The following is a 115,343-nucleotide window of genomic DNA, read 5'->3' on the forward strand; positions in this document are numbered from 1 at the left end:
TTCCAGCATCTTTCTCATATCCTCCAGACAGAATCTCCGTCTGAATACGCCGCAGTCATCACAGAAAAAATCCTGTCTGGGAAAAAGCTGCCAAAACCGGCGTCTTTTTCTGAATCTGGCCGGTGTTTCCTGCCACATTTTCTTAAATGCTCTTGTAAATACCTCCTGGGATGCAAAGCCATATTCCAGGGCAATCTCGCAGACGCTTTGTGAGGTGGATAAGAGTTCCCCTGCTGCCTGAGTCAGCTTCCGTCTGGCTGCATACTCCATCATCCCATACTGGAATACTTTCTTAAAAAGAGCTTTTGTGTTGGATCTGGAATAATAGCAGGCTGACGCGATCTCCTCTGCCGAAAGAGATTCTCTTATATGCGCTTCTATATAATCAATTACATTTTTTAATCCCTGTTCTTCATTCATGGCTGCCCTCCGGGCTTTCATACAGGCTCCGCACCATCTCATCCAGCCCTGCTTTTTCCTTTCTGCAGACCTGTCGTCCAATCTGGTAAAAGTCTTCCAGCGGTTCATCCAGCATCTTCTTTCCGTGATCGATCAGAATCACCCGGCTGCAGATTTCATCTATATCCATCATATCATGGCTGGTCAAGAGAATAGTTGTCTGCTTCTCCCGGTTCAGCTCCTTTAAAAATTTCCGGATCCTGTCCTTCGCCACCACATCCAGTCCTACTGTGGGTTCATCTAAAAACAGCACTTCCGGATCATGGAGCAGAGACGCCGCCAGCTCTGCCCGCATCTTCTGCCCCAGGCTCAGGCTTCGCACCGGTTTTCTTAAGAATTCCTCCATTCCCAGCAGCTCTGTAAAGCATTCTACATTACGTTTATAGATTGACTCCGGGATTCGGTACATCTTTCGGTACAATTCAAAGGTATCCTCCATGGGAAGCTCCCAGTTTAACTGAGATCTCTGGCCGAAAACCACCCCCATGTGAAGGGCATTTTCCTTTCTCTCCTTCCAGGGAACACGGTCGCCGCACAGAACGCTTCCTCCATCAGGAACCAAAATCCCTCCAAGCATTTTAATCGTAGTGGATTTCCCTGCCCCGTTTGGCCCGATATATCCCACCATTTCCCCTTTTTGGATGGAAAATGAAATTCCATCCACTGCCCGTTTCTCTGTATAGGTTCTGTGGATCAGCGACCGAAGGGCTGCCCCTGCGCCTTTTGGACGCTCATACACCTTAAATGTTTTCTGCAGATTTTCAGCCTCAATATATGCCATTCTATTTTCCCCTCTTTCTGTTTTAATTATGAGCCTGCCCCGCTGTAGGCCCGCAGACCCAGCCGCCAGAACAGCCTGGAAAGCAAAAACACACCGCAGCCTACAAGGGGTGTCAGATACCGCAGAATTCCCGGACAGATCCCCTCCTGGCGGTCAATGAAATACTGTACGGGATAGTAATTGATAAATGCATATGGGAGCACAAAGGTCAGCAGCTCCCGGATCCCCCGGTGATAAACAGACAACGGATACTGGATAAATTCCGTCAGATTTTTATAGAGAAGGCGATACAAGCCCTCGCTCTCCCCAATCCAGAAGGCAGGAACCGCTGTAAATACAAAGCCCGCCGCCTGTATCAAAGATGCTCCCAAAAGATCCGCTGCCAGCCAGAACAGATGAACGGGCGTCAGGGCAATATCCAGCCGGATCAGGCAGATCACAAGCACAGCTCCGCCCATAAGATAATTGCTTGTATAGCCGGCGCTTACATGGGAAGCTGCCAGATATATCATCGGGTCAGCCGGCTTTGTCAGCACAAGATCCAGTTCTCCCTGGCGGATCAGCCGGTGCAGTTTTCCAAATGATCCCATAAAAAAGGTCGCTGCAACCGAGTAGGACAAAATATCAAAGGCATAAAGAAGAAGGATTTCTTCCCGGTTCCAGCCCCCGATCTGTCCGAACCGTTCCAAAAGGATCAGCACCATAATCATTCCCGTAGACCAGCCCATAATCTTTGCAAGCATCCGCATGGCATATTGTCCCCTGTGGGCCATCTGTGTCAGAAAACCATTTTTAAGAAACGCTCCGTATACTCCCATTTTCTCATCCTCCCTCTATCTCAAGCACCGTTCCGATCCGGTTCCAAAGCCATTTTTCAAGCACCGTTACCGCCAAAATCCAGATAAGCTCCAAAATGAGCAGCCTGATGCATTCTGCATGGGTATACCGGCCAAGCCAGATACAGACAGGTTCATAAACGGTCAGGCGAAAGGGAAGATAACCACAGAACTTCTCCAGCCACTGAGGATAAAACCACAAAGGAATGGACAGGCCGGAAAACAGCGTAAACAGGCTGTCTGTAATCATCCGGGTATAGGTTCCGTCCTTCATCCAGAACACCAGAAGTCCGGTGGTATACTGGATGCTGTAGCATAAAATCACGGCGAAAACCACAGCCAGACTACCAAAGCACATGGAAGAAACCGAAGGCAGAGGCAGATTCCAAAGACAGAAAGCAAAGGGAATCAGCACTAACCCTTCTGCCAGAAAGCGCAGTACATTCTCCCCTAGCTGATCAAAGAAAAAATACCATTTTAAGGAAATAGGGCGGATCAGATCTACTGCGATCATTCCGCTTTTTACCCGGTCTGCCAGCTCTCCGCTGATCCTGGTATCCGTGAGGATCAGAATCAGAAGGCTGATCAGAGTATAAGCTGCTGTCTCCGAAAAACCGTCTTTCAGGAGCGCCAGCCAGATACAGCCTTTGATATAGAGCCTCAGCATATCTCCCACCAGCCTGAGAGCCATCCCGGCCCGGTACTGGATCTGCCGTCTCCAGCCGAATTTTAAAAGAATACCGTACATATTGCCACCGCCTTCTGTTGATTGTGTGCAGAACCACATAAATGCGGAGTTTAGTATACTACGGGACAGGGATGGATTTCTTGATGTTTTGGACAAAAATCCCGGTCTGAAAAAATAAAAAGAGACGCCTGGGCTTCCCGGCATCTCCAAACGGTCAGATTACTTTATTTTCCAGATAACATTCCAGCAGATACGAGGGATTTTCATAATACATACTGCTGTTGTAATCATCAATTTTACTGCTGATAAATGAATTATAGACCTTTAACAGAGCGTCTACCACTTCTATCTTCTCGCACTCTGCCACAGACTTTATCAGTCTTTTATAAACCTTTCCAATATCCCAATGGGACGGAATGGCATATCCACAAGCTGCTACATTGTCAAAATTTCCCATTTTGATTCCTGCTTCTCTGATAAAATCATCACTCACACGCTCTATATTGTCACAGTGATAGACATCCGCCAGATCATAGATTTTCGCAAGGTTCTTTTCCCTAATGCATTTACGGTATCTGCTCTTGTATTTTTCGTTTTTCTTGCAATATAATCAATCAGGCTGCATGTAAAAAACAGATCGTTATCCTTTGCCGACTCTCTGCCTGGATTTTCCATCATAAAACCTCCTCAAAACCTCTGTATTCGAGACATTTCAGCGCTTCTTTTGTGCAGAAGTTAATCTGATGCGTTGGGTACTTAAATTTTGCCAATATCCAAAACTGTTCTCTTGTAATGCTCCCATCCAGATAATCAGATATATAATTATAAATCTGATCATCTGCCATTGCCCCAATTACAATATCATATGCATGTTTCTTTCCGTTCCTGCAGTCAATAATAAAATCCACTTCCAAAATCCTTTGTGTTTTTTCCAATACGGATCTCCGGGATTTCAATCGGTGTGTAACCACCGTGATAAACTGTCATTTTTGCCATTTGATATCTGCCTCTCTATCTAAAGCTTCTCCGCTAACCTGTCTTAAGCTACAATATTAACTGCATTTTCTTTAATTTCAATAATTTTTTTCATCAGCGCGGTTCTTGTTTTGGCATCAAACAGCTTAACAAAGCTGATCGGCTTATCAAAAGGCGGCTTCATAAGCTCCTTAATGTCTTCCATATAACCGCTCTGCTCCATGTGATTTATAATCTTACGTACAAATGCAATCTGTTTCTGATTCAGTGATGCATCATCGATAAACGCGGAGAATGCCTCCATTGCCGCATCGTGGTCAAGCCTTGCAATTTTTCTGATAAGAAGCCCAAAGGGTGTATCTCCATATTCCCGCTTATAATCCTCTTTACTTCCAAGCTCTTCTGTGAGCACACGCTCCAACTCCTCATAATCCCCTGCGGTCAGCGGGATATTATGTGTAAGCTTATGAATCACAATGGAATTGCCATGTTCATTTACATAGCGGTTTACCTTCTTTTTGTAATCCTCAAAATCATATGCAGGATCCAGCTGTTTCCCTTCTGTCGTATCAATCACAGGATCTGTGAGATTTGTAATAATCCGTTTTTTCGGTTCTGCATCATCAACGAGGAAAAAGATTTTCTTTGAATCATTTTTCACATCCTCATCTATTAATTATTTTCTAAAACTCTCAATCCTGTTGAGAGTTTTTCACTTCTTCCTCTGCCATGTCATACAATTCAGCCAGTTTTCTCTGCAGGATGCTCTTATCAATCAATTTTGTCTTATACTCAGCGATCATTGTCTGAGATAAACTTCTGCTCAAAGAATATTCCACAACATCTGTGTCTGCATTTTTGCAAAGAATCATTCCAACACTCGGATTCTCTTGTGGTTTCTTAACATCTCTGTCTAATGCTTCCAGGTAAAAATCCATCTTGCCCATATACTCAGGCTTAAAATCATCAATCTTTAAATCAATTGCAACCAGACACTGAAGCTCTCTATGATAGAAAAGAAGATCTACATAATAATCATTATTTCCAACCTGAACGTGATACTCTTCATCAATGAAAAGAAAATCTCTGCCAAATTCCAAGAGAAATTTCTTCATATTTTTCAAAATTGCTTTTTTCAGGTCATACTCTTTATATGGCTCCGGAAGATCCAGAAATTCCAGCATATACATGTCTCGAAGCACACCTGTCATATCTTTGCTATCAATTGCTGATGGAGCCTTTCCATTTAATAAAATCAGACACTCATAATATCCACTATCAATCTGTCGTGCTAGCTCTTTTGCCTTGTATTTCTCCTTAGAAGCCAGTTTTAGATAGAATTCTTTTTCTTCGTAGCTTTTAGTTTTTGAAATAATATGCATATTATTTGACCATGTATTTTCTCTCAACAGCGTTGAGAGTTCTGGCCTGTCCTTATATGTTTCATAAAACTGTTTCATTCTCCAAATATTCTGTGATGAATAGCCTCGGATGCCAGGCTCTCTGCTCAGGATATATTCTGATAATGCTTTAACTGTAGATTTTCCCCAGCCATTTACTTCGATTTGTTTTGAAACATACTCCCCAATAGCCCAATATAATTCAATGATTGTAGAATTAACCTAATATTCCGCTTTCTGCTTTGCAGAATATATCATTCCAAGCACATCATCAAATAATCCTACATTTTCAATATTATTCATGCTTTATTCTCCCCTCTTTACGTAGGTAAGTTCGATATCATAGCCAAGTACTTCCATCATCTGGACAAAAGTATGATTGATAACCCCATCAGTTTTTTTTATTACACGATTTACATATGCTTTTGTCGTATCGATTTCTTCCGCAAGTTTCACCTGCGTCATTCCATTCTCTATACATTTAACTTTTACGTCTACTTCAATATTATTCTTAACCACAATCATCACCTCTATAAATATATATTGGTTGTCTTTTTCGTATAATTTATAGTACACCAAAATCTCAATTTTTTCAATTAAAAAGAGGCCCGCCACCTAAGCAGCAAACCTCAAGCACCACAATATTTACTTCCAGATTACTCTAATCTCATTATCTGGATGAACTTCAACTCTCTCAACATACTCATCCATCAGCTCCGGTGTAAGCTTCATCACTACAAAACTATCATGAATAATGCGTTTTTTCCTTGCCTCAAAACAAAATCCCTGTCCAAGTTCCAACATAAATTCCTGCAAATGATCCATAAGTGACTGTTCTAAATCAGATTCTGTTACAGCATCTTTCACTTCTAATCCCAAAAATTCAAAGGTAAACGGATCTTTAATCGTCAGCAGATTCCGCTCTGCATTATCTGCTGACTTTTTTAATAGCATTTTCGGATTTTTACTTATCCCTGCCCTTACGTACAAATTCGTTTTAATTTGTCTGCGAAGTTCACGAACACTCCAATTACATTTTATGCATTCTGTTTCATAAAAAAATCTTTCAAATATGTCATCAATTTTGGCCAATTTCTTAAGGTCATTAACTAATTAACGGCGCTCTTCGCAGTCCTACCTGCCTTATCATTAATCTTTTTTATAGAATCAGCTAATATGTCAAACCTCATACTATCATCCGTTTATAATTTAATCTGCAGTCAAATCTCTAAAGCCCACTCCCTGTTACACAGTGTCTTTACCTGTTAAAACTTCTTGGCTTTTTTTCCAAAATTATTTTATTATACCATGCCCTAACCGCAAAATCCATATATACCCACACAAAAAGACAGCCCCCCAGGATTCCAAAAACCACTCCCAGGTGCCGTCTTTTCACTCAATTTCTATCTTCCTATATTCACTTCTCTATCAGATCTTAAAATACTTCACACCAGACTCAAAGATCTTCATATCCTGTTCGCCGTAGATATTGACCGCTACTGCCTCGCCCCGTCTCTCAGAGTGGGCCATCTTGCCGAGGATACGGCCGTCCGGGCTGGTGATGCCCTCGATTGCCATGTAGGAACCGTTTGGATTCCAGTATTCGTCCATGGTTACATTTCCCTTGTCGTCCACATACTGGGTGGCAACCTGCCCGTTTGCGATCAGGCGGTGAAGCCATGCGTCATTTGCTACAAAACGTCCCTCGCCGTGGGAAGCAGGATTGCAGTACACGCCGCCAAGTTCGGCTCCTGCCAGCCATGGGGATTTGTTGGTAACTACCTTTGTGTAAACCATCTTGGAAATGTGGCGTCCGATGGTATTCATAGCCAGCGTAGGAGAATCTGCCTTCTGCTCCGTGATGGTTCCCTCCGGTACAAGACCCAGCTTAATGAGCGCCTGGAAGCCGTTGCAGATACCCAGCATCAGGCCGTCCCTCTCGTTTAAAAGCTTCTCAACCTCTTCCTTGATTACTGCATTGCGGAATACGGTCGCAAAGAATTTAGCAGAGCCCTCCGGTTCATCACCTGCGGAAAATCCGCCAGGGAACATGACGATCTGAGCCTTTGCAATTTCCTTCTTATACTCCTCTACAGACTGACGGATATCCTCCGGGCTCAGGTTCTTGAATACTCTTGTCACAACCTTTGCACCGGCCCGTTCAAAGGCCTTTGTGCTGTCATATTCGCAGTTGGTGCCTGGAAATACGGGGATAAATACGGTTGGCTGTCCGATCTTGTGGTCACAGATATACACTGCGTCTGTATGGTAGAGCTTTTCTTCTACTCTGGCCTCTTCGCCTGTCTTTTCCTTTCCTGTTACCGTCGGGAATACCGCCTCTAACGTACCTGTCCAGGCCTTTAATGCCTCGTCCATGGAAATATGTACGTTTCCGTACTCAAATACGCCCTGGTCTGTCACTTCACCGATCACGGTATATGGAATGGACAGCTCTCCCATCTTGCCCTCTGCTACCTCGCAGACAATATCGCCCCATGCAGCGGCAAAGAAATCTCTTGGGTCTACATTGTGCTCGATCTTTACGCCAAGTTTATTTCCAAAGGCCATCTTGCTCACTGCCTCAGCAGCTCCATGGCCCTCCACTGCGTAGGCAGACAGAATTTTTCCAGCCTTAATGTCCTCAAAAATCTTGTGGTAACCTTCCATGATCTGACCGTAATCCGGCAGATCATACTGGTCTCTTGGCGCCTTAAATACCACAATCCGGCTTCCGGCCTTCTTAAACTCCGGTGTAATGATATTTTTGCTGCTGTTTACATCGACTGCAAAGGAAACCAGCGTAGGCGGAACATTGATTTCACCTGTTTCATCGTCAAAGGTTCCTGACATACTGTCCTTTCCTCCGATGGAAGGAAGTCCAAAGCCCATCTGTGCGCTGTATGCGCCAAGGAGGGCCGCAAAAGGCTGACTCCATCTGGATGGTTCCTCACTCATCCGGCGGAAATACTCCTGGAAGGTAAAGCGGATCTTTCTGTAATCGCCGCCTGCTGCCACGATCTTTGCAACAGAGGACACAACTGCATATACGGCTCCGTGATAGGGGCTCCAGCTGGACAGGTAGGGGTCAAAGCCGTAGCTCATCATGGTTACCGTATCCGTATGTCCCTTTAATACCGGAAGCTTGGCTACCATGGCCTGAGTTTCGGTAAGCTGATATTTACCTCCATAAGGCATAAATACAGATCCAGCACCGATGGAACCGTCAAACCGCTCTACCAGGCCCTTCTGAGAGCATACATTCAGGCCGGAAAGCATCGTAAGCCATTCCTTCTTAACATCTCCTACCTCTCTGCGCTCAAAGAGGCTTCCCTCACGACCCGGAACCTCCAGGGTAACATCTGCCTCCTGATGTGCTCCATTTGTATCAAGGAAGGCACGGCTGATATCTACAATGGTTTTTCCACGCCAGTTCATCACAAGTCTTGGACTTTCCGTTACTGTAGCTACGGTTACAGCCTCCAGATTTTCCTCTGCCGCATATGCCAGAAACTGCTCCACATCCTTCGGATCTACCACTACTGCCATACGCTCCTGGGACTCGGAAATGGCAATCTCTGTGCCGTCCAAGCCGGCATATTTCTTAGGAACACGATCCAGATCAATCTGAAGGCCCGCTGCCAGCTCACCGATGGCAACGGATACGCCGCCAGCTCCGAAATCATTGCATTTCTTGATCATGGAGCTGACCTCCGGGCGGCGGAACATTCTCTGGATCTTCCGCTCTGTGGGAGCATTTCCCTTCTGTACCTCAGCGCCGCAGACCTCGATGGAGGCGGTTGTGTGAACCTTGGAGGAACCCGTTGCACCGCCGATGCCGTCACGGCCGGTTCTTCCTCCTAACAGGATAATAATATCTCCCGGATCAGAATTTTCGCGGATCACATATTTTCTGGGGGCAGCGCCCATAACAGCGCCGATCTCCATACGCTTTGCCACATAGCCTGGATGGTACAATTCCTTTACATAACCGGTTGCAAGTCCGATCTGATTGCCGTAGGAGGAATATCCCTGGGCCGCGCTGTTTACGATTTTTCTCTGAGGCAGTTTTCCCTTTAAGGTCTCATTTAATGGCCTGGTGGGATCGGCTGCTCCGGTTACGCGCATGGCCTGATATACATAGGTACGTCCAGACAGCGGATCGCGGATTGCTCCTCCCAGACAGGTAGCAGCGCCGCCAAAGGGTTCGATTTCTGTGGGGTGGTTGTGAGTTTCATTTTTAAAATTCACCAGCCACTCTTCCGTTACGCCATCGATTTCAACGGGAACCACGATGCTGCAGGCATTAATCTCGTCGGAGATCTCCATATCCTCCAGCTTTCCCTCGCTTCTTAACTTCTTCATGGCCATCAGCGCAAGATCCATCAGGCAGACATACTTGTCATCTCTTCCTTTATAAATTACCTCTCTGTCTGCCAGATACTGATGATACGTATCCTCGATTGGTTTTCTATACTCTCCCTCTGTAAAGGTCACATTTTTAAGCTCTGTAGAAAATGTGGTATGACGGCAGTGGTCGGACCAGTAGGTGTCCAGCACACGGATCTCTGTCACGGTAGGATCTCTGTGCTCTTCCTCTGCGTAATACTTCTGGATATGAAGAAAATCCTTAAAGGTCATGGCCAGATTCAGTGTACCGTAAAGTTCCTTCAAATCCTCTTTGGATGCATGGGCAAAGCCATCAAAGCTCTTAATATCCTCCGGCACCTCAAATTCAGTCACCAGGGTCTTCGGCTTGGTTTCCTCAGCCTGACGGCTGTCCACCGGATTGATACAGAAATGGCGGATTGCCTCCTCCTGTGCCTGGGTCAAAGGCGCAGTGATCACATAAGTTGTAGCAGTGCGGATCACCGGCTCCTCATCTTCCTTTAGCAGCTTTACACACTGCTCTGCGGAATCGGCTCTCTGATCGAACTGACCCGGCAGGTATTCTACGGAAAATACGAGATCGCCGGGATTTTTCGGAAACTCCTCCTCGTATACCTCATCTACCGGAGGCTCTGAAAAAATCGTCACAAGAGCCTTTTTATAGGTTTCCTCTGACAGATTTTCAATATCATAGCGGATCAGAACCCGCACATTTTTTACCCCTTTTATATCCAGATAGCTTTCCAGTTCTTCTCTCAGCTCACCAGCCTTTACCGCATAGTCTGGCTTCTTCTCTACGAAAATTCGTCTTACGCTCATTTAAAAACCTCCTGTGGTTCGCCATACCTGCACTCTGTAAAATCAGAATACAGAATCATACATTACCATTGATCTACCTATATCATAACACAGGTGGTATAAATTAGTAAAGTTAATATATTTAATTACTGTTATTTTTTATACTTATAAATATTCCGCTGCTTTCCAACATATCAGAAGTCTTCGTGCCGAATTTCCATTTTTAAAAACACACTCTGGCACACTAGCCCGAACTATGCTATACTAGGAAACAGTTGATCCGCTGTCTGCTGCGGATTATAAAGAATAAAATATTGGGAGAACGAAAGACATGAAGATCGGATTTGACAATGATAAGTACCTTTCCATGCAGTCGGAACACATCAGAGAACGGATCGGCCAGTTTGGTGATAAGCTTTATCTGGAATTTGGAGGAAAGCTGTTTGATGACTACCACGCCTCCAGGGTTCTTCCCGGCTTCGCACCTGACAGCAAGCTTCGGATGCTCCTTCAGCTGGCCGACCAGGCTGAGATCGTCATTGTGATCAGCGCCTCTGATATAGAGAAAAATAAGGTACGCCAGGATCTGGGGATCACCTATGATGTGGATGTACTGCGCCTGATTCAGGAGTTTCAGGATAAAGGCCTTTATGTGGGAAGCGTTGTGATCAACCTGTATCAGGGCCAGGCGAGCGCAGATATCTTTAAGGCCAAGCTGGAGCATATGGGAATCCAGGTATACCGCCATTACTGCATCGAGGGCTATCCCAGCAATATCCCTCTGATCGTCAGCGACCAGGGCTATGGAAAAAATGATTATATCGAAACCAGCCGTCCTCTGGTCATTGTGACTGCTCCCGGACCGGGCAGCGGCAAGATGGCTACCTGCCTGTCCCAGCTTTATCATGAAAATAAGCGGGGCGTAAAGGCCGGATATGCCAAATTTGAGACCTTCCCCATCTGGAATCTCCCCTTAAAGCATCCGGTGAATCTGGCTTATGAAGCAGCTACCGCTGATTTGAATGATGTAAATATGATCGATCCCTTCCATCTGGAGGCTTATGGAGAAACAACCGTCAACTACAACCGTGATGTTGATATTTTCCCGGTACTGAATGCAATCTTTGAAGGCATCTACGGAAGCAGCCCCTATAAATCCCCCACCGATATGGGTGTAAATATGGCAGGTTTCTGCATCTTTGACGATGAAGCCTGCAGAGAAGCATCCAACCAGGAGATCATCCGCCGCTATTATCAGGCCATCAACCATCTGGCCAAGGATGAGGGAAATTCCGAGGAAGTCTACAAGCTGAACCTCCTTATGAAGCAGGCCAAAATAAAGCCGGAGGATCGAAAGGTGGTAACGCCCTGTCTGGAACGTGCCCAGGCATTAAATGCTCCTGCAGCAGCCATTGAGCTGGAAGACGGAACCATTGTCACAGGAAAAACCAGCAGCCTGTTAGGCGCTTCCGCCGCAGTCCTGTTAAATGCCATCAAGGTACTGGGAGAAATCCCCCATGATACCCACCTGATCGCACCCTCTGCCATTGAGCCCATTCAGACCTTAAAGACTACCTATCTCGGAAGCAAAAATCCCCGTCTCCATACTGACGAGGTTCTCATTGCCCTGTCCATGAGCGCTGCCACGGATCCGGTTGCAAAAAAAGCCCTGGGACAGCTTCCCAAGCTTCAGGGCTGCCAGGTACACACCTCCGTCATGCTCTCCAATGTGGATATCAAAACCTTTAAAAAACTTGGCATGAATCTGACCTCCGAACCGGTATACGAGCACAAGAAGCTGTATCACTAAGAGAAACAGATCCATTCTGAACAAACTAAATGCCGGACAGCAGGATTTTCCAGTTCCCGCTGTCCGGCATTTTTACCGTTTTTTTCTATTTTTTCTCCACATCTGTATAATACAGGTGTCTTGGAAGCCCATCTGTCATAATAGGCGTAAGCTCCGCCTGGATCAGCGGGCGGATATAATTGACAAACTCATCTGTCACATAATCGCCGGCCTCATTGATCCACTCCCTCGGCACCTTCTTTTCTACATTTGCCACCTTATGTACGTCATAAATGTCTGTGACACAAATATAAGGATCATCTGACACTCTCTTTAAAATGATCATCTTGCCCGTTTCACCCTCAAAGGCTTCCTTAACGGCAGCTCCGCCTACCTGATATGCCTCTGTGATATCTACCCGGGATACTATATGGGAAGCGCATCTTTGGAGAGAGTTAAACTCAATGGCTCTTGTCTTGCATCCCACCTCACGGTTGATCTTCTCTGCCAGGAAACGGGCCGTTCCTGTAAGCTGCTTATGGCCGAAGGCGTCTACAAATTCAATTCCGTCCGTAAGCTCACAGACATAACGGCCGTCTGCTGTCTTTACCCCCTCAGATACAGCTACCACAACCGACTTTTTCTTCTTGTGAAGCTCTGCTACCTTGTGCATAAATTCATCTACATCAAAGGTAACCTCCGGAAGGAAGATCATATCCGGGCCTTCACAGTCCTCGCACTTTGCAAGGGCAGCTGCGCCGGTGAGCCAGCCTGCATTGCGTCCCATGATCTCTAAAATCGTTACATTCTGCTGGTCATATACCAGGCCGTCACGGATCACTTCCTTTGTAATGGAACCGATATACTTTGCAGCGCTTCCGTAGCCCGGAGTATGATCCGTAGCCGCAAGGTCATTGTCAATGGTCTTTGGAACACCCATAAACCGGATCTTGCTTCCATTTAAAAGAGCATAGTCAGAAAGCTTCTTTATGGTATCCATGGAATCATTTCCGCCGATGTAAAAGAAATATTCCACTTCCAGGCCATCCAGAATTTCAAAAATCCTGTCATAAATCGCTCTGTCCTCTGAAATCTCCGGAAGCTTGAAGCGGCAGGAGCCCAAATAGGCGGAAGGCGTACGCTTTAACAGCTCAATGTCCAGATCATTTTTAATATGCTCCGACAGATCTACATATCTCTCCTGCAAAAGTCCCTGAATCCCATGGAGCATGCCGTAAACCTTTTTAGCCCCTCTGTCCCTGGCAGTCTTATAAACACCAGCCAGACTGGAATTGATTACTGCAGTTGGCCCTCCGGACTGGCCTACGATCACATTGCCTCTTACCTCATTCATAATGGATACCTCCTAAAGAATCTTCCTCACTCAGAAACCAGCCGTTTTCCGGCCTTCTCATTTTGTAAGCGCTTACAATCATATTGCTATTTTAATACCAATATTTGTAATTTTCAAGATAGAAACAGGCATTTTTTTACAAACATCTCGTCTTTTTTTTAACATAATAGAGTCATTTCGACAAATACTTCCATTAATCTCCCAAATAATATACAGCCAATATGGTTCCTTTGCTGTCATAGAGAATCCAGTTTCCCCATTCTTCTTCAGACAGGCTCAGCTCTCTGGGCTGAGCGGATGCCAAAAGCAGCGACACATGGCCGCCGCAGACAGCGCCTTTGGCAATCCGTATCTCTCCTTTATAAACCGGCTTCATAATCGTATCATCGCTGTCCTGCCACAACTTATAAACACCTCTTTCATAATCATAGTCAATGCCTATATAGGGATTCCAGCCTGGGTCTGCAGCTGTTTCCCCTTTTTCATGAAATACAAGAATTTGATTTTCCATCTCCAATATCTTTGTCTTACCAGTGAGTTCATCCACCGTTACCTCTTCCTGCCCTCCCTCCTGCACCGCTTTCATCTGTTCCTGCGTAACAGTTACAGGACAGGAAATAACTCCGGGCGCTGTAAAATACGTTCCCCGATCTTCCGCCTGCGCCATATCAAAGGAAATGCCTGTATCTCTGGAAACATGGGTTCCTGTGAGAGGTGATGACTCACCTTCCCTCTGATTTAAAAGAAAGGGAAGATAGGGTGCCTCTGATATACCCTCAGGGCCTCTATAGCCCTCCTTTACCCGCTCCTCAAAAGGAATATTCTCCAGTTCCCGGATCAGCTGCACATTGGCCCGCTCTGTGTCTGTAAGCAGCTCCTCTGCAAATGCTTCCGGCTCTATCCTGCCCCTGTACCAGATTTTCTGCTGGAAATATTCATTCAGGCTATCTGTTTTGAATTTTCTCCCATGGTGTGCGTAAATGGTGTTTCGTAAAAGAGAAAGATTCTCTGAAGGCAGACATGCAAGTTCTGTACGCGTATAAAACCGCTCTGACAGTCCTATTTCCTCATAATTGCAGGAAGAATAATAAGTACCTCCATATGCTCCCTCACTTTCTACTTCAATCCGCGTACCTGCCTGTTCATCTGTTATAAAAGCAGCACAGGCCGGCTCCTCTGTTTCCCGTTCCAGTACCCCGTCTGCATACGGACGGACATTGATGACCATTTCGTATTTGTCCTTTCCCGGCTCCAGCACAAACTCTGCCACAGCCGAAGCATTCTCTCTGTCATCTGAAAAAAAGAGCTGAATCCTATGGGAATCCATAAAGCTCTCCCCTTCATCCGGGTCGATATAAACCATGCAGCTGATTCCGCTGTCCCCGGCCAGATAAAATGGTTCGGAAAGCAGGCTGGCCTCTGCTCCCAGATCCTCCAGTACGCGGACGGAAGCCGAATCATTCAGGGGCAGCTCACCATGAGCAGACTCCTCCCTGCCCGCATCATCCATTTCCACTATTTCGTCCATTTTCCCCTGTTCCATATCAGGAGCAGAGCTATATTCCATTTCTGTTTCCCGTCCCGGCCTCTGGCCTGCACATCCTGCCGATAATCCGACAAAAATCAAAGCCATCGCTGCCAGCTCTGCTCTAAAAACCGGCTTTTTCATAAAACACACTCCCTCCTGACAATACCTTTTTTATTTTTATTATACTCCCTTTTTCCGGAGCCTGTTTTACGTTTTCCTTACAATCTGTCCCACCCGGAAATCCCTTTCGCGCTACATAGTTTCCGCCTCAGCTGCACCATGTCAAAAGCTCCATGCTGCAGACACAGCACAGAGCTTTTCTACTGAAACAATATAAAATGTTTTAATCCAAATGATCGCACCGGTCAAAATCGACCAAAACTATTCTTCCCGTCTCCGGGGCATACTCAAAGGTAGTAATGCTTGCATTATGCACAACCCGCTCCCCGCCTTCTTCGCCGCTCCCCTTTAAAAGCTGCTCCATAAAATGGGCCAGCAGCCCTCCATGGGATACAATGGCCGTATCGCCGGTTATCTGGCTTTTAATGAACTCCCAGGCTTTCAGGCAGCGGTCATCTACCTGTATCACGGTTTCCCCTCCGGGGGGAGCCACCTCTGCCGGGCGATCCCACCAGGCTTTATAGCGATCCCCGTCTCGTTCAAGCAGCTCCTGTGCTGTCTTCCCTTCCCAGTCTCCGTAGTTAATCTCCATCAGCTCCGGCAAAGGGATGATAGGAACAGGATTCTCTCCTGCTGCTGCCTGAGCCGTGGCATAGGCCCTGATCTGAGGGCTTGTATAAATGGCGGTCAGCTTTTTATCCTTCATGGCCTTTGTGAGGCAGGCGGCCTGGGCACGTCCGGTTTCATTTAAGGGGATGTCCTGCTGTCCCTGAATCCTGCGCTCAATATTCCAGTCTGTCTGTCCATGGCGTATTAAGTATAATTTCATGCCCTTCTCCTAACTGTTTAAATCCCAGCCGTCTCTCATAGGATCATAGCCCAGGGATGGACGGCCGCTTCTTCCATATCCGTCTCTGCGGAGAGCAGGAGCCGGTTCTGTTTCTTCCTCTGCCTCCCCGTCAGAAGCCGCCGTACCTTCCCCGTTTACCGTCAGGGCATCCAGCGCCAGCTTCATGATATCCTTGATCTCATCCGGCGTCATCTTCATCTTTTCCGCCAGTTCCTCTACGGTAGCCTCCCTGCCCAGCTCCTTTGCCATGACCTGGGATACGGTCTGAAGCACATTCACTCTGGCTGCCATCGTTTCCTCAATCTCCGCCTCGCTCCTTTGTTCCAGCAAGGCCGCCTCAACCGCCTGACGGATCTTCATTTCTGCAAAGTCCGGCCACTCCTGGCTTCCGTCATACTCTGTGACAGCCATCATAAGAGCCATATTGGCCTCCTGGACAAGATCGGAAATTGGAAGCTCTTTTCCCTCATATTCCTTTGCAACAGCCAGCGCCCTAGCCAGATTCCCTTCTACCAGACGGTTTCCTGCCTCTTTATCTGCCCTGGCAGCTGCCACCAGGACTCTCTTTTCCTCTTCCTGATCCAGAGGCCGGATTAACTCCATCTCCTCCAGATACATTTCATAAAAATTTTCTGCCATGAATATCTACATTCCTTTTTCATTAAAATAACATCTCTATAAGAATAATCCATCCCCGCCGCCAAGTCAACCACTTTACAAAGCCTCACAAAGCTGTTAATATAGATACAGTTATAAGGAGGACTTAATAATGGATATAAATTATGAATTATATAAGGTGTTTTACCACGTTGCCGCCACACTCAGCTTTTCAGAGGCTTCCAAGCAGCTCTTTATCTCGCAGTCTGCTGTCAGCCAGTCCATTAAAGTCCTGGAAAAAAAGCTGAACCAGCCCCTTTTCATCCGAAGCACCAAGCGGGTACAGCTCACACCTGAAGGCGAAATTCTTTTAAAACATATCGAACCGGCCATGAACCTGATCCGAAAAGGGGAAAACCAGCTTTTGGAGGCCCATACCCTGAATGGAGGCCAGCTGCGCATTGGGGCCAGCGACACGATCTGCCGCTACTATCTGGTAACGTATCTGAACCGTTTTCACAAGGAGTTTCCCAATATTCACATCAAGGTTACGAACCACACTTCCATTGAATGTGCCAAGGTGCTGGAAAACGGACAGTGCGATTTTATTGTGGCAAATTATCCCAATTCTGCCCTGTCAGGCAGCCTGCACACACGGGTGATCAATGAATTTCACGATGTATTCGTAGCTAACCGCCAGGCCTTTGACCTGGAGGGAAAATCAGTGTCCCTAAACCAGCTCCTTGACTACCCTATTATGATGTTAGACAGAAAAAGCACAACCAGCGAATTTCTCCATCAGATCTTTCAGAAAAACCGTCTGGATCTGGTGCCTGAAATCGAGCTTTCCAGCAATGACCTTCTCATTGATCTGGCTCGGATCGGCCTGGGGATCGCCTTTGTGCCGGACTTCTGCATCCCGGAGCAGGATAAGGATTTATTTATCCTTAAGCTGTCCGAAACACTTCCTGCCAGACAGATGGTAGTAGCCTACAACGAAAACCTGCCTGTATCCCAGGCTGCCAAACACTTTATGGAAATGCTGTAGCAAAAGAAGCTTACATTTCCTCCTGCCGCGGAAATTTTTCCCAAAATTCTCTCAGGGCCTGGGATACATTTCCGCGGTTTACTACGGTATAGGTCCCCCATTCCCTCGGAAAAAGGGCTACATACTCCGGGCGCAGAAAACGGTCGTCCAAAAGAGCGATCACTCCTTTGTCATTCACCGTGCGGATCACCCGCCCGGCCGCCTGCATGACCTTATTCATGCCCGGATACTGGTATGCATAATCAAAGCCATTTCCCTCTCTCTCGTCAAAATATTCTTTTAAAATCTCCTGCTCCGTGTTTACCTGAGGAAGTCCCGTTCCCACGATAACCGCCCCGATCAGGCGCTCCTCCTTTAAATCAATTCCCTCAGAAAAGATACCTCCCATTACGCAGAGCGCGGCAAAAGACCGGCTGCGTTTCGCTTCAAACTGCTCTAAGAACGCCTCTCTCTCCTCCTCTGTCATCCGGTTTGACTGGCAAATGCGGTCAAAGCCCAGAGAGCCTGTCCTTTCCCGCTCCAAAAGGATAGCCTCCACCTGTTCCTGAAACTGATAGGACGGAAAAAATACCATATAATTGCCCTTCCGTTCCCGGATAATGACTTCCAGATAGTCTGCAATCCGCTCGTACTGGCTCCGTCCCCGCCTGCTGTAACGGCTGCTCACATCCGACGCCGCAAGCACCAGACGGTTTTCAGGTGAAAACGGCGATTTGGCATAGACCGCATATTCCTGCGGATCACCGCTTAAAAGCTCCTTATAATATTGAACCGGCAGCAGGGTAGCCGAAAAAAACACCGTACTTTCACTCTGATCCAGACACCGGCGCAGACATTCTGACGGATCCATGCACATGAGCTTTACCATAAAGCTTCCATCCTCCAAAAGCCTTGCGTAGATCCTGTAGCGGTCATCTAAACGGTCATGGATATTCAAAAAATCACGAACCTTAAAATAGAGCTCCAGCACCAGATCCCGGTCCGTAAATTCTCCGTTTTCATTCATAAAAGCTTCCAGCTCTCCAAACATGGCCATCAGCTCCAGGGCAAGCAGCTTCACATCACCCAAAAGCTCATAATCTGCGCCCAAAACTCTCCGGTGGCTGATCCCTTCTTCCTCTTTTCCTGTCCCGTAAGCTCTCTTCAGCTCCAGCATGCGCTTATTGCAGGCATCCAGAAGTGAGACTGTCTTTGCCGCTCCGGGAAGTCCCTTCAGGATTCTTTTTGCTAAAAGAAGATCCTCCTTCACAACGGCTGCGCTGTACATTTCCCTGGCTCTTGGCACCAGATTGTGGGCCTCATCCACCAAAAACAGGTAAGAGCCCGTCTGCTCCCCCTCAGCAAAATAACGTTTCAGCCGCACATTGGGATCAAACACATAATTGTAATCGCAGATAATCCCGTCTGTCCAGCTGCTGATATCCAGACAGAACTCAAAGGGACATACCTGAAACCGCTCCGCATACCGTAATACCTTTTCTCTGGTAATCCCCTCTTCCTCATGAATGATCTCATAGACCGCGTCATTGACCCGGTCAAAATGGCCTTTTGCCCTGGGACAGTCATAGGGATTGCAGCTTGGCTTTTCCAGCACGCAGAGCTTTTCCTTTGCCGTAATAGTTACTGTGTTAAAATACAGCTCTTTCTCTCCTCTCAGGATATCAAAGGCCTCCTCTGCCACGCTGCGCGTAATGGTTCTGGCAGTGAGATAAAACAGCTTTTCCCCATAGCCTTCTCCCATGGCCTTTAAGCTGGGAAATACAGTAGAAAGCGTCTTTCCCACTCCGGTAGGCGCCTGGATATAGAGGTTTCTCCCCTCTGCCACAGAGCGGTACACACAGGCAGCCAGTTCCTTCTGGCCTTCCCGATATGCATAGGGAAATTGCAGAGTCTTTAAGCACTCCTGTCTGCGCATCCTGTGATGGTACAGATACCTGGCCCATTTTACATACTCATGGATCAGTCCTTTAAACCAGTCCTCCACTTCCTCTCTGGTTTTAACCTCCTTAAACCGACGGATCTCCTCCGTCTCAATATTGCAGTAGGTAAGCTGAATCCCAATTTCTTCCAGATCATGGTGAACGGCATATATAGTTCCATAGCAAAGCGCCTGAGCCATATGGACCGGATCCGGCTCCTCCAGCCTTCCCGGATCCATATAAATACATTTGATCTCATCAATGGTCACTCCGCCGGGCTCTGTGATGATCCCATCGGCCCGTCCCTCAATGAGAAGCTCAAACGAATCCTCTTTTACTGTATGCTTTAAGCTTACCTCTGCCTGATAATCCGAGCCCATCCTGCGCTGGATCTTCCGGTGCAGACGGCTTCCGGCCTGCATAGCCTCCTTTTTTGCTCCTGCCATCCTGCGGTCATCCAGATCGCCTGACCGCATCACAAATTCCACCAGATTCCTCACGGAAATCCGTACCTGAGACAGAGCTTCCCTCTGTGCCATTTTCTCCCTCCTGTCGGCCTCTGGAGCAGATGCTCCCTTTTCCTCTGATTGCTTTCAGCATATCACAAAAAAAGACGGATTGCAAACTTATGTTCGCAGTCCGTCCCCTGTCACAGGTTCCGTTAAAAGAAAAATAAAATTTATGCAGCTGTTGTGCAGGAATCCGGAGAAATGGTTTCCAGATATGCTTCAAATTCTTCATTTTCACCATTCATCTGTACGGTCAGAACTCTTGCAAGATCCAGGCTTAATACACCAAGGATGGACTTTGCATCAATTGTAAAACGATTATAAAATACATCAACATCAAAGTCACACCTGGAAGCCTCCGTTACAAAGCGCTTTGCCTCCTCAATGGATGTCAGCAGAATTTTCTTTTCTTTCATTTTCAAAGACTCCTTTTTGTATCAAAGTGTGTTATTCTATTTCGTTGTATAGTTATATCACTATTACACTTTCATGTCAAATTTTATTCTGCCTCCGAGTCATTCATGAATTTCTGATGTTTTTTGTGTATTTTATATATTTTTATCTCACAGCTCTCATTTTGTCCGTCATAATTGCAAATTACATTTCCTGTTTTTAGAAAATACATTTTGTTCTCATTTAAATACAATCAGAGATAACAGAAATTTTCGTGAGAGTTTTGCAAACGTTTTCGTCTTTTTTGCTCCCCCGTTATCTGCTGCTCTCCGTTGCATATTCCCGGAATATTTTTGCAGTGCGGTACAGGCAGGTCAGCTTCATAACGCTTACGATCAGTGTTCCGATGGTACCTACCAAAAGCGCCGTAATTCCCAGCATCCCGTTTAACATCACCAGAAGAACGGAGCTTATCATTAATCCAAATGAATACACAAACCACTTCCAGAGCCGTTTCCATTTTACAGCCATCTCTTCATCCAGCGCACAGATTACTTCGGAATGGCCCATATACTCGGAATATTCCCCGTAAAATGCCAGGATCATCACAGGGAAGGAAAGCAGTCCGATCAGCGAAGCCATAGCAGCGCCCTCCGGAACCAGAGAGCTTCCTGCATCCACTGCAACGGATGCCAGACAGCAAATCGCTGCCATACGGTAGCGGCTGCTTTCAGAAGACAGCTTTAAAAGTATATAGCCATACGCGCACAGCGTAACCATACTGATGATCCGCCCCGGCAGATACAAAAAAGGCAGCCAGGCTGCCACCGCCTGATTGCTCAGTACAGCGCCTGCTATACTGGGAATTACCATCCAGAACAGTATTCCCAGCCATTTTCCCAGCTCCTCTGCTTTGGAAACAGAAATCACAACCTGAAGCTCATTTTCATTTTGAATTTCTTTGTTCCATTCGTTCATACCATTCCCTCCTTTGTTCCTTTTACCGGGATCAGGGTGCATGAAAACTGGCCGCTATCCCCACAATGATTCCCAAAACCATAGCGATTCTTCCTATAAACTGCCCCATGCGATAAAACTCGCTGGGTTCTCCGCCTTCTACTGCAAGGCCGTGCTGAAATTTAAAAAGCAGATCCGGGAATGCAGTATCCAGAGCCAGCAGTACACCTAAAAAAGCGATCACAGGCAATACTTCCACCCTTCCCCGTTTCTGACAGTCCTCATTCACCGCCCAGCGGTAGATACAGCTGTAATCAGGAAAAAGCTCCTCATCGGAATGCTCCGTAGATATACCGTTTTTTATCTGCATATCAAAGTATACTTCTTCTCCATCCCCCGTTAAAAGCCAGGTATCTCCCACCAGATGGGCTTCCCCCTCGAAAACCAGAGCCCCGTCTTCAAAAATCTTCCCTCTGGAGTTATCAGGATCCCATCTGACTTCATAAAGCTTCTTTGTTTCATTAACAGAAAACTCAATCCATGCAGCCCTGTCCTGGCGGCGGATCTGCATTCTATAATCCGTCTCTCCATCCGCTCCTGTAAAGCTCCCGTCCTTTTGACGGTACAGAAACGTTTCCTGCATCCATAAACCGGGTCGGAACAGAGTATACAGATATACCGAACCAAGAACCAGGCATACGGCCGTTCCGATGAAAACCGCCCATTTTTTCCACTGTCTCATATTTACCTACCGTTTCAGCACCAGATGCTGGGGAAGCCCGTTTACCATAAATGGCTGATAATCGCCCTGGATCAGAGGCTCTACGTAGTCAATAAATTCTCTGGTTACATAATTCCCCTCCCGGTTTACCCAGGATCTGGGAACCAGCTTTTCATTATTTGCAATCTTATGCACATCATAAATTCCTGCCGCGCTCATATAGGGGTCATCCGATACCCGGTCGATAACAACCATACGCCCGGAATCCCCTTCGTCTGCCGCTTTTACCGCGGCGCCTCCCACCATAAAGGCTTCATTGATATCCACGCGTGAGGCCATATGGGAAGCGCTGCGCTGGAGGGTAGAAAGCTCTACAGCTCTGGTCTTGCAGCCTGTCTTGGCGGCCAGGAAACTGGCCAGATAGCCTGCGGTTCCGGCCAGCTGTCTGTGACCAAAGGCATCTACATAATCGCTTCCTCCGGCCAGCTGGCATACATACCGTCCGTCCGGTACCTTGATGCCCTCAGAAACTGCAATTACAATGGAAGGCTTCTTTTCCAGCAGGTCACTGCATTTTTTCAGAAACCGGTCTACATCAAAGGGAATCTCCGGAAGGTAGATCAGATCGGGACCGCAGCAGTCCTCTGTCTTTGCAAGAGCCGTAGCTCCCGTAAGCCAGCCTGCATTCCGTCCCATGATTTCCATGATAGTAATCATTTTCCGCTTGTAGGAAAGGCCCATGGCATCCCGGATCACTTCTTTTGTGGAGGCTGCAATATATTTAGCCGCGCTTCCAAAGCCAGGGGTATGGTCTGTAAGCGCCAGATCATTGTCAATGGTCTTTGGAACACCTAAAAACTTCTGCTCATGTCCCTTTACGATCGCATAATCGGAAAGCTTTTTGATGGTATCCATAGAATCATTTCCGCCGATGTAGATAAATACTTCGATCTCCAGTTTATTCATAATGGAAAAGATCTTTTCATAGATTTCGGGATTTTCATGGATCTCCGGCAGCTTAAAACGGCAGGAACCTAAAAAGGCAGACGGAGTACGCTTTAACAGCTCAATATCCATATCCGAATGAATCTGCGTGGACAAATCCACATACATCTCATCCAAAAAACCTTCAATGCCGTGAAGCATACCGTAAACCTTATGGAAGCCTCTCTCCTTTGCAGTCTTGTATACACCTGCAAGGCTGGAATTGATCACAGCAGTAGGGCCTCCAGACTGTCCTACGATAATATTGCGTTTTTTTCCCATAACAAAATCCCCTTTCCTGTTCATGGACAGACAACCTTACAGACGAAGGGGAACCTTTAACCGTCCCGGCTGTCTGCCTCGTGTCCTTATTGTACTATAGGAAAGGGGATTTTTCCAGCACTTTTTCAGATTATGCCCGTATTTTGCGCTGTATTTTATGTATATTATACAATTTTATTTGTTTTCTTCTGATTCTTTTTCCTTCCAGATAAAGCCTCCGGCCGTTTTCTGTGCTCCGGTAAGAGCACAGGAAAGGCTTCTTCTGCTGATGCCCAGACTTCGGCTGGCATGAGCAATAGAAATAAATTCAGCAACCGGTTCGCCGTCTAACGTCATCTGGATCAGCGGACGCTTGTCATGGTAGCCGATCCGGCTGGTAAGATCTATGCTGATCGGATCTTCGGGAGTATTTTCAGGAACAACCCGCCACAGATAACCGCCTCCTGTTTTACGCTCTCCATGGGCAGCTCTGGCGATAGAACCTAACGATACGCCTGTCGCTTCGTAAGCCAGACGGGAGCTTTTATAATCTGCAATAAACATTCCGTCGCGGGAATACTGTCGATATACATGACCTGCTTTAATTGTACGACTCATCTGTAAGTTCACCCTTCCTTTTGTAATATGGCTGTAGTCATTATAGCAACTATTACTTTTTTTGTCCATACAGCATAAAGTGTGCATAGACTGCCTTACTTTGGGTGTGCAGAAAGCCTATTTCTGTACTGCAATGGAACGACAGGAAATACCGTTGATTTCCACATGCTCATTGATGGCAATGACAATGCAGGGGCGTCCGTCGATCATCCTGTTTTCCACCAAATACGTCTTATCCGGAGCCACCTTGATGGTCACGTCCGGTGTTTTTATTTCAAATGTCTTTGTGTTTACCACATTAGCTGCCACAAAGCTTGTTTCCGGCGTATTTTCCACATCCTTATAGCGCTCCTCAAACTCCTCAAGCTTCTCCGGCGATGCGCCGTTATTTTCAAGGAGCTTCTTTACCTGGTACTTATCCAGAGTCAAAGGCACTGGCTCGTCCTTTGTCTCCTCTACCAGTTCGCTTAAATTTTCATGGATATTTTTTACGGTTTCAAAATCACAGTTTTCTCCCAGTGTTTCCTCCACGATCGCCTGAAAAGTTTCCTTCTGGCTCTTGGCCGACATGGGAATCCCGCAGCCTAATACCTCGTCAATCAGGCTGTCCGGCAGCTGCTCCGGATTTTTGGCATAAAAGAGCAGACTGTGAATATCTGTATTCCGGTCATTGAAAGCCGGGAACAGGAAGCTGTTGATGGGCGCCTCCACCAGCCAGTCCCGGATGCGGTTTTCAATGGCATTTGTCATGGAATTATAACAGAGCCCTGCCTTTGAAAGCTTCACAGGACAGATGGTACACTGGATAAACTCATATACATAATCAGACGCGTCAAACATCTCCGAACCGTCTGTGGCCTTTGCAGGAATATCATAGGCACAGTGGATGAGAATGATATAATAATTCTCACCGTAATCAAAATTGGCAATAATCTTATCATAAAACTCCTCGATGAGCGCCTCATCCTTTAATTCACTGTCTCTCAGCTTTAAAAGGAAGTTCTGGGTGCCCCCTTCTGATTCCGTATGTAAAGGAAACTCCATATTTAAAAGATTTTTCCCCACTGTTCCCGAAAGCCCGTTTCTGAAAATGGTAAAATACTTAAATGCCTCTTCCTCCGGCAAAGAAAGGAAGGCTTCTTTTAATTCTGTCTTTTTGTTTTTCTCTGAATCTACATAGCAGCCGCAGATCCGGCTGATGGCACAGTTTGCAGGGGTAAAAAGTTTTTTGATCTCATTACATTCCTTCTTATTCATAAATTTCTGTATCTCCTGTTCCGATTTCCTTGTTTAAATACAAAAAACCGGAATACTCTACAGTACTCCGGACTTCTTGCGGGTTGGGCTATTTCTTCAAATAGTCAGCAGGGGAAGAGGGGCTCGAACCCCCATCTACGGTTTTGGAGACCGCTGCTCTACCATTGAACTATTCCCCTATTTGGTTGTTTGTTTTGCTGTTCTCTCGAACCTCAGTTATAATACCATACCATCAGGAAAGTGTCAACAGTTTTTTTATTTTTTTAAATTATTTTTTTTAGATTATACAATTACTATTTCCAGATCATCATAAATTCCGGACTTTACTTTCTCGCCAAACCTGGCAAATAACGGAACCCAATCCTCAGATTGCCTGTAAATTAAAATAGTTTCTTTTATAGGATCAACAATCCAATATTCCAGGACACCTGCTTCCAAATATAAAAATTGCTTTCTGGAATAGTCCATTTTCCTGCTTGAAGATGAAACTATTTCTATAATCCAGTCCGGCGATCCATGACAGCCTTTATCATCTATCTTATCAGGATCACAGATTACAGATATATCCGGCTCTACATAGGATTCATTTTCATCATTGTCTTTTAGAAACACAGCAAATGGCGCAGGAATAATTTCACAGTTTCCATTATGTGATTCAATATAATTATAAATTTTCCCATGCAAAGCACTTATAAGTTTTTGATGTTTTGTGCTTATTATAACGTAACTATCCAGAATCATCCTTATTCGAAGATGAAATTCGAATAAGCTGAGATTGCATATTTGAGTCAAATACAATGCCAGGGCTTCGTTAATTCTAATATAAGCATCCAGCTGTTTCTGCAACAGGAAGCCGATATCCAAACGAATACATACTTCTCTAAATGTTTCCACCAGAACGAATTGCCGCATCTGCGCCATCCATCAAACACAACGTACCCTCTCCGATAATGAGCATCAGATTGTGCTAATACTCAGCTCATTCATTCCAAGCCTCCAATCGGGAAATTTTCTATATTTATACTAATCTGATTCTTCCCATCGGACATCTTCTTCCATTCCTTTCTGATAAACATAGTTTACCAGAACAAAACCAAAAAGAAAACCATCCTTTAAAATAGGTTCGTCAAAATAACGTTGGATTATTTTGTGTATTTTGGGGATCTGTAAAATGTCGGTTAGCAACGTATGAAAAAGAAGTCTGAATCAGTATTTCGTTCGAACGTTATCCATATGATTTCACCCCTACAAAAGCCCGATCGCCTCCCGCACATTGGATACCCCGATCATCTTAAGCCCTTTTATGGGCTTCATCTTATCGAGACAAACCTTTGGAAGCACACAGGAAGTAAAGCCCATCCTGGCTGCCTCGGCTGCCCGTTTATCCGCCTGTGAAACCGCCCGGACCTCCCCGGAAAGCCCCACTTCTCCAAATATAAGCATACCCGGATCCACCGGCCGGTCCTTATAGCTGGACATAAGAGCCATTACAATGGCAAGATCTAACGCCGGCTCATTCATCCGCATACCGCCTGCGATATTGACATAGGCGTCCAGACGGGACATCTCGTATCGGCACCTTTTCTCAAGCACTGCCATGAGAAGATTCACACGGTTATAGTCCGTTCCTGCCGCCGTGCGTCTTGGCATGCCGAAATTTGTTTCAGCTACCAGAGCCTGAACCTCTAAAAGGATGGGACGGCTTCCTTCCAAAGAGCAGGAAACCACTGCCCCGGAAGCATTTTCCGGCCGGCCGTCCAACATATATTCTGAAGGATTCTCCACCTCCATGAGGCCTTCCTCCCGCATCTCAAATACACCGATTTCATTGGTAGAACCAAAACGGTTCTTTACACTTCTTAAAACCCGATAGACTGCGTTCCGGTCTCCTTCAAAATAGAGCACCGTATCCACCATATGCTCCAACACTCTAGGGCCTGCCACCACCCCCTCCTTTGTCACATGGCCTACTACAAAGATGGCAATGCCCCGGCTCTTTGCAATCTGCATCAAAAGGCCTGTGGATTCTTTTACCTGGCTGACGCTTCCGGGAGCAGAGGAAATCTCCTCCCGGTACATGGTCTGGATGGAATCGATCACCACAATCTGGGGCTTTTCCAGATCAATGGCCTGACTGATCCGGTCCAGATTTGTCTCGCACAAAAAACGCAGATCTCCTGTTACGCTTCCGATCCGGCAGGCCCGCATCTTGATCTGCTTTAAGGACTCTTCTCCTGATATATAGAGCACTTTTTTTCCATCTGCTGCCAGCTGACGGCAGACCTGTAATAAAAGAGTGGATTTCCCGATTCCCGGATCTCCTCCCACCAGTATCAGAGAACCGGCTACGATCCCGTCTCCCAGCACACGATCCAGCTCCTTAAAGCCTGTGGAAATCCGATCCTCTTCTTCTAAGGATATCTCTGATAAGAGGGCAGCTTTCTCCCTCTTGCCTGCACCGATCCCGCTTACGGCAGACAGACGGCCAGAGGGGGATGCAGACCGTGCTGATCCTGCCGTCGGTTCCTCCACCAAGGTATTCCATGCCTTACAAGCCGGACACTGACCCATCCATTTGGAAGATTCATATCCGCATTCACTGCAGAAAAATGCAGTTGTCTTTGCTTTTGCCATTTGTTTACTCCCTGTTCTTTGATCCGCTGACAGCGGAATTCTGAAAAAAGGAGGCCGTCTCCGGCCTCCTAATGTTCCGTCTGTTTTCTCAGACAGAATCCATCCTTACGCTCTCTTTACGGCCTTTACCTTTACAGCCGTTCCCTCTTCCAACTCTACGCTGACACTGAGCTTTCCGCTCATGTTGGTCTTCATGCTGCCTACAGCCACTCCGTCTACATACACCTCGTAGTCTGTGTCATCCTCCAGCTGTACAGTGATCTGGGCATCCTTAGCGCCCTCTACCGAAAACTCCACACCTTCATCTGACACAAGGAAATGTTCTGCAACTGTACCCGGAACGGATTCATATACAAACAGATCATTGCGCTCCAGCTTTGTGATCTCATAGAAGGTCTTTACCTTGTAAACATCTCCCTGATATTCAAAATCGGACTTCTTCGCTTTCTGTCCCAATGTGTAATTACCAAAACTGATGGTGCCATCCTGCTCTGTGCGGATCAGTTCTTCAACAACCGGCATCTTTTTATCCTCCTGTTCATTCAGTCCCATAAGGCGGACTGCCATTCTCCACTCCCTGTCTCACAGGGATATTCTGTACTCCGATTATACAACAACCGGTTCAAAATAACCAGTTATTTTTTCTTACTTTGCCTTATTTTCTAAAACCTGCTTTTCTATTTCGCCGGAAGCGGACTTTTTCCGCGGTACAGCTTTCTTTTTTACGGAAAAGCTCAGATCCTCTCCCTCAAGTCCTACCTCTACCAGAGCATTTTTTCGCACCTTATGATCCAGCACAGCCTCTGCCAGCTTATCCTCAAGAAGGTTCTGGATCGTACGTCTTAAAGGCCTTGCGCCGTATTTGTCATCATATCCCTTATCGATCAGATAATCTCTGGCCGCCGTATCTACAGACAAAGTAAGCCCCAGCTGTTCTCTGCTGCGCTTTATAATACCCTGCAGCATAATATCTGCAATCCCCTTCATATGTTCTCTGTTTAACTGGTGGAACACGATGATCTCATCAATGCGGTTTAAAAATTCCGGCTTAAACAGATGCTTCACTTCATCCATCACACGGCCTTTCATAAAAGCATAGTCGGCCTTTGCATCTGTGGCAGTTCCAAAGCCCAGACGCTTGGGGGAAATGATATTTTCTGCCCCTGCGTTGGAGGTCATGATGATAATGGTATTTTTAAAGTCGATCTTCCGTCCCTGGGCATCTGTGATATGACCGTCGTCCAGAACCTGTAAGAGAATATTAAATACATCTGGATGCGCCTTTTCAATCTCATCAAAAAGGATCACGGAATAGGGATTCCTGCGTACCTTTTCGCTGAGCTGTCCGCCCTCCTCATATCCAACATATCCTGGCGGAGAACCGATCATCTTGGAAACACTGTGTTTCTCCATATATTCGGACATATCTACCCTGATCAGGGCTGTTTCTGTACCGAACATAGCCTCTGCCAGAGCCTTGGAAAGCTCTGTCTTTCCCACACCTGTCGGGCCAAGGAATAAAAAGGAGCCAATGGGACGTTTGGGATCTTTTAATCCCACACGGCCTCTGCGGATGGCCTTTGATACGGCAGTTACGGCTTCCTCCTGCCCCACTACCCGCTCATGGAGAATACCTTCCAGATTTTTAAGGCGCTCCGACTCTTCCTCTGCCAGCTTTTTCACCGGAATCCTGGTCCAGCCTGCCACTACATCTGCAATCTCATTTTCACTGACGATCAGTCTGCGTGTTTCCTTTTCCTTCTGCCATTTCTCTAAAAGGGCAGCGATCTTTTCCCTCAGCTTTTCCTGCTTTTTCTTGATCTCCCCTGCCTTTTCATAAGCCTCCTCCCGGACAGCAGCCTCTTTTTCATCCTCCAGCTTTTCAATCTGAGCCTCTAACGCTTTGACCTTGTCCGGACGGGTATAGTTCATAAGCCGTACTCTGGAAGAAGCCTCGTCAATCAGGTCAATGGCCTTATCCGGCAGGAAGCGGTCATTGATGTACCGGCTGGACAGCTTTACCGCAGCCTCCAGGGCATCATCTGTGATCTCTACCTTATGATGATCTTCATAACGGCTTCTGAGCCCCTTTAAGATAGAAACGGATTCCTCCTCGCTGGGTTCGTCGATGGTAACGGGCTGGAAACGGCGTTCCAGAGCAGAGTCCTTTTCAATGTACTTTCGATACTCATTGATCGTGGTGGCTCCAATGAGCTGAAGCTCCCCTCTTGCCAGAGAAGGTTTTAAAATATTGGAAGCATCCATGGCTCCTTCTGCTCCTCCGGCGCCAATGATCGTATGGATTTCATCAATAAAGAGGATCACGTCCTTTGAGTCTACCACTTCGGCAATTACCTTTTTGATCCGCTCCTCAAACTCACCTCTGTATTTGGAGCCAGCCACCATGCCGGACAGATCCAGGGTCATCACCCGCTTATCCGCAATGGTTTCCGGCACGTCTCCTGCTGCGATCATCTGAGCCAGTCCTTCTGCTACTGCCGTTTTTCCCACTCCCGGCTCACCGATGAGGCAGGGATTGTTTTTTGTGCGGCGGCTTAAGATCTGGATCACCCGGCGGATCTCATTTTCACGGCCGATCACCGGGTCTAGCTTTCCCTCTTCAGCCATCTTTGTAAGATTGCGGCTGTAGCTGTCAAGGGTAGGTGTGGCATTTCCCCGCCGTCCGGCTCTGGAGCTCTGCATCTCCTCCTTTACAGTGGGAGCATCCTCGCCCATGGCGGCCAGAAGATCAATATATATCTTCTGCACACTGACGCCCATGGTATTTAAAAGGCGGCTGGCAACGCAGTCTCCCTCCCGCAGGATCGCAATGAGCAGATGCTCCGTACCGATCTGGGCTTCCTTAAACCGCACAGCCTCCCGATAGCTGTTTTCGATCACGCGGCGGGCTCTGGGAGTATAGGCAGCTGTATCTGCTGTCTGAAGGGTAGGATTGGGAGCAATGAGCTGGCTCACCAGCTCCACTACCTTATCCTCTTCCACTCCATTTTCCTCCAGTACCTTGGCTGCCACGCCGGTTCCTTCCTGCAAAAGGCCAATGAGAAGATGCTCCGTACCCACATAGCCGTGGTTTAAGCTCTCTGCCACGCCAACTGCCAGGCTTAAGGCTTCCTTTGCCTGTGGTGTATATCGTTCCATAACTTTTATGTCCTCCTTATGCGCTTTCGATCATCCTGGGAAGCCGTTCCCTGATGTATGCGGCACGCACACAGTCGGCCTCCTCCTTATCCAGAGGCCGACTGGCCCACAACGCCAGATTGGCCGGTTTGATGCCGATCATCAGGCTGTATAAGCTTCTCTCCTTTTCAAAGGAAATAACGCCGTCTTCCTCTCCCGCCATAAGCTGGGACAAAAAGATCCTGGCATCCTTTTCCGTAATCCTTCTGGCATATTTTAAAATGCCGTAAGACTTCCAGGTTTCATCCTCCCGCTCCAGCCGTCTGGCATTTAAAGCAGCATTCCTAACCCGAAGCTCCTGATTGTTTAACTGAGTGGCTGCCTTTGCCACCTGCTCGATGATTTCCCGCTCCGACTGTCCCAGGCTTCTCTGATTGGACAGCTCATACATATTTCCGTAATTTTCGCTTCCTTCCCCGTAAAGCCCCCGTATCGCCGTCCCAAGCCTTCCCATGTCGCCTACGATGCTCTGAAATTTGCGTACCTGAGACAGCATAGGCAGATGGAGCACTACACAGGCCTTTAAGCCGGTTCCTACATTGGTGGGGAAAGTAGTAAGATAACCGTATTTTTCATCAAATGCATAGGAAAAACGCTCATTGATAAAATCATCCATCTGGTCTGCTTTCTTCCACAAATCCTCCAAATCCAGCCCAGGCGCGAGAAACTGGATGCGGATATGATCGTCTGCCCCTAAAAGCAGGCTGCAGCTCTCATCCTCTGATAAATATAGGCCGCCTGGACCATTCTTCTCCACTGCTGTGCGGTTCAAAATACGCCGTTCCCTTAAAGCCTGCTTTTGCGCTCCGTTCATAGCTGCCAGATCATTCCACAAAAGGGGATGTTCTCCAGTCTCCGCCTCTTTAAGCCCCTCTCTTAACTGCTCTGTCACCTGAGAGGCCGCCTGCTCACTTAACCGGGAGGGAAACACATATTCGTCCCAGTTTCTGGCAAGACGGATCCGGCTGTAAATGATATTGGAGCTTTCCTCACGGATTCCTTCATACCATCGGCTCATCTGTCCTGCCTCCCTTCTCATCCCGGCCTTCGGCTGCCTTTGCTTTTAAAGCACGGATCTCATCCCTATACCGGGCCGCGCTCTCATAATCCTCCTTAGAAACAGCTTCCTTTAAGGCTTTCTGCAGACGCACCACCTGAAGGCTTTCCTCTGCAGACACAGCCGTTTTTTCTTTCCCGGGATCAGTATCGATACGGTTATCTTCCGAAGTCGTTTGCCCTTTTATGGGTTCTTCCGGCGCTTTTAACGCATCCAGGTGCTCTTTTTCAAATTTGCTCCTGAATTTTGGATGCTTTCCCTTATGGTTTTCACTTCCCTGAAGCTGTTTGATCTTGTCATTTATAAAAAGGTCAAACACCCCATAGCAGTCCGGACAGCCAAACCGGCTGTTTTCCACAAAATCGTCAAAACTGGTGCCGCAGGTAGGGCAGACCACTGCCGCCCTCTCATCTGTATCCTCTTCTTCTTCCAGCCCTAAAAGGCCGGAAAGAAGCCTTCCCAGAGGAAATTCCCCGTCGAGCACAGCGCCATACTGTCCAAAATCCATTTCCCTGGCACAGTGAGAACAAAGATTGTGCTCTGTCTTCACTCCATTAATAATTTCCGTATATTTTATATTTGCTTCCCGTATCTTACATTTTTCACATAACATACTGCTCCTCCATCCGGGCTCCTGCCCATTTACAGGTCTTCTTCGTCTGCACAAGGTCTTGTATACCGGTCATAAATCTGATCTACCAGCTCATGGACTTCCCGCCGGGAAATATCCCGGCAGATACCACAGGCCAAAACCACATCCAGATTCTGGCGCATCTCCTCAATGGCCTGAAGTTTATCAATATCCAGACAGACAACAGCGCCCTTTCTCCGATCCAGCTTTACAAACCCCTCCTGGCGCAAAACGGAATATGCCTTATTTACTGTATGCATATTGATGCCGATATGATCGGCCATCTGACGCACCGAGGGCAGCGTATCCCCCTCCCGTATCATATCTGTAGCGATCCCCATGATGATCTGATTGCGAAGCTGGATATAAATCGCCTCGTCGCTGTTAAAATCAATCTTTAATACCATACGCACACCATCTTTCGTTCTATGACTCTAATCGGAACGGACCTGCCGCAGCCTGAGCATCAACGTTATATCTGTTCTACAGGCAATATAACACCTGCCGTCTTTACTATAACAGGAAAATAAAGATCCGTCAAGAACCACTAACTTCTGGCTCCTGACGGATCCCTTCATTTCTGCAGATATTTTATTCCTGCCCTGCTCCTGTTCTTTAAAGCAGCTCCAAAAGCGCGTCCACCATCTCCGGCGTCGTAGCCCAGCTGGTGGCAAAACGCACAGCCGTATGGTTTTCATCTACCGGCTCCCAAATGCTGAACGCCACCTGTTCTTCCAGCCGCCGGATCGTATCCTGATCCAGTACCACAAACTGCTGGTTTGTAGGTGAATCAATAAGGAACTTACAGCCCTTTTCACGAAGTCCTTTCTTTAAACGCTCTGCCATTTGAATGGCATGGCGGCTAATTTCAAAGTACAGCCCATCTGCAAACAGAGTATCGAACTGCAGCCCCAGAAGACGCCCTTTTGCAAGCAGCGCTCCATGCTGCTTTATTAAGGTAACAAACTGTCTGGGAGCATTCTTTTTTGTAAATACCACAGCCTCCCCAAACAGTGCTCCTACCTTCGTGCCTCCGATATAAAACACATCACAAAGTCTGGCGATATCCTCTAACGTCACATCCGTATCCAGGCTCATCAGGCCATATCCCAGGCGGGCTCCGTCTAAAAACAGAGGAAGCCCGTACTCGCCGCAGATTTCAGACAGAGCTGTCAGTTCTGCTTTCGTATAAAGAGTTCCAAACTCTGTCGGATGGGAAATGTAGACCATGCCCGGAAATACCATATGGTCATGGGATGGATCCTTATAAAACGCCTCCATATATGCCCGTAACGTCTCCGGCTCTATCTTTCCGTTTTTCTGAGGCAGAGCCAGAACCTTATGGCCTGTAAACTCGATTGCCCCTGCCTCGTGGACATTCACATGACCCGTCTGGGCAGCGATCACACCCTCATAGTTCTTTAAAAGAGAATCGATCACCGTCTGGTTGGTCTGAGTCCCCCCTGTAAGAAAATAGATATCTGCCTGCGGGCAGCGGCAGGCTCCGGCAATCTTTTCCTTTGCAGCTTCACAGTAGGGATCAGCTCCATACCCCGGAGTCTGCTCCCGGTTTGTCTCCGCCAGACGTTTTAAAATGGCCTCATGGGCCCCTTCTGTATAATCACTTTCAAATGACAGCATATCGTTCTCTCCTTTTCTTATGATTTTATCCTTTGTAACCATCCATAACCTTTATAACAAGTTCTAAAATCCGATCCATATCCTGAAATGGATACACCGGCGTCTCATCCCATTTTCCCTGTATCCCTCCGCCTCCAAAATCTGTTACATAAGCCAGTACGGTCTCCTGTCTGCATACAGGCTCTGTTGAAATGACTCTGCGCATGGTCTCAAGCTTGGGATAGGATGAATGTTTCTGCCCCTCCAAAAGGATCAGATCCGCCTCTGAAAAACAGGCAATGAAATCTTCTGCCTGCTTTGTTTCTTCTTTGACCACGCAAAACCTCTTTTCTGAATAAACAACCGTTCCAAAAGCCCCGGCAGCCTTCATGCGATGGCTGTCCGTTCCGGGAACATCCGGGGTAAAATCGTGACCGTCATGCTTGATCACGGCGACTTTCACCCCACGTTTGGAGAGTTCTCTTACAAGTGCTTCTGTAAGCGTCGTTTTTCCCGTATTTTTACTGCCGCTTACCGCCAATACGGCAGGCCTTTTTCTATCTTCCAGCGCTTCATACGCCTCCGGACGGTTTATATTCATAAACCAGGTATCGGGAATGTGTTCCTTTTCTGTATCCAGAATACGCATACGCAGTCTGCTGCACAGCGTCCTCATCCGGAACTCCCCCTCATTCAGGCAGGATTCCATCACCGGAAGGGCGCTTTTGGCGTAAAAAGCGCAGACGGGATGGAGCCGTCCGTCCCGTGTGCGCCACATAACCCCGTCATCTCCCTCTTTAAAAGCAGCTGCCAGACGGACAGCCATTTCCTTTCTGAAAAATGGCAGATCGCAGGACACAAAAAACAGGCCTTCCATGGAACTGTCCTTTAAAAGACAGGCCTTAAGACAGGACACAATCCCTCCCATGGGACCTGCCTGCTGAATCTGATCCAAAACAGGGCTCCACAGAGCCATTTTGTTTCCGGCATCTTCACTTGGGCTGCTTTTTTCTGCCTCTGAAAGAAAACAGGGTATACCAAGCTGCTCCAGCTCCTGTCTGATCCGAAAACCGAAGGTTTGTCCTCTCCATATGAGCTCTGACTTATCTCTGTATCCCATACGGCTTCCTCTGCCGCCTTTTAAAAGAACACAGCCCCATTTCATAATTTCGTCTCCTATCCCCGGCTGCCAGCTAAAAAGCCAGCGATCAGGCACTATGATGATTAAGCATATCAGTTTCCGGGTTGAAAATCAAGACTTTCATTCTCTCGTTTTTCCCGTTTTCTGTCAATTTGCAGCCGTATATTGCATATTATGATTACTGAAATTATTTCCTGCCCGGAGGACAGAGAATGTACAAAATTGCAGGTTTTTTCCACCCGGAAGGGGTGTACTTAAACAACAGAGCTTATTTTCAGGAGCGCCTGAACGCTATGGGAGATTCCCTGAAGAAAAACGGAAAGGGCCAGACAAGGCTGTGGCTCTCTTCCTGCATTTGCCTTTCAGAAACCGGGCCGTCGGAGCCAGAAACCGCAAGCAGCCTTATCTCAAAAGCCTTTGGTTCAGGCATTGTGGCCGTGGCTTTCTGCGGAGAACTTTACAATTCCAACGAGCTTCGGACAGAACTGAAACATCTGGGGCACTCCTTTCAATCCTCCTCAGATAAAGAAATCCTTCTGGAAAGTTATCTGGAATGGGGAATGGATTTTGTAAAACGGCTTAACGGTATTTTTGCCTTTGCCATCTGTGATACAGCCTGTCAGACGCTTCTTCTCTTTCGAGACAGGATCGGTTCAAAACCGCTGTTTTACACCGTTCTTAAAGACGGTGAGCTGGCCTTTTCCTCCCGTATCCGCTCCCTCCTTTCTCTGCCCGAAATCAAACCGGAACTGGATCTTACAGGCGCAAACGAAATTTTCTCCCTTGGGCCTGCCAGATCCTCAGGCTGCGGTATTTTCTGCGGCATCCGTGAGGTGCTTCCCGGCCATGTCCTGATCCTTACGCCGGAAAGAAAAACGGAAAAACCCTACTGGACGCTGGAAAGCCATCCCCACGGTGACTCCTGGGAAAAGACCGTAGAAAAAACCTCCTTCTTAGTCACCGATGCTATCAGCCGTCAGCTGGACTCTGCTGAACCGGTATGCACCTTTTTATCCGGCGGGCTGGATTCCAGCCTGGTATCTGCCGTCTGCGCCAGGAAATGTGCAGCGGTCGGAAAGACCCTTACCACCTTCTCCTTTGACTTTACGGAAAATGACGCCTGCTTTCAGTCCAACGATTTCCAGCCCTCCAGGGACCGTCCTTATGCAGAACAGATGGTCCGCTGCCTTCATACCGATCATCATTATCTGGAATGCAGCAGTACTGTTTTAGCCAGCCGCCTTACAGATTCCGTTTTAGCTCACGATCTGCCGGCCATGGGAGATATCGACGCCTCCCTTCTGCACTTTTGCTCCATGGTAAAAAATACCAGCTCCGTGGCACTCACAGGTGAATGTGCCGATGAGATCTTCGGAGGTTATCCCTGGTTTTATAAAGAAGACTGCCTTAAATTTCACGGCTTTCCCTGGACGATGGATCTGTCGCCCAGAAAGGCGCTGCTGAAGGATGAAATAATTAAACTGCTCCATATGGAGGAATATGTACAAAGCGCCTGCGATTTTTCCCTGTCCCATCTCCCCGTCTGCAAAGAGGATACAAAAAAAGAAGCCAGACAACGGGAAATTGTCTGGCTGAATCTGAACTGGTTTATGCGTACTCTTTTAGAACGCATGGATCGGGCCGCTGATTTTTCCGGCTTAAAAGCCAGAGTTCCTTTTGCCGACCACAGGATTATTGAATATCTCTGGAATGTGCCCTGGGAACTGAAGGCAAAGGATCATACGGCAAAGGGTCTCCTGCGCCATGTCTCCAAGGGACTGCTTCCCGAAGAAGTATTATGGCGCAGAAAATCCCCCTATCCCAAAACATATGATACACACTATGAAGCTCTGCTCGCAGAACAGGTGCGTGAAATAATCCATGATCCCTCTTCCCCTGTTATGGAATTTTTAGACAGAGAAAAGACGGAACGTTTCCTTCAGATGACCTCTGACTATGGAAAGCCCTGGTACGGCCAGCTCATGGCAGGCCCGCAGATGATGGCTTATCTGATCCAGATCAACTTCTGGCTGAGTCATTACCGCATAACCCTTAAGCTATGACGATGGATTAGAGAACAGAAGCTGCAATCGCATCTGCAATCGCATCTATTTCTGCCTCCTGTCCCTTCTTTAAGCTGGATTTGATGCTTAAGGAGGGCTCCAGGATCTCCATGTTTTTCATCGTAGAAATGATTTCCTTCATCTGCTTTGCAGCGATGAGGCCCCAGGAACCATTTTCCATCAGGGCTACGGTGCGGTTCTGAAGCGCATGTGCTTTTAAGTCGCCCAGCACCCGCTCCATATTTGTGAAAATGCCGCCGTTATAGGTTACGGAAGCAAATACCAGATGGCTGCAGCGGAAGGCTTCGCTTACCAGAACGGACGGATGAGTAGAGGAAACGTCATAAACCGCAATATTGCGGACGCCTCTGTCCGCCAGTCTGCAGGCAAGAATATTGGCCGCATTCTCTGTATTTCCGTAAATAGATCCGTAGGCGATCATAACTGCCCTTTCCTCAGGCGCGTAGCTACTCCAGGTAAGATATTTGTCCACATACCAGCTGATATTCTCACGCCATACAGGGCCGTGGAGCGGGCAGATCATCTGGATATCCAGTCCGGCAGCCTTTTTTAACAGCGTCTGAACGGAAGTACCAAACTTTCCTACGATATTTGTATAATATCTTCTGGCGTCATCCAGCCAATCACGCTCAAAATTCACTTCATCCGCAAAAATATTTCCATTCATAGCGCCAAAGGTACCAAAGGCGTCTGCGGAAAACAGTATCTTGTCTGTCATATCGTAGGTAACCATAACCTCCGGCCAGTGAACCATAGGAGCCATAACAAATGTATACGTGTGCTTTCCGGTGCAGAAGGTATCGTTTTCCTTTACGATCACTGCCCGGGAATCAATGTCAAAATCAAAGAACTGCTTGATAATAGCAACCGTCTTGGCATTGCATACGATCTTTACTTCCGGATAACGTCTTACTACCTCTGACAGCGTGGACGCGTGATCCGGCTCCATATGATTCACAATTACATAGTCCAGCGTACGGCCTTCCAGTACAGCTTCCAGATTTTCAAACAGCTGGTCGCCGATGGCGTTGTCCACCGTGTCAAAGAGAACCGTTTTTTCATCTTTTAAAACGTATGCGTTGTAAGAAACTCCTCTGGGGATTGGAAATGCATTTTCAAACAAAGTCAGACGGCGGTCTGTCCCGCCAACCCAGAATAAATCATCTTTAATCTTTTTAATACAGTACATCTCTAATCTTCCTTTCCAATGGACGTTAAAATATACACAAATTTAATCCGTAGGCAGTATAGCACAAATTGTTTTAAATGTCATTGTATTATTTGCCGAACAGAAGGATTTTTAAACCGGTTTCCGATAAAAACAGCCCCAAAAGTAAAGACATATCCTTACATTTGGGGCTAAATCCTATTTACAGATCAAAAATTTCAAAATCATCGCCATCTTCCCGCTTTTCCTCCGATGACGGACGCGGATGGAGCTGACGGATGGGAGCCTTAGGCTCAGGCTCTGCCGTTTCATGTTCCGGTTCTTCTTCCTCATCCTCAAAGGAAAGATCTATGGTGTCAAAGAAGTCGTCCTCCTCCTTGGAAGCCGGTTCTTCTTCCGATGTGTCACCTTGATCTTCCTCAACGATATACTCCATCTCTTCCGCTTCTTCCTCTTCAAACGGATCCGGGATCAGCTTCTCTCTTTCTTCTTTCCGGCTGTGTAATGGTGCCTCTTCCTTCTGCGGTCTGGACCCTGTCTCATCCTTCCGCTCAGAAATCCGTTCTCTTCTTCCTCTGTCTTTCTTTCCTGTCAGGGACACAATAAGAAGAACAACCAGTACAAGAGCAATCACGATCACTGTGATCAGCAGGGTACGGAACAGATTATAATCCTTTCTGAGGGAATCATACTGTCCGGCTAAAAGCTCGTATGTCTCCGCAGATACCGCGGTAGATGAGCTGTCAGCAAAATATCGCTGGATGGTACGCTCAGAACTCTTTAAATCGTATCGGTACAGTCCCTTTTCTCCATCCTCATTCATGGCATAAATTACGCAGTATTCATGCTCTGCCTCATCGCCCCATACCCATCCGGTCACCTTATGATCGTCAATGGTAATGGTGGTAGAAACCAGTCCTTCCGGCACCTCTACCGTATCATCCGGCTCCATCACAGTAAAGGAACGTCTGGAAACATGCATCTCAAAGGCTTCATTTGCAGAAGAGGTCTGGCTGTCCGCAGATGCTCCGCCTTCTTCTTTAGTAACTACGATCACATATTCTTTTGAGGTCTGTCCGTCCTGTGCAGTAACCTTTACCGTGACGCGGTTTTCACCCATTTGAAGGCCTTCTGCTCCTGAAACCTGCGTAGCCGCCTTGCTGTCTGCCGTTTCTGCGCTGACGATCAGCTGATCAACATCCGTACCCACTTTCACGCTGTAAGTGTCCACATCTGCTGAAAACTCCGGAGAAAGGGTGCCGGGGGACACCTTTAAGGATTTCAAAGAAGCATTATCAGAGGCCCCCTCCTCTGCGGTCACTGTCACCTTCGACTGTCCCTGCTGATCCACTGTAACAAGCTTGGAATTCGCGTCATAAACTTCCTGCTCTTTAACCGTGATCTGGGAGGTGCCTGCAGTAAGCGCCTTAAATTTCAGCTCATAGGCCAGTGTGGAGGCGCCGCCTGCTCCTGCATCTCCATGAACCCGGAGAGCTCCGTTTCCGCCGTCCGTATTGGTTCCCTCGATAAATTCCAGGCTGGCTGCATCATAGGAAAGCATCACATCTGCCGTAGATAAGGGTTCACTGCCTGTTATCTTCATTCTGACAGTAAATTCACTGCCTGCAGCTGCAGACGGATCGGAAAATGCGATCCGCGCCGTTGCGGCGAAGGCTGTGATGCCGCACCATGGCAGCAGCACCGTCATCACACACATGAGAAGCAGCGCCGCCGCTCCCTGTTTTATTCGTTTTATCATGATCATTCCTGCTTTCTCTTATTTCATTTCTTTTCCACCGCAGTTTCCTGCGCTTATCCTGCGGCTTAAGGGCTTACGCCCACAATTGTCACATTGCTGCCGCCGGGAGTGTTTCCTCCTCCCGAACTTCCGGAACCTCCTGATGAACCGGGGCCGGACGAACCGTTTCCTCCTCCCGGGCCTTCAGAGGAACCGGGGCTGGAAGGCGAGCCTGCACTTCCTGATGAGCCGGAGGATACAGGCCCTCCGTCCTGCTTTACCACATGGATCGTATAGGTTCTTGCGCTTCCATTTTCAGCAGTTACCGTAATCGCAATATCTGTGGTTGATCCATTTAACGGAATACTTCCTGCTCCCGAAACAGACGCTTTTGAATCAGCGGCAGCTGCATTAACCTGAATGCTGGAAACAGACGTATTTACGATCAGATTGTAACTTTCTGTATCCTTTCCAAAGGAAGGCGTCAGACTGTAGCCCTCAGCGCTCAGGCTGGAAAGCTTATTGTTCGGGCTTCCGTCGCCTACCGGAGCTGCACAGGCTGTTTCCAGCATATTGTTGTAAACCGGGATCTGAAACTCAAGAGCAGAATCCTTTACGCTGCTGTATGCCTTGGACAGCCGCTCCGCCTCAGAGGCTGCACCCTGGATATTTGTCATATACTGGTGCTTATACAGATTGGAACCTTGTACGTTAAACTTTTTCAGATAAAACGTATTCTGTCCTGCTTTTACATAATTATCCCCGTAATTTTGGGCACCTCCGATAATTGATTTTTCCACTGTGTCCCACGGGCGTCCGTAGGAACCGGACTGAGACGCATAGCGAAGGCCTGTCTGTATAGCGGACATGGAGCCTGACTGATATGCTTCTACATTAAAGAAGTTATAATATCCCGGATAGCCGGAATAATTGCCGGAAATCAGTGGGGAGCCGCCATTTGTTCCCTGCTCCTGAAGAATCATGGCTGCCAGCACATAGGGACTTACTCCCGACTGCGCTGCCGCATCCATAATAATATCCACATACAGCTTACTTCCTGAACCCGTATTGGAAGAGGGAGTTCCGGATGAGCTTCCTGAGGAAGAGGGGCCGCTGGAAGAGCCTGCATTCTGAGAGGAAGAACTGCCGGATGGACCGGATGTCTGGGAAGAACCTGTACCAGAAGCCTGTCCGCCGCTTTCCGGTGCCTGTCCCACACTTACATTTGAGTCACTTCCACCGCTTCCCGATGATACACCGGGCCCTCCTGTGTTTGGACTGCCGGAAGAAGACGGAGCGTTAGAACCGGACGGACCGGAAGGTGCACCCGTATTTTGAGAACTGCTTCCCGGCGCTTCCCCTACGCCAATACCGGTCATGACGAGATTATGGTTTCTGGGTGTTACAGAAGCATGGGGCGCTTCTAAGCTTACCTCTCCCGTACTTCCTGCCGGACTGCCTGAGTTTCTGCTGCTTCCCGATACGCCGGGGCCATGATTTACATCCTGATCCTTTCCCTGGCTGCGCCCGGGGCCATCCTTGGAAACACCGCCTGAGCTGCCAAAAGAACCGGACGGGCCAGAAACGCCTGTACTCCCTGTGCTGCTTCCTGTTCCTGTGGAATCCGTAGTACCGGAAAGAAAGCTGCCCTCTACCATTTTCGCAAGCCCGTCTCTTGTCTGAGTAGAGGAGTTATATTCATGGGAAAGGAACTGGAATACATAGGTATCGTCCAGAAAGTTTCTGGGATCCATATAGTACCTGATGATATCCTCAGAAGCTGCCACCCAGTTGCTGCCGTCAAAGCCGGTCCATGTACTGTTATCCCAGTTATAGGCCCCGCTCTCTACGGATTTCCAGGAGGAAATGCTCCCGGATGAAACCAGATTCCGGCCCAGAAGGGCTTCATTTTCAATTACCGTGTTCCAGTCCAGCCCTGTTTTTTTGGCCTTGAACACCCAGTTCGGATACTGGGCATGGAGCTGGCGCAGGCCATTTTTATAGCTTTCCGGAAAGCCCTCCGCGCTCAGTTTTGCTTCAAAGTCCGAATCCGTCGTATAGGATACAGGCAGACGCACATATTCAGCAGATACATATCCCGTCTGCTCTGTACCTCCGGTACCGGAAAAACGAATCTGATACCAGGTCTTCCCATCCGTCCCCCGCTGTTCTCCCAAAACCTGAATGGATGCTCCCGCAGCCAGACGGCCTATGGCCTGATAACCGGTTCCGGCCCCGCTGCGAACGTTTAAAGAGGAGGCCTTCACTGTGGCTGCTCCCGTATAAGCATAGGTATCCATCGGATGAAACGGAACTGCTCCCGGAAGCTGGACAGCAAGTGCCAGACCCAGCATTACCGCAAGACCCCTTTTGTATTTTTTAACCTTCATGTGTATATGTATCTCCTGTCCTGTTTTTCATAAAAGACTGTGTCAAGAACCCCTTTTACGGCATTTTCTTTATTATAATGACAAATATTGCTCTATGTCAACTGCAACGCAAAAACTTCACATAATGCAGCTGAATTGTAAGAAAAGTTTAAAAAATAAAAAACATCCCGCAAATATGTTTCCAGGCTGCCGGCACTGTAAGCGCTTCTATATCCCTGTCTGCATACAGGCCGTACTCCCCAAGCTTGCGGTCACCCAGACTGTACTGAATGTTTCCCAGGAGTTCTCCCTTCTTTACAGGCGCAAAGATACGTTCTGGAAGCATAACTTCCCGTCTGATCTGTTCCTTTTCTTCCTTATTTAATAGGATTTCAAGACGGCTGTCCGTTTCCTCCCGCTTCATCACAGCATGAAGAACTCCTTCGGGATTTTCACCCCAGCAGATCCCGCCCTCTGTACAGATCGTATGCTCCGGTTCCGGTTTAAAAATATCCGTAAGCTCATATTGCTCCAGACCATATGAAAACAGCCTTCTGGCATCTGCCCACTTATATGTTTTATGGGGCGGCCAGCCGCAGCCTAAAAGCGAGATGATATACAAGCGTCCGTCCCGAAAAAGAGCCCCTGTATAGCAATATCCTGCGCCTCCTGTAAATCCGGTCTTTCCTGTGAGCGCACCGTCCATCATGGTAAGAAGGGCATTGTGGTTTCTGCAGGAAAAGGCCCTTTTTCCCGATTCATCTGTAAAATAATAATCTGACGTCCTGGTAATCTTTAAAAACTCCTCTTTTTGGGGAGACTGTGTAATGCAGTAACGCAGGATCTGAGCCAGGTCTGCCGCTGTGGTAGAATGGATCCGCTCTGTACCGTTTTCATCCTCTTCCTTTTTATCAAGACCATTGGGAGTGATAAACCAGGTATCCCTGCATCCTAAGCTCTCAGCTTTTTCATTCATTCTGCGGCTGAATTCCTCTGTGGAGCCTGCTGTTTTTTCTGCGATCATCACTGCCGCATCATTATAGGATTCCAGCATCAGAGCATAAAGGAGATCTCTGATCTGATAGCGCTCCCCCTTTTTTACCCCCAGTCTGACCTGTGGCTGGGCTGCAGCATTAGACGAAGCTTCTGCAAACTCATCCAGTCCTCCGGCCTCCAATGCCAGAATACAGGTCATAATCTTAGTCGTACTGGCCATAGGGCGGATATCATTCTCATTTTTCCCATAAAGGATCCGTCCGGTAAGGCCGTCCATGAGAACAGCAGACTGCGCGTGCAGGGAAAGCTTTGGATCGTTCTGCTCTTTTGGCAGCGCTGCTGCCTCATATGACGCCGCTGCCCCACCGGATGCAGCCGTATACATAACCCCTTTTTCCTGTATGATCCCAGACCGCTGTATCTGCCCGATTTCCGGACACAGCCCTGCCGCAAGTCCCAGCTGTCCCGCCAGGCACAGTCCTGCCAGGATCCGTCTGATACAGCCCCGCTGCTGCGTTTTTTCCTTTTTTATCCTCATGCCGCCACTTTCCCCGGTTCCTTCCTCCTATCCTATTCGCAAAATCCTTCACATATTCTTGCATCTGCATACGCCTTCTGTTATGATACCATCAGTGCATCTGGAAACACAGCTTTCCCAAACAAAATAATACAAACCCGACAGAAAGGATTGAATGCATGATAAAACGAAGTCTGTCCTATCTTATTTCCGGTGCGGACGCCGGCCGGACCATAGAAGAATTTTTAAGGACAAGAGGCTATTCCCACCGTTTGATCGTCCATCTGAGAAATACGTCTCTTGGACTTACCATCAAAGGAGAAACAGCCTATACAACCCATATATTAAAGGAAAAAGAGCTTCTTTGCGTCACGCTTATAGAGGAAGAAAGTTCTGAACACATCATCCCTTCCCCGCTCCCCCTTTCCATTGTCTATGAGGATGAGGATATTTTGGTCATAAATAAGGCTCCGGGCGTCCCTATCCATCCTTCCCAGGGCCATTTTGAACACACTCTGGCAAATGCCGTAGCCTGGTACTATCAGTCCAAGGGCGAACCCATCGTCTATCGGGCCATTAACCGACTGGACCGTGATACTTCAGGACTTTTAATCATTGCAAAGCATATGTTAAGCGCCTGTATCCTTTCCGATCAGATGGTAAAGCGGCAGATCCGCCGGGAATACCGGGCAGTTGTCTGCGGAAACCTTCCCCCCGAAGGAACCATCACAGTCCCCATCGCAAGGGTTCCCGGCTCTACCATCATGCGCCAGACAGACTTTGAAAACGGCGAATATGCCTGTACCCATTTTACAAAGCTTTCCTACAACAGCAAAAATGATCTTTCCTATATCAGCCTGAGACTGGACACGGGAAGAACCCACCAGATACGGGTTCATATGACCCATATCGGCCACCCTCTTCCCGGAGATTTTCTCTACCATCCTGATTACCGCTTTATAAACCGGCAGCCGCTCCACTCCTTCCGGCTTGACTTTATCCATCCTCTTACCAAAGAACCCATGACCTTTTTCGCACCGCTTCCGGATGACATGGCTTCCCTTATTTCTGAGGGTGCGCAGACGCCTGCATCCGTCTGAGGCCTTTGGGATAATGATTCTTAAGACAGCCCCCGGAAAGCTTGCTCCAGCCTAGGCTCCAGTCTTCTGCACACATCAAAACCCAGCCTTTCTCATTGCCCGGCCAGCTCTCCATCCGGCAGGAAAGTGCCTCTCCTCTTAAATAAGCGGCAGTTTCTTCTCCGTCTGCCTCCATCCTGTACACCCTTTTTGCCTCCTCTGGAAGCAGCGATAAGGCCAGTGCATGGGATGGTTCAAACCGGTTCTTTTTCACGGTACCCATATGGAGTCCCGGCCGTAGCACCTTCAATCCTTTCAGATCCGGCATCTCACCCGGCAGAAGATAAAGCTGATCTCCAAACATCACATATTCTGCCCGGTTCAGATAAGAGCTTCCATCAGCAAGGCTTTCCTTTAAAAATGCTTCCAACAGAGAAAATACATCCCTGTTCCTTCTGCGGTCCAGATAAGCAGGATACGTTCTTTTTGCTTCTTTACGTTCAATTCCCTCTCTGCGCCTTATTACCGCTATAAAATGTCCCTCTCCTTCCAGACAATGGGGCAGAAGACGGAATGTACGTTCCAGATGGTATATTGCAGCCTCTTCCTCGTGTGATTTTTCCTCACCATCTCCAAACCCTGCCCATTCCGGCTTTCCATGAGAAAATTTCTCGCATCCTTCTGTTTGTTCAAGATAAAAATCCTCATGACACTTCAAAAAATTTAATACCGTACCTTCATTTTCCTCCGGGGCGAAGGTACAGGTAGAATACACGATCCGTCCCCCCGGTTTTATCATCCTGGCCGCCTGAGCCAAAATCTGTTCCTGACGGGCCGCACACATTTTTACATGCTCTTCGCTCCACTGTTCTACGGCTTCCTCATCCTTTCTGAACATACCCTCTCCGGAGCAGGGCGCGTCTACCACAATACCATCAAAAAATTCCGGAAACACCGCCGCCAGACGGGAAGGCTCCTCATTTACCACTACGCCATTTGAAACGCCCATACGTTCCATATTTTGGGAAAGGATCTTTGACCTGGCCGGATGGATTTCATTGGAAAGAAGGAAGCCTTTTCCCTTTAACCGTGATGCTATATGACTGGATTTTCCGCCCGGAGCAGCGCACAGATCCAAAATACGCTCTCCGGGCTGAGGATCCAAAAGCTCTGTCACAGCCATGGCGCTGGGTTCCTGTATATAGTACACACCGGCTTCATGGAACGGATGTCTGCCCGGACGGGCCTGCGCCTCATAGTAGTACCCCTCCTTCACCCAGGGAATCGGCGTAAGAGAAGTTCCCAGCCGGTTCTCCATTAAGGCGGCCAGCCCCGGTAAAGCTTCTTTTTCCCAGCCTATCTTCCGTCCCTCCACCGATTTTAAGCTGTTAAAACGCAGGCCCTGAACCCGTTCTTTTTCATAGCTGGCTTCAAAAGCCTCATATTCATCCTTAAACAGTTCTTTCATACGCTTCTTAAAGGCTTCGGGCAATGTGATCATCATTCGTTCTCCTTATATTTTATTAAAAAAACCGGGCTCCATTTTGGGGTCCGGTCTTAAAAATCCGTGTCTGTCTGTTTTACAGCACAATCTTGTAATCATCCGAAGGAATGCCGTTTACAACATAATATGCAGCATTCTCCTCCGCTACGATGTAGAGTTCAAACTCTTTGATCTCCTCATCCGGATGGTTTTTCTTAAAGTCCTCCATGGCGGCTGCCAAAACTTCCTTTGCGGCAATATCTCTGCCATTATACTGGAAGTGTACAGCTGCGCTTGGCTCTGCTGCTTTTCTGGCTGCCGGCTTCTTTACCGGAGCCTTCTTAGCTACGGCCTTTACTTCCTCAGCAGCCTCTTTTACTGCCTTCTTTGCCTGTGCAGATACGGCTCTTGTACTTTTTCTTGTTGCCATACTATCCTACCTCCCTGTAGTGTGTATCCGGCCCTTGGGCCATACAACCGGGTTGTATCCGGCGCAAACGTTCTTATGTAAATCCTCAGATGCAATAAGAAAATTATAGAATGATTTCCTGCTTTTGTCAATGTACATACCGCCACAATATGCCGCGTTTCCCTTTGATTTATCAGGATTTTTCCCTTTTCTCTGCACTTTTTCCCATACATGGCCGGATTCGGGAGCGAATGGTTTCATCTGCCTACCGGCTGTATGATAACGTCATTGGGCGAGGTAGTTTTGGGCGTATCTGCACCGGGATCCGCTTCATTTGAAGAAGGTTTTCCTGTCGATTCTGTCACTCCCGGTCCGGCAGCGCCAGTTTCCGGATTTTGAGTGCTTTGCGTACTGCCCGATCCGTATATTTCCTCAGACGGCTTTGGCGGCTGCGTTTCCTGCGGCGTCTCGGGCACTGTTTCTGCGGGCTGCAAAGGAGCAGTCTGAACAGGAGGCTCTGTCTCGGGGGGCGTTTGTGGGACGGTCTGGGGAACTGTTTCAGGAACAGCAGTCGGACTTGCAGATGCAGGAGGCTCCGCTCTCCCTGATGCACTGCCTGCCGTGCTGCGTTCCGTTCCTTCCAGATTATAACAGATTACAGGCATTCCCTTATATACATTTTCATACAGCGTCTTTGCAGCTTCATAAGGCATATTCACACAGCCATGAGAACCGTTTTTCTTATAAATCGTACCGCCAAAGGTATTACGCCAGCTGGCATCGTGAAAGCCGATACCTCCGTTAAACGGCATCCAGAATTTTACAGGGCTGGCATATCCCTCGCCCTTTAGCACGGCATCTCTCTGCTTATATGTAAGACTGAACAAGCCTGGAGGAGTTGTATACCCCTTAGACTGGTTTCCTGATACGAAATCAGATTCCAGGATTTTTTTCCCATCCTTATAAAAAAACAGATGCTGGGCCGTAAGGTTTACTTCCGCATAGGTAGTTCCATAGTCATTTCCCTCCCGGCTGGCAGCTGTCTGCAGATACACAGGCTCCCTCTCCACCGGCTCTCCGGCCAGAATCTCCTCCTTTAGCCGCGCCTTCTCTCCTGCTCCATCAATCCTCCATCCATACACTCCGGCCACTTCTACCTCTGGACCGTAGCTGGTCTTAAATTTCCGTTTGGTATAGGCGGTATTATATTCCGAACCAAGCGCCTTTACATAGGCAGCCAGCTGTTCCTCATCGATCACTGGCTGATCATTTTCATCATAGGAAATCCACTGGCTGATCGTTTTTCCGTCCAGGATCTCTCTGCGGCTTCCAAAGGTATAGGTCACAGACATGAAGGCAAAACGATTCATCTGTTCCAGGCGTTTCCTTAAAACCGGATCGTCCGAGCGCACCGCCGGAGCTTCATAGCAGCCCGCCTGATCCAGATCCAGCTCAGGCAGAAGACCGCAGATGGCTTCTTCTGCCGCCTTAAGAGTCCGCTCCTGGTTTAAACGTGCTCCTTCTGACTCTGGCAGGATGGAATACCCCTTTCCTTCCTCATATTCTGAGATCACTGCGTCTGCAGGCGCTTCTGCCGCTTCGGGATCTGACTGGGAAAGTTTGGAAACGGCTGCTGCCAGCTGCGTTTCATCATAACTTATAAGAGCCTTTATGTCATACTCAGGCCCCCTTAACAGATAAAGCGGCCATGAATACGGATCCTGCTGACGTAGGATTTCTTCCAGACTTCCATCAAATTCTGCCAAAAGACCGATCTCATTTCCAAAAATCTGTGCCGTTTCACCCTGGCGCATAGACAGGAACAGACGATATGAGGCCGCTTCCGAGGCGATCATCTCCTTTACCTCCCCGACCGTCTTTCCCCCCACCTCCATACCGTTGACCGTTGTATTAGGGAAATAGGTATCCGTATACGCTCCTGCCTGATAAATATATCCGCCGATACTGATAACAACCGCTGCTGCCATCCCTGCTCCCACTGCCTTTACAGACCCCTTTTTTGTCTTTTTGGCCCTGGCCCGTTCCTTTCTGCGGGCTTTGAAGGCTTCTCTGCTGCGGCTCACCGGCCTTTTCTTTTTTTCTTCACTCATTCACTTAAACCTTTCTGACTGCTCCTTCCTCCTAAAAACGCTTCCCGTCTCCCAAAACACGTCCGCTGAATACAAAATAAACCCCAACTGCCACCGCACTGGCAATAACATCGGCCGCCGGCTCTGCATAAAATACGTTTTCTATTCCCGCAAGCGCCGGAAGGATCAGCATTGCAGCCAGATATACGGCTTTTCTGAACATCGACTGACTGATTGCCAGAGCCGCTGCACCCATTCCTGTAAATCCGTCTACTACCTCATACTGAATAGCAAGAGGAACAATGGCAAGGACGCTGATGCGGATGGCGCGCACACTGGTTTCTATAAAAAAGCGGTCATTTGTAAAAATCTCAGCAAATTGTGCCGACAGTGTCATTGCAATGACAAACATAACCGCTGTAAATACCATTCCAAGACCAATGATGTGCTTCTGGGCTTTTCGGATCCGATCCGGACGGCCTGCTCCATAATTATACCCCAAAATAGTCTGCGTGCCTCCGGTAATTCCTCCCAGCGGCATAGTGATCATCAGCATAAAACTCTGCACGATGGTATTGCAGGTCAAAAGCACATCGCCCATTTCGTAGCTTCCATAATGGCGGATCAGCATATTCATAATAATGATCAGGCCGCTGTCTGAAGCCGTGATCAAAAAGGGGGACAGGCCCAGTACCAATACACGGGCCATAAGCTCCTTTTGATATCCTCCAAAGGTAATCCGCACCAGAGGCCGCTTTCCCAAAAGAAAAAACAGGACATAAACACAGGAAGCAAGCTGGGAAAGAACGGTAGCGATCGCAGCTCCCTTTACTCCCAGATCCAGCACAAAGATAAAAACGGGATCTAATATAATATTGCTGACAGCCCCTAAAAGCACGGTCATCATTCCTACCTTTGCAAAACCCTGACAGATAATAAACTGATTCATGCCAGTGGAAAGAAGGGCAAAAGCAGTTCCTGACAGATACCAGGTCAGATATTCATCCGCATAAGGAAAAATAGCCGGACCGGCGCCAAATACGGTCAGAAGCTGATTTTTAAACAGATACATAACCGTCATTAAGACGGCTGCCATGACTGCAAGGAGCACAAAGCAGTTAGCTACCACCTTTTGGGCCGCCTTTTCATTCTTCTGCCCCAGACGGATGCTCATGATCGGCGCTCCTCCAATACCAACCCAGCTGGCAAAGGAAGTGATCAGGGTCACCACTGGGCCGCAGACGCCTACGGCTGCCAGAGCCTGCCCTCCGATTTCCGGTATGTTTCCTATGTACATACGGTCTACGATACTGTATAAAACACTGACAAATTGAGCCAGCATGGAAGGAAATGCAAGCTTCCATACCAGCTCTCTTATGCGATCTGTATCCAGATTATTTTCCAGTTTCACGATTTTTCTCCTTGATATAGGTTATTTTCCCCTGAATCGGGAAATTTCCTCTGCCAGTTCCCTTGCGCTGTCTGTCATGCCCTTAAACGCCCCAAACCGGTAAAGGCTGGCTATAAAGAGGCCGATCGGCACTGCCAGGATCATTCCGGCAAGCCCCCTTATCTTAAAGCCAAGATAAAGCAAAAACAGGGTCAAAAGGGGATTTAATCCCATAGTATCCCCTACCAGCTTAGGCTGCACCAGCTGGCGGATCACCTGTGTCAGCACATAGATCAGAATCAGCCCTGCCGCAAAGGCATACTCTCCGCCCAGGACTTTGATGATTCCCCAGGGGATCAGGGCAGTTCCCGTGCCAAATACTGGAAGAAAATCAAGCAGGGCGATCAAAAGCGCCCATAAAGGCCCGTAGCTTACGCCCAGAATGAAAAAGCCGGCTGTCAGGATCAGCCATACGACAGCCATAATTTTAAACTGCGCCATAAAATACCCACCGATCAGCCGTCTGGACTCTTTTTTCAGATGATTGGAATACCGGCCGGTCCACTCCGGCATATGGCTTCTTATAACAGACAAGATCCGGTCACGGTCTGCAATAAAAAAATAAGCCGAAAGAATGATGACCACAAAATACACCAGCGCAGCCGGGATCCCTTTTGCTACAGTTCCTGCCGCTTCCATAGTAGGCGAGGCAATGGACTCCGCCAGCTTTCCAATATAGGCTCCCAGATTGTCTCCCAGGGTCATCCATGCATCCCGCATGGTTTCAGGCATGAAATCAAAGATACCTTCCAGCCGTCCCAGGCTGCTCTGTACATCTCCTTCAATCCCTGCATATAAGACCGGAAGATCCTGGATAAAGGACCAGATAAAATGAAGCATTCGGGATACAGCAAGATATAAAAGCCCTATCACCAGAGCCAGAGCTCCTGCCACGATCACAATAGAGCTGTGCCTGCGCACCAGCTTCAGCCTGCGCTCTAAAAAGCGCACCAGCGGATTGGCGATCATGGCAATGATCCATCCCACGACAAAAGGCATGAAAAACCCCAGAAGCTTCGGCCCCAGAAAACACAGAAAGAACCATCCAGAGGCTGGAATCATTATATTTAAGATCAGACGCAGAATATACCGCCACTGGGGTTCTGTTTTTTCCCGACTGTTTTTATATTCCTCCATACGGTCTCACCTGTCCTTTCCTGTACGGCCCATTTTATCCAAACAGCTCTAATCTTCCAGCCCCTTTAACCCATATCCTTCTGCCACACGCTTAAAGGCAGGAAGAGAACGCCGGATCTGGTCAAAGGATACGCAGTAGGAAATCCTTACATAACCCGGACAGGCGAAGGAGCTTCCCGGAACCACCAGAATATGTTCCTTTTTGCAGGCCTCACAGAATTTCTTCTCATCCGGCTCCGGAGATTTTACAAACATATAAAAAGCACCCTGGGGCTTTACACATTCAAAGCCGGCTTCCCTCAGTCCCCGGTACAGAAGATTCCGGTTCCTGTCATAGGCCTCTATATCTGCCGTCTCATCCACACAACGCATAACAACGCGCTGCATCAGGGACGGAGCATTGACCGCTCCCATGACACGGTTTGCGATTACAGCCGCATTGAATACCTCTTTGCTGTCTGTAAGCTCATCCGGGATCACCAGATATCCGATACGCTCTCCAGGCAGGGAAAGGGATTTGCTGTAAGAATAGCAGATGACCGTATTATGGTAAAATTTCGTCACATAGGGAACCTCTGCCCCGTCATATGCCAGCTCTCTGTAAGGCTCGTCAGAAATCAATACGATCTGTGTGCCAAATTTCTTTTCCTTTTCTGTCAGGATTTCCCCCAAACGCGTCAGTACAGCTTCTGAATAGATTACTCCTGTTGGGTTGTTGGGCGTATTGATAATGACAGCCTTCGTACGGTCTGTAATCCGCCTGGAAAATTCTTCCAGATCCGGCTGGAATGTTTCTGTGTCCGCCGGAACTACCTCCAGTATACCATCATAATTTCTCACATAATTGCCATATTCTACAAAATAGGGCGCAAAGGTCACAACCTGATCCTGAGGATTTAAAATCGTCTTTAAAATCACATTCAGGCCGCTGGCAGCGCCTACAGTCATCAGGATATTTCCCTGATGGAACTTTGTTCCAAAACGCCGGTTTAAGGACTGTGCGATGGCCTCCCTTACATCTTCAAAGCCTGCATTGCTCATATAGCCGTGAACCATAACAGATGGTTCCTCATTCACAATCCTGCAGATCGCCTCATTGACCGCCTCAGGCGCGGGCACATTGGGATTTCCCAGGCTGAAATCATATACATTTTCTGCTCCATATATGGCTGCCAGCCGTTTTCCCTCCTCAAACATAGCCCGGATTGCGGAGTTATTATTTACAAGCGGCTTCATCTTTTCTGATATCATACTCATGTCCTCTCTTTCCCGGTAACGTGCAGCGTTCTGTCCTCTGGCCGCTCCCTTTCTCTGTACAGGAAAACGCAGAAGCTGCTGCTCATTTGATTGTATCCTTGATGGGAAAGATTGTCAATACCATCAAAAAGCCATATCGAGACCCGGCCTCAGACAGGCGCAGGTTTGATATGGCTTTGAATGAAACAATAGTTCCGGCTACCGAAGCCCTTTAAAAAGAGCTTCTATTTCAGGCGTGACATCATCCGGCCAAAACTCTGCCGAAACTCTGCTTTCATCTAAGGTCAATGTAACATAGAGATCGTACCTTGCAGGCTGTTCTGGCTCACGCATACCATTCATATCAGCAAGCTCCCTGTCACGCAATGCTCCCATAAGAAGCTCGATCTGCTCCTGTTCTGTAAAAACAAGCGTTCCATCTTTCTGATAGAAGGGATTTTCCGTCTGGATCTGCTTTAAGGCTTCTCCTTCCGGAAGTCCATCACCGTATTCTTCCCCGTTCACAATTGAGGATACATCCACGGAAATCTGGCTTACATGTTCAGCCGCAAAATAAGCTCCCGGCTCAATCCCCATTTTCTCCAAAACCTGTATAGTATTTGTAAAAGAGGGATAAACCGGCCATCTGCAAAGCTGATCCAGATGGTTTTCCATATACCGTTCCATCTCATCCGCAGAAGGCATTTCATTATAAGAATCTTTCAATGTTTCCGGGCCAAGAAGCATTTTGATCAGATCTCTCTGATATTCAGAAATATAACCGTCGTTTTTTCCCCACCGTTCCTGAATATACAGGCACAGCTCCTTTTCTGCAAACTGAAGCGCTCCCACCGGATCTTCTCTCATCCGGTCCTTAAGTTTCTGCCCCTTAAGATCGGTCTGATAGGCTCCAAGAAGCTCCTTTATGGCATCTTCTTCCATTGTATTAAACAGAGAATGATTTCCATTTCCCTGGTAGGAAACGTATCCCATCTCCTCCGGCTGCTGAGAAAGGATCGGATAAAGGCCCTTTTTATACGTTTCATTATTATAAATGTTTTCATAAGTTTCCAGCACATCTTCTAAATCCATGTGATACCTGCGGCTGACCTGCCGGCCGTTCTTTAAACGATAGCGGATAAGGATCTGGCTGAAATACCGGTCATACGCTTCCTCTTCCTCTTTGCCGGCCACAAAAACAGAGGTCGGGCCATCTGCTCCTCCAATGACAGATATGGCTGAGGCATCCTTACTGCTATAATGGTTCACAGACATGGAAACTTCGTTTAAGCTGATCTGCGCTTCCCAGCGGTTCAGCTTTTCTTCCCTGTATCCTGCCGCTTCTCTGGAAGCAGCCTCTGCCAGAGCAATAACAGACTCAAAATCGGTAAGCTCCATCTTCTCTTTTATAAAATCTCCCGCACTTTCATATATCAGTCTCCGGGTATCTCCCTGCCGCATCACTCTTGGCATATTGGCGGCAAACGAATAATCAATGGATAAATCCACGCTGGCAGAAGCAATTTCCTCCTGAGACGGCACATAGGAATCATAGCCATACCAGTCATAACGGAAGCTGCAAAAAAACAGCATTCCCGCTCCCAGGCACAGCGCCAGCTGCATTTTGTGTGAAAAAAGCTTTTTAAAATCAAAATGATAGATGATCTCAACCATGCAGTGCACAAGGAGAATCCCTGCTGCCGTTCCAAACAGCCCCCATTTCACCTGGCTTTGCAGCGTCCAGAAAAACCATCCTCCCGCCATTCCTCCAAGAAGTACCAGAAGGATACGAACCGGAGCCTTGCTTTTTGAAAATGCCATGGCTTTTCCGGCTGCCTCTGAGGGTCTAAGACGGTAAAGCTCTAAAGACAGGGCGGTAACTGCCATCATACAGGCTGCTGCCTTTAATACCTCAGCCATTTTGATTCCATCCGCGTCCGAAACAGAAGCAGCAGACCAGATGTATGCTCCCACAGGGGACAGATTTTGCATCGCCCACAAGTAAGGAGAACTGTCCGCATACCAGAACTCACCTGCCGATGTGACAAAAAACTGATCTGCAAATGCGCCCAAAAGTCCGGCTGCCAGAGGAACAAAACCGAAAAAAACGGCCGTACCCAAAAGACCGATCACTATATTTCCCGTCATCATCATGGCAACTGTAACGGTTCCATAGACAAGGCTGTAATACAGAAGGTTCATTCCAAAGGCAGCTGACATGGAGCCGAAAAATTCAGAAACAGGCACTCCATAAGCGGCGGCTACTGCCGTAAACAGGAGGCAGCCAAACAGATATGCTGCTGCCGGGATCAGTATCCCGTCCCCGTACTGAACTGCAAACAGCACTTCTCTCCTCACAGGGATACTATGGTAAAAATCGACCTTTTTCTTATTGTGAAGATAGGAGAACGCCGTCACTCCTACAACCACCGCAGCCATCAGGAATAAAAAGACCATCAGCCCATTTCCATAGGAAATTTCATCCAGTACAACTTCCCTCTTGAAAAATGCAGTCATCATCTCATACTGCTTGGCAGTGAAATGCTCCGGAAGCAGCTTTTCAATCGGCTCATAGTCATTATAGGCGCGAAACTCCATTCGCCGGGCATTTTCCATAACTAATGCCAGCTTTACCGGAAGGGCAAAGAAAAAAGCCAGAAACATCAGCGCCAGCACCCAGATACGCCGTTTGATATCCTCTTTCATCAGTCCCCATATTCTGCCACAGACCTTTTTTTCAGAAAACAAGTTTTTTGACGTCATATCCTGCCACCTCCGTTTCACTGATAAAAATTTCCTCCAGAGTCAGAGGAATACATTCAAAAAATACAGGATCACAAGCTCCAAGCTTTGCCTCGATCTCTTCCCGCGTTCCCCGGACGGTCAGCGTAAGAAGCCTTCCTCTGCGCTCTGTGGACAGAACTTCAAGACTTACCAGATCCTCCGGCTCCATTCCGGGCTGCAGTACACACTGGATCTTGTGAATATTCAGCTTCATATCATCCAGATCCTTTGAAAGGAGGATTCCTCCCTTATGAAGCAGGCCTACATGGTCGCAGATATCTTCCAGCTCCCTGAGATTGTGGGATGCGATGATAGGCGTCAGATTCCGGTCTTCCATATCGGCGGCAAACAGGCTCTTTACTGCCTGGCGCATGACCGGATCCAGTCCGTCAAAGGTCTCGTCGCAGAACAGATACTTTGTATTAGCACAAATCCCGCAGATCACGGACACCTGTTTTTTCATTCCCTTGGAAAAAGTGTGGATCCTGCGCTTTTCATCCAGTCCAAAACTTTTTAACAGGCGGCGAAACCTCTCCTTGTCAAAACGCTCGTACACACGGGAATAATAAGCCATCATGTCAAGGGGCGATGCATTGCTGAAAAAATATGCCTCATCGGATATATAAAAAACCATTCTTTTAGCTGCCGGATTTTCAAATACCTCCTGGCCGTCAATGGTAATGTGTCCCTCATCCGGCTTTAAAATGCCGCTTGCAAGACGTAAAAAAGTAGATTTTCCCGCACCATTGGTACCGATCAGTCCAAACACGCTTCCTTCCCTGATGGCAGCGTCTATATGATCAACTGCCGTAATATCCTCAAACCGTTTCGTCAGCTTCACTGCCTGAATCATGGTCGTCTCCCCCTTCTTCCTTATTTTTCTCAAGATTAAGCATCCGTTCCAGTCGCTCTGTCATTTCTCCCGGAGAAATACCGATCTGTATACCATCCTTCACCGCACGGTCAAAGCTCGCTTCCCAGGCTTTTTTTCTCCCGCTCCTTAACCGGCTCCCTTCCGCCACGAAGCTGCCCTTTCCCTTAACAGAATAAATATAGCCTCTTTGCTCCAGTTCTGCATACGCTCTCTGGATGGTATTGGGATTGATGGAAAGCTCCGTCGCAAGGCTGCGGACTGAGGGAAGCTTTGTATTTTCCGTCAGGATTTCCTGAAACATCAGCTCCTCCAACCGTTCTGTGACCTGTTCATACAGAGGCCTCCGATCCCTGTAATCCAGTACGATCATTGGAATCTCTCCTTTCTCTGTTTTAACTGTACTAATTCTCTTAATACAGTTATCCTGATTTAACAATACCATGAACCAGTCTGAAATACAATAACAATTTTCTTACGATTCTTGACAGTTTGTGGTACAATTCATTCAAACAGCATCAGATTCAGGAGGTCTCCCCATGCAAAGCAGATATCAATTCAGAGAAATCACAAAATCAGGGGTTCCCCAGATGTTTTCAATGATCCTTAAGCGGATGGAGTGGATAGACGAAAAAGGGATACAGCAGTGGAATGCTGCAAAGTATGATACGATCTATCCTCTGTCTTATTATGAAGAAAAACGCTTAAACGGCGAGGTGTTTGTCCTTGTATCAAAGGACACTAAAGAGCTCATCAGCGCTGCTGTATTAAAAGAGCAGGATGACCGCTGGAATGACAGCGAACCCGCCCTTTATCTCCACAATTTTGTAACCCGTGTGGAAGCTCCCGGCGCCGGAAGTACCTTTCTCCGGTTCGCAGAGGAATACGCCTTAAAGAAGGGAAAGAAATATCTCCGTCTGGACTCGGCAGCGGACAACCCTTCTCTTGCCCGTTACTACACCTCCCAGGGCTTTGTGCCCGCAGGAACGTGTACAGAAGGCGGCTATAACGGCATTTTAAGGCAAAAAGAACTGCTTCCCTGAAGAATCCCTGCTGGGAAATCTATGGCATATGGAGGTGCGGTAGAAGCAGAAGGGCTATCTGAATAACGCGAATGGAATTTAGAAATTTATTGAATATAAAAAATCGTGATGAGTTACGGCAATGGCTTTTGGAAAACCATAATAAAGAGCCTGAATGTTGGGTAGTTGCAAAGCGTGGGCGTCCTGTTGATGATGAAACATTTTGGTATATAGACGCAGTTGAAGAAGCAATGTGCTTTGGTTGGATTGACAGCACAACAAAGAAAATGGATAACGGAGTTGCAGCACAAAGATTAGCGCCTCGAAGAAAGGGAAGTTTATGGTCTGAATTGAACAAAGAACGCTGCCGCAGAATGGAACGATTCGGACGAATGACAAATGCCGGTCGTGCTGTGTTACCAGATATGAGTGAGAAGGGATTTGTGCCCAGATGCTAATGTTAGATGTAATTTTGTCTATAATAGAATAACAAAGGAAGTAGATATTACAAATAACAATGTGCTTATTGAAAAAATATTGCCAATTCCAATTTACTGGCTTGATAAAAAACTTAAAGAAAACGGAATGTTAAAATCTAAGGAATGTAAAATTAGTTATTAGGGCAAGACTGGTTTGTTCTTAAAAATCCCAGTTTGTATATACCCTTAATACAACAAAATGCCGTATCCAGACGGAGTGAACCAGATGCAGCGACAGCTGAAATGTATTCACTTAAACCAGAAAAGAGGGTGCTGCAAAATCATCCACAATCGAATGATTGAGCAGCACCCTCTTTCCTGTTGTTCAGGCCACTATGCCTTACTCTTTGACGTCTATTAAAAGGTGTTTTTCATTTCTAAACTTTTCCTAACGAAGCCGGCTTCATCTAGCTTTCAAACTCACTTGGCCCATCTTTTGACTTGTCTGTGCCGGGCTTTTTCCATGCATGCATAGCCAGTGCCATGGCGATTACGCCATAGGAAACGAATACGCGGAAATACTCACCGATCACAGGATCTCCGAACAGTTCCTTTCCTGCTAACGGAGATACGATAAACAGGGTATGGAACAGAACGATGCCTAAAAGAGCATTTTTATTTGTCGCCTTCTGCACGGAAGCGCCGCCTACCAGAAGCGCTGCAATAGCAAACTGCCCCACCTGGGTATGCGCACCATAGGTAGACATGGTGCCGATATTCTGCAGATAAATAAGCTGTCCCCAGCTGGCAAGCACGGTAGAAAACAGCATGGCGATAATACGGGTCTTATCCACATCAATACCTGCAGAGTTTGCTACCGCACGGTTCTGGCCTACTGCCCTCATATTCTGTCCCAGACGGGTCCGCATCAGCAGATTGTTGAATACGCAGAGAGTTCCAATACAGATATAGGTCATCACAGGAAGCTGTACGGCAATCAGCACGTTAAACAGTGCGGGAATATAGGTAAGTCCATATACTGCACCAGCCAGAACGATAAAGACAAGGGCTCTGCGTATATCAAAGGTGTCTCTTTTGCCAAAACTTCTGGCTCCCGTATGTTTCGTCATTTTATGTCTCACGATCTGAAACAGCTGCCACAGCACAACGCTCAGACAGCCCAGCTCTACCGCCGACAAAAGCAGCAGACGGTCAGAAGATAAGAACTGCTCCACCGGTCCGATAAAAGTCAGGGCATAGACAAAAACTGCTGCCGCCGCCTTAAGCGCTGTATCCTTCCAGTTCACTGCCTGTTTTTTGATCCGCTTGTGAATGGTGGTAAAGAGAAGTCCTGCAATTACCAGATAGAAGCCAATTTCCAGAACCGTCAGCATGGGAATGGTATCCAGAGCATATTTTACCGTATCCTTTAGGTCAATGGTATTCTTTACGCCTACTCCTGTGGCAATCATCAGCGTAGGATTATTCATAGCAATCACGCCGCCGAATACGAACAGGAAGATCAGCTGGTAAATACCATCTGCAAAATATCCCAGGATCAGGCCCGCGATCATCTCATTTCCCTTTACCAGGTTGAAGAGTTTTCCTACCAGGAAGCCGAACACCAGCACAATAGGGGTCGCCAGGGCAACGGTAATGAAAAAGCCGCCAACTCCCGTAAAACCCCAGTAAGTGGTAAGGAATAAGGCAATCTGTGCCGCCATGGCGCCTACTACAATACCAAAATTCAGACCCAGACCCGTAATAACCGGAATGATCAGTGCCAGCACGATAAACGCATTTCTGGCGATTCTGGTAAACAGCTCCGGGATCACAAAGGTCAGAGGCTGTTTCGATGCAGCCGTAGCTCCTACACAAAGAAGAAGGAACAGGATCACTACCTTATTTTTAAATAAGAAATCAGATATTTTTTTATTCACGGCTGTCACCTCCCTTTGCCTGTGCCAGTGCATACAGAATAATACCATTAGAGATGATCAGACGCATTACCTCTGATAAGTTGCTCTCCGGAATGAACTGGTTTACAACCGGAAGGCCCAGAGCCATGATGCCCTGAAACAGGAACGTACCGATCAGCACGTGGGCAATGGAGGCCCGCCTTGGAGTAGCGCCTCCGATCAGTACGGCTGCTACAGAGGTAAAGCCCATCATCATAGGACCATTGTACAGCTGGATGAAGCCGAAGGCCTGTGCATATACCAGGATACCTACTGCAGCCAGGACGGTCGAAAGAATGGTACCCACCAGACGCATCCGGTTTACATTGATGCCTGCGGCCTTGGCAAACATGGGATTCGTACCTGCCGCACTCATGGCAATTCCAGTCTTAGAACGCATAAAGAGCCACACCAGAAAGCACATGAGGAAGAAAAACAGAAGAAGTCCGGTAGGAACAAAAAAGTCTCCAATGGAAAAAGCAAGGGTGTCATTCATAACACCGCTGTAGGAGGAAGCAAGGGAAATTGTATTTCTCAGTCCCTTTCCGGCATTGGGCCAGATCAGCTCACCATTGTCGAAGGGAAGAAGCATCCAGACCATATTCATGAAAGCGATCACGGAAAATCCTACATAGGTAGTAACGGTCATTTCAGAGCCCTTTACCCGGTTTAAGAGCTGGCCGTAGAGGTATCCGATGCCCACTGCCAGAATCACGCCGATCACAATGGCAGCCAGAATAGCCACCCAGGCTGCAAAGAGAGGATGGATTGCTACCAGAGCGGGATTTTGTGCAATATCCAGCTGGATCACAACCAGACCTCCCAAAAGCCCTCCTACAATACCCATGGTGATACCAAAGTTCGGTCCGATCCCGCACTGGATCGCCGGCACCATTGCAAGAGCTAAAACACCGTACATTCCCCAGCGGCGGAGCACATCACTGAAAAACTGGGGCAGATTCATCTGGAATGCCCCTGCACATACCACCAGAAACAGAAAAAAGAGAACGATAATAATACGCGGAAGGCCGAATTTACGGATCATCTTCTTAACAGAATCAGTCATTTTCCATTCCTCCTTTCCGTGTTCCGGACATAGCCAGACCGAAGTCGGCATCCGAATCGTCCGGTTTTAAAATACCCGACAGCTTTCCATCGGAAATGATCGCAATCCGGTCTGAAATCGACCGCAGTTCTACCAGCTCAGAAGAAACGATGATCACCGTCATGCCCGTCTCGCGGTTCAGTTTTGCCAGATACTCAAGCACCAGCTTCTTGGCGCCAATGTCAATTCCTCTGGTAGGCTCCGATACAAACAGGATATCCGGTTCCAGAGTCAGTGCTTGTGCCAGACATACTTTCTGCTGATTGCCGCCGGAAAGACGGCCTGCCGCCTGCCCGATACCAGTACAGCGGATATCAAGCGTTTCTACCATATGAGTGGCATGAACTTTGGCAGCGGCAGCATCATATAAATGAAACCAACCGATCTTTTTTAAAAATCTGCCGTTGGTCTGCATGGCAGAAAAGACGATATTCTGCTCAATGCTTTCGTTCAAGAGAAGGCCCACACCGCGGCGGTCCTCTGATACAAAGGCTACCTTATGATCCAGGGCATCTCCCAGTTTATCCAGATTTAAGGCCTCGCCATTAATCCTCACTTCACCGCTGGCCTTATAAAGCCCCATGATGCCGTTAGGGATGCCAAGTTTACCCTGGCCTGCCAGGCCTCCAATCCCAAAGATTTCTCCTTTTCGGATATCCATATCAATCCCATTGACCTGCTCGCCCGGCATATCTACTCTGTAATTTCTTAAGCTGACAGCAATTTCATCGTCCCGGATCACCCGTTCATCCGGTATATCATCATCTAACAGCTTCTCCACTTTGCGTCCGATCATCAGTTCTGCGATCTCAACCACATTTGTATCCCTGATCTCACGTCTGGCTACAAATTCTCCATCCCTGAGAACCGTCATACTATCCGCCACTGCCATGACCTCATCCAATCGGTGGGTGATAAAAATAATGGCAATTCCGCTGGCGGCGATCACTTTCATGGCCTCCAGCAAGCGTTTAGCCTCTGATTCGGTCAGCACTGCAGTTGGTTCGTCAAATACCAGTATCTTAAGTCCCGTTTTATCAAGCTCTCTGGCGATCTCAATAAACTGCATATATCCTACGGGAAGTCCTGCTACTTTTACATACTCTTCGATCTCAAGCCCAATGGTTTTAAGGGCCTTTCTTGCATCCCGATCCATGGAATCAAAATCCAGGGTTTCCATCGATTCTCCAAATACGCGGCTGGCCAGGTTTGCATGACTGATTTCCCGGCCCACCTTAATATTTTCCGTAACGGAAAATCCCGGAATCAGCATAAACTCCTGATGTACCATACCGATTCCCAGCTCCATGGCCTTTACCGGGCTGTTGATCTGCACTTCCTTTCCGTCAATCTCAACGGTTCCTTCAAAACCGCCTGTGTTGTGAATGACCGGCATACCAAACAGGATATTCATCAGGGTGGATTTTCCTGCGCCGTTTTCTCCCATCAGCGCATGAATCTCACCGGGACGTACCGCAAGGTCAACTCTCTTCAGGACACAGTTCCCGAAATATTCTTTCACAATATGATCCATTTTCAGGACATAGGTTTCTTTTGCATTTTCCAAAATACCAACCTCTTTCTTTTTGACTTCTTTTTCTACCGCCCTCCATCAGGGAAAAATGAAAAAAGGAGTCCGCCAGCTTCTGCCCCAAAGACGCCAGCCGGCGAACCCCCTGCTTCTTATATCAGCCCCATTGCGGTCAAGTCTATTTAAATGTAACGAAATCTGACATTACCAGGAAGTGGTTATCCTTTTCGTTTCCGCTGTCATCTACATAATGCTCAATGGTCATATTTGCATCCGGTGTATACTCTTTTGCACATTCCTGAATGGTAGCCTTCAGAACTTCCTCATCAAGAACCTCACCGTTGGTCTCGCCTTCCAGTACCTTTTTTGCATACTCAACGCCTGCATTTACAAACAGCATATTGCAGGGAACGCCCCATGTGGAAACGCGGCCGTTCATTCCATACTCGTCTACCTTTGCCTGAAGCTGTTCCATCATATATGTAACGTCTGCTTCGTGACCGGACATATCAATGTTTAAAGCTGCCGGGAATGCGTGGAACGGAGACGGGCAGCACTGTAAGGAGTAGATCGCGCCGTTTTCAAATACGGAACGGATCAAAGGCTCCTGCATAACGCAGTTTGTGGTGAAGAATACGGTGTCCTTGCCATACTTTTCAATCTGGCGGGGAACATCCTCCAGAATAAACTGCTGTGCGCCTGTAATACCGGAATCGCCGGTAGGATCGGGAGCGGTTACGTCAACCAGCTCGATTCCGTTTTCTGCACAGTATTTCTTCATGTTCTCATGACGTGCAACAATCAAAGCATAGCTCATATGACGCGGGAAAGAGTAGTGGATCAGCGTCTTTGCTCCCTGAGCCTTTGCCTGAGGCGGAATCACAACACCGCAGCCTGGCTCGTCGACCTGAAGGACGATATCGGCCTTTGGATTGATAACGCCCGGATCCTCGCCGGGAGTACCTGCGATGAAGATCATATCCGGACGGGTCTCACGAACCTTGTCAATGGCTGCTGCAGTACCGGGAACTGCCTGGCACCATACGATTGCCTTAACAGCCGGATCAGAAGCCATAGCCACTGCATTAGAGATCAGGGTTTCTGTCTCTGTGGTGAAGTTATCAGGATAGGTAGAGGTAACAACCATGTCACCGTATTTTTCTTTCATCTTATTTGCCTGAGTGATCTCCTCATCACCCTGGGAGGCCGTACCGGTAATAATACCAATCTTAAAATCTTCTGCCGATGCTGTTTCTGCTTCTGAGGTTCCCTCTTTCTTTTCCCCATCAGCCGGTGCAGCCGTCGTTGCCTCTGATGCCGGTGCAGCTGTTGTCGCTGCCGGTTCTGCGCTGCGGCATCCTGCTAAAGACATTACCATTGCAGCTGCCAGTGTCAAACTGAGAAAACGTTTTTTCATTCCTTCTCCTCCTTTTTAAGTCGGGTATCTTTTTATATACCCCGTTTTTAACCCGCCCTGTTTTTCCTTTCGCGAATTGTTCGTATTATATCACATGGTTTGTATCTTGTTAAAAGACATTTGTCCGTTTGGCACAATATAAGTTGATATTTTTTCAGTCTTTCGCATATTGTATACAAAGATGTTGATATAATTCCAATCATTTTGCAAAAAATTAACTTTATAATCAGTTTTATTTGTATTTTATCTTAATATTATCTTCTAAAATATCTATATTTTAAATATAGACGAACTTTATTTTTAACATTGTCTTTTTTTAAGAACAATGTTTTTGAACCTGGCTGGAGATTGAACAAAGAAAAGAGGATTAAAAAAAGACGCAGCAAAATGCCGCGCCTTTTCAGACTTTCGTCGATCTGTTTTGTTTTACTTCTGAGGGCCAGCTGCAACCAGAGCCTTGCCAGCCTCATTGCCTTCGTATTTTGCGAAGTTCTTAATGAATCTGCCAGCCAGGTCCTGTGCCTTTGCATCCCACTCTGCTGCATCTGCATAGGTATCTCTTGGATCCAGGATTTTGGGATCTACGCCGGGAAGCTCAGTAGGTACTTCAAAGTTGAAGTATGGGATGGTCTTGGTAGGAGCATTCTTGATATCACCGTTTAGGATAGCGTCAATGATGCCGCGGGTATCCTTAATAGAGATACGCTTTCCGGTACCATTCCATCCGGTATTTACAAGATAAGCCTTTGCGCCGCTCTTTTCCATTCTCTTAACCAGCTCTTCTGCATACTTGGTAGGATGCAGCTCTAAGAATGCCTGGCCAAAGCATGCAGAGAAGGTAGGAGTCGGCTCGGTGATGCCGCGCTCTGTACCTGCAAGTTTTGCTGTAAAGCCGGACAGGAAGTAATACTGTGTCTGCTCAGGAGTAAGAACAGATACTGGAGGCAGTACGCCGAATGCATCTGCGGACAGGAAAATTACATTCTTCGCTGCCGGAGCAGAGGAAACGGGACGTACAATATTCTCAATATGGTTGATCGGATAAGATACACGGGTATTCTCGGTTACGCTGTCATCTGCGAAATCGATCTTGCCCTCTGCATCCAGAGTAACGTTTTCAAGCAGAGCATCACGGCGAATGGCATTATAAATGTCCGGCTCAGACTCTTTGTCCAGGTTGATAACCTTAGCATAGCAGCCACCCTCAAAGTTAAACACGCCGTTGTCATCCCAGCCATGCTCGTCATCACCGATCAAAAGACGCTTAGGATCGGTAGACAGAGTGGTCTTTCCGGTACCGGACAGGCCGAAGAAGATAGCGGTGTTCTCGCCGTTCATATCTGTATTTGCGGAGCAGTGCATGGAAGCGATGCCTTTCAGAGGCAGGTAGTAGTTCATCATGGAGAACATACCCTTCTTCATCTCACCGCCGTACCAGGTGTTGATGATAACCTGCTCACGGCTGGTAATGTTGAACATAGCAGCTGTCTCAGAATTTAAGCCCAGCTCCTTATAGTTCTCTACCTTTGCCTTGGAAGCATTGTAAACAACGAAATCAGGCTCAAAGTTCTCTAATTCCTCAGCAGTTGGCTGAATAAACATATTAGTAACAAAGTGTGCCTGCCAAGCTACTTCTACGATGAAGCGGATTGCCATGCGGGTATCCTTGTTTGCGCCGCAGAATGCATCTACAACGTAAAGCTTCTTATTGGACAGCTCCTTTAACGCAATCTCCTTGCAGGCCTTCCATGCTTCCTCAGATGCAGGATGATTGTCATTCTTGTACTCATCAGAAGTCCACCATACAGTATCTTTGGAGTTCTCATCTACCACGATGAATTTGTCTTTTGGAGAACGGCCGGTGTAGATACCAGTCATAACGTTAACTGCGCCTAATTCACTGACCTGTCCTTTCTCGTAACCTTCCAGCTCGGGTCTGGTCTCTTCTTCAAATAACAGCTCATAAGAAGGATTGTGTACGATCTCAGTTGTTCCGGTAATGCCATACTTGCTTAAATTGATCTCTGCCATACTACATTAACCTCTTTTCTTTCCTGTGATATGATGTGAAATGATGTAAATGTGAATGTCTGGTTTATAAAACCAAATTCAAGTCTATTATCTCACTTTATTGTTAAAAAGTCAACAATTCCATTTTAACAAAATTCTAATTTTTACAGAAAATGGTACAGATATGACAAATACCGGCCCCCTGGACAATGTCCAAACGGCCGGTACCTTATTCTAGTGAATGAGACAGTACACTAGTCTTCTTTAATTTTTACAATTACCTTCTTAATAGGGGCAGGTTCACCGTCTGCTGCCTTTGGCTTGTGTGCATCCCATGGATGGAAGATCATGTACTGACCTGCCTTTACAACTGCCTGAAGGCCGGGAACCGTGTTCTCATAAAACGTTACATCTTTATCCGGATTGTAAGGAGTCTTTACCTCCATCTCATGTGTCGGAGCATAGGTCATAACCTCACTCCCCTCGATCACATACTGGATATCGGTGTAATGCTCGTGAGACTCATACTTTGCCTCTTCCCACGGAATCGTAGTGTAGGAGGTCACATTGGCATATACATTGGTTCCGTCGATCTCATGCTTTCCAGCCTCTAATGCTGCCAGATCCGTGTTCATAAGAAAATCAACGGCCTTTGCGTATCTTCCCTCAATTCCCAGATTGCGGTAAAAATTCAAATTTTTCTTTTCATCAAAAATCATGATTCCAGTCTCCTTTGCCTTCTGTATTGGACAGTTTCCCGTCACTTCACAGTATACGCCAAAGGATGCGGAAACTCAACCCTTTTTGAGTCTTTTCTATGGGCGGTTATCTGAAAAATTCATGACCGTCATGTGCAAAGAGATAGGTAAGACTGGAATCAAACCAGGAAGCCTGTTTTCCCGAAGCCCTGCGGTTCATAAAGTAAATAGCCCCGTTTGAGTAATCCTCTCCATCCAGGGCGCGGTCTACGCAGCGGATGGTATCCGGCGTCACCTTTACGGTGTTGATCCTGCCATTTGATACGGGCTGGAACTGGTTTCTCTGGTATACAACCCCTTTTACCGTATTGGGGAACCGCTTGGAAAGGACACGGTTAATGATCACATCTGCCACCAGAATCTTCCCCTTATCATCACAGATGCCTGCTTCGGCCTGTACAATACGCAGCAGGATCTGGTAATCCTCGTCTGAAATCCGGATCCGTCTGGCGGCCCGCCGCTCCTCCTCAGCCTTTCTTCTGGCTTCCTCTTCTTCCTTCTCTTTTAAAATCTGCTTCTGCAGCGCCTCAATCTCTGTCTGGGCTGCTGCCTCTCTTCTCTGTTTCTCCCGGACATCCTGTTCCAGCAGCGCGCCTGCCAGATGCTGGCCTTCACTGTCTGTATTTAAAAGTCCAAATTGTATTTTTGCTTCCGTAACAAAGCTGCTTCCTCCAGATACCACTTCCTCTTCCGGTTCTTCCGGCTCCTCTGCGCTTTCCTGAATCCTGGGCGCAGCCATGGCATTTCTACCGCTTCCGCCAAATCCGTTTGCACCGAAGGTTACAATGGCAATGACTACAGCCCCTGCCATCACAACAGAAGAAGTGCGGTACTGTTCTTTTTTGACCTTAACTGCAAGCGCCTTTACAAAGAGAACGACCGACTGAAGGAATGAATGCAATGTAAGCATACATACTCCTCTTTTCTTTCCTGGGATCTGTCTGATCCCATGTGTCAACAAGTTGCTTTTCATCAGATCCAAAATAAGGTTTATTCCCCACTTTTGACCTGTTTTGCTGGGATGTACGGGTATTATATGGGATTTGGTTCTACCCGTCAACAGAGGTTTTACAACTTTGTTACATTTTTTTTGCATCAGGAAATAATTTCCGATTATATTGTGCTTATTGTATACTTTTTCTTGGTATCATCCTGTTTTTTGAACGAAATATAGATTTTATTTTTACGTTTTTATTACATTATTGTTAATATTTAACTTTGTTATTTTATTAACAATACAATTTCAACCCTTTATGCCACCTGTTTTGCGGCTTTTTTCCGTTTTTTTCCTTCTGTACTTCACGATTTACCCTTTTACATTTTCTGTCGAAATATGGGATTAACCCCCACTTTTAATAGTTTTGTAATAAAAAAGTTTCTGTCCGATAATTCTATTGCGAAACAGAAACTCTCTTTTATCATGATTCTTTTTTATTTAATCTCAGGTCATAAGCAATCAGCTCTGAAACTATTTCATCACATATTTCGGAAACAGATTTTCCATCTGTTGCTACTGTGATATCCGCTGCCTCTTCATACAAAGCTCTGCGTTTTTCTAAAAGCTGTGAAATAAACTCTACATTCATATTATTATTCAGGATCGGACGTTCTGTACTGTTTTTCACCCGCTCATAAACAGTATTGGGCGTTGCAGTTAAAAACACAACCCGCCCATTTTTCTTCATATGATCCTTATTATCTTCCCGGACTACAATACCTCCTCCACAGGAAACGATCGTCTGTTTACGCTTTTGGAGTTCAATCAGCACATTGCTTTCCAGATTACGAAAATATGTTTCACCATATTCCTCAAAAATATCTGTGATGGCCATTCCTCTCTGCTCCACGATCAGCTGATCCATTTCAACGTAATTCATTTCCAGCTGTTTTTTTAATTCTCTAGCCACAGTGCTTTTCCCTGCACCCATAAAGCCAATAAGGAAAATATTATAATTAAACAGAGCTTTAGCCTGAATCCTTCGGCTGTTCTTCACAATGTATTTGAAGATATCCAGCATCTCCTCCTCAAAGGGATTATCTCCCAGCTTACGCTTCAGGTTATCCTCCTGCTTTTTTTCCTGCTCCGGCTGCAGGATCGGGATTCCCTTTTCCTTCTTATATTCAATAATATCCTGAATACATCTCATTCTGGCAACCAGCTGCTCAATGATATTGTCATCACACTGTCCAATTTTATCACATATTTCTTCAATTCTGTCCATTGCACTCTCCTCTGTCTTCTTCGTCACACGAATTATTTTTGAATGCAATTATATCAGCAGAACCTAAAAAGCGCAATGATTTTATCGCTTTAACGCGCTATTTTCTCTTTATTTGGCATAAAAGGCAGGAAATTAATCACAATTCCAGAACAGATCAGTACAGCGCCTGCTACAAACTGCCATGTAATAATCTCATGAAGAAGCACTACCCCAAGTACTGCTGATACCAACGGCTGTAAAGGGTAAAACATAGAACAGGTACTTGCACTCAGCTGCTGAAGGCTCTTATTCCAAAAGGTGTGTGCTACCGCAGTTCCAACTACCGCAACAAACAGGCAGGCCAGCAATGCTTTTTCTGTAGGATGGCTTCTGAAAATGAACGTATTCTCAAATACTGCTGCCGGTACGTTTAGAATCAGGGCAATGGCCATACCGTAAAGAGCGGTCTGAACCGGATCATAATATTCGGAGATTCTGCGAATGGATACAGAAGCAGCTGACCAGAGAATTACAGAGCCTGCGGAAAACAGGATTCCCATGAGGTCAGCCTGCAGCTCTCCCGTTCCTAAAATAACATATACGCCTGCAAGAGATATAACAATGCCGATCGCATTTTTCCATGTGATCCTTTCCTTTAAAAATATCGCCGCCATAACAGAAATCGCAACGGGATTCAAAGAATTCATCAGGGAAGAAAGCGATCCTGACAATCTGGCGGTTCCGGCAAGCTGCAGTATAATTGCTGCAAAATATCCCAAGCCTCCCAGAATCATCAAATACGGCCAGTGCTCTTTCTGAACTTTTTTATGACATCCTTTTAACTTTAAAATACCATACAGACAGATCAGAGCTATTCCATACCGGCAAAAAGAAACTGTTACCGGCCCCATAACCTCCAAAGCATACTTGCTCACAACATAAATACTTCCCCAGCAAAAAAAGGTAATCAACAAATACAGATACCCTACATTACGCTTCATGTTCCCTGTTCCTTCTTTCTGTTATCAGTAGCTTTACTTTGGTGAATTTCTACAAAAAAACAGCTGCTGCAGTTTCTCTTCTGCACAACTGTCTTTTATTATTTTATGGGCGGTTCATTATACCGCAAAATATTTTTCCATTATTTCCTTAACCGGCATTTCCTTACCTGTATAAAGTTTAAATGCCTCTGCCCCCTGCCATAAAAGCATCCCAATTCCCGGAATCACTTTACACCCTGCCGCCGCAGCATCTGACAGGAGTCTGGTTTCTCTCGGATTATAAACTACATCTGACACAGTCAGATCACTGCGAAAAACTTCAGGATTTTCAATCAGGCTCTCCTGATCCATAGGCTTCATTCCCACCCGGGTGGCATTGGTGAAAATATGACTGTCTTCTATTTCATGATAAAATAAATCCCTGTCTTCCAAATCATACAGATTCACCCGGCATCCTGAAACATGCCTGCGGATCTTTTCTACCGTAGCCTCTGCATTTGCAAAAAAAGTGTCCTTTCGTGCAAATATAGAAATCTCACTCATCCCTTCTAAAGCAGATGTAATCTCAATGGCAGTAGCCGCTCCACCGGAACCGGCAATCGTCATTTTCTTTCCCCTTATTTCAAAGCCATGCTCCCGGCAGTTTCTGACCCAGCCCAAACCGTCCGTGTTATGGCCAATTAGTTTGCCATTTTCATTTACTACCGTATTTACCGCTCCGATAAGCTGTGCTGCTTTTGAAAGCTCATCGCAGCAGGAAAGCGCTGCCGTCTTTCCCGGCATAGTAATATTAAAGCCCTTTACGTTTAATAACCGAAGCGCATTAATAGCCTTTGATGTATCCTCTTCTTTTATATCAAAAGCCAAATACACATAATCCAGCCCCAATTTTTGAAAACTATAATTATACATAGCCGGCGATCCCGAATGCCCGACAGGGCTTCCTATCAGGCACAGCATTTGCGTATGTCCGCTAATTTCCATAACTCATTTCCTCCCTGTCTTAATTTTGGTCTATTTTACCCCAATCTCATAGAATATGCAAGTGCATTATTTCTTTATCAAATTTAAAAAACAGGGTTATTCAGAACAAGGCCTTTTCCTTCTTATGGCTTTATCGAAAAATCCCTGGACCGTCCAAAGATGATTCATGAATTTACCCGCTGTTTGACGCTTGCCGCTCCCCCAAAAAATGATGAAAACCCCACGTCTTTCATTGAAATCCCCTTTCTTTTTTCAGCCTTCTTTTTCTCTCAAAGACTGTTTAACTCTGCCTCCGTACTGCTGTGACACCTCTGGCTGTTCTGGCTGATTTTCTGCGTATATTACACTGCCGTAAAATTAAGCCTCCACAGCCTGCGCGGAAACCAGTTTTCCTGCTATCTCTCCTTTGTAATCCTGTCCGTTTCTGCCTACGGATTCTTTCTGGTAAACTATTTTGCCGTCCCTTATCTTCAAAAAGCAGTCGGAAGCTATGCGCTGGGTCTCATCGGCACTACCGGGCTGTATTCTCTCCTGCTTCTTGGAGCGATCCTTTTTTTCCGTCCGCGTTTTTTTAAACCGATCGAACAGTTAATACAGCTTGGAAAGAAATATCCCGCTATCGAACCCTACTATTTTCTCTTTTCCGCCTTAATCCTTGTGTTCTGTACGATGATCTTTTTACCTTTTTCCATCCTGTCCTCCCAGAACCCGCTGGTTTTTCTTTTATTTCCGGCTCTGTGCACCTTGTTTCTGCAGTTTTTATTCGTCCGCCTTTTGTTCCGGATCGCCTTTTATAAAGATTATGCTTCCTTTAATCAGATGGAAAAGGAAAGTCTTTCCTCCTACTATCAGAACCTGAACGGAACACTCTGTGCCATGCAAAATATCCGCCATGACATAAAAAATATTTTCTTCACTATGGGAAATTTTGTAAATGAAAGCGAAAACCAGGAGATGAAAGATTTTTTCTGGGGAAAAATCTTTCCCTGCTCCCAGGATACCATCCGCCAAAGCGAACTGCTGTCATCCATCTGCCAGCTGCCCTCCGAACCTCTGCAGGCCTTCTTCGTTTTAAAAACTTCTCAGGCTTTGCAGCAAAAATGTTTCATTTCCCTGCACATTCAGGTTCTCCCTGAAACCTGGCAGACCGGTATGGATCTGATCGATCTAACCCGTATTCTGGGAATCCTGATTGATAATGCAATTGAAGAGGTTCTTCTGGTTCCCGATGGCATCATCGAAGTCCGCATTACAGGAAATACCTGCGGCTGCTCCTATACAATCCGAAATTCCGTTACCCCGCGTACAATCCAGCAGGGCATCCATGCCGGAATCAGCACCAAAGGAGAGGGACGCGGAAAAGGGCTTTCCACTGTCCGTGAACTTTTAAGCCCTTATCACAATGCCACCCTGAATTCCTGCCTTCAGGGGGATATCTTTATCCAGAGCCTTACCCTGTCATGGCAGGATCCTCTGTCCTGAACCCTCAGAAAATGTCCTGAACTCAATCTATAATCCTGTTTTTACGACACCGCACACGCCATTTAAGCCAAATCCCACACGGATTTGGCTTTTTATGTTATGATCCGTCAGACGAAAGGAGACGCGATCTATGAAACGACTTATCTGGAAACCATTTTTCCATCTGCTGCTTCAGGCCAGACTTCCCTGGTTTTATATCCTGGTCTATACGCTTCTGTCTATGGCAGCAAGCCAGCTGTATCTGCTTTTTCCCTCCTATACCCGGCAGATCATGAACGGCAGCCTGAATCCGGCGCTTATTTGTACAGTAATTGCCGTTGTTTCAGGACAGGCATGTATTACCTCTGTCAGCCAGTTTATTTTAGCAGCTGCAAGTGCAAAGGTTTCTCTGCGCCTGCGCGAGCTTATCTGGAGACAAATCCTCCGCCTTCCTGTTCCTTTTTTTGACGCACAGCCCTCAAAGGATCTGATCAGCCGCGTAACCCAGGACACCGCAAAGCTCAGTGACCTGGCTGTTTCTTTTCCCGGAAATGTGCTGTCCTCCCTCTACACGTTTTTCGGTTCCTTTGTGCTCCTCTTTTCCTATCACTGGAAGCTTGCTGCGCTGGAAGCCGTTATGATCCCCCTTCTGTATGCTCTCGGCGTATGGCAGGGAAAAATCCAGTTTTCATGGAATGAAAGGATTCAGGGAAAAAACGCCGGGCTTACCGGTCATCTGTCCGAAATCCTGTCCAATCTGCCTCTGGTAAAAGAATTTTGTGCAGAAGAATGGGAAAAGAAACGGGGAAACCACTGGATTCATCAGTTGTTTCAGGTAAATATTTCCAATTCTCTTATCACTAATCTTCTGCTCCAGTTAAAAAACCTTGCTTCACTGCTCCATACAACTGCCATGATCGGGCTGGGACTGTGGATGATCTCCCATAATGAAATCACCCTTGATATCTGGGTTGCATTTTATCTCTACTCCCAGAACCTTTTAAACTCATTTTCCAGAATCATGAGCATCTGGGGAACCGTTAAATCCAGTCAGGGAGCAGTCCGTCGGATCACAGAGCTTATGGCAGAACAGACGGAACCTGATGATCCCTGCACCGGTTCAGACGGGATGAAAGGAGATATCCTGTTTGAAAATGTATCCTTTTCCTACGAAAATCAGCCTGTACTGAAAAATCTTACCTTTACAGCCCCGGAGGGGAAAACAACGGCCCTCGTCGGTCCAAGCGGGGCCGGTAAAACTACTTTTTTCAGCTTTTGGAACGCTTCTATTCTCCGGATCAGGGAAGTATCCGCATGGGTAAGACAGATATTTTTAAACTCCCTCTGGTACAGTGGCGGCGTATGATCGGCTACGGGCCCCAGAGCCCCTATCTTTTTTCCGGAACGATCCGCGAAAATATCCTTTATGGGATTCACCGGCCTGTAACTGAACAAGAGCTTTTACAGGCCATAGAGGATTCCCAGTGCAGTGATTTTATACGTGCCATGCCCCACGGCCTTATGACCCGGATCGGAGAAGGCGGCAGCGGGCTCTCCGGAGGGCAGCGCCAGCGTATCTCTCTTGCGCGGCTGTTTCTCCAAAACCCCAAAATCCTTCTTTTGGATGAGGTGACTGCGAACCTTGATCCGGAATCAGAATACAGGGTGGAACAGGCCCTTGCCCGTCTCAGAAAAGGACGGACCACATTCGTCATCGCCCACAGAACGTCCGCTGTAAAGGACGTTGATGAAATCATTCTCTTAAATAGCCGGTCCTTTAACACACCGGTTCCAGAAAGGAGTTTATGATGATACAAAAGAAACTGCAGGCCTGGAGGCCATTTTTTCATCTTCTGTCTGTTTCTGGTATTCCGTGGATCTGGTATCTGGCAGACGTTCTATTCGGACTTGTGATTTCCATGCTTACCGTCCGCCTCCCCCAGATAACCGGCGCCATTATGCAGGGGGAAATCTTTGACAAAGGACTGATTGCAGATTATGCCGGGATTACGCTCTTTTCCATGCTGCTCAGTTTTCTTTCCACCCTCTTTGGCTCATGGATCGGCTTTCACACCGATCAGGTTCTCCGAAAAACCCTGTGGAATCATTTTTTGTACTTTCCCATGTCCGTGTACCAGGCCTGCAGGCCCTCCTCCCTGATCAGCCACATCACACAGGATACCTCCGGGATCAGCTACGGCATTTCCAGCTGCATTGGTGTGGTTGTGCCGTGGCTGATTCTGGTATCCCTTGTAACTGGCCGATTTGCTTTTCGGTTCTCCGCCGGAGAACGGCAAAGACTGGCTCTTGCAAGGGCGCTGGTCCGGGATCCCCAGTGACTTGTGTCATCGTCACCCATGATATGAATCTGGCCCGGACAGCCGGACATATTATCGTTCTGGACCGGGGCACTGTCTGCGGAGAGGGGACCCACGATACGCTCTATGAATCCTGCAGCGTATACCGGAATCTCTATGACAAAGCCATTTCCTAAAAAGTAAACCAGCAGGACGTCTCTATCGATATCCCGCTGGTTTACTTATTTTTAAATTGCCTCAATCATATTTCGCTCTAAAAAGTAATGGTAAATTCCGTCCTCCTCAACCGACAGGCAGCTTTCATCTGCGCTGTCCTTTACCTCTGTACAGGAATTTCCCATCGCTACACCAATCCCCACTGCCCTCAGCATCTCGATGTCATTCTTCCCGTCTCCGAACGCTATGGATTTCTCCCTTGAAATCCCATAGTAATCCAATACATCCATTACGGCAATTCCCTTTCCGCTGTTTGACGGAATAATATCCGCCGCCCTGTCCCACCAGGAAGTGATCTGTGCACGTTTGGTTCCTTCAAGAATTTCCTCGTATTCATCCTTTGTGCAGCTGCACATAATCTGATAAATGTCTTCCCTGGAAATGTCATTGAATTTTTCGGAAATTATCATTTCTTCATTTCCGAATGCAAAGTACTGTTCCAGATCCGGATCGGTTCCATTTGTGACCACCACAGCTTCATTGCTGATTGCAATTGCCCGTTTCTTCTTATTTAGATTGCCTATAATACAGTTTACATCCTCTCTTGTAAGAGGCTCTTTGCGGATCACTTCCTCCCGATTTCTGACATAAGAGCCGTTAAATGACAGAATAACATCAAATTCAATTCCTTCAAAGCGCGGTATAAACGGGTAGCTTCTTCCCGTTGCCATACATAAAAGAATCCCCTGCTTCTGTAACTGTTTTAACGCGGATCTTACCGGTTCTGACAGATCATTGTGCCTGAACCGGAGCAGTGTTCCGTCTATATCAAAAAATGCAATTTTAATCATAATAACTCCTTCTTTTCCCTATAACAAAAGACCGGAGCTCTCGCCCGGCCTTCTGCCTATACGTTTCTCAATACATCCGTAATTTTTACTCCTGCTCCAGAATCACCTTAGCAGGACACTTTTCTGCACATTTGCCGCAATTAGTACACTTGTCATAGTCAATCACAGCCAGATTGTTGTCCATATGGATGGCATCTGACTCACACTGTCTGGTACACAGGGTACAGCCGATACAGCCGGCCTGGCAGGCTGCCTTTACATCCTTGCCCTTGTCGTGGCTGCTGCACTGTACCAGATGCTTTGCGCTGTAAGGCACAAGCTGGATCAGTCCCTTTGGACAGGCAGCCACACATTTACCGCAGGCCACACATTTTTCCTTGTCAACCACTGCCACGCCGTCAATCACGTGGATGGCATCAAACTGACAGGCCTTTACACAGGAGCCAAATCCCATACAGCCGTAGCTGCAGGCCTTGGGGCTGCCTCCGGGAACAACGGTGGCTTTGGCGCAGTCCTCGATTCCTGTATAGGTGTACAGGGTTTTTGCCTTATCGCAGGTTCCCTTGCAGCGTACAAAGGCTACCTTCTTATCTGCAGCCCCTGCGTCTACACCCAGGATGGAAGCGATCTTCTCTCCTACGGGAGCGCCGCCTACGGGACAGGCATTTGCGGGAGCCTGACCGTTTGCAATGGCCTTTGCCAGAGCATCACAGCCTGCGAAGCCGCAGCCGCCGCAGTTGTTGCCTGGAAGCTCCTCCCGGATCGCCAGCTCTTTTTCATCCACTTCAACCTTGAACTTCTCGCCAAAGAGGCCCAGGCCGATACCAACTACAATACCTACCACCGCAATGACAGCGGCAGCCATAACAATTGCCATAATATTCATCTTCGTCTCCTCCTTCTACAGCAGTCCGGAAAATCCGAAAAATGCGATAGCCATCAGTCCTGCTGTTACAAGGACAATGGGAGATCCCTGGAAGTTATATGGGATATCATTTCCCTCAATACGCTCACGGATACCGGCTAACAGCACGATGGCTACGGTATATCCAAATGCGGTTGCAACACCATTTACCACACTCTCAATGATGGTGTAGTCATTCTGCACATTGGTTAAAGCCACGCCCAGTACGGCGCAGTTTGTGGTAATCAGAGGCAGGAACACACCCAGAGCGTTATACAGGGATACCATGCATTTCTTTAAGAACATTTCCACGATCTGCACCAGGGCTGCGATTACCAGAATAAACACAATGGTTTTTAAGTAATCAAGGCCCAGAGGCTGCAGGATCAGCTTATACAGCAGGCTGGCAGCAATGGATGCGATGGTGATAACGAAGATAACCGCACCTCCCATACCGGCTGCTGTCTCTACCTTCTTGGAAACACCGACGAAGGAACAGATGCCAAGGAACTGGCTTAACACCACGTTGCTGACGAACGCGGAGCTGACGGCAATTACAAGTAATTCTTTCATCTACTCTTTCCTCCTATTCTTCCGTCTTCTCTTTGCAGGAAGCGCAGTCGCCGCTGCAGCCCTTGCGTTTCTTCTTATTCTTTACAGAGCCGTTGGTAGCACATGGCAGCTTTAACTTATTCTGAAGTGCTGTCAGGCAGGCCAGAACAAAGAAGGCGCCGGGAGCCAGGATAAAGATAGCAGCAGGCTCATAGGAAGCAGGCATTACCTGGATGCCGAAAACCGTTCCGGCCCCTAAAAGCTCTCTTGCTCCGCCGATAAGGATCAGCGCGATGGTAAAGCCAAGACCCATTCCAAGACCGTCAAAGGCAGAAATGAGGGGCTTGTTCTTCATTGCAAAGGCCTCTGCACGGCCCAGGATGATACAGTTTACAACAATCAGGGGAATATAGATTCCCAGAGCACTGTAAAGGGAAGGGGTAAAGCCTTCCATCAGCATATCTACAATGGTAACCAGAGAAGCTACCACTACGATCTCGCCTGGAAGCCGCACACGGGCGGGAATAATATTTCTCAGGGCGGAGATCACAATATTTGCCGCAACCAGAACCGCCGTGGTGGAAAGTCCCATACCCGCACCGTTGGTAGCGGAGGTGGTTACTGCTAACGTAGGACAAAGGCCCAGCATCTGGATTAAGATGGGGTTTTCCTTCCATACGCCGTTATAAATTCGTTCCGTATATTTATTCATCTCTTACGCCTCCTACTCTCCGATGCAGTTTTCTACAAAATAGATGGCCGCATTTGCCGCTCCGGTTACTGCATTGGATGTATAAGTTGCGCCGCTGATGGCCTGAATCTGGTTGTCAGCCGAAGGCGCTGTTTTTGTTACCTCCAGAGTCTGGGCTGCCTTTCCTGTAAACTGGCCCTTAAACTCCGGCTCTGAAGCCTTCATGCCAAGACCAGGAGTCTCGCTGATGCTTAAAAAGCCGATACCTGTCAGCGTTCCCTCCGCAGTAATGCCTGCCGAGATCTGCACCAGGCCATTGTAACCGTCATTGGAGCTTGCGGTAATCAGGTAGCCAAGCAGAGTTCCGTCCTCAGCCAGAGCCTCCTGGGCTGCGTCAATGGATACGTTTCCAAAGCCCTGCTCTGCAATCTGGGCTGCTCCGGCCTCTACTGCTGCCTTTAACTCATCGGTCTGTTCAAAGGAAGCCGCCTCAGGAAATACCTCCTTGTAGGTAGCTGTATTGGCTGCCAGCTGGGCCTTTGCGATAGGCTCTAAGGTCACCTCGTGGACTGCACCCAGACAGGCGCCTGCTACCAGTGTGATGACAAAGAGAAGAAATGCATCTTTCATAATTCCTTTCATGCCTTTTTAGCCTCCTTTCCGAATGCTTTTGGAAGGGTCACGCGCTCGATCATGGGCACGAAAAGGTTGCACAGGATGATAGCGTAGGAAACGCCCTCAGGAGAAGCGCCCCACAGACGGAAGATACCGGTTAAAAGTCCCAGCATGATTCCGAATACGATCTGTCCCATAGGTGTAATGGGGCTGGTAACATAATCGGTCGCCATAAAGAACGCTCCGAAGATCAGACCGCCGCCGCATACCTGGGCAAGCACATAATTGGCGTCAAAGCCGCCGAAGATAAATACAAATACAGCCAGGGTAGCTATGTATGTCACAGGAATCTTCCAGCTGATGACTTTCTTTACGATCAGGTAGATGCCGCCGATCAAAAGTGCGATCACAGAAACCTCACCGATGGTTCCGGGAATCCGTCCTACAACCATAGCGGCCAGATCCACGCTTCCCCCTGCCCGCATGGAGGCTAAAGGAGTGGCTCCTGAGACGCTGTCAAAGCCCAGCTTTGCGGATGAGAAATTATTCATATGGCCCGCAAAGGAGATCAGGAGAAAGCATCTTGCTGCCAGAGCCGGGTTCATGAAGTTCTGTCCCAGGCCGCCGTACAGCTGCTTTACTACGACGATCGCAAAAATACCGCCGATCACAGGAATCCAAACCGGAATCTCCGGAGGCATATTCAGCGCCAGGATCATACCCGTTACCAGGGCGCTGCCGTCCATAATGGTAATGGGACGGTGCATCAGCTTCTCATATACATATTCGCTTGCAATACAGGCAGCTACAGTTGCCAGTATCACAAACAGCGCATGAAAGCCAAAGTTGTATACGCCAAAGGCTGCCGCGGGAAGCATGGCGATGGCCACGTCCAGCATCAGGCTCTGTGTATCCACGCTGCATCTCACATGAGGAGATGAAGATACATTTAATAATTTATTCATGACTTTTGTACCCTCCTACCCTTTCTTCCTGCGGTTTGCCGCAACGGTCTTTCTCATTTCCTTAAAGGCCTGAGTCAGAGGACGTCTGGCCGGACAGATATAGGTGCAGCTTCCGCACTCCATACACTCCATGCCGTTGACCTTCTCAAAACGCTCACAGTCATTTCTCAAAGCTGCCTGCATCATCATCACAGGAACAATGCGGCTTGGACATACGCTTACGCAGCGGCCGCAGCGGATGCAGGCCGTAGGCTCCAGGGCAGATACCTGATCCTTTGTAAAACAGGTCAGCGCAGAGGAAGTTTTGCTTACAGGGATATCCACGGTAAAGAGTGCCTGTCCCATCATGGGACCTCCGGAAATAATCTTCTCCGGCTCCTCCTTAAAGCCGCCTGCAGCCTCGATGAGCTCCTGATAATTGGTTCCCAGCTTTACATTGAAGTTGCAGGGCGTATTGACCGCATCGCCGGTAATGGTGATGATCTTGCGCATCAGAGGCGTGCTCTTGCATACCGCCATATAAATAGAAATAACTGTATCTACATTATCTACAATGCAGCCTGCATCGGCAGGAAGCATAGAGGAATTTACCTTTCTTCCGGTTACTGCATAGATAATGGAACGCTCACCGCCCTGAGGATACTTGGTAAGCAGAGGACATACGGTAATCCTTGGCTCATCCTTTACAAGCTCTTCCAGCTTTTTAATGGCCTCCGGCTTATTGTTCTCCACCGCGATCACGCCTTTGGCATTGTCAAAGAGCTGAAGGATGACCTTTAAGCCTCCTACTAACTTCTCCGGCTCCTCTACCATCAGACGGTAGTCGCTGGTCAGATAAGGCTCGCACTCCGCTCCGTTTACAATAACGTAATCAATGGCGTTCTCGTCCTTTGGGGTAAGCTTTACATGAGTCGGGAAGCCTGCGCCGCCCAGTCCCACGATGCCTGCTTCCTTGACAATGGAACGGATCTCTTCTTTTGACAGTGTCCCCGGATTTCTGTCCTCTCCCAGCCCCTCTACCGTCTCATAGGCTCCGTCATTTTCAACGATCACAGACGGAACCATAGCGCCGTTAGCCGTCCGTCTCGGCTCGATGGCCTTTACTGTACCGGACACGGAGCAGATTACATTTGCAGAAATAAATCCGCCTGCCTCTCCGATCTTCTGCCCCGCTAAAACCCGGTCGCCTTTTGCAACCAGCGGTTTTGCAGGAGCACCTATGTGCTGAGACATAGGATAAACCAGTTCGCCCTTTGGAAGCAGGACCTGAATCGGTTTGCTTTCAGACAGTTCTTTTCCTTCATACGGATGGATACCGCCTTTAAAAGTCGCCAGACCCATAGATTTTTCCCTTCTTTCTTGTACATTTTCTCTTTTTTTGTGAATCTTTCACACTTTTTATAGATCTTTCACAGCCTTATCAGTATAGCATAAATAAAGCGTGTATACAATATGTAAACCACTCGTTAAATTTTTAATTATTTTGTTTATTTTTTATCAATTAAGCATTGTTTTCTAATTTGTTCACTTTAATCCAAAAAATGCAGCAGAACTATTTCGCTCTGCTGCATTCCAATCTACGGCTGTGACATCTTTCGTCTCAGACATTTAACGGATAAAGCTGGTGCGCTTTTTCTCCGGTTCCGCCTCAGGAACCGTAATTCCAGCCTTTCTTCCGGCCTCAATGCACTTTAAAAGCCATGCCATATTCCGGCCAAGGGTACGCATGATCTGCATTCCTTCCTCGTCCTGAACGGTTTCCTCTGCACTTCTTCCATGGACCATGTTCCAATACTGGGATGAAACCACCGGCATCTGATTAAAGGTAAAATATTTATTTAACTGGTCCAGAGTTGCTGTGGTTCCTGCTCTTCTGGCGGAGGCGATGGCCGCTCCCGGCTTATGAGCTGCAGCGCTTCCGCCGCAGTAGAAGAAACGGTCTAAAAAGGAGGTTATGGCTCCGCTGGCAGATGCATAATGAACCGGAGAGCCAACGATCAGACCGTCGCATTCCTTCATCTTAGCGACTGCCGTATTTACCAGATCCTCATCATGGACACATTTTCCCAGTGTGCCGCAGGCTCCGCAGCCCATGCAGCCCCATACCTGCTGTCCGCCAATGTGAAGAATTTCAGACTCAATTCCTTCCTTTTCTAGTTCCTTTGCAATCTCACACAGCGCTCTCCATGTGCATCCCTCTTTGTGCGGGCTTCCGTTTAACATCAATACTTTCATATTCTATATCCTCCTGCTTGATTTTTTATTTTCTTCTTAAACAGAATCTTCTGATATCTCTCCGATACAGTCCAAAAGCTCTTTTGCGGTAAGATCAGACAGGGAAATCCCTTCCCCTGTGACAATCTGATCTGCCAGCGCTCTCTTTGCCTCCTGAAGGTTTAAAATATTTTCCTCAATGGTATCTTTGGTAATCAGACGGTAAACTGTGACCTGTTTTTCCTGGCCAATGCGGTGAGCCCTGTCTGTGGCCTGGTTCTGGGCGGCCACATTCCACCAGGGATCATAATGGATCACAATATCCGCTGCTGTAAGGTTTAACCCCGTTCCTCCTGCCTTGAGGCTGATGAGAAAAACAGGAACATTCTCCTTTGAAAACCGCTCCACCAGCTTTAATCGCTCTTCCTTCGGCACGGCTCCTGTTAAACAGATACTCTCAATCCCTTCTTTTTCCAGCCGGCGGCTGATCCGCTCCAGCATAGAGGTAAACTGAGAAAAAAGAAGGATTTTATGTTCTCCCTCTGTTCCCCGCCGGATCAGATCCATACAGGTTTCCAGCTTAGCCGAACCGGATCTCCATCCCTCCAGGCACAATCCGGGATCGCAGCAGATCTGCCGCAGGCGCATAAGACCGGAAAGGATCTGAAGCTTTGCCCCATTTCCCGGCATATCCTGAGAAAATGTACGTTTCAGTTCCAGGGCTTTAGCCACATAAAGCATCCTCTGCTCTCCCTCCAGATGGGAATATACCACCTGCTCGATCTTATCAGGAAGCTCTTTTAATACATCCTTTTTCACACGGCGCAGCACAAAGGGACCAATCAGCCGCTTCAGCTTCAAAAGCGCCTCCTGATCCTGATCTCTTAAAACCGCCACCTCATACTCTTTATGAAAAACCGACGGACCAAATAAAAAGCCTGGCATCAGGTAATCAAAAATGCTCCACAGCTCTCCCAGCCTGTTTTCCACCGGCGTCCCCGTAAGCGCAAACCGTGACTGTGCGCTGACTGCCTTTACCGCACGAGCGCTCTGTGTGGCTGCATTTTTAATATACTGGGCCTCGTCAATAATCTGAAATCGGAAACGGATGTCCTGATAAAGAGAAATATCCCGTTTTAAAAGATCGTAGGATGTGATCAGGATCTGGCAGAACGAAGGATTTTCCCTTACAGACTGCAGCAGTTCCCCTCTGGCCGTACTGGAGCCGGCCAAAGACCAGACGCGCCGTTTCGGAGCAAACCTCCTGATCTCACATTCCCAATTATATACCAGAGAAGCCGGACAGACAATAAGGCTGGGAAGCGTCTCCCCCCGGCTGTAGGCATCCTCCAAAAGAGCAATGGTCTGAAGCGTTTTTCCAAGCCCCATATCATCCGCTAAAATCCCGCCAAACCCGTACTGATCCAGAGTTTTCATCCAGCGATATCCTGTTTTCTGGTATTCTCTCAGCACACCTTCCAAAGCCTCAGGGAGCGGATCTGAGCTGTCTTCTACAGAACTGATCCCCCGAATCACAGCCTTAAACAACCGGTCTCTGTAAAGCGCCACTCCTGACCCCTCTTTTAAAAGATGATCCACATACACAGCCCGATAGGACGGGAGCCGGATCTGTCCTGCTTCCAGTTCTTTTTTCGTTATGCCAAGTTCCTTTGCCAGGCGCATCACTGTATAGATGCCCCCTTCTCCCAGCTCTAAAAACTGTCCTGTTTTTAAACGGTAATACTTCTTTTTCTGGCTGTAGGCCTCCAGGATTTTTGTCAGTTCCTTCACAGAAAACTCTTCCGAATCCACCGTAAGCTCCAGCCACCCGGCTGCCAGACGTACCTCTGCTTTTATCCCTGGTGTTCGGATCACTCTCCAGTTTTTCATATTTTCTGCCAGATAAACCTCTCCCAGAGCCTTAAATTCATCCATCCCGGTACCCAGCAGACGATACAGGGCATCCTCATCCTTGCGGATCACCAAACGTCCGTCTGTGCTGCTTTTGCATTTAAAATACGTTCCAATGACCTGGCTGATCTTAAATTCCCCCGGTACATCCCGACAGACCGTTCTGGGAAGTGCTTCATCTTCTATGGGATGAAACCTGTATTCTCCATAAGACAGATATGGCTCCATATAGAGCGTTCCATCTTCTCCTGCTTCAAAGTAAAACTCTGCCTTTAACGGTTCCGGCTCATACTGGTCTAATTCCACTTCCTCCAGACGGATCCGGCTGTATCCTTGGATCCGTTTTAATACTCGCTGCTGAAAAAGAGGAATATCCTTATCTGCTATCAGGATCTGGCTTTCTCTGTCTGTGCGGATCTGTTCCAGGAAAATCGCTGCCGAACGTGAAAATGCTTCACCGCAGCAATACAGACGCTTTCCGGCTGCAAGATATAAATGACGGCTTCCTCCAAAAACTGCCTGCACTGCCTGAGGGGTTTCCTGTTCACCATCCTGTTCCAGAACCCCCTCCAAACGTACCCGAATACCATCTCTCCCGTACCGGCTTACCAGAACCGCCAGTTCCGGCTCTGAGCATTCCAGAGAAAATATCCCTCCGCTGCCCTGAGGCAGGCGAACCTCCAGCCCTTTTTCTCCTGATGTATTTTTTAATAAAATCTCAAAAAACCGATCCCGGTCCAGTCTGCCTAAAGTCACGCGTCTGAGAGCCTTCTGATGCTCCATAAGCTCCAGGATCAGATCCACGAGCAGCCTCGATACCGGTTCAAAGACCGTTCTTTGATGATGGAAGGCCAGCTCCTTTCCATAGGATACGTAAGCTCCCCCCTCTAGGGCTGTACAGAAGGCCGGAAGATCTCTCAATGCATACATACGCTCTCTTCCGATCTTAAATTCCGCCTGTATATCCCGGCCTTCCAGAAACAACACTGGTTCGATGCGTACCTGGGAGCCCTCCTCTTCTTCCAGAATATCCGCTACTGCACGGTTTGTATACTCCCGGATCATGGCATGAGCCTGAAAAGAAGTACGGATCGGAGGCTTCAGGGCTTCCTTTTTATATTTCTTATAATATGCAAAAAGGGCCTCCCCATGGGCGCAGATGCCCCTGTAAGAATTCCCTTCTGCACAGGTACAGGAATAATCCCTTACCTGGTCATTTTTAAGATACAGCTGAACCTTATAAGTATGGGCCTGGTCTTCTACCAGGCCCTTTACACCAGCCTCTCCTTTCCAAAAGCTGCTGGTTTCCATTTTTTCAATCTTCATTGACATGAAATCCATCCTGCCTTTACAGGCTCTGGTTTACATCCGCTCCGGCGCTTCGATCCCCAGAAGGCCGATACAAGTCTCAAGCACCCGCTTAGTAAGGGTGATCAGGCCGATGTAGCTGTCCTTTCTGGCCTCATCTTCCTCAGAGAGGATCTTGGTATCGTGGTAAAAACTGTTAAATGCATTAGCAGTCTCATAGACATACTGGCAGATCTTGTGCGGAGCTGTTTCTGCAAAGCTGTTTTCCAGTACCTCGCTGTATTTTGCCAGCTGAAGCATAAGGGCCTTTTCAGAAGCTCCTGCTGCCGGAAGGATCTTTTTCTCAGCGGCCAGCTCGCTGACACTTCCTCCATTTTCCTTGTATTTTCCAAGAATGGACTTAATACGCACAATGGTATAAAGGATGTAGGGACCTGTATTTCCTTCAAAGGAAATAAACCGATCCATATCAAATATATAATCCTTAGAAGCCTGATTGGACAGATCGCCATACTTTAACGCAGCAAGACCCACTACCTTTGCAGTCTCCCTTGCCTCCTCTTCTGATACAGTACGGTTTTCCATGATGCGGTTAAATACAGCCTCATCAATATCTGAGATCAGCTTTTCCAGACGCATCACGCCGCCTTCTCTTGTTTTAAAAGGCTTTCCGTCCTTGCCGTTCATGGTGCCGAAGCCCAAAAAGATCATCTTTGTATCCGGCTTTACGATTTCTGCCTTTCTGGACACCCGGAATACCTGCTCAAAATGCATAGCCTGGCGCTTATCTACTACATAAATATAGCGGTCTGGTTTAAAATCCTGTTCCCTCTCAACGATCGTGGCAAGATCAGAGGTAGCATAAAGGGAAGCTCCGTCTGATTTACGGATCAGACAGGGAGGAATCTCCTTAGTATCGCCCTCTTGGGCCACATCCACAACCAGGGCGCCCTGGCTTTCATAGGCCAGTCCTTTGTCAATGAGCATCTGCACCATATGGTCAATATATGGCTCTGCGTCGCTTTCGCCCTTCCAGAGATCGAAATCTACATTTAAATTAGAGTAATTCTTCTTAAGGTCTGCCACAGATACAGCCAGAATGTGATCCCAGATGGCTCTGAAGGGCTTATATCCCTTCTGAAGCTTTAAGGTCGCCTGATGAGCTCTCTCCTTAAACGCTTCATCCACCTTTGATTTGGCGCTGGCTGCCGGATAAATCTCCTCCAGCTCACTGATGGTAAAGGGAGCCTCTGTGGGATACTCACCCGTATAGGATTCATCAAAGTATACCAGTTCCGGTTTTCTGTCCCTTAATTCTTCGATGATCAGACCCATCTGCAGTCCCCAGTCGCCCAGATGAACATCACCGATCATCTCATATCCCATAAAACGGCCCATGCGCTTGATGCTCTCTCCGATAATAGCAGAACGCAGATGGCCCACATGAAGGGGCTTTGCCACATTGGCGCCGCCGTAATCCACGATGATCGTTTCCTTCTTTTCAGGTTCTTCCAGTCCCAGCTTGTCCGCCTCTGCCATACCCTTCATATAATCTGCCAGAAACGCCTCTGACAGCTTCAGATTGATAAAACCAGGCATCACAGCCACTGCTTCGCCAAACATGGGCTGCTCCCTTTCTGCTGTCAATTTTTCCACTACCGCATTTGCAATATCAATCGGCTTGGTTTTATACGCCTTGGCTGCTGCCATGGCTCCGTTGCACTGGTACTCGCACAGATCCGGCCGGTTGGACAAAACCACCTTGGCAAATTTATCCTCATAGCCGCAGGCTGTAAAGGCCGCCTTAAGCTTCTGCTCCATCAGATCCAGAATTTTCTTCACTCCACGTTTCTCCTTTTCTGCACTTCTTATAGATGCAAAACTGCCCCGGCAGTGAAGCCGGAGCAATCCTACATTTTCTCACATACAAATGAATTATACACGGGACAGATACTCGCCGGTTCTTGTATCGATCTTGATCCTGTCGCCGATCTCTACGAACAGCGGTACGCTTACAACAGCGCCGGTCTCTACAGTTGCAGGCTTGCTTGCACCGGTTGCTGTATCGCCCTTAAAGCCCGGCTCTGTATCTGTGATCTCCAGCTCTACAAAAAGAGGAGGCTCTACAGAGAATACGTTGCCGTTGTAGGAGCAGACCTTGCAGATCTCGTTTTCCTTAACGAACTTTAACGCATCGCCGATCAGATCCTGGTTTAATGCCAGCTGCTCGTAGTTCTCTGTGTTCATAAAGTTGTACAGATCGCCGTCTGCATACAGATACTGCATATCTACACGGTCAATTCTTGCTGCCGGGAATTTCTCAGTTGGACGGAAGGTGCGCTCAACCACACCGCCGTTGATCACATTTTTTAACTTGGTACGTACGAAAGCAGCGCCCTTGCCTGGTTTAACGTGCTGGAACTCAAGGATCTGCACTACCTGTCCTTCGATCTCCAGTGTAATTCCATTTCTAAAATCGCCTGCTGATATCATAAAGATATTCCTCCTTAACGTTCTTTGTACAGGACGCTTTTCTCTCCAGCGCCCGCCAGGGCATGACCTGCCTTTGGCGGTCCCCTGTATATCTAATCTTTTATATTTTATACTATGTGTCCATGTTTTTCAAGTTCTTTTTACGGCTTTTTCTGTAAAAATAAAGCACAGGCCGTTCCAGATACCGTTTGAGCACGATCTGTATCTCCTCTTTAGGGTCAATGGGATTTACAAGAATGCTTTTAAGTCCTGCCCGGTTTGCTCCATATACGTCCGTAAACAGCTGGTCTCCCACAAAGAGAGTTTCCTTCGGCCCTGTCCCCATACAGGCCATGGCATTTTTATACCCTCTCTTTGAGGGCTTTCCTCCCTTATGGATATAAGGACTTTTCACCTGCGACGCAAAAGGCTTTACTCTGGCTTCTTTATTATTAGAAAGAAGACAGGTTTTAAATCCCAGCTTTTTTAAATGTTCAAACAAAGCAATGGCTCTCTCATCGGCAGGTGCGCCATGAGGCACCAGCGTATTGTCAATATCAAAGATCACGCCCTTAATCCCCCTGTCCTTCCAGGTTTCAAAGGGGATATCATATGTGGAGTCCCAAATTTCCTGAGGGTAAAATGGTTCAAACATAATCCTTTTGCCTTTCTCCTATTTTTTGAGAAGTTTTCCCAGCTCCTCCATAAAGGTGCTCACGTCCTTAAACTCTCTGTACACGGAAGCAAAACGCACATATGCAACCTCGTCCACCTGCTTAAGCTTTTCCATAACCAGTTCACCGATCACCGCAGTAGATATCTCTCTCTCCTCCCGATTAAAAATCTGATTCTCAATCTCATCGATCATAACTCCGATCTGCTGGGGAGATACGGGGCGCTTATGGCAGGAGTGGATGATACCGGCTTCAATCTTGGAGCGGTCATATGCCTCTCTGGTATTATCCTTTTTAATCACCATAAGGGGCATGGTTTCCAGTTTTTCATAGGTTGTAAAACGCTTCCCGCAGCGCTCGCACTGGCGGCGTCTGCGGATGGAACTGTTATCGTCTGCGGGACGGGAATCAATTACTTTCGTATCTGCTTCATTACAATAGGGGCATTTCATATGGCTTGCACTTCCCTTCTTTATATAAAATGATGACAATTTATGTCTTTATTTGCATTTATTTTAACCGAAACACTTCTCAAGTGCAAGAACTTTGTAACCAGACCAATGAAAATCATTGGATGGATCGGAATTTTTTTGCTATAATAAAAAAACAAACTATACTGCAGTGAAAGGCGGATCAATATGAATTGTGTATATGTAAGAAATCTGCGTCTGGGAGAAGGCACTCCCAAGGTCTGTATTCCTCTTGTGGGAGCTTCGGATGAAGCTCTTTTTGAGGAGATCAAAGCGCTCTCTTCCTATCCGGCGGATCTGGTGGAATGGCGGACAGACTACATGAATGATATTTTTAATGAAGGGCGGCTGACTGGTCTTCTTCCCCGTCTCAGAGAACATTTGGGAAATACGCCTCTTATTTTCACCTTCCGTACCACAAAAGAAGGCGGACAGCGCCAGGCCTCGACTCAGCAATATAAAACACTGGCTATGGAGGCAATCGCCTCCGGCTGTATCGATCTGATCGATATCGAACTTTTCTCTGATCCGGACAGCATTACAGAGCTTACAGCTCTTGCAAAAGAAAAAGGAGTAAAAACCATTTTTTCCAGTCATGACTTTTACTCCACCCCCTCCTGCGGAGAACTCCTGTCACGGCTGCGCCACATGGAAAAGCTGGGAGCCGATATTGCAAAAATCGCCGTGATGCCCCGGTGTCCGGAAGATGTGCTTACGCTGCTTACAGCTACCGTTACAGCCCGACGCCAGCTCACCTGTCCTGTAGTCACCATGGCCATGGCGGGAACAGGGCTCATCAGCCGTGTCTGGGGGGAAATCTTTGGCTCCTGTCTTACTTTTGGTCTGGCAGGACAGGCATCCGCTCCCGGACAGATCGATGCCAGAGAGCTAAAATGTGTGCTGGATATTCTTCATAATAATCTGTAGCAGACATAGGGTATTTCTATAATAGTAAATATATTTCATTTTCAGTAATTCCCCTTCCCTTTCAGCAAAAAATGTGTTAGTTTTTAGTCAGTGTTTCCTTACAGAGTGCCGGTTCATCCCCCCCAACAGCTCCGGCACTCCCTTCCAAAGTCAAAAGCCCGCACAAGCTTTTCATACAGCTTTTTCTCATAAAACGACTGCCTGCCAGTGATCCCCCGTCACTGGCAGGCAGTCGTTTAACACTTTACCTTTTCCTCTACATTCTTTTCCTTCACATCCACCAGGATAATATCATTTCCGACCTGGCAGATATCGCAAAAGGGAATGATATACTCCTTTTCCCTCCCCAGAAAACCGCAGATGCATCCGGGCCCCGGAACGATCAAAGCGGTCATGCATCCCGTTTTCATATCAAAATCCACATCTCCTACGAAACCCAGGCGTTTGCAGTCCTTTATATTTATGACCTCTTTCTGTTTGAGATCGCAAATCGTCATTTTTCCCCTCCTGCCTGGCAGTTTTATTTCTTATCCATATATACGCAGAAAGAGCCGGAAGTATTCATTTCCGGCCCATTCTGCTCCCTATGCACAGGGAATTTCAAATATAAAATTTAGAATACAGGGACAACCGCACCCTCATAGGTACTTTCCATAAATGATTTTACCTCATCACTCGTAAGCGCCTCAATGAGAGCCTTTGTTTTTGGACTTTCCTCTTCACCCGCTCTTACGGCGATCACGTTTCCGTAGGTCTGGGCTGCCAGAGATTCCGCGTCCTCTGTTGCCAAAGCGTCGCTTACCTTTAAGCCCGCCTCGATGGCATAGTTTCCATTGATAACTGCCACATCGCCGTCCTGTAAGGAACGGGGAAGCTGGGCTGCCTCGATCTCTACAATATCAAGGTTCTTTGGATTTTCTACAATATCATTTTTCGTTGCTTCCAGACCTGCATCCTCCTTTAAGGTGATCAGGCCCTGGGCCTCTAAAAGAAGAAGGGCTCTTGCCTCATTTGTCAGGTCATTTGGAACAAGAACAGTTCCCTTTTCCGGAATCGCGTCTAAAGAAGCGCTCTTTCCTGCATAGATACCAAAGGGCTCATAGTGGATCACCGCCACACCGGAAAGCTCTGTGCCGTTCTGGGCATTAAAGGAATCCAGATAAGGCTGGTGCTGGAAATAGTTTGCATCCAGATCACCGGAATCCAGCGCATTGTTCGGAAGCACATAATCTGTGTACTCTACAATCTTTAAGTCATAGCCTTTAGAAGCCAAAACCTCTCTGGCAGCCTCCAGAATCTCCGCATGGGGGGCAGGGCTTGCGCCTACGGTCAGCTCTTCCAGTTTTTCAGGGCTCTCTTTCTTTTCCTGTCCTGCATCGGCTTTGCTTTCCTGCTTTTCTGCCGCTGCTGTTGTCTCCTCGGCCGGTTTGGAGCAGCCGGTTAACAGGGATGCAGCTAATGCTGCTGCGATTACTGCTGTTTCTAATGTCTTTCTTTTCATAATAGTTCCTCCTCTTTTCAGGCCCAGGGCCCTGATATGTATTCTGCGGTTTTTAAGCCGCTTAAGATCCGTTTTACCGGATCCTCTTATCGCTCTTTCTTGATATGCGCATAAATACTTCCTGAACAATCTGTACGATCACTACAAGAAGGGCTACTGTAATGAGCATCATCTCTGTCTCATATCTGTGGTAACCGTAACGGATGGCAATATCTCCCAGACCGCCTGCACCTACCGTACCTGCCATGGCAGAGTAGCCGATAATCGTTGTAATGGAAATGGCAGCCCCCACTAAAAGGGATGGCTTGGCCTCTGGAAGAAGCACCTTCCATATAATCTGTCCCGCAGACGCACCCATGGACTTGGCTGCCTCGATCACTCCTGCGTCAACCTCCTTTAAAGAGGACTCCACCATACGGCTGATGTAAGGAAACGCGGAAATCACCAGAGGCACTACCGCTGCATTGGGTCCGATGATCTTTCCTACGATCATGCGGGTAAATGGGATGACCATTACAAGAAGGATGATGAAGGGAATGGAGCGAAGGAGATTGATCACAACGCCAAGCACCTTGTTAAACAACGGAAAGGGACTGATTCCATCCCTGTCTGTGACTACAAGGGCAATTCCCACGGGAATACCGATCACATAGGATAAAAATGAGGAAAGTGAAACCATGTATATGGTTTCCCAGATTCCTTTTAAAAGCATATCGATCGTTGTCTGATCAAAGGTCATCTCTAGTGCACCTCCTCAAATGTTACTCCGGCTGTTCTCAGATAATTGCAGATCCGGTCTGCATCCACGGTATCCTCAGGAAGCTGCAGAAGCATCTGCCCCATAGCCTTTCCCTCGATATCTCTGGTATCCGCATGCATGATATTCACCGGGGCCTTGCAGGCCAGGATCATATTTGCGATGATCGGCTCAGAGGATTCCCGTCCGTCAAAAATCACACGGATCATACGGGAACCGCCGAAATTCTTTGTCTGATCAGAGGTATCTCCTAAAATCAGCTGGCGTCCGATATCAGATTTGGGACCGGAAAAGATATCCGATACCTTGCCCGACTCTGCAATATGGCTGTGGTCGATGATCGCCACCCGGTCGCAGATGGCCTCAATGACTGCCATCTCATGAGTGATCATGATCACTGTGATCCCCATTTCCCGGTTAATCTTTTTTAGCAGCTCCAAAATGGACTTTGTCGTATTGGGATCCAGGGCGCTTGTTGCCTCATCGCATAATAAAACTCTGGGATTTGTCGCCATGGCTCTTGCAATGGCAACTCTCTGCTTCTGTCCGCCGGAAAGCTGGGCCGGATATGCGTTCATCCGCTCTTCCAGTCCAACCAGCTTTAACAGCTCCTTTGCCCTCTCTTTGGCCTTTCTGCTGTCCATATGAGCAATCTCCATGGGAAAGCACACGTTCTGCAGCACATTTCTCTGGGCCAGCAGGTTAAACTGCTGAAAGATCATTCCCATGGACTGTCTTGCCAGACGCTTTTCCTTTTCCTTCATGGCGGAAAGATTTTTTCCCTCAAAGATTACCCGGCCGGAGGTAGGTTCCTCCAGATAGTTGATACAGCGCACCAGGGTACTCTTTCCTGCTCCGGAAAGACCGATGATACCAAAAATCTCTCCCCGGCGGATTTCCAGATTGATGTCATCTAAAGCAGTCACGGTCCCGTTTGACGTGGCAAACTGTTTGCCCAGACCTTCCAGGCGTATGATGGCCTCTTCTTTATTCTGATCCATTTCTTCATTCCTTTCTCTAATCCTTCCCCTGTTTCCCATCCTCCGGCTAAGAAACAAAACGGGGCCGCAGTCCTGCACGGACCTGCAACCCCGAATGATACGTTCTCCAAAATATATTGATATCATGATTCCAAATCCATACAGATCGTTTCCCATTCAGTTTTCAAAGCACGCGGATACACAGCACATGTACATGCTGTTCATCATATCCATATTCTGCATGGCTTTGAACTGATTCATGAAAATCCTCCTGCCTGGACTGGTAATCATTTCCTATAATACTGCTAGGAATAATGTCAGTTTTAAAGATACCGCACTTATACCGGTTTGTCAAGAATTTTTTCCTGCCATCCGGCTCTGAAAGGCAATTAGGCAATTAACAGCACAGATCTACGATTACCTGAGCAAAAATCTTTGCACTGGTAAGAAGCTCGTCAATCACTGCAAACTCGTCGGCTCCGTGCATCTTATTGTCAGTACCTGGCATGGAAGCGCCGAAGGCAACTCCATTTTCCAGATGATGCACATAGGTTCCGCCTCCTGTGGACTCACAATGTCCCTCTAATCCGGTATACTCCTCATAGGCCTTTAAAAGTGTCTTTACAAAATGGGAGTTTCCGTCTACATGGTGAGGCGCTGTCATATGGTCTGCCTGTAAGGTAAGGCCTTCCTCTGCCATACGGGCGCGGATCACATTTAAGCTGTTCTCCTCCGTAGCACACAGACAGGCACGACAGTCAAACGCTCCCTCCAGGTGGTCTTTATCCAGGGTGAGCATATCAAATGCCAGGGTCAGAGGACCGGAAAGTTCATCCTCCATGGCGATTCCTACAGCCTTTCCTCTGGTATCACCATGAGGGAAGAGGGTTACAAGGCTCTTTACTGCCTGAAGCTGAGGGCAGTCTGCCAGCGGCAGGCTTACCAGATAGGATAACAGGCCTGTAAGAGCATTATTTCCCTCATCCGGAGTGGATGCATGAGCGCCCTTTCCTTCAACAGTAATCTGGATTCCGTCCTCCGTCTCTCCAAAGCTGAAGGAAAGTCCCGTCTGCTTTTCAACCGCATCCGCAGCCTGAGTGAGAACCTCTGCTTCAAGACCTGCCACTACGGCCTTTGCCTTGCCGGGAACTACATTTACCTTAATGCCAGCGTCAATGGAAACAATCTTTGGCAGAGCCTCAGAAGCTTCAAAAGAAGCAGAAAAGCCCCCTGGGATGCGTCCCTTTTCAATATTGATCACAGGGAAGGAGGCATCCGGTGAAAATGTCATGGGTGCTTCCTTCTCACGCTTATAGTACACCTCGATATCGCTGCTTCCGCACTCCTCATCGGTTCCCAAAATCAGGCGCACATTTTTCTTTACAGGGATGCCAAGCTCCTTTATGGCACGCATGGCATAAAGAGCAGCCACTGCCGGCCCCTTGTCATCTGCCGTACCGCGGCCATACAGCTTTCCATCCTTTTCCACAGGCTCAAAGGGCTCTGTAACGGTCCAACCCTCTCCTGCGGGAACCACATCCAGATGTGCCAGGATATCCAGCTGGCGCTCCTTATCATTTAAATCAGCTGTTCCCACATAGTTATCATAATTGGTAATGGAAAAACCATAATCCTCCATCATAGCCAGAGCAGCGTGAAGGGCATCAAATGCGCCGTCGCCATAAGGCTTTCCCTCGGTATAGGGCATTTTCTCACTGTTAATCCGGCAGAGCTTGCAGATATCGTCAATCATCTCCTGCCTGTGGGAATCGATAAATCCCTCTATTTCTTTTCTGTACATATTGTCCTCCTTTTGCCGCCCTTTTTGTATGGGCACTTATTTACTTAAACATACCTGCCAATGTTTCGTTTACAACCTTTCCGTCTGCCTTTCCCTTCACTCTGGGCATCAGAACCTTCATGATCGCACCCTTATCCTTGGGAGAGGGCGCATCGATCCCCAGCTCTGCAAGAACCTCTGCGATCACCTGGCGGATCTGATCCACACTCATATCCTCCGGAGCAAATTCCTTATATACAGCCAGTCTCTGGGCAGCTTCGCTGCGGATATCTTCACGGTCTGCAGGAGCTAGGTCATACGTCTCCTGTGTCTGCTTGATTTCCTTTTTGACAACTGCATTTTCCTCGGCCTCAGTCAGGGGCTCTCTCTTGTCGATCTCCGCATTTTTAAGAGCGGAAAGCAGCATGGAAAGGGACTCCTTTCTTGCCTTATCCTTTGCCTTCATGGCCTGTACCATAGCGGCTCTTACTACTTCTACCTTTGACATCTCTAAAACCTCCTTTATCTATGAGGGCACAGCAGCCGGACAGGAAACCTGTCTGCTAATTGGTGCCGAACTCGCTTAATTTAAGACCCGGATTGCGGTCTAATACCATACCTACGCTCCAGCTGTTGATAAATAAAAGCAGAGGATTTCCCTTTAAGTCGCAGATGCGCTTCATGTCGGAGGTTCCCATCAGACGGGCCACATCCACCTCCTGAGGATTCTCCACCCAGCGGATATGCTCATAAGGCAGTTTTTCCAGGATAACCTCTACATTGTATTCGCTCTGCAGACGGTAGGTTAATACCTCAAACTGAAGTACGCCTACTACGCCTACGATGATCTCTTCCATACCTGTGTTAAATTCCTGGAAAATCTGGATCGCACCCTCCTGGGCAATCTGGTTGATCCCCTTGATAAACTGCTTGCGCTTCATGGTATCCACCTGGCGCACTCTTGCAAAATGCTCCGGCGCAAAGGTCGGGATCCCCTCAAATTCAAACTTTTCATTGGATGTGCACAGCGTATCTCCGATAGAGAAAATGCCCGGATCAAATACGCCGATAATATCGCCCGCATACGCCTCTTCCACGATCTTACGATCCTGTGCCATAAGCTGCTGAGGCTGTGTTAAGCGGATCTTTTTTCCGCCCTGAACGTGGTTCACTTCCATGCCTGCCTCGAACTTTCCGGAGCAGATACGCATAAAAGCGATCCTGTCTCTGTGGGCCTTGTTCATATTTGCCTGGATTTTAAAGACAAAGGCGGAAAAGTCCTTGCGGAATGGATCGATCTCTCCTGTAAGAGACTTTCTTGGCAGGGGAGAGGTGGTCATTTTCAGGAAATGCTCCAAAAAGGTCTCCACACCGAAATTCGTAAGGGCAGAACCGAAAAATACAGGAGAAAGATCTCCCCTCTGCACCCGATCCATATCCAGCTCATCGCTGGCGCCGTCCAAAAGCTCAATGTCGTCCATCAGCTGCTGGTAATAAATGGGGCCGATGACGGATTCTGCCTCCGGGCTTTCTGCCTCAAATTCCCTGGTTGCAACCTCCTTTGCGCCTCCCATGGCAGCGGTAAAAGTGGAAATTTTCTTTGTAAAGCGGTCGTAAACACCCTTGAAATTCTTTCCGCAGCCGATGGGCCAGTTCACCGGACAGGTGCGGATGCCCAGCACCTCCTCGATCTCGTCCAAAAGCTCATATGGATCTCTGGCCTCACGGTCAAATTTGTTAATAAATGTAAAAATCGGGATGTGGCGCATGACACAGACCTTAAAGAGCTTAATAGTCTGGGCCTCCACACCCTTGGAGCCGTCAATTACCATGACCGCGGAATCAGCCGCCATAAGGGTACGGTAAGTATCCTCTGAGAAATCCTGATGGCCCGGCGTATCCAGGATGTTGATGCAGAATCCGTCATAATTAAACTGCATGGCGGAAGAAGTAACGGAAATACCTCTCTCCTTCTCAATATCCATCCAGTCGGAAACTGCATGCTTTGCCGCCTTGCGGCCCTTTACCGTACCTGCCAGATTGATGGCGCCTCCATAAAGAAGGAATTTCTCTGTCAGTGTGGTTTTACCTGCATCGGGGTGGGAAATAATGGCAAAGGTTCTGCGCTTTTTTATCTGTTCTATCATCTGATCATCTGTCTGTGACAATGGTCTTATCCTCCGTTCCTGCTGATTGCGCCCCTTAAGGGGACGAGCTGTTCATATGATGTTGGGGCACCGCCCAAGATCCAAAATCCTCCTGCAAGCAGGCTTGCGTCGGATTTCGAACCTTTTGCCCCTGGTATCCTACATATTTTATTATGATTAAAGGGTAAAGTCAAGACGGTTCCTGATCTCGTCCAACAGGCGGTGGGCTACCTCCTGTTTCGTCATCTTGGGAAGCTCTGTCTGTCCTTCTTTGGTGATCAGGGTCACTACGTTAGTGTCTGTACCGAAGCCGGCTCCCTCTGTTTTCAGATTGTTAGCCACGATCATATCAATGTTCTTGCGTTCCAGTTTGGCCCTTGAATTTGCCAGAAGGTCTCTTGTTTCCATGGAAAAGCCGCAAAGGAACTGGCCTTCATGGCGGTGAGCTCCCAGCCAGCCTAAAATATCATCCGTGCGTTCCAGTTCAATCTTCATGTCGCCTTCGGATTTTTTAATCTTATCCTCTGCCTGATGGGCGGGACGGTAATCTGCCACTGCTGCTGCCTTGATAATGATATCCTGCTCTTTCGCCGCCCCTGTAACTGCCTCATACATCTGTTTTGCGCTCTCTGCCGGTACGGTTTTCACAAACAGAGGCGCCTTTATGGATACGGGGCCTGTGACAAGGGTCACATCTGCTCCGCGGTATGCAGCCGCCTCTGCAATGGCATACCCCATTTTCCCTGTGGAATGATTCGTAATATAGCGCACCGGATCAATGGCCTCTCTGGTAGGGCCTGCGGTAACAAGAATTTTCTTTCCCTTTAAGTCTTTGGGAGCAAGGGCGCATCGGATGTATTCCAGAAGGAGCTCCGGCTCCGGCATCTTTCCCGCCCCTGTATCGCCGCAGGCCAGATACCCCGTCGCCGGACGGATGACCTGGATGTGATAATGCTCCAGAACCTTTAAGTTATCCTGAAGGATTTCATTTTCATACATCCGCGTGTTCATGGCAGGCGAGACGATCTTCGGACAGGTGCAGGCCATAAAGGTAGTGGTCAGCATATCGTCTGCGATCCCGTGGGCCAGCTTTCCGATTACATTGGCAGAGGCCGGGGCCACCAAAAAGACGTCTGCCGTCTTTGCCAGTGATACATGCTCTACGCTGAATTCAAAATTCCGGTCAAAGGTGTCTACCAGACATTTATGGCCGGTCAGTGTCTCAAAGGTAATGGGATTGATAAAATTCACAGCATTTTTCGTCATAAGCACATGGACGCTTGCTCCCTGCTTTACCAGGGCGCTGGCCAGGTTTGCGATCTTATAGGCAGCAATGCTGCCCGTAACTCCAAGGAGTATGGTTTTTCCTTTTAACATACGCTTCCTCCGGTTGTCTTTCCGTTTTTTCTATGTTACAATCATAGCACAATTTTTCTTTGATGGAAATACCATCCGCAGAAAGGAGTCTTCTATATGATTTTAGCCATTGATATGGGAAATACAAATACCGTGATCGGCGGAATTGATGAGACAAAGACATATTTTATCGAGCGGGTCACTACAGACCAGAACCGCACGGATACCGAATATGCAGTCACGATTAAAAACGTTCTGGAAATGCATGAGATTCATCCCTCTGCCATCGAGGGAGCCATTCTCTCTTCTGTGGTCCCCCCCTTAAACTCCACCATCCTGCGGGCTGTGGAAAAGATTGTGGGCGTCCGTCCGCTTTTAGTGGGTCCCGGCATTAAAACAGGCATCAATATTCTGATGGACAATCCCAAAACCCTTGGCAGCGACCTGATCGTAGATGTAGCCGCCGCCATCCATGAGCACCCTCTTCCTCTGGTGGTAATCGACATGGGTACCGCTACCACCATGAGCGTAGCTGATAAGCAGGGAAATTATATCGGAGGCGTGATCCTTCCCGGCCTGCGTGTATCCTTAAACTCTTTAAGCGGAAAAACTGCCCAGCTTCCCTACATCAGCCTTGAAGTGCCGGATAAGGTCATTGGAAAGAATACCATTGACTGCATGAGAGCCGGCATCATTTTCAGCAATGTGGATATGATCGACGGCCTCTTAGACCGAATGGAAAAGGAGCTTGGCGAAGCTCCCACTGTCATCGCCACCGGAGGTCTGGCCCGCTTTATCACGCCTCTGTGCAGGCATAAAATCATATATGACGACGCCCTTCTTCTAAAAGGGCTTCTGATCCTGTACCGGAAAAATACCCAGTAACAAACAAGCCGCTGTTTTTGGAAACCCGCCAGAAACGGCGGCTGTTTTTATTTGCATCTGCCTTGTCTCTGCTGCGATTCCCATTTTCTGGATAGAAAAAAAAGTATAAAACCGTCCGTATCCGTCCATCATTCTCTTATAGCCGGAATGGAAATACGAAAAGCTTTCCGTGCATAACACAACCAAACGGAGGTACGGACCATGTCATGCTATAAGGTTGAAATCTGCGGCGTCAACACTGCCAAACTGCCGCTGCTCAGCAACGAAGAAAAAGAGCGCTTATTCTCCCTGATCCTGAAAGGGGATATGGATGCAAGAGAAGAATATATCAAAGGAAATCTACGCCTGGTCTTAAGCGTGATCCAGCGTTTTGCCGGAAGTCAGGAAAATATCGATGATCTCTTTCAGATTGGCTGCATCGGCCTTATCAAAGCCATTGACAATTTTGATATTACCCAGAATGTAAAATTTTCCACCTATGCGGTTCCTATGATCCTTGGAGAAGTACGCCGCTATCTGCGGGATAATAACTCCATCCGCGTCAGCCGCTCTCTCAGGGACACCGCGTATAAAGCCCTCTATGCCAGAGAACAGCTCACCCGCCTCCACTCCAAGGAGCCTTCTCTGATGGAAATTTCTCAGGAAATCGGTATTTCCGGAGAAGATATCACCTATGCTCTGGATGCCATCCAGACTCCGGTCAGCCTCTACGAACCTGTATATACAGACGGCGGGGATCCGCTCTATGTGATGGATCAGATCAGCGATAAAAAAAATCTGGAAGAAAACTGGGTAGAGGATCTTTCCCTTTCAGAAGCCATGAAGCGCCTGCCGAACCGGGAACGTCGCATCATCGATATGCGTTTTTTTGAAGGAAAAACCCAGACCGAGGTTGCAAAAGAAATCCATATCAGCCAGGCCCAGGTATCGCGGCTTGAAAAAAGCGCCCTAAAATCCATGCGCAGCTATCTGAACAGCTGATTTTATGAAATACTGCAGCTGAAACTTCTGTCCCCCTTGTGCCTGCTGCCCGAATATGATACACTGATTGCAGGTTTAACAGTCCCCCTTGGGATAATTCTAGGAAAGCGACAGAACACAAGCATATGGAACAGAATGAACGCAGATTTGCAGTATTGATCGACGCAGACAACGTATCTCCCAAATATATCAAATATATTCTGGATGAGGTATCCGATATTGGTATCGCCACCTATAAACGCATTTACGGCGACTGGACGGACAATGAAAAACGGGCGTGGAAAAATGTGCTCCTGGACTGGTCCGTAAATCCCATCCAGCAGTACAGCTACACCACCGGCAAAAATGCCACCGATTCCGCCATGATCATCGACGCCATGGATATTCTGTATTCGGGAAATGTAGACGGCTTCTGCCTGGTATCCAGCGATTCGGACTTTACCAAGCTGGCCCAGAGACTCAGAGAAGCCGGTATGTTTGTCATGGGCATCGGGGAGCAGAAAACCCCAAAGCCGTTCCGGGCAGCCTGCGATACGTTTAAGCTTCTGGAAATCATTTCTTCGGAAGATGCGGCAGAGACCGCTCCAATAAACAAAGGGCGGGCAAATGCCCTTACCGCCGCCAAAACTGAGGTACCCTCGATTGACGAAATCCAGAAAACCATCACCGGTATTGACGAGATCCAGAAAGCCATTACAAAGCTTCTGATCGAAAACAACAGCCAGAATCAGCCTATCATCCTGGCACGGGTAGGAAATTTCCTCACCAAACGCTTCTCTGATTTTGATGTGCGCAATTACGGCTACTCCAAGCTTTCCACCTTCTTAGAAAGCTTAAATAACAGTGATTTTCAGGTGGTAAAGCTCCACGGAGGCTACTTTGTTCAGGAAAAATCCGCCTCCACCTCCAAGGCTGATATCGAAAAAGAGATCATCCGTCTGATCCAGAACAACAAAGGGCATGTAGATAATCTGAGCATCATCCACGAAGAGCTGAAAAAGAAATTCCCGGATTTTGATGTAAAACAGTATGGATTCAGCCGGATTTCCAGCTTTATCCGAAGCTTTGGAACCTTTAAGATCAAGGATAATATGGTACAGCTGCGGTAGATGCCTTTACAGTGAAAAATACGCCTTAGTTTCCCTTTTTACGGAATCTAAGGCGTATTTTTATATTCATTCAGTTCTCCAGTCATCTACTCGAAACGGACAATCTCCTTTTTCAGTCTCTTCATGATTTTTTTCTCCAGTCTGGATATGTAGGACTGAGAGATGCCGAGAAGATCGGCTACTTCTTTCTGAGTCATTTCTTCGCCGTCCTCATCTGACAGGCCGTAACGCAGTTCTACAATTTTGCGTTCTCTGGGCTCTAAATGGCTGATCGCTGTATTTAAAAGATCCTTCTCCACCTCATCCTCAATTCCCTGGCAGATCACATCTTCATCCGTTCCAAGGATATCTGAGAGCAGAAGTTCATTTCCATCCCAGTCTACATTTAACGGCTCGTCGATGGAAACCTCCAGACGCGTCTTGCTGTTGCGCCTTAGGTACATAAGGATCTCATTTTCAATACATCGGGAAGCATAGGTAGCCAGCTTTATATTTTTATCCGGCTTAAAGGTATTAATCGCCTTTATAAGGCCGATCGTGCCAATGGAAATCAGATCCTCCACTCCTACGCTGGTATTATCAAATTTCTTTGCAATATATACCACCAGACGCAGATTGTGTTCGATCAGACAGGATCGGGCCTGATGATCTTCTGAGCTTCCCAAAAGACCGATCATGCGCCCTTCTTCCTCTGTCTCAAGAGGCGGCGGAAGAATATCAGCGCCTCCGATATAATGAACCTCCCCCTGCTTCTGCATCAGCATCGTGCGAAAACCCGGAGCCGTTTTAAACTGAAAACGGTTGGGTATGGATACTTTAACAATCATTTTACTTCCTCCTGTTTTTATGGCGCCGCGATTCCCCTATCTTCCGGCGCCGCCGTCAAACTCCTGTATCAGGACCTCATATTCTCCTTTAGGAGAAAGAGGCTGTTTTACCACAGCCACCAAAGGCCTCGTAAGTGTATAGCAGTTCCCCTGCTGCTCCACCTTTATTTCATCTAATGTCACTGCCGGAAGGAACCCTTCTCCTCCCACACTGCGGTAGGGTATATAAGTCACTCCCCGTACCCTGGGCGATACGGCTTCGATCACTTCCTGAACAGCTACATGAACCGGCCTGCCGCTTACCGGCTCCTTCAGCCGGTTTCCCGTGTCGATCAGCCCCGCCGCCACATACATCCTGCTGCCCTGGCGCAGGGTTACCCTGCACAGGGCCTTTCTTTGCAGCAGGGACGCTGTAAGTCCTCTAAACCAGCAGACCGCCCCAAAAACGGATGCTGTGCCTCCAAGGAGCATAAGCGCTCCGGACAGATCCGGTATCCCCAGTACCTTAAAACCGCAGGCCAATGGAAAAAAGATCCCTCCGGGCCTTAGCTGCTCTTCAAAAACCATCATGGCTCCTCCAAGAATGACAGCGCTCAGATAGATTCCCGCTGCCGCCCGGCTGATTTCTTTTATCCCCTTTACTTTGAATGCGGCTACTGCCATGGCAGCGCCTGCTGCCCCATACGTTCCTGCCGCCTTAAACGTCAGCGGCATCTGCGGAAATATGGCTGTTACACAGGCCCAGGCCGCCCCCAATGCTGCACCCCTCACGATCTGCGCGGCTCCTGCCCGGTAACAAAGCACTTGATTCACTGCCATAAGCACCATCAAATCCATAGCCATATTTACAGCAAATACTTCATCTATGTAGACTGTATAAACCACCTCGCTTTGGCCTCACCTCCCCTATCAGGCTGTCCTATGGACATTATAACGTTTCTCATATGCAAATACTGTCGAAGGGAGGGGGAAAACAGGAAAAATTTTTCGACAAAAAAACCGGTGAAACGGATAATGATATACATTTATCCATTTCACCGGTCAAATCGGTTCATTAAAATTGTTTATCTCTTATTTTTCAGAAAATCCGGAATATTGATCTGCATTTCTTTATTTGCAGTCGGACGGAAGGATGGCGCCTGATTCTGGGCTGGAGCAGCTGTATTGCTTCCGTTGCTGCTGGCTGCAGTTGATGCCGGAGCGGTAGCTGCAGCGGAAGAGCTGAAGTTTCCTGTTCCCTGTCCAAATCGGGGAGCAGTAAAGGAAGGAGCGGTGTTTCCAGCACTCTGCTGTCCAAAGCTGCGGTTAAAGGAGGGCTGAGCCGGTCTTGTAAAGCCTGCGGAAGCGGTAGCGGCAGCTTCCGGAGCTGCGGCACGTTCTGTCTGGGCTGCAGAAGCTGCAGCAGGTGCCTTGGGCTTAAAATTTGTAAAGCCTGCCATTGCCTTTGTCACAGAAGAAGTGGAATTGTGCTCATCCAGACCGGTAGCAATTACCGTAATGCTTGCCTCATCCTGAGCATTTTCATCATACATGGCACCAAAGATGATATTTGCGTCATCTCCGGCCAGTTCCTGAACATAGCTTGCGGCGTCATTTGCCTCGATCAGGCTGATGTCACCGGAAATATTGATGATCACATGGCTTGCACCCTCAATAGTCGTCTCAAGCAGCGGGCTGGAAACGGCCTGCTTTACAGCCTCAATGGCCTTGTCGTCGCCCTTTGCCTTGCCGATACCGATGTGTGCGATGCCCTTGTCGATCATAACGGTCTGAATATCTGCAAAGTCCAGATTGATAAGGCCCGGAACATTGATCAGGTCTGTAATTCCCTGAACTGCCTGCTGGAGCACCTCATCTGCCTTCTTAAGAGCATCCGGCATGGTGGTCCGGCGGTCAACGATCTCCAAAAGACGGTCATTGGGGATAACGATCAGAGTATCCACCGCCTGCTTTAAACATTCGATCCCGTTTAAAGCGTTTGTCATACGGGCCTTTGCCTCAAAACGGAAAGGCTTTGTCACAACGCCTACGGTCAGGATACCCATATCCTTGGCAATCTTCGCAACAACAGGAGCTGCTCCGGTTCCGGTTCCGCCGCCCATGCCGCAGGTAACGAATACCATATCCGCACCTTTTAATGCCTGTGAGATCTCCTCAGAACTTTCCTCTGCGGCCTTCTCACCTACATCCGGTCTTGCGCCTGCGCCCAGTCCCTTTGTCAGCTTTTCACCGATCTGCATGGCTGTGGGAGCCTTGCAGAACTGAAGAGCCTGCTTATCCGTATTGATGCCGATGAACTCCACACCTGCGATGTTCTCGTCGATCATGCGGTTTACTGCGTTGTTGCCTGCGCCGCCCACACCTACTACAATGATCCTTGCGGCATTTTCTGACTCATTTATCTTAATCTCTAACAAGATACTTATCCTCCTTATCCCTTTCATGCATCCCGGCTCTCAGAGTCTGTTTTCAGAATGCGTCTCTGTTCTCTTTTCTTCAGATATTCTTTAATATGTCATGCTTTTAGCCTAACTAATACTATATTTGATTTTATTAAAAAAATCAACCCTGAATTTTGTATTTTATTTCTTTTTAAATGTGATCCCTGCCCTGTCATTTGTCTCGCTGTAATCCCCCAGTTCCAGTGTTCCACGGATTTCCCTCAGCTGGGGCTGATCTGTAAGAATATCATTTAAAACAGAAAGCTTGCTGTCAATATTTCCCATATTTCCCAAGATCACTTCCATCTGTCCGATGGTCAGGATCGGCTGGTTATACGCATCAAAGCGGATCTGATCTACCAAAATCTCATAAAGGGAAAGCTGCTGGGTCAGGTTCAAGATTTCCTCAAAGATCCGGCTGTCTGCAACCGGAAGAGGCTGATAGAGCACCACCCGCCCCAGATCCATGCCTGTGATCCAGGGTACCCCCTCTAACTTTCTGCCGGAACTTTCCACTACAATGCCTTCCCGGTCAAAGTACATATAGCTGCTCATGTAGGAAACATAGCCTACAATGCTTTTATCATAAATAATGACCTCTGCATGAAAAGGGCCGTGAAACACGATTTTATAATCCTCTACAAAGGGAATCTGCTTATGGGGATTAAGCCTGTCCCGCAGATAGGCAATGACTGAATTTTTTCCCATCCGGCCGGAAAAGAGCAGTTCTTTTGCCTGCTCTGCACTGTAGCGGCTGCTTCCTGATACCGTGATCGTCTGGATACGGACAGACAGCACAAGGATAGCCGTGAGCAGAAAAACCGCCACGGCAATCCCCAGGATCATATGCTGTTTTTCGTTTGTTTTTCTCATGCGGTATATCACTCTCCTATCCATTGGATCCCGGCTCCGAGAGCCGATAAATCCCGACAGATGTCCTCATACCCACGTTCAATATGGCGGCAGTCTTCGATGACCGTCTCTCCCTTTGCAGCCAGCGCCGCTACTGCCAGCGCTGCCCCTCCCCGAAGATCTGCTGCCTTTACGGCAGATCCCTTCAGGGAACCTGCTCCGTAAATAACTGCCGTTTTCCCCTCCAGCCGAATTAAGGCTCCCATTTTTTCAAGCTCTCCAGCTATGCCGAACCGTCCTTCAAACACACGCTCTTCAATCCGGCTCACGCCCCGGCCTGCAGCCAGAAAAGCCATGAACGGAGACTGCAGATCCGTAGGGAATTCCGGATACGGCCCCGTTTTAAGAGCGAGAGGCCCGGCAGGACCTTTGCTGCTGATCCGGATCCTTCCCTCCTTTTCACAGCCGATCCCTGTCGCCTGAAGCCGTCCGCTGCTTTCAGAAACTGTAACCTTTCCTCCAGATCGGGAAAAAAGGGCCAGAGGAAGCTTGAGCGCCGACGGGCGGACGCCTTTTAAGGTTACGTCTCCTCCAGCTGCCATCACAGCAGCCCCATAGGTTCCCGCCACGATCCGGTCGCCTTCTACCCGAAAGGCGCTGTCCCTTAACGATCGCACCCCCTGGATCATCAGGTTTTTTGTGCCTGCACCACAGATCACAGCTCCCATATTATTAAGGAAGCCGCACAGCTGGCTGATTTCCGGTTCCATGGCAGCACCGCGGATAATCGTTACTCCCTCTGCGAGCACAGCAGCCAAAAGAGCCTGCTCCGTAGCCCCCACGCTGGGATAGGAAAAAACAATCTCCGTCCCCTTAAGACGCCCGTCCTTTCCTGCGCAGGCCTCTATGATCCCGTCTTCTTCGCGGATCACGGCCCCCATTTTTTTTAACGCCATAAGATGGAGATCGATGGGCCTTGCTCCGATCAGACAGCCTCCGGGATAACAGCAGTTCCCCTGCCCCATACGGCCCAGAAGAGCTCCTAATAGAATAATGGATGAACGCATGGACCGGACATATTCCTGAGGCACCTGCGTTTTTTTTATCTCTCCGGCATCAATAAAAACACTGCATCCCCGGCGGATACAGCTGCATCCCAGAGCTTCCAGGATCTTCATCATACAGGCTGTATCCTGTATCCTGGGAACATTGGTAAGAACCGTAAGACCTTTATGCAGGAGAGCGGCCGCCATCATGGGAAGGGCCGCATTTTTCGATCCCTGTATGGAAATTTCCCCCTTTAAGGGTATGCATCCACTGACACGGATTGCGGACAAAAGACCACCTCCGCAGCGATTATACTATACAAAAGTATATGCCCTTTATCCGCTGTTTGTGCATTTGTGTTTTGTTTGCTGCATCACTCATACTGCTGCACGTATCTGGTTGGATACACTGAGCACGATTCCCATCTCTACCATAAGAAACAGAACGGATGTGCCTCCATAACTGATAAAGGGAAGGGTAATTCCCGTATTGGGGATCGTATTGGTCACAACAGCAATATTTAAAATAACCTGAATGGCAATATGGGCCATCACTCCCACAACCAAAAGAGCGCCGAACAGATCCGGTGCATCATTGGCGATCATCACAAACCGGTAAATCATAAGAAGAAACAGCATGATAACCGCAATAGCCCCAAAAAGACCCAATTCCTCACAAATGATGGCAAAAATCATATCATTCTGGGATTCAGGAAGGAATCCCAGCTTCTGGATGCTTTCGCCCAGTCCCTGCCCCATCAGACCTCCGGAGCCAATAGCATAAAGTCCCTGAAGGATCTGGAAGCTCTTTCCCTCCGGATCCAGCTCCGGATTCAGCCATGCCTCGATCCGGTTATACTGATACGGTTTAAGAACATGGATATTTAAAAGGAATTTACCCAGAGGCCCGGCGGTCATAAGGATACCCAGCGCCCCTCCGCCGGCCAGGAAAAAGGGCCACTTCACCTTACAGGCTACAAACAGCATAACAAAGCCGATTCCCACCAGGATAATACCTGTACTCAGGTTATTTGCCGCTACGATCGCGCCAATGGCAACCGCCAGCAAAAATACCTTTCCCATAACGGCCCACTGGTTAATTTTTCCTCCCAGCTTCGTAATCACTGCTGCCAGCATGATGATCAACGCAATTTTTGCAAACTCAGAAGGCTGAAATCCGATGGGGCCTATATCCAGCCATCTTTTTTTTCCGTTTACCTCCCGTCCCACCAAGGTTACAATAACCATAAGAATATGAGACAATATATAGGACGGCACGGCCAGCCGGTAGAGCCAGTGATAGTCCATCTTGGAAATGATCAGCATAAAGATAAAGCCTCCCAGGGCGATTCCACCCTGGCGCTGCATAAAATAGGCACTGTTATTATTTAGGTCATCATTCAGCTGGGCCGTATAGGAACTGGCGCTGTAGATCATTACCAGTCCGAAAACGGTGAGGACAATAATGATCACCACCAGGCTCAGATCGTAAAAGCTGCGTTCCCTTTTCTTTTTCGGAACCGCTCCTGCCTCATAAGCCTGCTTCTGATTCCCATACTCATATGCTGCACGGGCCGCCTGCGTCCGGCTGCCCTGCTGCATTCTCTGACCCTGTCCCTGGCGGGGCTCTCTCTGCACCCTCTGGGCCTGAGGGGAACGTCCGCTCGGACGCCTTCTTTCATCCTGCTCATACCGGCTGTTCCGGGAAGTCCTCTGCACCGTACGGCTGCCGGTCCCTGTCTTTCTCTTTTTACTGCCTCCGGGTCTTTGCGCAGACCGGACGTCTCTCACCGAGGCTGCATCATACCGCGCCGGCACTCTGGCCGCCGCTGCTCCCGTTATTCCTTCCGGCCTCGCTGCCCGGCGCTTATTTCCAGCCATTCCTTTCTACCTCCTACAGAGCCATCACGCATTCCTTAAAGACGCGCCCCCGTTCCTCAAAATCCTTAAACATCCCCCAGCTGGCACAGGCCGGGCTTAAAAGCACACAGTCTCCGGAATCAGCATAAACAGCGCAGACCTGCACCGCCTCCTGAAGATCCTCCGCATACATAACATCTGTAAAGCCGTGCTCCCTGGCACAGGCCGCAATCCGATCCCTGGTCTGTCCGATCAGCACCAGATACTTTACCCTGCCGGAAAATTCCTTGGCCCAGTCACTGTAATCACTGTGTTTGTCATACCCTCCTGCGATCAGGAGCACCGGCCCCGGCATAGCCTTAAGAGCCCGGATGGCAGCCTCCGGATTCGTTCCCTTGGAATCATTATAATAGCGGACTCCGGTGCGTTCCCGCACAAACTCGATCCGATGCTCGACCGGCTTAAACTCCCTGGCCGCTTCTCCAATCGCCTCAAGGGATACGCCAAGGGTCATGGCAGCAGCAGCGGCAGCCATCACATTTTCATAGTTATGCTGGCCTAAAAGCTGAAGCTCCTTCACATTTAAAAGAACCGTTTCTTTTCCGGCCTTTGCATATATGATTTCTTCTCCTTTCAGGAAAAATCCGTCCTTTAAGCTCTCTTTTGACGAAAACCAGATTACCTTTGGCTTCAGCCCCTCTTTTTTACCGAATTCCTTTAAAATGGGGTCATCAAAATTCAGGACAACCGTATCCTCCTCCGTCTGGTTCATGGTGATGCACTCTTTGATCTGAGTATACGTTTCCATGGTTCCGTGACGATCCAGATGATCAGGCGTAATATTTAAAATGACGCTTACATTGGGCTTAAAATCCATAATGGTTTCCAGCTGAAAGCTGCTGATCTCAGCTACGGCAACCGAATCCTCTGTCATTTCTGCTGCTTTTGCAGTAAAAGGTTCGCCGATATTTCCCACTACAAAAGTTTCCTCATATTTTTTCCTTACCATCGCTCCCGTCAAAGCTGTGGTGGTCGTCTTTCCGTTTGTTCCCGTAATGGCAGCCAGCTTTCCTGCGCTGCACTGATAGGCTAGTTCGACTTCTCCAAGGATCGGGATCCTAGCCTCATCTACAACTGCCACAAAAGGACTTGTAAGAGGAATTCCCGGACTGATAATGCACAGCTCCACCCCAAGAAGGTCGGAGCGCTTGATCTCCCCTAAAACAACATTTACCTTAGCGCCCTCTTCAAACCGGGCCTTGATCTCTTTTTCATCCAGAGCTGTATTCCCATCATAGAGAACTACCTCTCCTCCCCGGTTAAGAATCAGCTTTGCCGCAGCAATGCCGCTTTTGCCGGTTCCCGCAACTAATACTCTCTGACTTTGATCCATTCGTGGTTAAACCTCCTTCTTTGCCTAAGCTGCCGGCGCTCTTACAGTCCCAGATAAGCGACCATGCATAAAATGGCCGTAACAATGGAAAATACGGCTACAACCCTTGTTTCAGACCATCCGCACAGTTCAAAGTGATGATGGATGGGTGCCATTTTAAAGATTCTCTTTCCCCCTGTCTTTTTAAAATACGTTACCTGAATAATAACAGACAGAACCTCTACCAGATAGATCAGACCGATTATGGGAATAAACAGAGGCAGACGCATCATATATGCTGCAGAAGCCACAAATCCCCCCAGCGCCAGAGACCCAGTGTCTCCCATGAACACCTTTGCCGGATATACATTAAAAAGCAGAAACCCCAGAAGGCTTCCCACCACAGCTCCTGTAATGGGGCTGATCCCCATATCCTCCCCAATGGCCACAATGGTTAAAAAAGTCGCTACAAGTATGGTTACGCTGGTGCACAGACCGTCCAGTCCATCGGTAAAATTCACACCGTTATCCGTTCCCAGCGTTACAAAAAACAGAGCCGGAACAAACAGGATACCCAGAGAAAGGAATTTCCCATCCTCAAACCCGCCTGTAAAGGGAATGAGCATATCGGTTCCCACCTCGCCGCTGTTAAGCACATACCAGGCAAAAATGCCTGTGATCACGATCTGTCCTGCCAGCTTCTGGAGCGGAGTCAATCCTTCCGAACGCTTCAGGATGATCTTGATATAATCGTCCAGAAAGCCGATGATCCCAAAACCGGCCGTCATAAAAAGCACCGGAATGATCTTCGGATAAGAAGGAATATAAAACAGGGATGTGATAATAATGCTGGATAAAATGATCAGTCCTCCCATGGTAGGAGTTCCCTGCTTTTTTAAATGGCTCTGAGGCCCGTCATCCCGGACCTGCTGGCCGAATTTCAGCTTGTGAAGAAAGGGAATGATAATCGGACACAGCAGGGCGCTGATGGCAAATGCAATAATAATCGCTAATATCGTCTCATGAATCATAGGGCACCTCAATCTCATATGTATTCTGCCGGCAAACGCCGGACAGCAATAATAGTATACGTCTTTTTCGGAGAATAATCAACCAGCTTTCGGCTCCGGCCGGATTCCCATATATGGAAGAATATTTTTAAATAATTCTCCGATCACGGGAGCCGCAATGGTTCCTCCGTAATAGATTCCCTGGGGTTCGTCAATGGTGATCAGGGCCATTACCCTGGGATCGTCCGCCGGGGCAAAGCCAAGAAAAGAGGAAATATATTTTTTGAGGCTTCTTGGAAGTTTCTCTGAGGTAGCTGTCTTTCCTCCAATGCGGAACCCCTCTAACGCCGCCCGTTTGCCGCTTCCCTCTGCCACAACCTGTTCTAATACATACCGCATGGAAGCGCTGGTCTCAGAAGACAGGATCTGCTTTCCCTGAGGATAAGAAAGTTCCTTTACAGCACCTCCATCCGAGCGGATCACCCTTACGCCAAAATGAGGCGTAACCCGGTGTCCGCCGTTTACAATGGAAGCCGCTGTCGTAATAAGCTGAATGGGTGTGATCTGAAAGGACTGTCCGAAGGATACGGTAGCTAATTCCACAGCACCCATTTTCTCCTTTTTATGCATGATCGTGGCTGCCTCTCCCGGAAGATCGATCCCTGTTTTTCCCTTAAGACCAAACTGGGTAAAATACTTATAGTACCGGTCCACTCCCAGCCGCTGTCCCACATCAATAAACACAGGATTGCAGGAATTCATTGCTCCCTGAAGAAAAGTTTCTGTTCCATGGCCTCCTGCCTTATGGCACCGGATCCTCCGGTCTTCCACTACGCGAAAGCCCGGACAGCTGAAGATATCCTCAAGCGTTACTGCCCCCGCCTCCAGACCGGCTGCCGCTGTGATGATCTTAAAGGTAGAGCCCGGCTCATATGTATCATTGATGCAGGTATTTCTCCACATGGCATTCAGCCGGTCCTGGAGCCCCATGGTCTGCGACCGGGCCGCCGCCTCTTCCTTAAGGCTCTGGCTTTTTAAATTCTGATCCGGCGTAAAAGGATCATTTAAGTCAAATTCCGGCGCATTGACCATTGCAAGAAGCTCGCCGTTCCGGGGATCCATCACGATCACAGAAACTTTTTTCGCATTTTTTTGTTCCATAACCTGATAGGCAAGCTGCTGGGCGTACAGCTGAATATTTACGTCCAGGCTGATCTGAAGATCATTTCCCGCCACCGGTTCGATCCTGTCTTCTGCTGCTTTGTCAAGCTCCACTCCCCTTGCATCTGTCAGCGTAAGAATCACTCCGTTTTTTCCCTTTAAATACTTTTCATACATAACCTCCAGGCCGATAATCCCCTGATTGTCTCCTCCAGTAAAGCCCAAAACCTTGGAAGCCAGACTGCCCATGGGATAATACCGTTTATAGTCCTCATCCACTTTTACTCCATCCAGCTTTAATGCCCGTATCTTATCTCCGGTTTCCTTATCCACATTTGTCTTTATGATCTCCCTGGAACTGCGTTTTTCTACCTTTTTTCGGACCGGCTCCTCTGAAAGCTCCAATATGCTGCAAAGGGAGCGGATCACCTCTTCCCGATCCGTGACCTGATTATAGATCACGGAAATAGTACAAACCGTCCTGTTATCTGCGATCACATTTCCCCCTGCATCCAGAATCCGTCCTCTGGCCGCCTTGATGGTACGCTCTCTTTCATGAAGATCCCGGGCCATCTCACCATAGTGATCCGCCCGGACCAGCATAAGAAAACCAAGCCGCCCTAAAAGTCCGGTCATCGCTACAGCAATGAGCAGGCCCAGGACGGCTATGTTTTTTCTATGCTTTGTCAAATTTGGATTCATTTGATAACTTCCCCATCCGCCATTGATATTAAATATACGGATTCCCGGGGGATTTTATTCCCATCAGGCTTCAGAGGAAGCTTTTGTTTCACCAGCAGTGCCTTCCAGGTCTTCCTTCTCTTCTGACTGGCTCTCTTTCTTTTCCTTCCATCCATCCGATGTTTCCTCTAACGACAGGGAAGGTGCGTTTGGATCTGCCGGTACCCCATCGGGAAGGCCGCTTTCATAGCCGTCTCCTATGGTTTCGTCTGTTTCATATACCTTTTCTGTTTCCTGTGTTTCAGTCTCCGGCTCTGTTTCTTCGCCTTCCGATCCGGAAGGCTCATTGATACCCTCGTCCGCCGCCGTATCGCCAGCCTGTTCCTCCTCAGCGCCCGCTTCAGGAAATACATTCATATATGGAAGGGCCTCTGCCATAATTTTGGCGAAAATGCCGCTGGCAAAGGAGCTGTGAGCCTGCTGGGGACCCGGAGGATAATTAGGTACATCCACCACAACATAGACAAAAAGCTGCGGATCCTCTGCAGGAGCAAAGCCTGCGAAAGACAAAAGATAATTTTTAGCCGAACGTGGCTGCTTTTCTGCGGTTCCCGTCTTTCCTCCAACGTGATAACCCGCTACTTTTGCAGCTCCTCCCGTACCATTTTCCACGGTCTGAAACATGGCCTCTTTCAGAAATTCCGAAGTGGAAGAGGATACGGTCTCACGAACCAGGACCGGATCCTTTGTCTCTACCACGGAACCCTGCTCATTCATGATCTGGCGCATAACATGGGGCTCATAATAGGAGCCTCCATTGATGACAGAACAGAGTGCGGCAGCCATCTGGATCATGGTACAGTTGTAATTCTGTCCGAAGGCATTGGTGGCAAGCTCCGTCGGCCCCATATTTTCCGCGCTGTAGATCAGGCCTGCGCCATCCGCCTCACCGGGAAGATCTACTCCTGTTTTCTGCCCCATTCCAAAAATGGCCTGGTACTTTGTGAAAATATCCTTTCCCATCATGGCGCCGATCCGCATCATAGCTACATTGCAGGACTGCATGATGGACTCCTGAAGGCTTAAGGAGCCATGGCCGCCTTTTACATAAGCCGTACACTTAATGGGCCAGCCGCCCACATTTAAAAGACCTTCACAGTCAAAATATTCATTTCCTTTTAAAACGCCTTCCTCCAGTCCTGACGCTACAGTAAGGATCTTGGACGGAGAACCGGGTTCATAGGTATCACTGACACAGAAATTTCTCCAGATCTGGTTCCAGACCACCTGACGTCCATAGGAGATCACATCCTCCCGTTTCGTATCCGCGATCATCTGCTCCTGGGTCAGGGTTGTATCCGGATGCTCCCTTTTGTATACAGAAACCGCATCCTTTTTCCCAAGCTCATAAAGCTGGTCATCACTATAGCCCTCGATCTTTCTGGGGTCATTCAGATCAAATTTATTGCTGGTTGCCATTCCCAGGATCTCTCCGTTTTTGGGATTCATGGCAATGGCAGCCGTCACATGGCTTCCCACAGTAGTCTGCCATTCATCAATATACTTCTGGAGGATGTTCTGGATATTCAGATCAATGGTGGAAACAACGGTTTTTCCGTTTGTCGGCTCTTTTAACACGCCTTCCAGATTATTTTCCTCATCCAGATAGCCGTATTCACGGCCGTTTACTCCCATCAGATCTTCATTGTAAAACTGCTCGATCCCGCCCGTTCCCACCGTGCCGTCCGCACTGGAAAAACCGATCACACTGCAGGCGGCTGAACCGTAGGGATATACTCTCCGGTACTGATCCTCAAACCACACACCCATGATCCTTAAGCGTGACTGGCTCTCATCCTCACTTGCATAATAGGCGGCATTGCGCTCTTTGCGCATGGTTTCAAAGGCTACCTTCTGATCATAGCTTAACTGTTTGCCCTTTTTATAAGGAACATATGCCCGGTCGCTCTTTTCCTGGATCAGGCTGCGGATTTCCCCGGAATCAAAACCGAAGCAGTCCACCAGAGCCTGAATGGTCGGCTCTAAATAGTATTCCGGCTTTTTCATGATCTGCTGGGGATCCAGGATCAGGTTATACACCTTTTCACTGGTAGCAAGTAGCGTTCCATTGCGGTCTACAATATCCCCCCGTCTGTACGAAAGGATCCGGCTGGAAAATTCCTGCTGCCTCTGGCTTAAAACGATCTTGCTGTACTGATCGTTATTTTCCTTTATAATTCCATACAATACCCATATAAGTGCAAATAAAGCCAGCGTGATCACGATTGCCGTGATTGCCAGCTTCCCCCTCATATGCTCTGTAAATACTCTTTTAGAATGGCCGCTTTTCGATCCCCTTTTACGGCCCTCAGACCGATCCCCATAAGGGGACGGCCTAGTGTTCCGGGATGTCTTCATACTGTCTTACATACTCGCTTTCTGTCTTATCATATAAGAGCACCTGATCTCTCCTGGCATAAACCATGCCCAGCTCCTTGGTTGCAATCTCATAGATTTTATTCAGATCAATGCTGCTGTTGATGCTGGTTTCCAGCGCGTCATTTTCCGTTTTCATTTTCTCAAGCTGCGCTTCCAGATGTTCAATATTGTGCATTCTGGCTGTAATTCCGGACTGCAGGTGCAGATAGCTGACACAAATATATAATGTACAGATACAGGCAGCTGCCAAAAGAAATACATAGGGCAGATCCATAGCCATGGCTCTCTCCCGGTTACGGCGCAGCTGCTGATTTTGATGCAGCCCTGTCTTTTTCCGTCTGAC

The 115,343-nt window shown here is 47.8% G+C and carries 97 protein-coding genes, 1 tRNA gene and 3 pseudogenes (2 of these 101 cut by a window edge); 14 read left to right on the top strand and 87 right to left on the bottom strand.

What is annotated here, in order from left to right; translation table 11 throughout:
* The 11 genes and pseudogenes from ACZM6M_RS04595 to ACZM6M_RS04645 form a co-directional block, all read right to left on the bottom strand.
* Positions 1 to 420: the start of a helix-turn-helix domain-containing protein gene (locus tag ACZM6M_RS04595; protein WP_417301014.1), read on the bottom strand. It extends 1,005 nt beyond the left edge of the window; the window shows 420 of its 1,425 coding nt (coding positions 1-420); it begins with the start codon at positions 418 to 420; its stop codon lies off the left edge, out of view.
* Positions 413 to 1,240 (bottom strand): ABC transporter ATP-binding protein, encoded by an 828-nt coding sequence (locus ACZM6M_RS04600; protein ID WP_417301015.1) that lies wholly within the window; start codon positions 1,238 to 1,240, stop codon positions 413 to 415. The genes ACZM6M_RS04595 and ACZM6M_RS04600 overlap by 8 nt, the downstream gene beginning before the upstream one ends.
* A gap of 26 nt (positions 1,241 to 1,266) precedes the next feature.
* Entirely contained in the window at positions 1,267 to 2,058 is a 792-nt protein-coding gene (locus ACZM6M_RS04605) for an ABC transporter permease (protein ID WP_337433833.1), read from the bottom strand.
* 4 nt (positions 2,059 to 2,062) lie between these two features.
* Complete coding sequence (locus tag ACZM6M_RS04610) at positions 2,063 to 2,824, bottom strand: ABC transporter permease (RefSeq protein ID WP_337433834.1); 762 nt, start codon at positions 2,822 to 2,824, stop codon at positions 2,063 to 2,065.
* A gap of 154 nt (positions 2,825 to 2,978) precedes the next feature.
* Positions 2,979 to 3,442, bottom strand: a pseudogene (locus tag ACZM6M_RS04615) (hypothetical protein).
* A pseudogene (locus ACZM6M_RS04620) lies at positions 3,439 to 3,760 on the bottom strand (DUF3990 domain-containing protein). The pseudogenes ACZM6M_RS04615 and ACZM6M_RS04620 overlap by 4 nt, the downstream one beginning before the upstream one ends.
* Positions 3,761 to 3,803: 43 nt before the next feature.
* Entirely contained in the window at positions 3,804 to 4,400 is a 597-nt protein-coding gene (locus ACZM6M_RS04625) for a type I restriction-modification enzyme R subunit C-terminal domain-containing protein (RefSeq protein ID WP_489489809.1), read from the bottom strand.
* Positions 4,401 to 4,431: 31 nt separating this feature from the next.
* Positions 4,432 to 5,349 (bottom strand): PDDEXK nuclease domain-containing protein, encoded by a 918-nt coding sequence (locus ACZM6M_RS04630; RefSeq protein ID WP_489489861.1) that lies wholly within the window; start codon positions 5,347 to 5,349, stop codon positions 4,432 to 4,434.
* 96 nt (positions 5,350 to 5,445) lie between these two features.
* On the bottom strand, positions 5,446 to 5,658 hold the full coding sequence (locus ACZM6M_RS04635) for a helix-turn-helix domain-containing protein (protein WP_337433836.1): 213 nt from the start codon (positions 5,656 to 5,658) through the stop codon (positions 5,446 to 5,448).
* Positions 5,659 to 5,784: 126 nt separating this feature from the next.
* Entirely contained in the window at positions 5,785 to 6,231 is a 447-nt protein-coding gene (locus ACZM6M_RS04640) for a PDDEXK nuclease domain-containing protein (RefSeq protein WP_337433837.1), read from the bottom strand.
* A gap of 336 nt (positions 6,232 to 6,567) precedes the next feature.
* Positions 6,568 to 10,344 (bottom strand): phosphoribosylformylglycinamidine synthase, encoded by a 3,777-nt coding sequence (locus ACZM6M_RS04645; RefSeq protein WP_066547585.1) that lies wholly within the window; start codon positions 10,342 to 10,344, stop codon positions 6,568 to 6,570.
* A 310-nt stretch (positions 10,345 to 10,654) separates the two neighbouring features.
* Between ACZM6M_RS04645 and ACZM6M_RS04650 the strand changes: the two genes are divergently transcribed.
* Positions 10,655 to 12,133, top strand: a complete 1,479-nt coding sequence (locus ACZM6M_RS04650) for a DUF1846 domain-containing protein (RefSeq protein WP_340275399.1) — start codon at positions 10,655 to 10,657, stop codon at positions 12,131 to 12,133.
* 85 nt (positions 12,134 to 12,218) lie between these two features.
* Here the strand turns inward: ACZM6M_RS04650 and ACZM6M_RS04655 are convergent, their stop codons facing one another.
* The 4 genes from ACZM6M_RS04655 to ACZM6M_RS04670 form a co-directional block, all read right to left on the bottom strand.
* Positions 12,219 to 13,466 (bottom strand): 6-phosphofructokinase, encoded by a 1,248-nt coding sequence (locus tag ACZM6M_RS04655; RefSeq protein ID WP_066547579.1) that lies wholly within the window; start codon positions 13,464 to 13,466, stop codon positions 12,219 to 12,221.
* Between the two features lie 193 nt (positions 13,467 to 13,659).
* A complete protein-coding gene (locus tag ACZM6M_RS04660) occupies positions 13,660 to 15,135 on the bottom strand; it encodes a DUF4454 domain-containing protein (RefSeq protein ID WP_066547576.1) in 1,476 nt (491 codons plus the stop codon).
* A 202-nt stretch (positions 15,136 to 15,337) separates the two neighbouring features.
* Positions 15,338 to 15,943, bottom strand: a complete 606-nt coding sequence (locus ACZM6M_RS04665) for a histidine phosphatase family protein (protein WP_066547564.1) — start codon at positions 15,941 to 15,943, stop codon at positions 15,338 to 15,340.
* Positions 15,944 to 15,952: 9 nt separating this feature from the next.
* Complete coding sequence (locus tag ACZM6M_RS04670; RefSeq protein ID WP_489489812.1) at positions 15,953 to 16,603, bottom strand: sigma-70 domain-containing protein; 651 nt, start codon at positions 16,601 to 16,603, stop codon at positions 15,953 to 15,955.
* A 130-nt stretch (positions 16,604 to 16,733) separates the two neighbouring features.
* Here ACZM6M_RS04670 and ACZM6M_RS04675 point away from each other — a divergent pair, with 130 nt between their 5' ends.
* Positions 16,734 to 17,609 (top strand): LysR family transcriptional regulator, encoded by an 876-nt coding sequence (locus tag ACZM6M_RS04675; protein ID WP_066547560.1) that lies wholly within the window; start codon positions 16,734 to 16,736, stop codon positions 17,607 to 17,609.
* A 10-nt stretch (positions 17,610 to 17,619) separates the two neighbouring features.
* On the opposite strand, the gene ACZM6M_RS04680 is transcribed toward ACZM6M_RS04675, so the two are convergent.
* The 17 genes from ACZM6M_RS04680 to mobB all read right to left on the bottom strand — a co-directional run bounded on the left by ACZM6M_RS04680 (position 17,620) and on the right by mobB (position 35,533).
* The gene (locus ACZM6M_RS04680; RefSeq protein WP_418926803.1) at positions 17,620 to 20,067 is read right to left on the bottom strand and encodes an ATP-dependent DNA helicase; all 2,448 of its coding nucleotides are present in this window, start codon (positions 20,065 to 20,067) and stop codon (positions 17,620 to 17,622) included.
* 140 nt (positions 20,068 to 20,207) lie between these two features.
* The gene (locus ACZM6M_RS04685; protein ID WP_066547554.1) at positions 20,208 to 20,453 is read right to left on the bottom strand and encodes an HPr family phosphocarrier protein; all 246 of its coding nucleotides are present in this window, start codon (positions 20,451 to 20,453) and stop codon (positions 20,208 to 20,210) included.
* A 292-nt stretch (positions 20,454 to 20,745) separates the two neighbouring features.
* On the bottom strand, positions 20,746 to 21,408 hold the full coding sequence (locus ACZM6M_RS04690; protein WP_066547552.1) for a hypothetical protein: 663 nt from the start codon (positions 21,406 to 21,408) through the stop codon (positions 20,746 to 20,748).
* A gap of 31 nt (positions 21,409 to 21,439) precedes the next feature.
* Entirely contained in the window at positions 21,440 to 22,129 is a 690-nt protein-coding gene (locus tag ACZM6M_RS04695) for a hypothetical protein (RefSeq protein WP_340275389.1), read from the bottom strand.
* A gap of 6 nt (positions 22,130 to 22,135) precedes the next feature.
* The gene (locus ACZM6M_RS04700; RefSeq protein WP_296037680.1) at positions 22,136 to 23,374 is read right to left on the bottom strand and encodes a 6-phosphofructokinase; all 1,239 of its coding nucleotides are present in this window, start codon (positions 23,372 to 23,374) and stop codon (positions 22,136 to 22,138) included.
* Between the two features lie 174 nt (positions 23,375 to 23,548).
* Entirely contained in the window at positions 23,549 to 23,971 is a 423-nt protein-coding gene (locus ACZM6M_RS04705; protein WP_340275384.1) for an NUMOD1 domain-containing DNA-binding protein, read from the bottom strand.
* Positions 23,972 to 24,088: 117 nt separating this feature from the next.
* Positions 24,089 to 25,228, bottom strand: a complete 1,140-nt coding sequence (locus ACZM6M_RS04710; protein ID WP_340275382.1) for a DUF4317 domain-containing protein — start codon at positions 25,226 to 25,228, stop codon at positions 24,089 to 24,091.
* A gap of 108 nt (positions 25,229 to 25,336) precedes the next feature.
* Positions 25,337 to 25,407 (bottom strand) — tRNA-Trp (locus tag ACZM6M_RS04715).
* A gap of 103 nt (positions 25,408 to 25,510) precedes the next feature.
* Positions 25,511 to 26,140: a Uma2 family endonuclease gene (locus ACZM6M_RS04720; RefSeq protein WP_418926804.1), complete on the bottom strand. Its 630-nt coding sequence runs from the start codon at positions 26,138 to 26,140 to the stop codon at positions 25,511 to 25,513.
* 333 nt (positions 26,141 to 26,473) lie between these two features.
* The gene (gene radA, locus ACZM6M_RS04725; protein WP_317437952.1) at positions 26,474 to 27,862 is read right to left on the bottom strand and encodes a DNA repair protein RadA; all 1,389 of its coding nucleotides are present in this window, start codon (positions 27,860 to 27,862) and stop codon (positions 26,474 to 26,476) included.
* Positions 27,863 to 27,967: 105 nt separating this feature from the next.
* On the bottom strand, positions 27,968 to 28,384 hold the full coding sequence (locus ACZM6M_RS04730; protein WP_066550707.1) for an endosialidase: 417 nt from the start codon (positions 28,382 to 28,384) through the stop codon (positions 27,968 to 27,970).
* A 123-nt stretch (positions 28,385 to 28,507) separates the two neighbouring features.
* Entirely contained in the window at positions 28,508 to 31,021 is a 2,514-nt protein-coding gene (locus ACZM6M_RS04735; protein ID WP_340275378.1) for an ATP-dependent Clp protease ATP-binding subunit, read from the bottom strand.
* 16 nt (positions 31,022 to 31,037) lie between these two features.
* Positions 31,038 to 32,078 carry an ATP--guanido phosphotransferase gene (locus ACZM6M_RS04740; RefSeq protein ID WP_337433845.1) on the bottom strand — a complete coding sequence of 347 codons (1,041 nt, stop codon included), beginning with the start codon at positions 32,076 to 32,078 and terminating at the stop codon, positions 31,038 to 31,040.
* A complete protein-coding gene (locus ACZM6M_RS04745) occupies positions 32,062 to 32,730 on the bottom strand; it encodes a UvrB/UvrC motif-containing protein (RefSeq protein ID WP_418926806.1) in 669 nt (222 codons plus the stop codon). Before ACZM6M_RS04745 ends, ACZM6M_RS04740 begins: the two co-directional genes overlap by 17 nt.
* 29 nt (positions 32,731 to 32,759) lie before the next feature.
* Positions 32,760 to 33,155 carry a GntR family transcriptional regulator gene (locus ACZM6M_RS04750; RefSeq protein WP_066547513.1) on the bottom strand — a complete coding sequence of 132 codons (396 nt, stop codon included), beginning with the start codon at positions 33,153 to 33,155 and terminating at the stop codon, positions 32,760 to 32,762.
* Positions 33,156 to 33,363: 208 nt separating this feature from the next.
* Positions 33,364 to 34,389, bottom strand: a complete 1,026-nt coding sequence (locus ACZM6M_RS04755; RefSeq protein WP_418926807.1) for a threonine aldolase family protein — start codon at positions 34,387 to 34,389, stop codon at positions 33,364 to 33,366.
* 25 nt (positions 34,390 to 34,414) lie between these two features.
* Positions 34,415 to 35,533 (bottom strand): molybdopterin-guanine dinucleotide biosynthesis protein B, encoded by a 1,119-nt coding sequence (gene mobB, locus ACZM6M_RS04760; RefSeq protein ID WP_337433847.1) that lies wholly within the window; start codon positions 35,531 to 35,533, stop codon positions 34,415 to 34,417.
* Positions 35,534 to 35,721: 188 nt separating this feature from the next.
* On the opposite strand from mobB, the gene asnB reads away from it, so the two are divergent.
* Positions 35,722 to 37,572 carry an asparagine synthase (glutamine-hydrolyzing) gene (gene asnB, locus ACZM6M_RS04765; RefSeq protein ID WP_066547504.1) on the top strand — a complete coding sequence of 617 codons (1,851 nt, stop codon included), beginning with the start codon at positions 35,722 to 35,724 and terminating at the stop codon, positions 37,570 to 37,572.
* Between the two features lie 7 nt (positions 37,573 to 37,579).
* On the opposite strand, the gene ACZM6M_RS04770 is transcribed toward asnB, so the two are convergent.
* The 4 genes from ACZM6M_RS04770 to ACZM6M_RS04785 form a co-directional block, all read right to left on the bottom strand.
* Positions 37,580 to 38,782, bottom strand: coding sequence for an FprA family A-type flavoprotein (locus tag ACZM6M_RS04770; RefSeq protein WP_337932681.1), 1,203 nt, complete (start codon positions 38,780 to 38,782; stop codon positions 37,580 to 37,582).
* Between the two features lie 181 nt (positions 38,783 to 38,963).
* Positions 38,964 to 40,520 (bottom strand): cadherin-like beta sandwich domain-containing protein, encoded by a 1,557-nt coding sequence (locus ACZM6M_RS04775; RefSeq protein WP_337932683.1) that lies wholly within the window; start codon positions 40,518 to 40,520, stop codon positions 38,964 to 38,966.
* A gap of 65 nt (positions 40,521 to 40,585) precedes the next feature.
* Entirely contained in the window at positions 40,586 to 42,889 is a 2,304-nt protein-coding gene (locus ACZM6M_RS04780; RefSeq protein WP_418494064.1) for an SH3 domain-containing protein, read from the bottom strand.
* 148 nt (positions 42,890 to 43,037) lie between these two features.
* Positions 43,038 to 44,402, bottom strand: a complete 1,365-nt coding sequence (locus tag ACZM6M_RS04785) for a D-alanyl-D-alanine carboxypeptidase family protein (RefSeq protein WP_340275365.1) — start codon at positions 44,400 to 44,402, stop codon at positions 43,038 to 43,040.
* 158 nt (positions 44,403 to 44,560) lie between these two features.
* Here ACZM6M_RS04785 and ACZM6M_RS04790 point away from each other — a divergent pair, with 158 nt between their 5' ends.
* Entirely contained in the window at positions 44,561 to 45,481 is a 921-nt protein-coding gene (locus ACZM6M_RS04790) for an RluA family pseudouridine synthase (RefSeq protein ID WP_337932687.1), read from the top strand.
* Here ACZM6M_RS04790 and ACZM6M_RS04795 read toward each other — a convergent pair.
* The 9 genes from ACZM6M_RS04795 to ACZM6M_RS04835 form a co-directional block, all read right to left on the bottom strand.
* Positions 45,444 to 46,961 (bottom strand): RsmF rRNA methyltransferase first C-terminal domain-containing protein, encoded by a 1,518-nt coding sequence (locus ACZM6M_RS04795; RefSeq protein WP_418494080.1) that lies wholly within the window; start codon positions 46,959 to 46,961, stop codon positions 45,444 to 45,446. The two genes, ACZM6M_RS04790 and ACZM6M_RS04795, sit on opposite strands and share 38 nt — an antisense overlap.
* Positions 46,962 to 47,040: 79 nt before the next feature.
* Positions 47,041 to 47,373: a DUF6465 family protein gene (locus ACZM6M_RS04800; protein ID WP_337433854.1), complete on the bottom strand. Its 333-nt coding sequence runs from the start codon at positions 47,371 to 47,373 to the stop codon at positions 47,041 to 47,043.
* A gap of 236 nt (positions 47,374 to 47,609) precedes the next feature.
* The gene (locus ACZM6M_RS04805) at positions 47,610 to 49,463 is read right to left on the bottom strand and encodes a L,D-transpeptidase family protein (protein WP_418494063.1); all 1,854 of its coding nucleotides are present in this window, start codon (positions 49,461 to 49,463) and stop codon (positions 47,610 to 47,612) included.
* Between the two features lie 31 nt (positions 49,464 to 49,494).
* Positions 49,495 to 50,853 carry an MATE family efflux transporter gene (locus ACZM6M_RS04810; RefSeq protein WP_337932690.1) on the bottom strand — a complete coding sequence of 453 codons (1,359 nt, stop codon included), beginning with the start codon at positions 50,851 to 50,853 and terminating at the stop codon, positions 49,495 to 49,497.
* A gap of 21 nt (positions 50,854 to 50,874) precedes the next feature.
* Positions 50,875 to 52,029: a sporulation integral membrane protein YtvI gene (gene ytvI / locus ACZM6M_RS04815; RefSeq protein WP_066547479.1), complete on the bottom strand. Its 1,155-nt coding sequence runs from the start codon at positions 52,027 to 52,029 to the stop codon at positions 50,875 to 50,877.
* Positions 52,030 to 52,077: 48 nt separating this feature from the next.
* The gene (locus tag ACZM6M_RS04820) at positions 52,078 to 53,280 is read right to left on the bottom strand and encodes a pyridoxal phosphate-dependent aminotransferase (RefSeq protein WP_066550693.1); all 1,203 of its coding nucleotides are present in this window, start codon (positions 53,278 to 53,280) and stop codon (positions 52,078 to 52,080) included.
* 204 nt (positions 53,281 to 53,484) lie between these two features.
* Positions 53,485 to 56,028 (bottom strand): DUF6449 domain-containing protein, encoded by a 2,544-nt coding sequence (locus tag ACZM6M_RS04825; protein ID WP_337932692.1) that lies wholly within the window; start codon positions 56,026 to 56,028, stop codon positions 53,485 to 53,487.
* On the bottom strand, positions 56,003 to 56,902 hold the full coding sequence (locus tag ACZM6M_RS04830; protein WP_066547475.1) for an ABC transporter ATP-binding protein: 900 nt from the start codon (positions 56,900 to 56,902) through the stop codon (positions 56,003 to 56,005). The genes ACZM6M_RS04825 and ACZM6M_RS04830 overlap by 26 nt, the downstream gene beginning before the upstream one ends.
* Positions 56,868 to 57,293 (bottom strand): GntR family transcriptional regulator, encoded by a 426-nt coding sequence (locus ACZM6M_RS04835; RefSeq protein ID WP_066547472.1) that lies wholly within the window; start codon positions 57,291 to 57,293, stop codon positions 56,868 to 56,870. Before ACZM6M_RS04835 ends, ACZM6M_RS04830 begins: the two co-directional genes overlap by 35 nt.
* A 166-nt stretch (positions 57,294 to 57,459) precedes the next feature.
* Between ACZM6M_RS04835 and ACZM6M_RS04840 the strand changes: the two genes are divergently transcribed.
* Positions 57,460 to 57,963 carry a GNAT family N-acetyltransferase gene (locus ACZM6M_RS04840; RefSeq protein WP_418496249.1) on the top strand — a complete coding sequence of 168 codons (504 nt, stop codon included), beginning with the start codon at positions 57,460 to 57,462 and terminating at the stop codon, positions 57,961 to 57,963.
* 71 nt (positions 57,964 to 58,034) lie between these two features.
* Positions 58,035 to 58,400 (top strand): YdeI/OmpD-associated family protein, encoded by a 366-nt coding sequence (locus ACZM6M_RS04845; protein ID WP_337932696.1) that lies wholly within the window; start codon positions 58,035 to 58,037, stop codon positions 58,398 to 58,400.
* Positions 58,401 to 58,828: 428 nt separating this feature from the next.
* Here ACZM6M_RS04845 and ACZM6M_RS04850 read toward each other — a convergent pair whose 3' ends face one another.
* The 10 genes from ACZM6M_RS04850 to aroE all read right to left on the bottom strand — a co-directional run bounded on the left by ACZM6M_RS04850 (position 58,829) and on the right by aroE (position 71,326).
* Positions 58,829 to 60,301, bottom strand: a complete 1,473-nt coding sequence (locus ACZM6M_RS04850; RefSeq protein WP_418496251.1) for an ABC transporter permease subunit — start codon at positions 60,299 to 60,301, stop codon at positions 58,829 to 58,831.
* On the bottom strand, positions 60,294 to 61,385 hold the full coding sequence (locus tag ACZM6M_RS04855) for an ABC transporter permease subunit (protein ID WP_066547468.1): 1,092 nt from the start codon (positions 61,383 to 61,385) through the stop codon (positions 60,294 to 60,296). The genes ACZM6M_RS04850 and ACZM6M_RS04855 overlap by 8 nt, the downstream gene beginning before the upstream one ends.
* Positions 61,378 to 62,958 carry a sugar ABC transporter ATP-binding protein gene (locus ACZM6M_RS04860; RefSeq protein WP_418496296.1) on the bottom strand — a complete coding sequence of 527 codons (1,581 nt, stop codon included), beginning with the start codon at positions 62,956 to 62,958 and terminating at the stop codon, positions 61,378 to 61,380. Before ACZM6M_RS04860 ends, ACZM6M_RS04855 begins: the two co-directional genes overlap by 8 nt.
* Positions 62,959 to 63,133: 175 nt before the next feature.
* Entirely contained in the window at positions 63,134 to 64,372 is a 1,239-nt protein-coding gene (locus ACZM6M_RS04865) for a DUF3798 domain-containing protein (protein ID WP_418496253.1), read from the bottom strand.
* Positions 64,373 to 64,798: 426 nt separating this feature from the next.
* A complete protein-coding gene (gene pckA / locus ACZM6M_RS04870) occupies positions 64,799 to 66,403 on the bottom strand; it encodes a phosphoenolpyruvate carboxykinase (ATP) (RefSeq protein ID WP_066547460.1) in 1,605 nt (534 codons plus the stop codon).
* A gap of 233 nt (positions 66,404 to 66,636) precedes the next feature.
* Positions 66,637 to 67,101, bottom strand: a complete 465-nt coding sequence (locus tag ACZM6M_RS04875; RefSeq protein WP_066547458.1) for a NanQ anomerase/TabA/YiaL family protein — start codon at positions 67,099 to 67,101, stop codon at positions 66,637 to 66,639.
* A 106-nt stretch (positions 67,102 to 67,207) separates the two neighbouring features.
* Positions 67,208 to 68,050 (bottom strand): cell wall hydrolase, encoded by an 843-nt coding sequence (locus ACZM6M_RS04880; RefSeq protein WP_066547456.1) that lies wholly within the window; start codon positions 68,048 to 68,050, stop codon positions 67,208 to 67,210.
* 508 nt (positions 68,051 to 68,558) lie between these two features.
* A complete protein-coding gene (locus tag ACZM6M_RS04885; RefSeq protein WP_489489818.1) occupies positions 68,559 to 69,362 on the bottom strand; it encodes a shikimate kinase in 804 nt (267 codons plus the stop codon).
* An 89-nt stretch (positions 69,363 to 69,451) separates the two neighbouring features.
* Positions 69,452 to 70,342 (bottom strand): DMT family transporter, encoded by an 891-nt coding sequence (locus ACZM6M_RS04890; protein WP_489489820.1) that lies wholly within the window; start codon positions 70,340 to 70,342, stop codon positions 69,452 to 69,454.
* A 117-nt stretch (positions 70,343 to 70,459) separates the two neighbouring features.
* The gene (gene aroE, locus ACZM6M_RS04895; RefSeq protein WP_066547453.1) at positions 70,460 to 71,326 is read right to left on the bottom strand and encodes a shikimate dehydrogenase; all 867 of its coding nucleotides are present in this window, start codon (positions 71,324 to 71,326) and stop codon (positions 70,460 to 70,462) included.
* Positions 71,327 to 71,995: 669 nt separating this feature from the next.
* Between aroE and ACZM6M_RS04900 the strand changes: the two genes are divergently transcribed.
* The 4 genes and pseudogenes from ACZM6M_RS04900 to ACZM6M_RS04915 all read left to right on the top strand — a co-directional run bounded on the left by ACZM6M_RS04900 (position 71,996) and on the right by ACZM6M_RS04915 (position 75,281).
* Complete coding sequence (locus ACZM6M_RS04900; RefSeq protein WP_418496256.1) at positions 71,996 to 72,808, top strand: GHKL domain-containing protein; 813 nt, start codon at positions 71,996 to 71,998, stop codon at positions 72,806 to 72,808.
* 130 nt (positions 72,809 to 72,938) lie between these two features.
* Positions 72,939 to 74,596 (top strand): annotated as a pseudogene (locus tag ACZM6M_RS04905) (ABC transporter ATP-binding protein).
* Complete coding sequence (locus tag ACZM6M_RS04910) at positions 74,596 to 75,126, top strand: ABC transporter transmembrane domain-containing protein (protein WP_418494053.1); 531 nt, start codon at positions 74,596 to 74,598, stop codon at positions 75,124 to 75,126. Before ACZM6M_RS04905 ends, ACZM6M_RS04910 begins: the two are co-directional and overlap by 1 nt.
* The gene (locus ACZM6M_RS04915; protein ID WP_143331346.1) at positions 75,123 to 75,281 is read left to right on the top strand and encodes an ABC transporter ATP-binding protein/permease; all 159 of its coding nucleotides are present in this window, start codon (positions 75,123 to 75,125) and stop codon (positions 75,279 to 75,281) included. The genes ACZM6M_RS04910 and ACZM6M_RS04915 overlap by 4 nt, the downstream gene beginning before the upstream one ends.
* Before the next feature lie 51 nt (positions 75,282 to 75,332).
* Here ACZM6M_RS04915 and ACZM6M_RS04920 read toward each other — a convergent pair whose 3' ends face one another.
* From ACZM6M_RS04920 to nrdR, 13 genes are all read right to left on the bottom strand, one after another.
* On the bottom strand, positions 75,333 to 76,112 hold the full coding sequence (locus ACZM6M_RS04920; protein WP_066547439.1) for a Cof-type HAD-IIB family hydrolase: 780 nt from the start codon (positions 76,110 to 76,112) through the stop codon (positions 75,333 to 75,335).
* Positions 76,113 to 76,197: 85 nt separating this feature from the next.
* Positions 76,198 to 76,998, bottom strand: a complete 801-nt coding sequence (locus ACZM6M_RS04925; protein ID WP_066547435.1) for an RnfABCDGE type electron transport complex subunit B — start codon at positions 76,996 to 76,998, stop codon at positions 76,198 to 76,200.
* 15 nt (positions 76,999 to 77,013) lie between these two features.
* The gene (locus tag ACZM6M_RS04930) at positions 77,014 to 77,589 is read right to left on the bottom strand and encodes an electron transport complex protein RnfA (RefSeq protein ID WP_066547432.1); all 576 of its coding nucleotides are present in this window, start codon (positions 77,587 to 77,589) and stop codon (positions 77,014 to 77,016) included.
* A 13-nt stretch (positions 77,590 to 77,602) separates the two neighbouring features.
* On the bottom strand, positions 77,603 to 78,280 hold the full coding sequence (gene rsxE / locus ACZM6M_RS04935) for an electron transport complex subunit RsxE (RefSeq protein WP_489489822.1): 678 nt from the start codon (positions 78,278 to 78,280) through the stop codon (positions 77,603 to 77,605).
* A 12-nt stretch (positions 78,281 to 78,292) separates the two neighbouring features.
* Positions 78,293 to 78,901 (bottom strand): RnfABCDGE type electron transport complex subunit G, encoded by a 609-nt coding sequence (locus tag ACZM6M_RS04940; protein ID WP_066547425.1) that lies wholly within the window; start codon positions 78,899 to 78,901, stop codon positions 78,293 to 78,295.
* Positions 78,898 to 79,839, bottom strand: coding sequence for an RnfABCDGE type electron transport complex subunit D (locus ACZM6M_RS04945; protein WP_337434331.1), 942 nt, complete (start codon positions 79,837 to 79,839; stop codon positions 78,898 to 78,900). Before ACZM6M_RS04945 ends, ACZM6M_RS04940 begins: the two co-directional genes overlap by 4 nt.
* A gap of 15 nt (positions 79,840 to 79,854) precedes the next feature.
* Entirely contained in the window at positions 79,855 to 81,180 is a 1,326-nt protein-coding gene (rsxC, locus tag ACZM6M_RS04950; RefSeq protein ID WP_418496257.1) for an electron transport complex subunit RsxC, read from the bottom strand.
* 267 nt (positions 81,181 to 81,447) lie between these two features.
* The gene (locus ACZM6M_RS04955) at positions 81,448 to 82,074 is read right to left on the bottom strand and encodes a flavodoxin family protein (RefSeq protein ID WP_066547418.1); all 627 of its coding nucleotides are present in this window, start codon (positions 82,072 to 82,074) and stop codon (positions 81,448 to 81,450) included.
* A gap of 36 nt (positions 82,075 to 82,110) precedes the next feature.
* Positions 82,111 to 85,290 carry a DEAD/DEAH box helicase gene (locus tag ACZM6M_RS04960; RefSeq protein WP_489489864.1) on the bottom strand — a complete coding sequence of 1,060 codons (3,180 nt, stop codon included), beginning with the start codon at positions 85,288 to 85,290 and terminating at the stop codon, positions 82,111 to 82,113.
* A 36-nt stretch (positions 85,291 to 85,326) separates the two neighbouring features.
* Positions 85,327 to 87,114 carry an arginine--tRNA ligase gene (gene argS, locus ACZM6M_RS04965; RefSeq protein ID WP_066547416.1) on the bottom strand — a complete coding sequence of 596 codons (1,788 nt, stop codon included), beginning with the start codon at positions 87,112 to 87,114 and terminating at the stop codon, positions 85,327 to 85,329.
* A 93-nt stretch (positions 87,115 to 87,207) separates the two neighbouring features.
* Entirely contained in the window at positions 87,208 to 87,765 is a 558-nt protein-coding gene (gene efp, locus ACZM6M_RS04970) for an elongation factor P (RefSeq protein WP_066547415.1), read from the bottom strand.
* Between the two features lie 112 nt (positions 87,766 to 87,877).
* Complete coding sequence (locus tag ACZM6M_RS04975; RefSeq protein WP_489489826.1) at positions 87,878 to 88,399, bottom strand: YqeG family HAD IIIA-type phosphatase; 522 nt, start codon at positions 88,397 to 88,399, stop codon at positions 87,878 to 87,880.
* An 18-nt stretch (positions 88,400 to 88,417) separates the two neighbouring features.
* Positions 88,418 to 88,870, bottom strand: coding sequence for a transcriptional regulator NrdR (gene nrdR / locus ACZM6M_RS04980; protein ID WP_066547409.1), 453 nt, complete (start codon positions 88,868 to 88,870; stop codon positions 88,418 to 88,420).
* Between the two features lie 186 nt (positions 88,871 to 89,056).
* Here nrdR and aroD point away from each other — a divergent pair, with 186 nt between their 5' ends.
* A complete protein-coding gene (gene aroD, locus ACZM6M_RS04985; RefSeq protein ID WP_489489828.1) occupies positions 89,057 to 89,815 on the top strand; it encodes a type I 3-dehydroquinate dehydratase in 759 nt (252 codons plus the stop codon).
* 236 nt (positions 89,816 to 90,051) lie between these two features.
* Here the strand turns inward: aroD and ACZM6M_RS04990 are convergent, their stop codons facing one another.
* From ACZM6M_RS04990 to coaBC, 8 genes are all read right to left on the bottom strand, one after another.
* On the bottom strand, positions 90,052 to 90,312 hold the full coding sequence (locus tag ACZM6M_RS04990) for a PRC-barrel domain-containing protein (protein ID WP_066547403.1): 261 nt from the start codon (positions 90,310 to 90,312) through the stop codon (positions 90,052 to 90,054).
* Positions 90,313 to 90,428: 116 nt separating this feature from the next.
* The gene (locus ACZM6M_RS04995; RefSeq protein ID WP_066547400.1) at positions 90,429 to 91,316 is read right to left on the bottom strand and encodes a MetQ/NlpA family ABC transporter substrate-binding protein; all 888 of its coding nucleotides are present in this window, start codon (positions 91,314 to 91,316) and stop codon (positions 90,429 to 90,431) included.
* 73 nt (positions 91,317 to 91,389) lie between these two features.
* Complete coding sequence (locus ACZM6M_RS05000; RefSeq protein WP_296037792.1) at positions 91,390 to 92,055, bottom strand: methionine ABC transporter permease; 666 nt, start codon at positions 92,053 to 92,055, stop codon at positions 91,390 to 91,392.
* Between the two features lie 2 nt (positions 92,056 to 92,057).
* On the bottom strand, positions 92,058 to 93,074 hold the full coding sequence (locus ACZM6M_RS05005; protein ID WP_296037794.1) for a methionine ABC transporter ATP-binding protein: 1,017 nt from the start codon (positions 93,072 to 93,074) through the stop codon (positions 92,058 to 92,060).
* Between the two features lie 376 nt (positions 93,075 to 93,450).
* Entirely contained in the window at positions 93,451 to 94,854 is a 1,404-nt protein-coding gene (locus tag ACZM6M_RS05010) for a Sapep family Mn(2+)-dependent dipeptidase (protein ID WP_337434334.1), read from the bottom strand.
* A gap of 40 nt (positions 94,855 to 94,894) precedes the next feature.
* Positions 94,895 to 95,341: a GatB/YqeY domain-containing protein gene (locus ACZM6M_RS05015; RefSeq protein ID WP_066547384.1), complete on the bottom strand. Its 447-nt coding sequence runs from the start codon at positions 95,339 to 95,341 to the stop codon at positions 94,895 to 94,897.
* A 55-nt stretch (positions 95,342 to 95,396) separates the two neighbouring features.
* Positions 95,397 to 97,001 carry a peptide chain release factor 3 gene (locus ACZM6M_RS05020; RefSeq protein WP_417045399.1) on the bottom strand — a complete coding sequence of 535 codons (1,605 nt, stop codon included), beginning with the start codon at positions 96,999 to 97,001 and terminating at the stop codon, positions 95,397 to 95,399.
* 156 nt (positions 97,002 to 97,157) lie between these two features.
* Positions 97,158 to 98,357 (bottom strand): bifunctional phosphopantothenoylcysteine decarboxylase/phosphopantothenate--cysteine ligase CoaBC, encoded by a 1,200-nt coding sequence (gene coaBC / locus ACZM6M_RS05025; RefSeq protein WP_337932877.1) that lies wholly within the window; start codon positions 98,355 to 98,357, stop codon positions 97,158 to 97,160.
* A 96-nt stretch (positions 98,358 to 98,453) separates the two neighbouring features.
* Here coaBC and ACZM6M_RS05030 point away from each other — a divergent pair, with 96 nt between their 5' ends.
* The 3 genes from ACZM6M_RS05030 (at position 98,454) to ACZM6M_RS05040 (ending at position 101,311) form a co-directional block, all read left to right on the top strand.
* Positions 98,454 to 99,221 (top strand): type III pantothenate kinase, encoded by a 768-nt coding sequence (locus ACZM6M_RS05030; RefSeq protein ID WP_337434337.1) that lies wholly within the window; start codon positions 98,454 to 98,456, stop codon positions 99,219 to 99,221.
* A 201-nt stretch (positions 99,222 to 99,422) separates the two neighbouring features.
* Positions 99,423 to 100,202 (top strand): RNA polymerase sporulation sigma factor SigG, encoded by a 780-nt coding sequence (sigG, locus tag ACZM6M_RS05035; protein WP_337434338.1) that lies wholly within the window; start codon positions 99,423 to 99,425, stop codon positions 100,200 to 100,202.
* A 125-nt stretch (positions 100,203 to 100,327) separates the two neighbouring features.
* Positions 100,328 to 101,311, top strand: a complete 984-nt coding sequence (locus ACZM6M_RS05040) for an NYN domain-containing protein (protein ID WP_317437999.1) — start codon at positions 100,328 to 100,330, stop codon at positions 101,309 to 101,311.
* Between the two features lie 86 nt (positions 101,312 to 101,397).
* Here ACZM6M_RS05040 and sigE read toward each other — a convergent pair whose 3' ends face one another.
* The 11 genes from sigE to ACZM6M_RS05095 form a co-directional block, all read right to left on the bottom strand.
* Positions 101,398 to 102,138, bottom strand: a complete 741-nt coding sequence (gene sigE, locus ACZM6M_RS05045) for an RNA polymerase sporulation sigma factor SigE (RefSeq protein ID WP_417045602.1) — start codon at positions 102,136 to 102,138, stop codon at positions 101,398 to 101,400.
* 36 nt (positions 102,139 to 102,174) lie between these two features.
* Positions 102,175 to 103,023, bottom strand: a complete 849-nt coding sequence (locus ACZM6M_RS05050) for a sigma-E processing peptidase SpoIIGA (protein ID WP_417045601.1) — start codon at positions 103,021 to 103,023, stop codon at positions 102,175 to 102,177.
* A 179-nt stretch (positions 103,024 to 103,202) separates the two neighbouring features.
* Positions 103,203 to 104,555: a cell division protein FtsZ gene (gene ftsZ, locus ACZM6M_RS05055; RefSeq protein ID WP_484073924.1), complete on the bottom strand. Its 1,353-nt coding sequence runs from the start codon at positions 104,553 to 104,555 to the stop codon at positions 103,203 to 103,205.
* A 165-nt stretch (positions 104,556 to 104,720) separates the two neighbouring features.
* On the bottom strand, positions 104,721 to 105,452 hold the full coding sequence (locus tag ACZM6M_RS05060; RefSeq protein WP_418926622.1) for a cell division protein FtsQ: 732 nt from the start codon (positions 105,450 to 105,452) through the stop codon (positions 104,721 to 104,723).
* 8 nt (positions 105,453 to 105,460) lie between these two features.
* Positions 105,461 to 106,768, bottom strand: coding sequence for a UDP-N-acetylglucosamine 1-carboxyvinyltransferase (gene murA, locus ACZM6M_RS05065; RefSeq protein ID WP_418926621.1), 1,308 nt, complete (start codon positions 106,766 to 106,768; stop codon positions 105,461 to 105,463).
* Between the two features lie 87 nt (positions 106,769 to 106,855).
* Positions 106,856 to 108,079, bottom strand: a complete 1,224-nt coding sequence (locus ACZM6M_RS05070) for an FtsW/RodA/SpoVE family cell cycle protein (protein ID WP_337434352.1) — start codon at positions 108,077 to 108,079, stop codon at positions 106,856 to 106,858.
* A 292-nt stretch (positions 108,080 to 108,371) separates the two neighbouring features.
* Entirely contained in the window at positions 108,372 to 109,730 is a 1,359-nt protein-coding gene (gene murD / locus ACZM6M_RS05075) for a UDP-N-acetylmuramoyl-L-alanine--D-glutamate ligase (RefSeq protein WP_417301685.1), read from the bottom strand.
* Positions 109,731 to 109,771: 41 nt separating this feature from the next.
* On the bottom strand, positions 109,772 to 110,740 hold the full coding sequence (gene mraY / locus ACZM6M_RS05080; RefSeq protein WP_066547340.1) for a phospho-N-acetylmuramoyl-pentapeptide-transferase: 969 nt from the start codon (positions 110,738 to 110,740) through the stop codon (positions 109,772 to 109,774).
* 78 nt (positions 110,741 to 110,818) lie between these two features.
* Complete coding sequence (locus ACZM6M_RS05085) at positions 110,819 to 112,582, bottom strand: peptidoglycan D,D-transpeptidase FtsI family protein (RefSeq protein WP_337434346.1); 1,764 nt, start codon at positions 112,580 to 112,582, stop codon at positions 110,819 to 110,821.
* Between the two features lie 63 nt (positions 112,583 to 112,645).
* Positions 112,646 to 114,979, bottom strand: a complete 2,334-nt coding sequence (locus ACZM6M_RS05090) for a peptidoglycan D,D-transpeptidase FtsI family protein (protein WP_331467901.1) — start codon at positions 114,977 to 114,979, stop codon at positions 112,646 to 112,648.
* Positions 114,957 to 115,343: the 3' portion of an FtsB/FtsL family cell division protein gene (locus ACZM6M_RS05095; RefSeq protein ID WP_066547336.1), read on the bottom strand. 135 nt of this gene lie beyond the right edge of the window; the window shows 387 of its 522 coding nt (coding positions 136-522); its start codon lies off the right edge, out of view — the gene reads right to left on this strand; it ends in the stop codon at positions 114,957 to 114,959. The genes ACZM6M_RS05090 and ACZM6M_RS05095 overlap by 23 nt, the downstream gene beginning before the upstream one ends.

The sequence above is a fragment of the Enterocloster sp. genome (assembly GCF_057861365.1).

Coding starts and splice junctions, on each gene's coding strand:
- ACZM6M_RS05060 (WP_418926622.1), bottom strand. CDS start 105,452: ATGAGAAAAACAAACGAAAAACAGCATATGATCCTGGGGATTGCCGTG.
- ACZM6M_RS04840 (WP_418496249.1), top strand. CDS start 57,460: ATGCAAAGCAGATATCAATTCAGAGAAATCACAAAATCAGGGGTTCCC.
- ACZM6M_RS04645 (WP_066547585.1), bottom strand. CDS start 10,344: ATGAGCGTAAGACGAATTTTCGTAGAGAAGAAGCCAGACTATGCGGTA.
- mobB (WP_337433847.1), bottom strand. CDS start 35,533: ATGAAATGGGGCTGTGTTCTTTTAAAAGGCGGCAGAGGAAGCCGTATG.
- ACZM6M_RS04945 (WP_337434331.1), bottom strand. CDS start 79,839: ATGAATAAATTATTAAATGTATCTTCATCTCCTCATGTGAGATGCAGC.
- ACZM6M_RS04700 (WP_296037680.1), bottom strand. CDS start 23,374: ATGGGAAAAAAACGCAATATTATCGTAGGACAGTCTGGAGGCCCTACT.
- ACZM6M_RS04900 (WP_418496256.1), top strand. CDS start 71,996: ATGATCTTTTTACCTTTTTCCATCCTGTCCTCCCAGAACCCGCTGGTT.
- ACZM6M_RS04795 (WP_418494080.1), bottom strand. CDS start 46,961: ATGATCACATTGCCCGAAGCCTTTAAGAAGCGTATGAAAGAACTGTTT.
- ACZM6M_RS04695 (WP_340275389.1), bottom strand. CDS start 22,129: ATGAGACAGTGGAAAAAATGGGCGGTTTTCATCGGAACGGCCGTATGC.
- aroD (WP_489489828.1), top strand. CDS start 89,057: ATGAATTGTGTATATGTAAGAAATCTGCGTCTGGGAGAAGGCACTCCC.
- ACZM6M_RS04835 (WP_066547472.1), bottom strand. CDS start 57,293: ATGATCGTACTGGATTACAGGGATCGGAGGCCTCTGTATGAACAGGTC.
- ACZM6M_RS04730 (WP_066550707.1), bottom strand. CDS start 28,384: ATGCCGGTTGTTGAAGAACTGATCCGCACAGAGCAGGATGGCACCATC.
- ACZM6M_RS04960 (WP_489489864.1), bottom strand. CDS start 85,290: ATGAAGATTGAAAAAATGGAAACCAGCAGCTTTTGGAAAGGAGAGGCT.
- ACZM6M_RS04775 (WP_337932683.1), bottom strand. CDS start 40,520: ATGATAAAACGAATAAAACAGGGAGCGGCGGCGCTGCTTCTCATGTGT.
- ACZM6M_RS04705 (WP_340275384.1), bottom strand. CDS start 23,971: ATGAGTCGTACAATTAAAGCAGGTCATGTATATCGACAGTATTCCCGC.
- ACZM6M_RS04745 (WP_418926806.1), bottom strand. CDS start 32,730: ATGTTATGTGAAAAATGTAAGATACGGGAAGCAAATATAAAATATACG.
- aroE (WP_066547453.1), bottom strand. CDS start 71,326: ATGGAAATTAGCGGACATACGCAAATGCTGTGCCTGATAGGAAGCCCT.
- ACZM6M_RS04875 (WP_066547458.1), bottom strand. CDS start 67,101: ATGATTTTTGATGAAAAGAAAAATTTGAATTTTTACCGCAATCTGGGA.
- ACZM6M_RS04660 (WP_066547576.1), bottom strand. CDS start 15,135: ATGAAAAAGCCGGTTTTTAGAGCAGAGCTGGCAGCGATGGCTTTGATT.
- ACZM6M_RS05070 (WP_337434352.1), bottom strand. CDS start 108,079: ATGCAGCAGGGCAGCCGGACGCAGGCGGCCCGTGCAGCATATGAGTAT.
- ACZM6M_RS04925 (WP_066547435.1), bottom strand. CDS start 76,998: ATGAATATTATGGCAATTGTTATGGCTGCCGCTGTCATTGCGGTGGTA.
- ACZM6M_RS04865 (WP_418496253.1), bottom strand. CDS start 64,372: ATGAAAAAACGTTTTCTCAGTTTGACACTGGCAGCTGCAATGGTAATG.
- ACZM6M_RS04920 (WP_066547439.1), bottom strand. CDS start 76,112: ATGATTAAAATTGCATTTTTTGATATAGACGGAACACTGCTCCGGTTC.
- ACZM6M_RS04735 (WP_340275378.1), bottom strand. CDS start 31,021: ATGGAACGATATACACCACAGGCAAAGGAAGCCTTAAGCCTGGCAGTT.
- ACZM6M_RS04820 (WP_066550693.1), bottom strand. CDS start 53,280: ATGATATCAGAAAAGATGAAGCCGCTTGTAAATAATAACTCCGCAATC.
- ACZM6M_RS04755 (WP_418926807.1), bottom strand. CDS start 34,389: ATGCTGTCATTTGAAAGTGATTATACAGAAGGGGCCCATGAGGCCATT.
- ACZM6M_RS04860 (WP_418496296.1), bottom strand. CDS start 62,958: ATGGATCATATTGTGAAAGAATATTTCGGGAACTGTGTCCTGAAGAGA.
- rsxC (WP_418496257.1), bottom strand. CDS start 81,180: ATGGGTCTGGCGACTTTTAAAGGCGGTATCCATCCGTATGAAGGAAAA.
- ACZM6M_RS04805 (WP_418494063.1), bottom strand. CDS start 49,463: ATGAGTGAAGAAAAAAAGAAAAGGCCGGTGAGCCGCAGCAGAGAAGCC.
- ACZM6M_RS04790 (WP_337932687.1), top strand. CDS start 44,561: ATGATAAAACGAAGTCTGTCCTATCTTATTTCCGGTGCGGACGCCGGC.
- ACZM6M_RS04670 (WP_489489812.1), bottom strand. CDS start 16,603: ATGGCAGAAAATTTTTATGAAATGTATCTGGAGGAGATGGAGTTAATC.
- radA (WP_317437952.1), bottom strand. CDS start 27,862: ATGGCAAAAGCAAAGACAACTGCATTTTTCTGCAGTGAATGCGGATAT.
- ACZM6M_RS04610 (WP_337433834.1), bottom strand. CDS start 2,824: ATGTACGGTATTCTTTTAAAATTCGGCTGGAGACGGCAGATCCAGTAC.
- ACZM6M_RS04955 (WP_066547418.1), bottom strand. CDS start 82,074: ATGAAAGTATTGATGTTAAACGGAAGCCCGCACAAAGAGGGATGCACA.
- ACZM6M_RS04855 (WP_066547468.1), bottom strand. CDS start 61,385: ATGACTGATTCTGTTAAGAAGATGATCCGTAAATTCGGCCTTCCGCGT.
- ACZM6M_RS04655 (WP_066547579.1), bottom strand. CDS start 13,466: ATGAATGAGGTAAGAGGCAATGTGATCGTAGGCCAGTCCGGAGGGCCA.
- rsxE (WP_489489822.1), bottom strand. CDS start 78,280: ATGAATAAATATACGGAACGAATTTATAACGGCGTATGGAAGGAAAAC.
- ACZM6M_RS04910 (WP_418494053.1), top strand. CDS start 74,596: ATGATACAAAAGAAACTGCAGGCCTGGAGGCCATTTTTTCATCTTCTG.
- ACZM6M_RS04685 (WP_066547554.1), bottom strand. CDS start 20,453: ATGAAAGAAAAGAAAATTCTGCTGACATCCATTGAGGAGGCAAAGCGC.
- ACZM6M_RS04975 (WP_489489826.1), bottom strand. CDS start 88,399: ATGTTTGAACCATTTTACCCTCAGGAAATTTGGGACTCCACATATGAT.
- ACZM6M_RS04750 (WP_066547513.1), bottom strand. CDS start 33,155: ATGGTATTAAAGATTGATTTTAACAGCGACGAGGCGATTTATATCCAG.
- ACZM6M_RS04665 (WP_066547564.1), bottom strand. CDS start 15,943: ATGAAATTATACTTAATACGCCATGGACAGACAGACTGGAATATTGAG.
- ACZM6M_RS04710 (WP_340275382.1), bottom strand. CDS start 25,228: ATGAATAAGAAGGAATGTAATGAGATCAAAAAACTTTTTACCCCTGCA.
- ACZM6M_RS04940 (WP_066547425.1), bottom strand. CDS start 78,901: ATGAAAGGAATTATGAAAGATGCATTTCTTCTCTTTGTCATCACACTG.
- sigE (WP_417045602.1), bottom strand. CDS start 102,138: ATGATTGTTAAAGTATCCATACCCAACCGTTTTCAGTTTAAAACGGCT.
- ACZM6M_RS04690 (WP_066547552.1), bottom strand. CDS start 21,408: ATGAACGAATGGAACAAAGAAATTCAAAATGAAAATGAGCTTCAGGTT.
- ACZM6M_RS04890 (WP_489489820.1), bottom strand. CDS start 70,342: ATGAAGCGTAATGTAGGGTATCTGTATTTGTTGATTACCTTTTTTTGC.
- ACZM6M_RS05090 (WP_331467901.1), bottom strand. CDS start 114,979: ATGAAGACATCCCGGAACACTAGGCCGTCCCCTTATGGGGATCGGTCT.
- nrdR (WP_066547409.1), bottom strand. CDS start 88,870: ATGAAATGCCCCTATTGTAATGAAGCAGATACGAAAGTAATTGATTCC.
- ACZM6M_RS04605 (WP_337433833.1), bottom strand. CDS start 2,058: ATGGGAGTATACGGAGCGTTTCTTAAAAATGGTTTTCTGACACAGATG.
- ACZM6M_RS04995 (WP_066547400.1), bottom strand. CDS start 91,316: ATGAAAAGAAAGACATTAGAAACAGCAGTAATCGCAGCAGCATTAGCT.
- ACZM6M_RS05005 (WP_296037794.1), bottom strand. CDS start 93,074: ATGGATCAGAATAAAGAAGAGGCCATCATACGCCTGGAAGGTCTGGGC.
- ACZM6M_RS04825 (WP_337932692.1), bottom strand. CDS start 56,028: ATGACGTCAAAAAACTTGTTTTCTGAAAAAAAGGTCTGTGGCAGAATA.
- ACZM6M_RS04720 (WP_418926804.1), bottom strand. CDS start 26,140: ATGCGGCAATTCGTTCTGGTGGAAACATTTAGAGAAGTATGTATTCGT.
- ACZM6M_RS04650 (WP_340275399.1), top strand. CDS start 10,655: ATGAAGATCGGATTTGACAATGATAAGTACCTTTCCATGCAGTCGGAA.
- ACZM6M_RS04785 (WP_340275365.1), bottom strand. CDS start 44,402: ATGAGGATAAAAAAGGAAAAAACGCAGCAGCGGGGCTGTATCAGACGG.
- murD (WP_417301685.1), bottom strand. CDS start 109,730: ATGGATCAAAGTCAGAGAGTATTAGTTGCGGGAACCGGCAAAAGCGGC.
- ACZM6M_RS04675 (WP_066547560.1), top strand. CDS start 16,734: ATGGATATAAATTATGAATTATATAAGGTGTTTTACCACGTTGCCGCC.
- ACZM6M_RS04880 (WP_066547456.1), bottom strand. CDS start 68,050: ATGCTTACATTGCATTCATTCCTTCAGTCGGTCGTTCTCTTTGTAAAG.
- ACZM6M_RS04680 (WP_418926803.1), bottom strand. CDS start 20,067: ATGGCACAGAGGGAAGCTCTGTCTCAGGTACGGATTTCCGTGAGGAAT.
- ACZM6M_RS04990 (WP_066547403.1), bottom strand. CDS start 90,312: ATGACGATTTGCGATCTCAAACAGAAAGAGGTCATAAATATAAAGGAC.
- ACZM6M_RS05010 (WP_337434334.1), bottom strand. CDS start 94,854: ATGTACAGAAAAGAAATAGAGGGATTTATCGATTCCCACAGGCAGGAG.
- ACZM6M_RS05085 (WP_337434346.1), bottom strand. CDS start 112,582: ATGAATCCAAATTTGACAAAGCATAGAAAAAACATAGCCGTCCTGGGC.
- ACZM6M_RS04800 (WP_337433854.1), bottom strand. CDS start 47,373: ATGGCAACAAGAAAAAGTACAAGAGCCGTATCTGCACAGGCAAAGAAG.
- ACZM6M_RS05015 (WP_066547384.1), bottom strand. CDS start 95,341: ATGTCAAAGGTAGAAGTAGTAAGAGCCGCTATGGTACAGGCCATGAAG.
- asnB (WP_066547504.1), top strand. CDS start 35,722: ATGTACAAAATTGCAGGTTTTTTCCACCCGGAAGGGGTGTACTTAAAC.
- ACZM6M_RS04885 (WP_489489818.1), bottom strand. CDS start 69,362: ATGGACAGAATTGAAGAAATATGTGATAAAATTGGACAGTGTGATGAC.
- ACZM6M_RS04740 (WP_337433845.1), bottom strand. CDS start 32,078: ATGAGCCGATGGTATGAAGGAATCCGTGAGGAAAGCTCCAATATCATT.
- ACZM6M_RS04770 (WP_337932681.1), bottom strand. CDS start 38,782: ATGTACTGTATTAAAAAGATTAAAGATGATTTATTCTGGGTTGGCGGG.
- efp (WP_066547415.1), bottom strand. CDS start 87,765: ATGATATCAGCAGGCGATTTTAGAAATGGAATTACACTGGAGATCGAA.
- ytvI (WP_066547479.1), bottom strand. CDS start 52,029: ATGGAGGAATATAAAAACAGTCGGGAAAAAACAGAACCCCAGTGGCGG.
- ACZM6M_RS04600 (WP_417301015.1), bottom strand. CDS start 1,240: ATGGCATATATTGAGGCTGAAAATCTGCAGAAAACATTTAAGGTGTAT.
- ACZM6M_RS05030 (WP_337434337.1), top strand. CDS start 98,454: ATGATTTTAGCCATTGATATGGGAAATACAAATACCGTGATCGGCGGA.
- ACZM6M_RS04830 (WP_066547475.1), bottom strand. CDS start 56,902: ATGATTCAGGCAGTGAAGCTGACGAAACGGTTTGAGGATATTACGGCA.
- ACZM6M_RS04930 (WP_066547432.1), bottom strand. CDS start 77,589: ATGAAAGAATTACTTGTAATTGCCGTCAGCTCCGCGTTCGTCAGCAAC.
- ACZM6M_RS04845 (WP_337932696.1), top strand. CDS start 58,035: ATGGAATTTAGAAATTTATTGAATATAAAAAATCGTGATGAGTTACGG.
- mraY (WP_066547340.1), bottom strand. CDS start 110,740: ATGATTCATGAGACGATATTAGCGATTATTATTGCATTTGCCATCAGC.
- ACZM6M_RS05040 (WP_317437999.1), top strand. CDS start 100,328: ATGGAACAGAATGAACGCAGATTTGCAGTATTGATCGACGCAGACAAC.
- pckA (WP_066547460.1), bottom strand. CDS start 66,403: ATGGCAGAGATCAATTTAAGCAAGTATGGCATTACCGGAACAACTGAG.
- ACZM6M_RS04780 (WP_418494064.1), bottom strand. CDS start 42,889: ATGAAGGTTAAAAAATACAAAAGGGGTCTTGCGGTAATGCTGGGTCTG.
- ACZM6M_RS05000 (WP_296037792.1), bottom strand. CDS start 92,055: ATGACCTTTGATCAGACAACGATCGATATGCTTTTAAAAGGAATCTGG.
- sigG (WP_337434338.1), top strand. CDS start 99,423: ATGTCATGCTATAAGGTTGAAATCTGCGGCGTCAACACTGCCAAACTG.
- coaBC (WP_337932877.1), bottom strand. CDS start 98,357: ATGTTAAAAGGAAAAACCATACTCCTTGGAGTTACGGGCAGCATTGCT.